The sequence below is a fragment of the Geodermatophilus saharensis genome (assembly GCF_900188205.1).
In the GTDB taxonomy this organism is placed as follows: Bacteria; Actinomycetota; Actinomycetes; order Mycobacteriales; family Geodermatophilaceae; genus Geodermatophilus; species Geodermatophilus saharensis.
In genome coordinates this window covers 619,390-733,260 of record NZ_FZOH01000002.1, presented here as the reverse complement: position 1 = coordinate 733,260, position 113,871 = coordinate 619,390, and the positions used below count along the sequence as shown (strand labels likewise).

The window sequence follows — 113,871 nt, the reverse complement described above, 5'->3', positions numbered from 1 at the left end:
GGTGCGCGACTCCATCAGGCCGATCGCCCACCGGTGGCGGCGCAGGACCGCGCGTACCGAGACCGCTCGCTGCCGCACGGCCGCACGCCATCCGTCGTCGGCCGAGGGCAGGTCGATCTCGGCGAAGACCGCGTCGACCATCCCGTCGAGCAGGTCGTCCTTGTTGGCGACGTGGCTGTACAGCGACATCGCCTCGACGCCGAGCGCCTCCCCGAGCCTGCGCATGCTCAGCGCCTCCAGGCCGTGGCGGTCGGCGAGGTCGGCAGCGACCTCGAGCACCCGCCGGCGGGTGAGCGGTCGGCGCGGCGCACGGGCGGACGAGGTCACCGGCACCTCCAGTCGAGCGGTCCCTTGACACCTTACGGTGTAAGGGCCAGCCTTACGCCGTAAGGTCACCGATCAGAGGTGGGCACGATGAACACCACGAAGGCGGTCAGGGCCGCGCAGCGAAGCGGCCACACGATGAGCGCGGTGGTGCAGACCCGGTACGGCGCCGCTCCGGAACACGTCCTCGGGATGGGCCGCGCGGAACGGCCGGCCCCGCTGGCCGGCGAGGTCCTCGTCCGGGTGCGGGCGGCGAGTGTGGACCGCGGCACCTGGCACCTGATGGCCGGCCTCCCCTATCCCGCGCGGCTGGTCTTCGGCCTGCGCCGGCCGAGCTCCCTCAACCCCGGCCGCCCCCTCGCCGGGGTGGTCGAGGCCGTCGGTGAGGGGGTGACCGACGTCCGGCCGGGCGACGAGGTGTACGGCATCGCCTCGGCCAACGGCACGTTCGCCGAGTACGCGGTGGCGGAGCAGGGCAAGCTCGACCGCAAGCCGGCGAACCTCTCCTTCGAGGAGGCGGCAGCCGTCCCCGTGTCCGCCGGCACCGCTCTCGAGGCGGTCCGCGACCACGCCCGGGTGCAGCCGGGGGAGCAGGTGCTGGTCATCGGGGCCTCCGGCGGCGTGGGCACCTTCGCCGTCCAGATCGCCAAGGCCCTGGGGGCCGAGGTGACCGGCATGGCCAGCGGCGCCAAGCTCGACGCCGTCCGCGCGCTGGGCGCCGACGCCGTCCTCGACCACCGCCGGGACGAGATCCCGCAGCGCCGCTTCGACGCGATCATCGACATCGCCGGACGCCGCTCGCTCGCACACCTCCGGCGGGCCCTCACCCCGCACGGGCGGCTGGTCATCGTGGGCGGTGAGACCGGTGGGCGGCTGCTCGACGGGCTGGGCCGGCAGTTCCGGGCCGCGCTCCTCTCTCCCTTCGTCGGCCAGACGCTGGGCTTCTTCGTCAGCAAGGAGCGGGGTGCGGACCTGCGGGCGCTCACCGCACTGCTCGAGGCCGGCTCGGTCACGCCGCTGGTCGACGGCGTCTTCCCGCTCGCCGAGACGGCGGCCGCTGTGGAGTACCTGGTCGACGGCCGGGCGACCGGCAAGGTCGTCGTCACCGTGTGACCCCGTGGCGGAGTCCGGGGGAGAGGTCCTCCTGTGCCGCCCCGGCTGCTCGCGTCCGGCAGGGCGATGGTGCGTCGCCCGGCGCCGGACCTGGGCGCCTCCGGGACGACCGGGCCGCGCCCGGGCACGAGGCTCGGGTCGCTGGGAGCGCGCGCCAGGACCGACGATCGGACCGACGACGGGCATCCCGGTCGCCGGCGGGTGCTCACCGTCCGCCGGCGCGGCCGGCGTTGTCCACGATCGCGCGGACGAGCCGTGGCCACGCCCCCCGGGGCAGGTCGTGGCCCATCCCGGGCACGAGCACGAGGTGGGCGCCGGGGACGGCCTCGGCGGTGGCCCGTCCGCCGGACGGATGGCACATCAGGTCCGCGGTGCCGTGGATCACCACGGTGGGCACCGTGAGCCGCCGCAGGGCCTCGGTCCGGTCCGCAGCGGCGCGCACTGCCCGGTGCTGACGGCGGCGGCCCTCGCGCGCGTCGGGATCACGCCGGAAGGCCAGCGCGGTGGTCCGCCGCAGCTCGTCGACGTCCTGGTCGAAGCCGGGCGAGCCGATCACCGAGAAGACCCGGACCCGGCGGTCGATCGCCTCCTCCTCGGTGCGCGGGGGTCGGCCGAGCGCGTGGCGGAGGACGCGGACGGACGTGCGGCCCTTCCCGCGGCGACCCGTCGTGGACATCAGCGAGGCGAGCGAGCGCACGCGGTCCGGATGCCGGATGGCCATCGTCTGGGCGATCATCCCGCCGAGCGACGCCCCGACCACGTGCGCGGCCGGCATCCCGAGGGCGTCCAGGAGGCCGGCGGCGTCGTCGGCCATGTCCTCGAGGGTGTAGCGCTGGCCGGGCAGGTGAGTCGAGCGACCGGCGTCGCGGTTGTCGAACCGGACCACGCGGAGGCCCTCGGCCGCCAGTCGACGGCAGAAGTCCTCCGGCCAGTGGACGAGCTGGAAGCCCAGGCCCATGACCAGCAGCACCGGAGGGTGGTCGGGCTCGCCGAACGCGTCGTGGCAGAGGTCCACGCTGCCGACGGTCGCGAGCCGCTCCGGATCGTGCCGCACGGGACCGGTGGCGCTCACGTGCGGGCCGCCGCGGCCGGGACGCCGTCGTCGCCGACGGTGGGGACCGTGGTCATCGGGGAGGCTCCTCTCCGCGAGCCGCGCGTCCGGTCGAGGACCCGGTCCTCCACCCGCTGCCGACCGCGCTCGTGCCCGCCGGGCACTGCTCTACCAGCTCGGCCGCGGGCAGCACGACCCCTGGACCGTCACGACCGAGCAGGGGTGCCAACCGAGCAACCCACGTCCAGGCCGCGGTTCGCTGTCGGCGCCGGAGGTCGCCCGCCACGGCGGAGACCAGCAGCGGGACGCGTCCTGGTACGGGGGACTCGCCGGGACGCGGGCCGAGGAACCTCTCGACGGGGTCCGGCGCCTCGGGCAGCGCCCGGTCAGCTCGTCACAGCCGGTCTCCGGGGCCGCGGCTCCTGGGCGTACGAGCGTCAGCTGCCCGCCGCGGCGACCGCGCCGGCGGTCGCGGCGACCGCGCCGGTGGTGGCGGCGTCCCGGCGGGCCCGGCGGATGGCGCTCGCGACCGCGGTCGCCACGGGGTCCTGCGCGACGAGGGACCGGCCGTGGCGTCCCGCGGTACCGGTGTCGACCGCGACGCGGTGGTGGAGGTCGCCGGCACACACCAGGCGGGCCAGGGTCGTGGCTCGGGCGTCGTCGACGGGTCCGCGCAGCGCGGCGGCCACGCGTGCCCGCAGCGCCTGCACGGTGTCCGGGGCGGTGACCTCGTAGGACGCCGCGGGGACCACGCCGAACAGGCGCCGGTCACGGCGGACCACCGCGCCGCCGTCGGCCAGGGACCGCAGCAGGTGCTGACCCGAGCGCGCCCGTGGCGCCGCCAGGGCGTCGATCGCCCGGTCCACGGGCTGCTCGGTGGCGAGCCGGGCCGAGAGGTCCGGCAGCGGGCGGGGTGCTGTCGCGGAACCGGCCGCCAGGAGCAGCAGGCCCCCGTGCAACCGCGCCGCCCGGAGGGTCAGGAGGTCGTGCACGACGGCACCGGCCACGGCCCGGGGGAGGGCGAGTCCGGTCGGCCGGCGCACCGTCGACCGGATCGGGTGGGCGGTCATGAGCAGCAGGTCCTCGGCGAGGAGGGTGCTCGAGGGCAGGGACACCACAGGACCTCCAGTCGTCCGGGCCGTGCACGGGGCACCGCCGGCGTCGCCGGGGACGGCCGGCACCGGCTCCAGGGTCGGTCACCGGCACCGGCCGGGTCATCGCCCGCAGGACCGATCCGCATCTCCACCACAGGTCGGACCGCCGGGTCATGTGTCGGCTGCCGGCACCGCCCCCCTGATGGGTCTTCCGGCCAGCACGTCTCTGTCGCGCGGGGGATGAGTTCCCCGGTCGCCGCCCCTACCGTTGCCTCGTGCGGAGGTGGGCTCGCCGGGCGCGCGCCGCCGGCGAGGCGCGGCCCCTGCTCGCCGACGCGGCCGCCGCGGCGGTGCTCGCCGTCCTGGGCGTGCTGGCCGTGCGGGTCGGGATCGACACCGCTCCGGCCGGCTACCGGCCACCGCCGACGGGGGTGTGGGTCGGGTTGACCCTCGCGCTGGTGTCGCCCCTGGCGCTGCGGCGCCGGTGTCCGCTGTCGGTCCTGATCGTGGTGACGGTCGTCTTCTTCCCCTACCGGATCGTGGACGTCCCGGACCTGACCGTCTCCGTCGTCGTGTGGTGGCTGGCCCTCTACAGCGCCGGCGCCTACGGGCAGGGCCGCCGGCGGAACTGGGTGCGCGGGATCAACGTCGTCGCGGCGCTGGGCTTCCTCGCCTACCGGCTGGTCGTGGTCGCCGGGACGCCGGTCCAGGGACCCCTGCTGCTGCGTGCGGTCTTCCTCGTGCTGTTCAACGCGGCCTTCGTCGTCGCCGCGTGGAGGTTCGGGGACCTCGTCGCCGAACGGCGTGCCCACGAGCAGGCGCTCGTGGACCGCGCGGCGCGCCTGGAGCGCGATCGCGCGGAGGAGGCTCGGCGTGCGGTGTTCGACGAGCGCGTGCGCATCGCCCGCGAGCTGCACGACGTCGTCGCGCACCACGTCAGCGTCATGGGCGTGCAGGCCGGGGCGGCGCGCCGGGTCATGACCCGCCAGCCCGCCCGGGCCGCCGAGGCGCTGGCCTCCATCGAGGAGACCAGCCGGCAGGCGGTGGTCGACCTGCAGCGGATGCTCGGGTTCCTGCGCCAGGAGGGCGAGCCCGACGCGCTCGCCCCCCAGCCGCGCCTGGCCCAGCTCGACGCGCTGGTCGCCGAGGTCGGCGAGACCGGCGTCGTCGTGGAGGTGTCGGTCGCGGGACGGCCCCGCGAGCTACCGCCGTCGGTGGAGGTGTCGGCCTACCGCATCGTCCAGGAGGCGCTGACCAACGTGGTCAAGCACTCCACCGCCGGGCGGGTGCAGGTCTGTCTCGACTACGAGCCCCGGGCGTTCACCGTGGCGGTCACCGACGACGGGGACGGCAAGACCGAGGGGGCCGCGGCGCCCGGGGGTCACGGCCTGATTGGCATGCGCGAGCGGATCGGGCTGCACCGCGGCCAGTTCCACGCCGGGCCGCTGCCCGCCGGTGGCTTCCGGGTCCGGGCCGCCTTCCCGGACGACGGGCGGGCGCCGTGACCATCCGGGTCGTGCTGGCCGACGACCAGGCCCTGGTCCGCGGTGGCTTCCGGCTCATCCTGGAGTCCGAGGACGACATCGTGGTCGTCGGCGAGGCCGAGGACGGCGAGCAGGCGGTCACGCTGGTCGCCGAGCTGCACCCCGACGTCGTCCTGATGGACGTCCAGATGCCCGGTGTCGACGGACTCGAGGCCACCCGGCGCATCGGCGCCCTCGGTGACTCCGTCCGCACCCGGGTGCTGGTGCTCACCACCTTCGAGCGCGACGACTACGTCCTCGAGGCGCTGCGCGGTGGCGCCAGCGGGTTCCTGCTCAAGAACTGCCCACCCGAGGATCTCCTCCTCGGCGTCCGCCGGGTCGTCCGGGGCGACGCCCTGCTCGCACCCTCGGTCACCCGCCGCCTCATCGAGGACTACATCACCCGGCCGTCGCCACGGAGCTCGCCGGCGCCGGAACTGCAGCGCCTCACCGAACGGGAGCTCACCGTCCTGCGCCTGCTCGCTCATGGCAGGACCAACACCGAGCTCGCCCACGAGCTCCACGTCAGCGAGGGCACCGTCAAGACCCACGTCTCCAGCATCCTGTCCAAGCTGGGGCTGCGGGACCGGGTCCAGGCCGTCGTCTTCGCCTACGACACCGGCCTGGTCGAACCGCGGCGCTGACGCGATTCCCGGCCGACGGCTCCGGCCGCTCGGGCTCCGGGCCCGCTCGGGGTCGCGGGCGACACGGCACCGAGTTGAGCCCACGGTACGAACCCCCTGTACCTCGCGTATCGGGACGAGGGGGACCTCGCGCGGATCGGGATGGCGGTGACCAGGGTCTACCTGCCCGACGCGACGCTGCGGGAACTCGTGAGGATCGGCGCCGGCCGGGGGTCTGGTGCCGGCGGACGGGACGGCGTGTCACGTGGCGTGCTCCGGCGACGAGCGCGTCGGCTCGGTCCGCGCCGGCTCCCCGTGGCGGCGGGGAGGTGGGGTGGCCAGCGCCCGAGCGTCTTCCACCCCTGCGGCGCGCCCATCGGCCGCACCGGCTGGACGGCCCGAGCGCTGGCTCAGGTCGGCAGCGGGCCGAAGAAGCCGACGAGCCGGCGCAGGGTGCCCTCGCCGTCGACCTCGCCGAAGTCGGTCCCCTCGAGTGCGACCGAGCCGTCGGCCGTCAGCACCCGCCAGGCGAACCGCAGGTAGCCGTCGTGCTCGTCGACGCCGCCGACGACCTCGATCCGGGCGCCCGGGTTCTCCTCCTGGAACGACCCGATCAGCGACGACAGCCCGTCGCGGCCCTCGACGCGGACCAGCGGGTCGCAGTAGACGCCGTCCCCGGCCCAGCACGTGTCCAGCAGTCTCCGCCGCGCGGCGGCGTCGGTCTCGCGCCACGCCGCGGTGTAGCGCTCGACGGCGGCGCTCCCGACGGTCGGCGTCACCCCGGGCACGCTACGCAGTGCGGCCGGACGCAGGCAGGGGCGAACGACCCGGCACGGAACCGCTCCGGCGGGGAGGGCGCGTCGCCGCCGGAGCGGTCAGGGCGACGCAGGTCGGGTCCGACCAGATCGCCGGCCTCCAGGCCCGCGGCCCGTCGGTCGCCTCCGGCATCCGGGCCCACAGGCGGCGGCCTCGCCCACCGGTCACGGCCCTGTGCCGGTCATCCTCCGCTGGAGGTACCAGGAGAACCAGCCCCGGTAGCGCTCCTGCAGTTCCGGTCGCTGCCAGTCCCGCCCGTCCACCCGCCCGCGGCAGGCGGCGCGGCCGCACGTGCACTCCATGGTGTCCTCGTGGTCGTCGAAGAGCGCGTAGTCGGTCGTCAGCTCCTCGCCGGCGTCGACGTCGCGCATGGCGACCAGGACCACGTTCCCCGCGAAGCCGACGTTGGGCTCGCACGAGTGGTTGACGAACAGCATCACGGCCTCGTACTGGTCGTCGGTCAGCGCGACCAGGTGCAGGTCGTCGGTGATCTGGACGGCGGAGTTCTGGAGCCGCTCGGGCAGTGACCGCAGCTCCGCGGTGGTCACGACGTCACCGCCCTTGACCGCGACCACCTCTCCCTGCCCGATCGGCTCGACGGCCACCAGACCGCGCCCGGCGATCCCGCTGGGGGCTCCCTTCACGGCCTTGGGCGTGATCCACGTGCGCGCCATGGGTGCTGAGTCTGGTCCCGGCCGCGAGCCCTGTCCCGCGCATTCCGGGCGACCGGGCCCGACCGGGCCAGGAGGACGTCGGTGGTGTCCCGGCGTCGCGGATCAGTGGCCCAGGACGAAGTCCGTGACGAAGCCCGCCGCGCTCGCCAGCGCGATGGGTGCCCCGCCCTCGCGGAAGGCCTCCGGAGCCAGCGCGTCGACGACCGACGCCGGCACGGCGCCGCCGGCGAAGGCGAGGGGCGGTGCTGTCCACCGTCGCGGTGAGGCTGCACGTCGCGCTGACCGACCGGTCCCCGTCGGGCTGGTGCTCCGCGCAGCACTGCCGGCGTCGATCACGGCCGTGGGGAGGGTGATGACACCGCACCGGTGACCGACGTGCCGGCGGAGACCCGGCCGCCCGCCTCACGCTCGTGCTCTGCGATGACCGGTCGGCGACACTCGGACCCGCCGCGACGCCGCCCCGTGCCTCGCGGCTCCCCGATCCCGCCAGGCGCGGGCTGCCCGGGACCTCACGCCGGTCGACGCGGTCTCGGCTGCTCGGCGGCACGGGGACGGGTGCGGCGCAGGACACCAGAAGGGAGGAGCCCGTGACGACGGAGCAGGGACCCGGGGCGCGGACGCCGTCGGACCAGGTGGTGCTCACGGCTCTCCGGTGGGCGGTGGGCGTGTCGGTCGAGGCCGCCGACCGGATCGGCACGGTCTCTCCTCCGTCCAGCTGCGCGCGGTGACGCTGCCGCACCAACGACCGGGCGTGGACCTCGTGGAGCTGTCCCGGGGCATGGGCGTGTCGGTGCCGGGCACGAGCCGGCTCGTCGACCGGCTGGTGGCCGCCGGACTCGTGGAGAAGACGGTGTCCGCCACGAGTGGCCGGGAGATCAGCCCGGCGCTGAGCGAGGTGGGTGAGGCGACGCTCGACCGCTACGACGACCTGCGGCTGTCCCGCATCCGGTCCCGGCTGCAGGAGCTGTCCGCGAAGCCCGGCCACCGGGGTCGCGCACGACCTCAGCGCGGCCGGCGGTCCGGGATCTCCCCGGTCTCCACCAGCCGCCGGGCCACCTCCCGCAGCTTGGTGTTGGTCTCCATCGACAGCCGACTGAGCACCGCGAACGCCTGGTCCGGCGTGAGCTTCAGCCGCTCGATCAGGATGCCCTGGGCCATCCCGATCAGGTTGCGGGTGACCATCCCCGACCGCAGGTGCTCCTCGATCTGGGCGCTGCGCAGCGCGACCGCGGCCTGCGCCGCGAAGGCCAGGGCCTCGGCCCGGGTCTCCGGGTCGAAGGCCCCCGGCCGTGGCGAGTAGAGGTTGAGCGCGCCGAGGCTGCGCTCGTCCGCGTCGGTGAACAACTGCAGCGACAGGCTGCTGCGGATGCCGGTCCCCTCCGACACCGCGCGCGTCCAGCGGGGATAGCGCTCATCGGCGGTCATGTCGTCGATCTGGAAGGTCTCCTGCTCCCAGATCGCGTCCAGGCACGGCCCCTGCTCCAGCTCGTACTGCAACAGGTCCGCGCGCGCCGCGCGGTCGTCGCTGGTGGCCGGGGTCTCCACCTCACGGCGCTCCCGCACCAGCGACACGCTGGCCCACACCTCGCCGTCGAGGTGCTGCGCGGCGGCCTCGACCACCCGCTGCAGCGTGTGCTGCATGTCCGGCTCGTTGACCAGTTCGCGGGCGATCGCGGCCAGCCGCTCGGTGAAGTCCGGCATCTCGGCTGCCTGTGCTCCTCCCACGACGTTCGTGCACTGCGGATCCGCCGTCGGGATCGAGGGCGCGAAGGAGGCGACGAGCCGAGCCGACGTACCCGGCGGCCGGCCGGTCGTGGCGCTCGGGCGGGCCACTCGGTTGGACCCGCTCGAGCTTCGTCCTGGATGGACCCCGGGTTCCACCAGACGCCCCGCCACGGTCGCACACCGCCGGTCCGGTGCCAACGAGCCCCTCGCGAGGGCTTCGTCCGGCGGGCTCGCGTTGCGTGACCCGTCTGTCGCCGGTCAGCAGCCACCGCTCGCCGTCTGGACCCTCGGGAGGCAGCGTGTCGGCGCCGCGGACGCAGTCCGATCCCGTCCAGCGGTCGTCGTTCCCCTCCGACGACGAGGCCGAGGTCACCGCCTTCCTCCGGCAGACCTACGCCGAGAACACCATCCGGTTCGCGCCGATCCGCAACGGCGCGCGGTTCTCGGCCCTCACCCACGACACACCCGTCATCGGTGCCGACCGGGTGCGCACGTCCATCCACTACACCGGCACCAGCACCGAGGGCCTCTCCGACCACGTGTTCTTCGTCGTGCACGCCGGCAGCGTGCAGGTGGACGGTCGCGACGTCGGCACGATCGCCCGCAGCGGGGATGCCGCGGTCCACCCGCTCGGGGTCCCGATCGAGTTCGCCGTTCACGGGTTCGACGTGACCACGATGCGGCTGCCGGCGGCCCGGGTCGCCGAGGAGACGGCAGGGATGTCCGCGGCGGAGCTGCGGTTCCACGACAGCACGCCGGTCTCGGCACCGGTGCACCGGTACTGGCGGTCACTGGTCGGCCTGGTCAGCAGCGCCCTGGTGGACCCCGGGTCCCCGCTGGGCTCGCCGCTGCTCGCCGAGGACATGGCCCGCACCGTCGCCACCGCCGCCCTGCACACCTTCCCGAACACGACGATGACCCGGGGGCACGTGCCTGGCCCGGGCACCGTCACCTCGGCGGCGGTCCGTCGCGCCGCGGGTTACATCGAGGCCCACGCCCACCGGCCGCTCCAGCTGAGCGAGATCGCGGCGGCGGCAGGCACCAGCGCCCGCGCGCTGCAGTACGGGTTCCGCCGGCATCTCGGCACGACACCGCTCGGCCACCTCCGCCGGGTACGGCTGGAGCTCGCGCGGCGCGACCTGCAGCGCGCCGACCCGACGCGCGGTGACACCGTCGCGGCCATCGCGACACGGTGGGGCTTCGCCAACCCCGGCCGCTTCGCCACCGCCTACCGCGCCGCCCACGGCGTGCTCCGGGCAGACCCTGCGGAACTGAGCGCACGACGGTGGGGCGCGTGCGGAGCGGCGTCACAGCAGCCGGTCCAGCGTCACGGGGAGGTCCCGGACCCTCACACCGGTGGCGTGGTGCACGGCGTTGGCCACGGCGGCGGCCACGCCGGTGATGCCGACCTCGCCCACGCCCAGCAGCCCCAGCGGGGTCGTCGGGTCGGGCTCGTCGAGGTAGTCGACCTCGATCCGGGGCAGATCGGCCTGCACCGGGACGTGGTACTCGGCCAGGCCGGGGTTCACGGTGCGCCCGGTCCGCGGGTCGACCAGCGTCTCCTCGGACAGCGCGGCCCCGATGCCCATGACGATGCCGCCGCGCAGCTGACTGGTCGCCGTCTTCGGGTTGACCACCCGGCCCACGTCGAAGACCCCCAGCCAGCGGGACACGCGCACCTCGCCGGTGTGCTCGTCGACGCGGACCTCGCAGAAGTGCGCGCCGGTGACGGCGCGCACCCAGCGCCTGCGGTCGCGGAACCAGCCGGCGGCCGCCCGGGCCTGCTGCAGCGTCCGCCCGAGCCGCGTCCCCGCTGCCGTGCGGACCTCGATCTCCGCTCGTCCGGCGCGGGTCAGGATGACGCCGTAGGTCTCGCCCCGGTCCGGCGCGTCCGCCCGGTACAGCCCTCCGCGCCCGGCCCGCAGCTCCGACAGCCGCCGACCGCGCAGCGGTGACGACGGAGACCGGCGGGCCAGCGCCAGCACGGACCGCTTGAGCTCCTCGCACGCCTCCAGCAGCGCGGTCGCCACGCTCGCGGTCTGCCCCGAGCCGCCGGCCTGCGGCCCGACCGGCAGCTCGGTGTCGCCGTGCTCGACGGTGACCGCCTCGACCGGCACGCCGAGGGCGTCCGCGGCGACCTGCGTCTGCGCGGTGGCCGCGCCGACGCCGATCTCGTGGAACGCGCAGCGCACGAGCACCGTGCCGTCCGCGCGCAGCCGCACGGTGACGTCGGCGGGCAGGCGGACCGGCAGGTGGAAGGCGGTGGCCACCCCCCGGCCGACGAGCCAGTGCCCGTCGCGCATCGAGCGCGGGCTCGGGGTGCGCTCGGCCCAGCCGAACCGTTCCGCGCCGCGGGCGTAGGCCGCACGCAGGTCCCGCCGCGAGAACCGCTTGCCGTCCAACGGGTCGCGGTCGGGCTCGTTGCGCATCCGGAGCTCCACCGGGTCCATCCCCAGCGCCACGGCCAGCTCGTCGACCGCCGACTCGAGGGCGAACGTGCCGACCGCCTCTCCCGGTGCCCGCATGTGGGCGGTGGGGAGGACGTCGAGCGTGGTGGTGCTGTGCCGGATCCAGATGTGGGGCGCCGCGTAGAGGTGGCGTGACTGCGAGCCCACCGGCTCCGGTGTCCCACCCACCCGGCCGACCTGCGAGACACCGGTGTGCAGGAGCGCGGTGAGGGTCCCGTCCCGCTGCGCGCCGAGCGCGACGCGCTGCACGGTGGGGGTGCGTCCCCCGACGGTGCGGATGACGTCCTCGCGGCTGAGCACCATCCGCACCGCCCGGCCGGTGGCCCGGGCCGCGAGCACCGTGAGCACCGTCCCCGCCCAGACCGGGGCCTTGCCGCCGAAACCGCCGCCGACGTGCGGGGAGAGCACGCGCACCCCCGCGAGCGGCACCCCGAAGCGCCGGGCCAGGTGGCGGCGGGCCCAGTCGACGTCCTGCGAGCCCTCGTGGACGGTCAGCCGGTCGCCGTTCCAGACCGCGACGGTGGCGTGCGGCTCCATGGCGTGGTGGCTCTGGGCGGGCGTGGTGTACCGGTGGTCCACGACGACCGGGGCGGTGGCGAGTGCGCGTTCGGCGTCGCCCGTCCGCTCCTCGCCGAGGACCAGCAGCGTGCCGCGCAGCGGGACCGCGTCGTCCTGCGCGGCGGCGAAGTCGGTGACCGCGGGCTCCACCTCGTAGGTGACGCGGACCAGGCGGGCGGCCTGCCGTGCGGTGTCGGGGGAGTCGGCGACGACGACGGCGACGGGCTGGCCGTTCCAGTGCACCCGGTCGGTGTTGAGGTAGTCCACCGTGGTGCCCGGCGCCAGCGTGCTCAGGTCGAGCGCGCTCACCGGCGCCGGCGGCGTCATGCGCGGGGCGTTGTGGTGGGTCAGGACCGCCAGCACCCCGCCGACGGCCTCGGCGTCGGCGGTGTCGAGGCCGGTGATGCGGCCGCGGGCGACGGTGGCGTGCACCAGCGCGGCGTGCGCGAGGTCGGGGACGTGGTGGTCGGCGGTGTACCGGGCGAGCCCGGCGGTCTTGGCCGGCCCGTCCACACGGTCGAGCGGGCGCCCCACGGCCTGAGCCGGGCTCGGCGTCGGCGGGGCCGGCCGGGAGCGCTCGGGTGCCCGGGTCATGCCGCACCGCCCTCGGTGGTCAGCTGGTGCAGCGTGGCCACGACGGTCCGCCGCGCGAGCTCGATCTTGAACGCGTTCTGCGGTCGGCCGACGGCGGTCGCGAGCTCGGCGGTGGCTGCCCGCCGGAAGTCCTCCTCGGTGGCCGGCGCGCCGACCAGCGCCCGCTCGGCCAGGTGGGCCCGCCACGGCCGGGCCGCGACGCCGCCGAGAGCCAGCCGCGCCGCCGTGACGGTCCCGTCGGCGACCTCCATGGCCGCGGCGACCGAGACCAGCGCGAACGCGAACGAGGCCCGGTCGCGCACCTTGCGGTACCGCGACGAGGCGGCCACCGGCAGCGCCGGCAGCTCGACCGCGGTGACGAGCTCGTCGGGGTCGAGCGCGGTCTCGACGTCCGGGGTGTCGCCGGGCAGGACGTGCAGCTCGGCCAGCGGGATGCGGCGGGTGCCGCGCAGGCTCTGCACCTCGACGACGGCGTCCAGCGCGACCAGCGCCACGGCCATGTCCGAGGGGTGCGTGGCGATGCAGTGCTCGCTCGTGCCGAGGACGGCGCTGCCCCGGTGGAACCCGCCGATCGCCGCGCAACCGCTGCCGGGGTCGCGCTTGTTGCAGGCGGCGGTGCCGTCGGCGAAGTACGGGCAGCGGGTGCGCTGCAGGAGGTTGCCGCCGACCGTGGCCATGTTGCGCAGCTGCCCGGAGGCGCCGGAGAGCACCGCCTGGGACAGCACGGGGTAGCGGCTGCGGACCGCCGGGTGGGCGGCGAGCCGGCTGTTGCGCACCAGGGCGCCGATCCGCAGGCCGCCGGCGGGCAGCTCCTGCACCTCGTCCAGGGGGAGGGTGGAGATGTCGACGACGGTCGTCGGGCGCTCGACGTCCTGGCGCATCAGGTCCACGAGGTTGGTGCCGCCGGCGAGGAGCCTGGCGCCCGGTTCCGTGGCGATCGCCCGCAGGGCGGTGGTGACGTCGGGGGCGCTCAGGTAGGTGAAGGGCCTCATCGGTCCGCCGCCGGCTCCGCGGTCGCGGCACGGTCGTCGACCCCGGCGACGTGCTGGATCGCGTCGACGATGCCGTCGTAGGCACCGCAGCGGCACAGGTTGCCGCTCATCCGCTCCCGGATCTCGGCCTCGGACAGAGGGGTCGCGGTGGCCGCGAGACGGGGCGTGACGACGCTCGGGACGCCCGCCCGGTGCTCGGCCAGCATGCCGACCGCCGAGCAGATCTGGCCGGACGTGCAGAAGCCGCACTGGAAACCGTCGAACCGGATGAACGCCTCCTGCAGAGGGTGCAGGCGTCCGGGTCGCCCGAGGCCCTCGACGGTGGTGATCTCGCGGCCGCCGTACTGCACGGCCAGGGCGAGGCAGGCGAGGATCCGTTCGCCGTCGACGAGCACCGTGCACGCGCCGCAGGCGCCCTGGTCGCAGCCCTTCTTCGTGCCCGTCAGCCGCAGGCGCTCGCGCAGCGCGTCGAGCAGGCTGACCCTCGGGTCGAGCTGCACCCGCGAGCTGGTCCCGTTGACTCGCAACTCCACCTCGGCCATGGCGCCGCTCCTCGGGTCGTCCCGCCGCCCCGACCGTAGGGCGGACCACGGCCGTGTCCAGCTCGTGGCGGCCCTCGACCCCTCCGGGGCGAGCCCGGCCCCGGTGGGTGGCAGCCCAGGCGCGGCCGCGGGGCAGGCCCTCGACGCCGCGGTGACGCCGACGTGACGCCGCACCGCCACGATCGGGGCGGACGCCGACGGTCGTGTCGGGTGACGACCCCGGTCCGAGGGGGGGCGACCGTGACGGAGGCCGACGCACGGGAGACGGCGACCCGGGGGAGCCGCGGCGCGTCCACCGCGCGCAGCCTCGCCGGGATGATCGCCGAGTGCGGGCTGCTGGACCCCGAGGACCTGTCCGCCGAGAGGGTCGTCGAGCGCTGTCACGACACGACGGCCCCCGGACTGCGGGGAGATGCAGACCGGTGAGCAGCATCCCCGCCGGCCCGGGCCGCTCCCTCACCCGCCGCAGCTACGGGTTCCACGACACGGACCTCAGCGGGCTGGTCGACGTCGCCTGCCACGCGGTCGCCGTCGACGAGCACCGCGGGCAGTTCGAGCCGACGCTGTGGACCGACGTGCCGAGACCCGTCCCGGGCCACCGGGCCGAGGTCGAGCAGCGGTGGTTCGTCGGGGCGCACGGCGACGTCGGTGGCGGCAGCGGGACGACCGAGCCCGCCACCCCGAACCCGCTGTCGCTGCTGGCAGTCGCACGTCGCAGCCGGCTGACCCGCCCGCCGCCGGCTCGTGCCCGTCGGCCGTGCGGACGACTCCCGGAGGTCCTGCCATGAAGGTGGTCCTGTTCGACCTGGGGGACACCCTCGAGCACCAGGACGTGTTGCTCCCCGGCGCCGTGGAGACGTTGACGGCCATCAGCCGGATCCGGGACGAGGAGCACCAGCCGGTGGGGATGGGCCTCGTGTCCGACTTCGACGTGCCGCGCGGCCCCGACGAGATCCCGGCGATCCGGCGGCGCTACCTGGCCATCCTGGATCGTCTCCGCATCCGCGCCTTCTTCGAGCCCGTGGACGTGGGGGTCACCCTCTCCACCGAGGTCGGGGTGCACAAGCCGGACCCGCGCGTGTTCCGAGCGGCGTTGGACAAGTTCGGTCCCGGCCTGCCCTTCCAGTCCGCGTTGTTCGTCACCGAGAACGAGGGCCACGTGCTGGCGGCCCGGTCGCTCGGCATGCGTGCCGTGCACCTCGCTCCCGGCCCGGGCGCGTCGGGTGACATCACGACGCTTCCCGATCTGATCCCGATCGTGCACGGCTTCGCGTCCTCGCCGCGTCCCGCGGCGACCGGGCCCGCGCCCGTGCAGGCCGTCGACGGCGACGACGCCCACGGCTGGGCGAGGTTCGGCGACGACGTCTTCCCACTCGACCCGCCGGACCGGACCGGCGGGACACGCGACGCCGGCGCGACGCGCCGCCGAGAGCAGGAGGTGCCGCGGGACCAGCTGCGTCTGGTGATCCAGTGCGGCCGCTCGTTCCAGAAGGCGCACCCCGACGTGCCGGTGCTCCTGGACCACGGCAGGTTCCTGGTCGTCGCCGTCGACCCCTCGCGCCGGTCCGCCCTCGACGACCGGACCGGGACCCGCTTCGCCGTCCGGCCCCTCGCCGACCGGCAGGTGGTGTTCACCTCGTCGCCGAGCGGCCGAGGCCGCGGCGCCCCCCTGCCGTGGATCCAGGCGCTCGTCGACCGGGTCAGCCGCGCGTCGTACGAGGCCGACCTGCGGCACCTCGTCTCCTACCCGACCCGGCACTCGACGTCCGGTTCCTACCGCGAGGCGGCTGCCTGGGTGGGCCGTCGGCTCGAGGACATGGGGTACGGGGTGCGGACGCAGGCGATCACCGTCGACGGAGGCGCCGGCCTGAACGTCGTCGCCGACCGCCCAGGACGGCGGTCGGGCAGCAGGGGGCTGGTGGTGGCCACCGCCCATCTCGACTCGGTCAACCACGACGCCGGGGGAGGGCCGGACGTGCCCGCCCCCGGAGCGGACGACAACGCCTCGGGGAGCGCGGGCGTGCTGCAGGTGGCCCACGCGCTGCGCGAGCACCCGGCCGCCGAGGACCTGCGGTTGATCCTGTTCGGAGGCGAGGAGCAGGGTCTGCTCGGCAGCCGCCACCACGTCTCCGGGCTCGGCGCCGCCGAGCGGGCTCGCCTCCGCGCCGTCGTGAACATGGACATGATCGGGTGCCTGAACCGGACACCCGCCAGCGTGCTGCTCGAGGGTGCGGCCGTCTCGCAGGCCGTCATCGACGGCCTGGCGCGGGCGGCCGCCACCTACACGGGGCTGGTCGTGGAGACGTCGCTGAGCCCCTGGGGCAGTGACCACCTGCCCTTCATCGAGGAGGGCCTCCCCGCGGTGCTCACGATCGAAGGCGCCGACCAGGCGAACGAGAACGAGCACTCCGGGAGGGACCGCATCGACACCGTCTCCCTCGACCTCGCGCTCGAGATCCTGCGGATGAACGTGGCGTTCCTCGCCGCCGAGCTCGACACGCTGCCGTGACCGGGCGCACCACGAGCCCTCCGACCCTCACCCGGGGTCCGTGGACGGCGGACGCCGGATGGCGAGACGATCCGGGGTGAGGTCGGCGATCTCCAGCAGCTGCGGTGAGCCGCCGACGACGATGCGGACCCCCTGCGGGTCCTCGTCGTCGACCTGCCACACCCCGGTCGTGACCTCGGGCACGTCCGTGGCCCCGGCGCCCACGCGTCTGACCGTGCCATCCGCGTCGAACCGGTAGCCCGCCCGACTGCGCTCCCGCCGTGGGAAGGCGAACCCGGCCGGCCGGTAGACCTCCTCGGTGTCGGAGTCCTCCTGGGGTGACCGGAGCCACGACTGGCACAGGAGGCGGGTGTCGACCGGTCCGCCCAACGTGAACCTCCCCGCCCGGAGCCGGTGCACCGTCAGTCGACGGGTACCCAGGAGACCCCGTCGAACTCCAGGGTCGGACGGGTGCCCCGTTCGTCGCCGACGGCCGACAGGGCGCCGGCGTCGGCGGTGCCCTCGAGCCGAGGAGTGGTCACCGGGAGCAGTCCGGTCGAGGTCGCGAGCGACGCCCGTGGACCGGCCAGGGTCGCGTTCATCCGCCGCACCTGGCCCTTCGTGAACATGAGCATCGTGTCGTCGTCGACGTAGTCCATGTAGTTCACGAACATGTCGCCGTTCGGCCCGTTGTCGCAGGTGACGTGCGGGAAGTCGGACAGCCGGACCTCGGACCCGTTGGAGTCGGCCTGGTTGGGGGTGTCGTCCACGTTGTCGGAGCCACTGCAGCCGCCGCGGTCGTCGCCCCAGATGTGCAACAGGTTCAGCCAGTGTCCCACCTCGTGCACCGCCGTCCGGCCGAGGTCGTAGGGCGCCTGGGCGATGCCACCGGAGCCGAACGCGGTGTTGTTGATGACCACGCCGTCCGTCGCCGCGGGGCCGCCGGGGAACTGGGCGTACCCGAGCAGCCCCCCACCGATGGTGCAGGTCCAGATGTTCAGGTAGGAGTCGCGGGGCCACGCGGCCTTCCCGAACTGGCCGAACTTGATCATCGCGTCCAGCTTCTCGGTCGCCAGCGGGTCGAACGGGTCGAACGGGAAGGTCTCCTTCGAGGTCCACGTGCGGGTGATCCCCGACGTGGGGTCGCCCCGTGGGTCCCGGACCGCCAGCGCGAACTCCACGAGGGCGTCTGCGGCGAACACCCCGAACGGCGCCGGTATCTGACTCCTGTCCGGGTTGAGCAGGCGGTAGTCACGGTTGAGGGCGGCGATCTGGCTGTCGATCTGGCTCTGGTCGACGTTCTCCGCCTCCGTGTGGTGGAGGACGTGGACCACCACGGGGATGCGGATGACGCTCGTGCGCGTCGCCACCCGACCCGCTCTCGTGGTGGTCTCGATGGCGCGTCTGTTCTCGCGGTACACCGAATCGGTGTCGGCGAGGTAGAAGTGGTGCGGCATGGTCGCGCAGGTCCGGCGCGGGCGGTCGGACTCTGTCATGACGGCTCTCCTCGCGCTGCCGTGGGTGAGGGTCGGTGGGAGGCGCTGGCTCCTGACGCGTCGGGAGACGGTTCCGAACGCCGCTGCTCCCGCGCCGACGAGGGTCCCCTGCCGACGGTGGGGTCGGTTCGGCCAGACCGATCAGCACCCTGTGGAACGATGGTCACCGCAGGTCGTCACCGCGGCGTCACCACCGCATCACCGCCACCGAGGTGACGCAGCGCATGCCGGCGTCCACCGGGACGGGCTCCTGGGACCGGCGGACCCGACGAGGTCCCGGACGGCGCGGGCGGAGGCCGGTCCGGTGGTGACGCGGCCGTGGGACGCGGTGGTGACGCGACGGTGACGCCCGGCCGCTAGACCTCGGCCCATGACCCAGACCTCCCGCGTGACCGTCCTGCAGCCGCGACAGGCCATGGACGACGCGGTCGCTGACGACTCCCTGCCGGTCGAGCTGACGATCCAGGTCGGTACCGGCGACGCCGCCCTGGCGGGCTCGGTGCCGCTGCACGAGTTCGTCGCGACGGCCGGGACGCTGACCCACGCCGACCGGGTCGTGCTGGTCGACCAGGCGCTGGTCCTCATGGAGGACAACTACGTCCACCTGCCGCTGAAGACGGCGATGCACGCGGTGAACCCGGTGCAGCGGCTGCGCCTGCTGCGGGCGCGGCTGGGACAGCAGACCGATGCCACGATGGACCCGGAGCGGGCCTTCCACGCCGAGCTGTCGGAGGTCTTCCACTCGGTCCGCGACCTGCACACCAACTACCTGCTGCCGGAGCCCTTCGCCGGCCAGGTCGCCTACCTGCCGTTCCAGGTCGAGCGGTGCGTCGAGGGGACGGCGCGGAGGTACATCGTCAGCAAGACCGCCTCCGGCGTCAGCGACCCGACGTTCCGGGTGGGTGTGGAGGTCCTCCACTGGAACGGTGTCCCGATCGAGCGGGCGGTGGCGGTCGCCGCCGACCGGTTCGCCGGCAGCAACCGCGCGGCCCGCCTCGCCCGCGGCGTCGAGTCGCTGACCATCCGGCCGCTGAAGCTGCACCTGCCGCCGGACGAGGAGTGGGTGACGGTCACCTACCTCGACGCCGACGGGGTGCGCCGGGAGTTCCGGGTGCCGTGGCTGGTGGCGCCCAACGTGCCGCCGATGGCCGACGCCGGCGCCGTCAGCACGGCCGCCGCCTCCCAGGGCCTGGACCTGCTGACCGACGAGGTGGGGCGCGCGCAGGCGCTGCTCTACGCCCCCCGGGCGGTCGAGCAGCAGCTCGGCGCGGCCGACGTCGACCTGTCCACGCAGCCGGCCGCCCCCGGGGCCGACGTGCCGACGTCGATGCCGCTGGTGTTCAAGGCGCGCAGCGTGGTCACCGGTTCGGGCACCTTCGGCCACCTGCGGGTCTTCCGGTTCGCCGTCCCGGACCCGCACGCCTTCCTCGCCGAGTTCGTCCGCCTGGTGGAGCTGCTGCCGCAGGACGGGCTGATCCTGGACGTGCGCGGCAACGGCGGCGGGCACATCTTCGCCAGCGAGTTCCTCCTGCAGACCCTCACGCCGCGGCGGATCACCCCGGAGCCGGTGCAGTTCCTCTGCACCCCCCTGAACCTGGCCGTCGTGCGCCAGCACGCGACCAACCCGATCGGCATCGACCTCGGGCCGTGGCTGCGGTCCATGGAGCAGGCCGTGCAGACGGGCTCGATCTTCTCCTCGGCGTTCCCGATCACCCCCGGGGACGAGGCGAACGCCACGGGCCAGCGCTACTTCGGCCCGGTCGTCCTCGTCACCGACGCCCGCTGCTACTCGGCCACCGACATCTTCGCCGCGGGCTTCCAGGACCACGCGATCGGCAAGGTGCTCGGCGTCGACGACAACACCGGCGCCGGCGGGGCCAACGTGTGGACCCACGGGCTGCTCGCGCGGCTGCTCAAGGAGCCGGTGCCCGACCCGGACAGCCCGTACGTCGCGCTCCCCAACGGGGCGGACATGCGGGTGTCGATGCGCCGCACGCTGCGGGTGGGGGCGCTGGCCGGGACGCCGGTCGAGGACCTGGGCATCACCCCGGACGAGCGGCACGAGATGACCCGCCGCGACGTGCTCGAGGGCAACCTCGACCTGCTGGAGCACGCCGGCCGGGTGCTCGCGGGCATGCCGCGGCGCCGCCTGGACGTGTCCGCGTCCCTGTCCGGTGGCACGCTCACGCTCGAGGTCGACGTGGCCGGCGCCGACCGGCTCGACGTGCACGTCGACGACCGGCCGCGGGCCAGCGCGGACGCCGCCGACGGGCACCGGACGATCCGGGTCGAGGACGTCCCGGGCGCCCGGACGGTGCGCGTCGAGGCGTTCGCGGCCGGCGCCCTGGTCGCCGCCCGGACCCGCGGCGTCTGAGGCCGCCGCCGTGCCGCGGCACCCCGACGAGGAGGAGGCAGCCGTGTCCCCGTCCAGCGCTCCGGGCCGATCCCGGCAGGAGGTCCGGTTGGCCCTCGTCCTCAACGGCGGCGTCAGCCTGGCGGTGTGGATGGGCGGCGTCACCCACGAGATCGACCTGCTCCGGCGGGCGTCGCGGGTCGCCGCCGGCGAGTCCGAGGCCGGCGTCGGCGGCGTGGCCGAGCACGACCGGGCGGTGTTCGACGCCTGGGTGGACCTGTGCCGCCGGGCCGACGTGGGGGAGGTCGTCGTCGACGTCATCGCCGGCACCAGCGCCGGTGGCCTCAACGGCACCCTGCTGGCCACGGCGGTGGCCCGCGGGGTCCCGCTGGACCCGCCCGGCGGCGACGGCGGCCCGCGGCTGCGCCGGGTCTGGGACGACCGCGCCCGCCTCGAGGAGGGGCGCCTGCTGCGCCGCCGCGAGGAGGACCCGCTGCCCAGCGTCCTGGACGGCGACTTCTTCCGGGAGGCGGTCCGCGAGGAGATCGCCGGGATGGGCGCCGCCGGCGGCCACCGCGGCCGGCCCGTGACGCTGTTCGTCACCGCGACCGCCCTGGGCCCGGCCACCCGGCCGCACGTCGACTCCTTCGGCCAGCGCTTCGACGTCGCCGACCACCGGCGGCAGTACCGCTTCCGCCGCACCGAGGACGACGGGGTCGTCTACCGGCCCGGCGACGGCGACGCCGACGCCTCGTGGTGGCAGCCGGCGCTCGTCGACGACTTCGACGGGCCCGACGCCGAGAGCGCCCTGGTCACCGCCGCCCGGGCGTCGGCGTCCTTCCCGGTGGCCTTCACCCCGGTGCGGGAGGGACCCGAGCTCGCCCGGCGCCGGATCCTCCCCGCCGCGCCCGTGGAGCGCGACGGCGACCGCTGGCTGGTCGACGGCGGCGTCCTGGACAACGCGCCCTTCCAGCCGGTGCTCGACGCCATCGGTCGCCGTCCGGCCACGGGGCCGGTGCGGCGGCTGCTGGTGTACGTGGTGCCCTCCCGCGGGCAGGCCTCGACCGGCCTGGACCGGGCCGCACCGGCGGGTCACCGGGAGCAGATCCCGGACGGCGCCGGCGACCACCCGGACTGGACGGGCGTCCTCGGTGCCGCCGTCGGCTTCCCCCGGGAGGGGGACGTCCGCGCGGACGTGGAGGACGCGGCCGAGCTGCTGGCGCGTGCCGACGCCCGCCAGGCCGGGCCGGAGACCCTGCTGCGCGCCGAGCTGGCCGCGCCCACGGGGGCGGCGGACGGGTTGCTGGAGCAGTACCGGCGGGCGCGGGCGGTCGGGGGGCTGCTCGACGTCCGCACCACCCTGGCCTCGGCCAACGAGGGCGGCGGTGTGGTGCTCGCGCCGGCCACCACCGTGGACCTCGACCGGCTGCTCGAGCAGGACCTGCCCTGGGTGCCCCCTCCCGGGACCGGCCTGACCCCCGGCCCCGGCGGCTGGGCCTGGGGCCTGGGCACCGCCGAGCGCGTGTGCCGCCTGCTCGCCGGCGACCTCCGCGACCGCGCCGCCCAGGGCGAGCAGCCGGGCACCGACGGGATCGGCGAGGTCGTCTCCGCCCTGACCCGGGTCGAGGCCGTCCGGGACGCCGTGTCCGCCCGGCTGGTCGAGCAGGCCGCCGGCGCGCCGGCCGAGGACGTCGCCTGCGCCGCCTGGGCGCGGCAGCACATCGAGGCCCTCCGGGCTCCCGCCGCGCTGGCCCACTGCGTGCAGCAGGCGGCCCGGGGATACGCCTCCGCGGTGGGCGGCGACCTCGACACCGCCGACGTCGTCCGCGCGGCCCTGGCCGTGGAGGTCGCCTCCCAGGCGTTCACCGCCTACGGGGCCTTCCGGCGGACCGCGCCGTTCCGGTTCCTGCGGCTCGGGCCGGACGTCGACAGCCCCTTCGTGGACACGTCGGAGGAGGACGCGCGGCTCGCCCGGCGGTGGGGGGACCGGAAGCTCTACGGCACCCGGGTGATGCACTTCGCGGCCTTCGGCCTCCGCGAGTGGCGCGCCTGGGACTGGACCGCCGGCCGGCTGGACGCGCAGGCGCACCTGGCGCGCGCGCTGTCGCCCGACGACGACGAGACCCGCACGCGGCTCGCCGACTGGCTGGCCGGGGTCCAGACCGCCACGGTGCACGCGGAGCTGGGCCGGGACCCGGCCGCGTGGCGGGAGGAGCGGCAGGCGCTGCGCACGGTCGGGGACGACGACCTCATCGGCCGGCTCCGCAGCACGTCGAAGGGCGAGCACCTGGTGGTCGCCGTGGTCGACGCGGCGATGCGGGCCCTCCCGCTGCGCCTCGCCCTGGACCGGCGCGGTCTGCTGCTCAACACGCTGCTGGCGCGCCGGCCGCAGCAGCGCTGGCGCCCGCCGTGGGCCCCGGCCGCCCGCCTCGTCGTCCGCCGGCGCTGGAAGAGGTGGACCGACGGGCTCGGCCGGAGGACGGTCGGCGAGCGGGGGTGACCGGACGGGCGGCCCGTCCGGTCAGGGGCGGCGCGCCCGGAGCAGGGAGAGCAGTGCCAGGGCGTAGGCCTCGGCCGGGTCGCGGCCGTTGAACCCGCTCGTCGCGCCGTCGACGCGCAGCGTGACCCGGTAGCCCTCGCCGGTGGGCGCGAGCCCCGCGAACGCGTCACCGAGCAGCTCGCGCAGCTGGTGCTCGGCCGGCACCCACAGCGCCTCGGCCTGCTCGATCGAGTCCAGCGCCCACTCGGTGGTGCCGTTGAAGCCGATGACCGGCCCCGCCGGGAACTGGTGGACCTCGATGGTCATGTCCGAGAGCACGAAGACCTCGGAGTCCATCTCCTTGTCGGGGACCACGAAGCTGTCGCCCCGGGACGGCGTCCACGTCAGCCCGGCGTCGCGCAGGGCCCGGGCCAGGGGAACGGAGAGCACGCTCCCATCCTGCGTCATCCCCGCACGACCGGGCCGGGCGCCGGTGGGTCCGTCCCGGGTCCCCCGTGTGGGGGACCCCGGCGTCGACGGGGGAGGACCGGGAGGGCGCGGGTGCCGACGTGTCCCTGACCGCTACGGGGAGGGGCTCCCCGGTGCCCGACGCAGGCGTGCTCCCGGCGTCCCCGCTGCAGGCCCGGACCGACGTGGCACCGTCTCGGGTCGCGCACGACCTCACCGGGCGGCCCGCCTACGTCTTCGCCCACGTCGTCGAGACGCCCGCGCGGCCGCCGTCGTGCGCGGACCCCGGTCGGGGGAGCCGCTGCACGGCCGAGCGGGGGACCGCGGTGCCCGCAGGAGGGGACCGGCACCGCTCCGCGGGGTAGGGCGGGACCGGCCGGCCGCGGTCGCGGGCCGGCACGGTCACGAGGGGAGCACCGTGGACGACGCGACGACGCCGCGCGAGGTCGTGGTGGGGACCGACGGGTCCGACGGGGCGCGCACCGCCCTGGCCTGGGCCCTGCGGGAGGCGGGGCTGCACGGGGTGGCGGTCCGGGCGGTCACCGTCTGGCCGCCCGACCTGCCGCCGCAACGCCACGACGGGGGGATCGGCCGGGCGGACGTCGCCGACCCCGAGGCGGACGTGCGGTCGCGCATGGCCGCGGAGGCCGCCGACGTCGCCGCCTCGACGGGGACCGACGCCGTCCCGGTGCACCCGGAGGTGCGCCACGGGCCACCGGCCCAGCAGCTGGTCGACGCCGCGGGCGAGGACGGGCTGCTCGTCGTCGGCTCCCGCGGCCGGGGGCCCCTGCGCGGAGCGCTGCTGGGCTCGGTCAGCCAGCAGTGCGCCCAGTACGCGCGGGGACCGGTGGCCGTCGTCCGGGACGACGAGTCCACGCACGGTGCCGTGCTGTGGCAGGGCACCGGCAGCCGGGTGCTCGTCGGGGTGGACGGCTCGGCGGAGTCGGTGGCCGCGGTGCGGTTCGCCGCGGCCGAGGCGCGGCTGCGCGGCGCCGAGCTGCACGTCGTGCACGCCTGGACCGACACCGTGTCCGGCTACGGCGGCCCGCCCTGGGCGGTGCCGCACACCACGCTGCGGGAGCAGGCCGACGTCACCCTGCGCACGACGGTGCAGGAGGCGTGGCGGGGGCGGACCCCGGACCTGCAGCTGCGGGCGGAGACCGTCGAGGGCGTCGACTGGGACGTGCTGACCGAGCTGGCCGACTCCGCCGACCTGCTCGTGGTGGGGTCGCGCGGGCGGACCGGCTGGTCGAGCCTGCTCCTCGGCTCGGTGAGCCTGCGCTGCCTCACCTACTCCCCGTGCCCGGTGGCGGTGGTCCGGTCGGCGCGGTCCGGGGAGTGACCGCCCCGCGGCGCTGGCCGAGGCCCGGCGGATGCTCGGCTGAGGACCGCTGCCGTCCCGGTGACCGGAGAGCCCGCGCACCGGCCGGACGACCAGCCGATGAGTCCGGCCGCCGGCGGACGTCCACCCCTCGGCGCCGGCAACCGGGCCGGCCGGGTGGGTAGGGGAGCGGGATGGACGGGGACGGGCACGACGTGGCACGGGACGACCTGCAGGCCTGGGTGGGGCCGACGTACGACGGGCTGGCCGCACTGCTGGCGTCCGGTCCCGGGGAGGTCTGGGATGCGCCGTCGCTGTGCGCGGGGTGGCAGGTCCGGCACGTGGTGGCGCACGTGACGATGCCGGTGCGGCTGACGCCCGAGCGGTTCGGCGCCGAGATGGCGGCGGCCGGCGGCGACTTCGGCGTCCTGTCCGACACCGTGGCCGCGCGCGACGCCGCGCTGCCGGCCGCCGACCTGCTGGCCGCCCTGCGCGCACCGGAGCTGCACGGGTGGCAGCCGCCCGGCGGCGGTGCGGTCGGGGCCCTCAGCCACGCCGTCATCCACTCGCTGGACGTGACGGTCGCCCTCGGCCGCCCGCCGGTCGCGCCGGTGGGAGCCGTGGTCGCCGTCCTCGAGTCCCTCACCGCCGCCGGTGGCGCGGTGTTCGGCATCGACCTGACCGGCGTCCGCCTCGAGGCCACCGACACCACGTGGAGCCGGGGCGACGGGGTGAGCGTCCGTGCGGACACCGGCTCGCTGGTCGCGCTGCTGGCCGGCCGCACGCTCCCGGACGGCCGCGCCCTCGGTCGCTGAACCCTCCTGCGACCGGGCAGCGGCGGTCGGTGGGCGGCGGAGCCGCAGTCGGATGGCCGATGTGCCGCCGCCGTCCACCCGCCACGGTGACGGGACGACCCACCGTCCCCGGGAGGTCCGGCCGTGTCGTCCGATCCCGCCCCCGCACCCAGGTCCGCCGGCGACGCCTTCGCCGGCAGGCTCACGCGCACCGAGGTCCAGCGCGGACCCCTGTCGGTCCCCGGCCGCGTGGTGGTGCAGGTCCTCACCGAGATCCCGGTCGGCGTGGAGTCCGGGTGGCACACCCACCCGGGCGAGGAGGTCGGGTACATCGCCGCGGGCACGGTGCAGGTGCAGGTGCAGGGGCAGCCGCCACGGACGCTGCACGCGGGGGAGGGGTTCCTCATCCCGCCCGGCACCCCGCACAACGCCCGCGACCTCGGCCCGGGGACGGGGCAGATGCTGTCGACCTACGTCGTCGACCCGTCGCAGCCGCTGGTCACGCTGGTGGCCGGGGGGGACGGCGCTCCCCCGGGGTAGGCGGGCCGGGACCCCGGCCGGCGGGAGAGGGAGGTCCGCCGTGGACAGGATCGTCAGCTTCGCCGCCATCGGCGCCGAGGTCACCCTGGCCGTGTGCGACACCGCCGTCGGGGAGCAGGTGGCCGCGCGCCCGGGAGCCGACACCGGGAACCCGCGCATCCACGTCGCCCCTCTCGACCTGGCCGACCGCCGGTCCGTCGCCGCGTTCGGCCTCCCCCACGACCCGCTCTCGCCTACGGGCGGTCCACGACGGCCACCATCCTGTTCGCCGTGGCCGCGACCGCCCACTGCCGGGACGAGGGCACCACCTGAAACGCCGTCATGCCGGGTGCGATCGCGACGAACCTGCAGCGGCACACCGGGGGCTGCGGACCCCCGTCGAGCGCCGCACGACCGTCCAGCAGGGCGCCGCCACCACGCTCCTCGCCGCGACGTCGCCGCTGCTGGAGGGCATCGGCGACCGCTACCTCGAGGACGTCGACGAGGCCGAGGTCGTCGACCGGCGCGGCCCCGACCTCACCGGCGTCGCGTCCCACGCCCTCGACCCGGCGAACGCCGAGCGGCTCTGGGAGGTGGACCGGCGGCTGCTGGCCGGCTGATCCTGTGGACGACGGCGCCGCCGTCGTCCCGGGCCGTGTGCGTGGCCGGTGCGCCCGCGCAGCGTGTCGCCGACCGTCCCACGGGCCCCCCGGTGGCGATGCCCCGGAACGCCGGAACGCCGGAACGCCGGGTCGCCGGGGAACCGGCCGCGGCCCGGGCTCCCGACAGGAGAGGTCGAGGTCGTGAGGCGCACGCTGCTCGTCCCGGGGACCCGGTGAGGCTGGTCGGCTCCGCGCGGGGGGAGGCCCTCGTCGCGGTGGCGCTCGGGGTCGCCGTCGCGGTCACCGTGGGCTGGGTCCGGTCGCCGGCGCTGGGCCTGATGCTGGGCTGGGACACGGTGGCGGCGCTCTACACCGGCTGGCTCGTCCTCGGTCTGCTGCGCAGGGACGCCCCGTCGACCGCGCAGCGGGCGACCACCACCGACCTGAACCGGGTGACGACGGACGTCATCCTGCTGGTCGCCGCCATCGCCAGCCTCGCCGTCGTGGCCGTCGTCCTGGCCCGCGCCGACCAGGGGAGCGGATCCGGGGAGCTGGCGCGGGTCGTCCTGGGCGTGGCGTCGGTCGTGCTCTCCTGGGCGCTGGTCCACACGCTCTACACGCTCCGGTACGCCGCGCTGTACTACGCCGAGCCCGTGGGAGGGATCGACTTCACCGGCGCCGAGGCGCCCACCTACCGCGACTTCGCCTACCTGGCGTTCACCGTCGGCATGACCTTCCAGGTGTCGGACACCACGCTGCAGTCGGCGGCGCTGCGCAGCACGGCGCTGCGCCACGCGCTGCTGTCCTACCTGTTCGGCACCGGGATCCTGGCGACCACGATCAACCTCGTGGCGAGCCTGCGCGGCGGCTGACCGGCGGGTGGTCGCCCGGCGCGGCCCGGCCTCAGGCGGTGACCGACGCCGTCGCCGCGGCCGCCTCCAGCACCAGCCGGGTCGCCTCGTCGTGGTGGGACATCCCGACGACGTGGGAGGCACCGGGGACCTCCACGGCGCGCCGCGCCCCGGCCCGCTCGGCCATGCGGCGGTGCGCGCCGGCGGGGATGTTGCGGTCGAGCTCCCCGAAGAGGAACCAGCTCGGGAGGTCGCGCCACAGCGGCCGGTCCCCGGACGGCTCGCCCAGCGCGGCCTCGGTGATGGGGCGCTGGGTGACCGCCATCAGCCGCGCCTCCTCGTGGGGCAGGTCGGCGCAGAACTGCTGGTGGTAGCGGTCCGGGGCGATGTAGGTGTCGGCGCCGCCGCCGGCCAGGGGCACCCGGACCAGCGTCTCGCCCAGCGTGCTGCCGGGGACGAGGGCGGAGGCGTCCGCGCAGCTCTCGCCGGGTGCCAGGGCGAACGCGGCCACGAACACCAACCCGACGACGTCGCCGGCGTCGGGCACCACGTTGGTGACGACCGCGCCGCCGTAGGAGTGCCCCACGAGGAGCACGGGGCCCTCGATGGTCCGCACCAGGTCGCTGAGCGCGGCGGCGTCGGCGGCGACGCCGCGCAGCGGGTTGGCCCAGGCGACGACCCGGTGCCCCTCGGCGGCCAGAGGCCGGATGACGCTGTTCCAGCTGGAGGACTCGGCGTAGGCGCCGTGCACGAGGACGACGGTCTGCTTGGTGGTCACGGGGTCTCCCTCGTCGGGCCGGAGCCGGGGCCGGGGTCGGCCGGGCGCTCTGCGAACCTCCCCCCTCCGCCGCTCGCCGTCATCGGACAGATGACTGCGACCGGGGTCCCTCAGCGGCGGGCCGCGCGCGCCAGCAGCACGACGCCGGCCAGGGCACCCACCCCGCCGCCGGCGAGCAGCGCCACGCCGACCGGGAAGGCACCGTCGAACACGAGCCCGGCGCCAGCCCGTGGGTCTCCCCTGGCCCGCGTCGGGGACCATCTGTCGGTGGTGCGGCTGCTCGACCTCGTCGGCGACGACGCCGTCGCCGACGGCCGGCGCCAGGCCCGGCCGACGCGGCCGGCACGGAGGAGGGAGGGGTCGTGGCCCCGCAGCACACGGTCGTCGAACCGCTTCCGCTGGACCGCGCCGAGGCGCTGCTCGAGGGCAGCGATGTCTTCACCCGCCGGTACGGCCAGGACGTGGCGGAGGGGTACCTGCCCTTCCCCGAGGCCCTGCCCGCGACGGTCCGGGCGCTGCGCGAGGGCGCCGACCCGGCGTGGTGGAGCCACCTGGTCATCGACCCGGCGACCGGCACGGTCGTCGGCCTGGGTGGCTTCACCGGCCCGCCGGTCGACGGCGCCGTCGAGATCGGCTACGGCATCGCCCCGGCCCACCGCGGACGGGGCCACGCCACCGAGGCCGCCCGGCAGTGGATCGACACCGCGACCGCCCGCGGCGTGACGCTGGTGCGCGCGCACACGCTGGCCGGGGAGAACGCCTCGACCGCCGTCCTGCGGCGGCTGGGGTTCCGGCGCACCGCCGAGCTGACCGACCCCGAGGCCGGCGCCGTCTGGCGGTGGGAGCTGCCGACCGGCGCGGCCGGGCCCTGACGCCCCCGGGCGCGGGGCTCAGGCGGCGGCGCCCGGCATGGGCGGCAGCACGCCGGCCCTCGTCAGCCAGCCGAGCCAGTCGCCCAGGTGCCAGGCCTCGGACACCGCGTCCCCCGACCAGTGCAGGACGTGGGCGCCCTCGGCGGTGGTGCGGTTCCCGGTCGGCTCCACGCCCGGCAGCAGCGGCGTGGTCCCGGAGAACACGGCCTCGGCCGTCCAGCGGTGCACCGAGGTGGTCCCGTCGACGACGTGCTCGTGCAGCTGGACGTGGATCTCGGAGAACCCGGCGCGGAACGCGGTGACGAAGTCCCGCACCTCGGTGCGGCCCATGTCGGGGAACGGGGGGCCGTGGTAGACGAGGGTGTCGGCGAAGACCTCGTCCACGGCCGACACGTCGCCCTGCTCCCAGGCGGCGAGGAAGCGCGTCATCGCCTCGCGTGCCCGCTCCCTCGAGATCGTCGGACCGGTGGTCTGCGTCATGGCACGACTCCTTCCGCGAGGTCCTCGGTGGGGCGTCGTCCATCGTGCTCGCGTGCCCGCGGCGCACCAGGGCCGTCGGGCCCTCGGCCGGCCGCAGACGCGCGGACGCCCCGGCCCGCGGGTGCGGGCCGGGGCGTCCGGACGGGCGGGACCTACCGCAGGTCGAAGCGGTCGAGCTCCATGACCTTGACCCAGGCCGCGACGAAGTCGCGCACGAACAGCTCCTTCGCGTCGTCGGCCGAGTAGACCTCGACGATGCCGCGGAGGATCGAGTTCGAGTTGAACACCAGGTCGGCGGCGGTGGCGGTGCGCACCACGGTGCCGTCGGCGTCGAGCCCCTCGTAGACGCCCTCGGTGTCGGTCGAGCTGCGCCACGCGATGCCCAGGTCGAGCAGGTTGCGGAAGAAGTCCTGCGAGAGCACGCCCGGGCGGTCGGTGAACACCCCGTGCGTCGTGCCGCCGGTGTTGGCGCCCAGCACGCGCAGGCCGCCGACGAGCAGGGTCATCTCCTTGGCGGTCAGCTCGAGCATGTAGGCCCGGTCGACCAGCAGCGTCTCGGGGGTGAGCTTGCTGCCCGGCGAGATCCAGTTGCGGAAGCCGTCGGCCCGCGGCTCGAGCCAGCGGAAGTTGTCGACGTCGGTCTGCTCCTGCGAGGCGTCGGTGCGACCGGCGTGGAACGGCACGGTCACCGGCACGCCGGCGTCGGCCGCGGCCTTCTCCACGGCCGCGTTGCCGCCGAGCACGATCAGGTCGGCGAGGGAGACCCGCTTGCCCGTCTCCTGCTCGAAGTCGGCCTTGACGCGCTCCAGCACCGGCAGCACGTCCCGGACACCCTCGTTGACCGCCCAGTCGATCTGCGGCTGCAGGCGCAGCCGGGCGCCGTTGACGCCGCCCCGCTTGTCGGTGCCGCGGTAGGACGCGGCGGCCGACCAGGCCGTGTGCACCAGCTGCGACACGGTCAGGCCGGAGGACAGCAGGCGCTGCTTGAGGTCGGCGGCCTCCGCGTCACCGACCAGCTCGTGGTCGACGGCGGGGACCGGGTCCTGCCAGATCAGCTCCTCGGCCGGGACGTCGGGGCCGAGGTAGCGGCTCTTGGGGCCCATGTCGCGGTGCAGCAGCTTGAACCAGGCCCGCGCGTACTGGTCGGCGAAGTACTCGGGGTCGTCGCGGAAGCGCTCGGCGTACGCGCGCAGCTCCGGGTCGACCTTGAGCGCCATGTCGGCGGTCGACATCATCGGCGGGTTCTTCTTGCCCTCGATGTGGGCGTCGGGCACGAGCTCCTGCGCCTCGGGCTCCTTCGGCTGCCACTGCTTGGCGCCGGCCGGGCTCTCGACGAGCTCCCAGTCGTGGCCGAACAGCGTCTCCCAGTAGGTGTTGTCCCAGGTGGTGGGCGTCGGGGTCCAGGCACCCTCGAGGCCGCTGGTGATGGTGTCGGCGCCCTTGCCGGTGCCGTACTGGCTGATCCAGCCCAGGCCGTTGCCGTGCACCGGGCAGCCCTCGGGCTCCGGGCCGACGAGCTCGGGGTTCCCGGCGCCGTGGGTCTTGCCGAAGGTGTGCCCACCGCCGATCAGGGCGACGGTCTCCTCGTCGGTCATGCCCATCCGGCGGAACGTGACCTTGATGTCGTGGGCCGAGGCGAGGGGGTCGGGCTTGCCCTTCGGGCCCTCGGGGTTGACGTAGATGAGCCCCATGGTCACGTTGGCCAGCGGGCCCTCGTCGAGGTCGAGCGGGTCGTCGCCGGCGTAGCGCTCGTCGCCGAGCCAGGTGTCCTCGGGGCCCCAGAAGGTCTCCTGGGGCTGCCAGCTGTCCTCACGGCCGAAGGCGAAGCCGAAGGTCGGCAGGCCCATGTCGTCGTGGGCGACGTTGCCGGCGAGGACGAGCAGGTCGGCCCAGGAGAGCTTGCGGCCGTACTTCTGCTTGATCGGCAGCAGCAGGCGGCGGGCCTTGTCCAGGTTCGCGTTGTCGGGCCAGCTGTTGAGGGGAGCGAACCGCTGCCCGCCCTCGCCGCCGCCGCCCCGGCCGTCGGCGATGCGGTAGGTGCCGGCGGCGTGCCAGGACATGCGGATGAACAGGGGGCCGTAGTGACCCCAGTCGGCCGGCCACCAGTCCTGGGACGTGCGCATCAGCTGGACCAGGTCCCGCTTGACCGCCTCGACGTCGAGCGTCGTGAACTCGGCCCGGTAGTCGGAGTCACCGAGCGGGTCCGAGTCCTTCGACGGCTTGTTCAGCACCGACAGGTCGACCTGGTTCGGCCACCAGTCCCGGTTCGAGCGGGGCCGCCCGCCGGTGTGCGCGGTCGGCGACGGGATCGCCGGGTTCTCGCTCTCGCTGGTGCTGTCGGTCTGGACCTTGTTGAGCTCGTCCTTCACGGTGTCCCTCTCTGTGCTGCTGTGGGGCGGTCGGGTGGGACGGGGGGCCGGCCGGCCGCGCAGGCCGGGCAGCGTCCCCAGTAGAGGACCTCGGCCTCGTCGACGACGAAGCCGCGGGGGTCGGCGGGGGTCAGGCAGGGCGCGCTGCCCGTGGTGCAGTCGACGTCGACGATCGTGCCGCAGGACCGGCAGACCAGGTGGTGGTGGTTGTCGCCGACCCGCGCCTCGTAGCGCGCGACCGAGCCCTCCGGCTGGATGCGCCGCACCAGCCCGTGGTCGGTCAGCACCCGCAGCACGTCGTAGACGGCCTGGTGCGACACCGCGCCGACCCGGGCGCGAGCGGCGCCGATCAGCGTCTCGGTGTCGACGTGCGGGTGGGCGTGCACGGCGTCGAGCACCGCCAGCCGCGGCCGGGTGACCCGCAGGCCCGCCGCGCGCAGCGCGCGTTCGAGGTCTGCGGTGTCCGGCACGGCCCCATCCTCGCGGCCTGTCTTGAACGAGTCAAGAACAGGTCGGCGCGTCGGCCGTCCCGGTCGGGAGAGGATCCCCGCATGACGACGTTCGTGGTGCCCTACCACCTCGACGAGCGGCTGGCCGGCCTGCGAACCGGGTTCCCGGTCGACCGGGAGGTGACCGCGCAGCTGCCGCCCGGGACCCCGTGGCAGCGCATGGCGGTCCTCTACCGGCACGTCGCCGAGGAGGTGGCCGCCGCCCCGGCCCGGCCGCTGGTCGTCTCCGGGGACTGCACCACGAGCCTGGGCGTGCTCGCCGGCCTGCAGCGCGCCGGCCGGGACCCCGGGGTGGTCTGGTTCGACGCGCCCGCCGACTTCCACACCGAGGCCACCACGACCTCCGGCTACCTGGGCGGCCTGCCGCTGGCCCTGGCCGCGGGCGTGGGGACGCCGACCCTCCCGGACGCCCTCGGGCTGCGCCCCGAGCCGCCGTCGCGCGTGGTGCTCGTCGACGCCCGCGACACCGACCCGCCCGAGCACGCCCTGCTCGAGCAGGCCGGCGTGCGGCGGCGTCCGGTGGCCGGCCTGACCGCCGCCGACCTCCCCGACGGGGAGTTCCACCTGCACGTCGACCTGGACGTGTGCGACCCGGCCGACGTCCCGGACCTGCTCTTCCCCGCTCCCGGCGGCCCGCCGCTCGACGACGTCCTGGCGGCGGTCGGCCGGGTCCTGGCGACCGGGCGGGTCGTCGCGGTCGGCCTGGCCGCGACCTGGCGCGACCGCGATCGGCCGACCGCCGCCCACGAGCGGGTCCTCGCGGCGGTGCGGGCGCTGGCCGGGAGCTGAGGTCGTCCCGGGCTCAGGTCGGCCCGGGTCGGCGGCCGTCGAACAGCAGGGAGCCCAGCCCGCGGCGCAGCCCGGGGACCTCCGCCACCCTCCGCACGGCCAGCAGCGTGCCGTCGACGTAGACGTCCGGGGAGTCCCCGGCGTCGTGCCGCACCACCAGCCGCTCCCCGGCGCCGCCGAAGACGACCTCGGTCGAGACGACGAAGCCCGGCAGGCGCACCGAGTGCACCCGGGTCCCCGAGACCTCGGCCCCCCGCGCCTCGACCGGCCCGTGCAGCTCCGCGAGCGGCACGGCCCCCTCCGGACGGCGCACCTCGGCGAGCAGCTCGGCCACCTCGCGGGCGGTGCCGCTGGGCACGTCCGGTTTCCCGGCACCCGCGTAGTCGATGACCTCCCAGTGCGACAGGGAACCGGCGGCCACCGCCGCGGCGTGCGCGAGGACGGCGGCCATGACCGAGAAGTTCCCGGCCGCGACCACCCCGACGCCGGCGTCGTGGGCCAGCCGGTCGAGCTCGGCGAGGTCGCCGGCGGTGAGCCCGCTGGTGCCGACGACGGTGTGCACCCCGGCCCGGACGGCGGCCCGCACGTGCCCGGCGACCGCGGCCGGGCTGGTGTAGTCGACGAGGACGTCGACCTGCTCGGCCGCGAGCGCGTCGTCGACGCTGCCGTACACCCGGCCGTCGCCGCGGGAGGCGGTGACCTCCGACAGCGGCCGGCCCGCCGCCGAGCGGGCCACCCCCGCGGTGAGCACCAGGTCGTCGGCGGCGTCGATCGCGGCCAGGATCGGCGGCGCCGTCCAGCCGGTCACGCCGGCGAAGCAGACTCGGATCACCGGTCGACCGTAGGGCAGGCCCGGCGACGGGTCGCCCGGCGCAGCGGGGTCGGGCGGGCGCTGCTCCGGCCTACTTGATGCCGGTGTTCGCGACCCCCTGGGCGATCTGGCGCTGCAGGACCAGGAAGACGGCGAGCAGCGGCAGGATGCCGAGGACGGCGGAGGCCATGGTCTCGGCGTACTGGATCGCGGACCCGCCGACCAGGCTGCTCAGCCCGACCGGGATGGTCTGCGACTTGGTCTGCGTGAGCACCAGCAGCGGCCAGAGGAAGGCGTTCCAGGACGTGATGAACGTCAGGATCGCCACCGCGGAGATCGCCGGACGGGACAGCGGCATGGCGATCCGGGAGTAGATCCGCCACCAGCTGGCGCCGTCGAGCCGGGCGGCCTCGATCAGGGCCACCGGGATGGCCTTGATGAAGGAGTGGAAGACGAGCAGGGCCACGGGGAGGGCGACCGAGGGCAGGATGACCGCCCAGTAGGTGCCGAGCAGGCCGATGGCGCGGAACTCCAGGAACTGCGGCAGGACGAGCGCCTCGACGGGCACCATCAGGCCGGCCAGGACCAGCCCGAACACGACGTACTTGAAGCGGAAGTTCAGGTTGGCCAGGGCGAACGCGGCCATCGAGCAGACCAGCACGGTGAAGACGACCGTGAGCGTGGAGATGATGAAGCTGTTGACGTACCACCAGCCCAGCGGGCTCGAGTTCCACGCGGAGGCGTACGCGTCGAGGTTCCAGCTGCTCGACCAGAAGTTGGTGGGGTTCGCCGCGATCTCCTCGTTGGGCCGCAGCGACGTGATCAGGGCCCACAGGAACGGGACCAGCCAGATCAGGGCGAAGAGCGTCACGCACGTGGCGGCGAGCCGGTTGAACAGCTTCCCGCTGATGTCCTGCTCGCCTCCCCGGCGCGAGCGCCGGGTGCCGGTGTCCGTCGTCTCGGCCGCAGTCGCGGCCACGGCTGTCGCCATCGTCCGAGCTCCCCTCAGGCGTTCGCGGAGGTGTTGCGCCGCCGGATCAGGAACCAGGCGACGCTGACGACGACCAGGACGACGAAGTAGACCATCGTCGCGGCGGCCGCGTAGCCGCCCCGGTAGTTGGAGAACCCGGTGTCGAAGATGTACTGGATGACCGGTCGCGTCGAGTAGTTCGGACCGCCGGCCAGCAGGATGTAGATCTGGTCGAACACCTTCAGCGACGAGAGCACCTGGAGGATCAGCACCAGGCCGATGGTCGGGCGCAGCAGGGGGACGGTGATCATCCGGATCTGCTGCCACGGCCCGGCGCCGTCGAGCGTCGCCGCCTCGTAGACCTCCTCGGAGATCTCCTGGATGGCTGCGGTGTAGAGGATGAAGTTGAAGCCGAACGTCCACCACACGGTGAGCAGGACGACGGCGAACCAGGCACCCGAGGTGCTGCCGAAGAAGTCGGGGGCGGTCAGCCCGAACCAGCCGAACGCGTTGGTGATGAGCCCGGTCTCGGGCGTGTACATGAACGCGAAGATCAGGCACACCGCGGCCGAGGGCACGACGTACGGGGCGAAGAAGGCGAGCCGGTAGAACCACTGGCCGCGGGACAGGCGCGAGACGAGCACGGCGAACAGCAGCGGCAGCAGCACCAGGATCGGCGTGGTCAGCAGCGTGAACAGCGCCGAGTGCCACATGGAGGCCCAGAAGTCGGCGTTGGTCAGGACGTCGGCGTAGTTGGAGAAGCCCACCCAGTTGCCGACGCCGGCTCTCACCGTCGTGGTGTTGAACAGGCTGATCACCAGGCCGATGACCACCGGGCCGATGAGGAAGGCGAGGTAGAGGACCAGGAACGGGGTGGCGAACAGCCAGCCCGCCCGGTTCTCCCGGCGCGGGGGCCTGCCTGCGGTCGCGGGTCGGTCCCTGACCTCGGTCCCACCCGGGGGCGCGGGGAGTGCGGTGGCGGTCATGGCGGTCTCCGTCCTAGACGGGTGGCCGGGCGGTGGAGAACGTCTGCAGGTTGCTGGTGAGGGCGTCGACCCCACCCGCGGGGTCGGTGGCCCCGGTGAGCACGCTGGCGACGACGGAGCCCATGGCGGTCTGGAAGTCCGAGCCCGCCCCGGTGTACCAACCCGGCGGGTCGTAGACCGCGTTGAAGGCCGCCTCCGTGTAGTTGCTCTGCGGCTTCAGCTGCTGGAACTCCTCGCTCTCCTGCACCGGCAGCCAGGCGGGGACGTGCCCGCCCTCGGCCCAGGTCAGGCTCTGGTCCAGCAGGCCCTTGACGAAGCGCACGGCGTCCTCGGTCCGCGCGGCGGGGCGTCCGGGGCTGCTCGGGATGACCAGTGCGTGCGAGTCGGCGTAGGCGACCGGCTCGGGGCCCAGGAGGGCGGGGAAGGGCACGACGTTGAAGTCGAGGCCCTCGACGTCGCGGTAGGTCGGGATCTGCCAGACGCCGTCGAAGAGGAAGCCGACCTCGCCGTTGCTGAAGAGGGTCGACGACGTCGTCGACGTGGCGGTCCGCGGCATCAGCGCCAGGTCCCCGGTGAGGCTCTGCAGGAAGGCGAAGGACTCCTCCATCGCGGCGCGGTCGATCGTGACCCTGGTGCCGAGGTCCTCGACGATCGGCCCGGCCAGACCGGAGTAGGTCATCAGGAAGAGGCGCCAGCAGGTCGAGGGGTCGACGGTGATCGACGCGACCGCCGCGTACTCGTTGCCGGTCGCGTCCTTCATCGCCTGGAGGGTGGCGACGAAGTCGTCGCTGTTGTTCATCGGCCGGAGGTTCTCGCCGGTCTCGTCGAGCAGGCCGGCCTGCTCCGCCAGCGCGACGTTGTAGAACAGGACGAACGGGTGGGTGTCGAGCGGCACCGCGTAGGTGGTGCCGTCCACCGTCGCCTTCTCCCAGGCGGCCGGCGTGAACTCGTCCTCGGTGATCCCCGCGGCAGCGAACTGGTCGGCGACGGGCTCGAGCAGCTCGGCCTGCGCGAGCAGGGGCACCCGGGACAGGTGCGCGACGGTCACGTCCGGCGGGCGGCCGCTCGACGTCGACAGCGCCAGCTTGGTGTAGAAGGGGTTGCCCCAGGACAGCAGCGAGGACTCGACCGACAGCCCGGAGGACTCGCGGAAGTTCTCCAGCATGGTCGCCATGTTCTCGCCGTCGCCGCCGCCGAACAGGTGCCAGAAGATGACGTCGGCCGTCTTGGGCTGCGCGCCGGTGAAACTGCTGGCGATCGGTGACGAGCACCCGGACATCGCGACGGCCAGCGAGACACCGCCCCCCGCAGCGAGGAACTGGCGGCGCGAGATTCCTGTCATTTGAGTGAGTCCAGTCGTAGCCCGAAATGCCGGACGCGAGGACTCTTTCACGGCCTTCTGATCAACGGCAACCGCAGGATTTCCGCCGGGCGGGACACCCGGCCCGGACCGGATTTCCCGAGGACTACGGCGGGAAATCCGGTGCAGCGCGATCGTGCCGGTGGGCCCCTTCCGGAAGCGGATCCCGGGGGCACCCGGCCGGCCGCACGCGGCCTGCCCCCGGCGGGACAGCGGCCGACGCACCTGCCAGCATCGACGGGACCGTGCGACGTGCCCACCGCCCACCGACCCGGTCGTCCGGGTCGTCCCGCGCCCGGACCCACGACCCGCTCGTCGACCCCGACACCGAGGAGTGACCATGCCCGCACGCGCGTCCGCACAGGACGGCACCCACCCCCGCCCGCAGCTGCAGCGGGAGGAGTGGACGGACCTCTGCGGGACGTGGCAGCTGGCCTTCGACGACGACCGCGGCGGGATCGGCGGGGGCTGGGCGGACCTGACCGACCTCGGCGACCGCGCCGTCTTCGACCGCGACGTCACCGTGCCCTTCCCGCCGGAGTCCGAGGCGTCGGGGGTCGCCGACCCCGGCCCGCACCCGGTGTTCTGGTACCGGCGGTCGCTGCGGCTGGCCGACGTCGCCGGTGCCGACGCGGTGCGCGAGCGGGGGCACCGCGTCGTCCTGCGGTTCGCCGCGGTCGACTACGCCGCCCGGGTGTGGCTGGACGGCACGCTGCTCGGCGAGCACGAGGGCGGCCAGACGCCGTTCTCCTTCGACGTCACCGCGCTGCTCGCGGCCGGCGACGCCGACGCCGAGCACGTCCTGGTGGTGCGGGCGGAGGACGACCCGCGCGACGTCACGCAGCCGCGGGGCAAGCAGGACTGGCTCGACGAGCCGCACAGCATCTGGTACTCGCGGACCAGCGGCATCTGGCAGCCGGTGTGGTGCGAGGTCGTGCCGCCGGTCGCCGTCGAGCACCTGGCCTGGACCCCCGACGTCGCCGGCTCCGCGGTGCACCTGGGCCTCACGCTGCGCGAGCCGCCGGCCGAGCCGGTGACGGTGGCGGTGCGGCTGGAGTTCGACGGGCAGCTGCTGGCCGAGCACCGGGTCCGGGTGGCCGAGCAGCGCACCCGCACCACCGTGGCGGTGCCCGCGCTGGAGAACGGGCAGGCCCGCCAGGATATGACCTGGTCACCGGAGACGCCCCGGCTGGTCGACGCCGTCGTGCGGGTCCTCGCCGGGGACGGCGACGGCGAGGTGCTCGACGAGGTCGGCAGCTACCTGGGGCTGCGCACCGCCGCGGTGGGGGGCCGCGCCTTCCTGCTCAACGGCCTGCCGTACTACGTGCGCTCGGTGCTGGGGCAGGGGTACTGGCCGACGTCGCACCTGGCCGCGCCGGACGCCGGGGCGCTGCGCCGCGAGGTGGAGCTGATCAAGGAGCTCGGCTTCAACGCGGTGCGGGTGCACCAGAAGGTCGAGGACCCCCGCTTCCTGTACTGGTGCGACCGGCTCGGCGTCCTGGTGTGGGGCGAGACGGCCAACGCCTTCGCCTTCACCCCCGAGGCGGTGCGCCGGCTGACGACCGAGTGGCTCGACGTCGTGCACCGCGACGTCAGCCACCCCTGCATCGTCACGTGGGTGCCCATGAACGAGAGCTGGGGCGTGCACGACGTCGCCACCGACCCCGCCCAGCAGGCCTACACCGTCGCGCTGGCCGCGCTGACCCGGGCGGTCGACCCCAGCCGGCCGGTGGTCAGCAACGACGGCTGGGAGCACACCGACAGCGACGTGTGGACGGTGCACGACTACGCCGACACCGGCGCGGTCCTCGCCGAGCGGTACGGGTCGGCGGAGCTGCTGACGGCGCTGGAGGAGTTCTGGCCGGCGGGGCGCCGCGTCCTGCTGCCGGGGGCCGTGGACCGCGAGCAGCCGCTGATGCTCACCGAGTTCGGCGGCGTGCGGTTCACCCCGGTACCGCCGCACGAGGTGCCCGAGGAGCGCACGTGGGGGTACTCGACGGCCACCGACGCCGAGGACTTCGCCCGGCGGCTGGAGGACCTGCTGTCGGCCGTGCACGCCTCCCCGGTGCTGGCCGGGTTCTGCTACACGCAGCTCACCGACACCATGCAGGAGGCCAACGGCCTGCTGGACGAGTGGCGCGAGCCCAAGCTGCCCGTCGAGCGGCTGCGGGAGATCGTCACCGGCCGGCGTGAGCGGTGAGGCCCTGCAGGCCCCGGAGCCCACGGGAGGTGCCCACGTGAGCGCTGCCGCGGTGCCGCTGTGGCAGGACGAGCCGTACCGCCCGCGCGCCCCGCTGGCCGGCGAGGTGCACGCGGACGTGTGCGTGGTCGGCGCCGGCGTCGGGGGCCTGGCGACCGCGCGGCGGCTGCTCGACGCCGGCCTGTCGGTGGTGGTGCTGGAGCGGCACGAGGTGGCCTCGGGGGCCAGCGGCCGCAACGGCGGCTTCTTCATCGCCGGCGCGGCGCCGATGTACCACGTGACGCGCACCCTCTGGGGGCGCGAGCGGGCCGCCGCCGTCCACCGGGCCACGCTGGAGGCCCAGCGGGAGATGCTCGAGGTGGCCGAGGCCGTCGGCGCCCGCGCGCACTTCCGCCTCGACGGGATGCTGCGGGTCGCCGTCGACGCGGCCGAGGCCGACGACGTCCGGGCGCACGGCGCGGCGCTCACCGAGGACGGCTTCCCGGCGCAGCCGGTGGCCGGCGCGGACCTCCCCGGCCCGCTCGCCCGGCCGGAGCGGGCCGGGCTGTTCTTCCCGCACGACGGGTCGGTGCACCCGGTCCGCTGGCTGCGGGCGCTCGCCGCCGCCCTGGAGGCGCGGGGGGCGCGCGTCTTCGAGCGCTCGCCGGTGACCGCGCCGCCGGCCGTCGACGGCGACGGCGTCCGCGTGTCCACCTCCGCGGGCGTCGTGCGCTGCGACCGGGCCGTGGTGGCCGTGGACGGCGACCTGGCGGCGCTGGTGCCGGCCGCGGCGGCGGTCCGTCCTCGGCGGCTGAACATGCTCGCCACGGCACCGCTGGGGCGCACGGTCCTGCCGTGCCCGGTGTACGCCCGCGACGGGCACGAGTACGTGCACCAGACGGCCGACGGCCGGATCGCGCTCGGCGGCTTCTCCGACCTCGACGGGGACGCGAGCTGGACCGACCGGGCCGAGGTCTCGCGCCCGGTGCAGGAGCGGCTGGACCGGTGGCTGGTCGAGGAGCTGCAGGTGCGGGCCGAGGTGACGCACCGGTGGGCCGGCGTCGTGGGCTTCGCCGCGGACCCGGTGCCCCGCTGCGGGCCGGTGCCGGGCACCGACGGGCGGGTGCTGGCGCTGGGCGGCTACAACGGCACCGGTCACGTGCAGGCGTGGGTGGCCTCCCGGGTGGTGGCCGACCTGGTGGTCACGGGGGCGAGCGCGTCGGCCGGGCTGTACGAGGCCGTCGACGCCTGACGCGTGATGCCTGACGCCGGCGCCGTGGTGCCTCAGACGAGCTGCTCGACGCCGTCCACGTCGTAGGTGACCCCCGTCAGCGCGGTGTTGACCATGACGTGCACGGCGAGCGCCGGCACGTCGGCCGGCCGGACGACGTGCCCGATCGCGAGGGTCGCGCGCAGCTCCTCGTGCCGGTCGAGGGTGGTGCCGAGCAGCCGCGCCGACAGCGGCCGGTCCACGTAGCCGGCGCCGATGAGGTTGACCCGGACGGGGGCGACCTCGACGGCGAGGTCGGCGATCAGGACCGGCCGGGCGGCGGTGAGCGCGCCGGTGAGGCCGAGACCGGCACCCCGGCGGCGGCCGGCCGTGCCGCCGACGAACAGCAGCGTCCCGCCGGGGCGCACCGTGCCCACGGCCGCCCGGGCCACCCGCACCGGCAGCCAGAGGTACTCGTCGACGTCGCGCTGCGCCCGGGCGAAGTCGAACTCCGCCAGCGGCGCCCGGTAGGGCCGCTCTCCGGTCACCACGACGTGGTCGACCGGCTGCGGCAGCTCCCGCAGGAACCGGTCGAGGGCGGTCGGGTCGGTGGCGTCGAGGACCGCGGTGGCCGGCGTGCCGACCTCGTCGGCGGCGCGGCGCAGCCGGTCGGGGTCGCGGCCGGTGAGGACGACCTCGGCCCCGGCGGCGCGCGCCAGCCGGGCGGTGTCCAGCCCGGCGCCCTCGGTCCCGCTGACGACGACGACCCGCTGCCCGGTCAGGTCGGGCCGGCGGCCGGTCCCGGTCGGCGACTGCTGCACCGTCATGGCGCCTCCGGGGGTGGAGACCGGCCGCGGGGTCGGCGGCTGCTGGTGGGACCACCCTCCTCCGGCCGGGCCCGGGTCGCCCCAGGGAGACCCACTGGTCCCCGGCCCGCTGCCGCCGGCGCCTCAGCCGAGGGCGTCGGCGACCACCCCGGCCGCGGCCGCGATCAGCGCGTCGTCGTGCCCGGCGTCCCGCTCGCCCCGGCTCGACATGACGGCGAGCACGATCGGGGCGCGCCCGGGCGGGGTGAGCACGGCGACGTCGTTGCGGGTGCCGTAGGCGCCGGTGCCGGTCTTGTCGCCCACCTCCCAGTCGCCGGGGACCCCGGCCCGGACGAGGGTGTCGCCGGTGGTGTTGCGCCGCAGCCAGTCGGCCAGCAGCAGGCGGTCCTCCACCGCGACGCCCGCGCCGTCGACGGCGTAGGCGCGCAGCGTGGTGGCCAGCGCGCGCGGGGTCGTGGTGTCGCGCGGGTCGCCGGGCACCGCGGTGTTCAGCGCGGGCTCGGTCCGGGACACCTCGGTGACGTCGTCGCCGACCCGCTCCAGCGCCGCGTCGAGGCCGGCCGGTCCGCCGAGCTCGCGCAGCAGCAGGTTGAGCGCGGTGTTGTCGCTGAAGCGCACCGCGGCGTCGCACAGCTGCTCGAGCGTCAGGCTGCCACCGACCGCGGCCTCGGTGACCGGCGAGTGGGCCGGTGCCAGGTCGGCCCGCGAGATCGGCACGCCGCGCTGCAGGTCCACCGGCGAGGTCCGGGCCAGCAGCGCGCCGGCCGCCAGCGCCTTGACGGTGCTCGCGTAGGCGAACCGCTCGTCGGCCCGGTGGGCGATCGTCCGCCCCGAGCCGGTGTCGACGGCGTGGACGCCGAGGCGGGCGCCGTACTCCTCCTCCAGGGCCGCCAGCCGGGCGGCCACGGCCGGGTCGGGCTCGGCCGGCTCGGGTCCGGGGGCCGGGGGAGCGGCCGTCGTCGACGGGGCGGGCGCCGCATGCGCGGGTGCCGCCTCCGGCGACGAGCAGGACGCGGTGCCGACCAGCAGCAGCGACGCCACCAGGCACCGGCCCAGGGCGCCGCGCCTGCTCGCCGGACCGTGCACGGCGTGCCCCGTCCTCCGCACTCCGCTCGCCCCTCCTCGGCCCGCACGTCGTCGCGCAGCGTGCCACGGGACCCGCCCGCCGGCCGCCGGGACCGGCCGGCGCGGCCATGCGCGCGGCGCATGGCGGCGGCCAGTGGACGCCCGCGAGGCCGGTCGGTGGACTGGTCGCGCAGCGCGGGTGCCGGGCCCGCCGGGACCCGGGACGCGCCGATGAGCGAGCCGCCCGCCGACACCGCCACCGTGCCGCTGCGGTTCCCGGCCGTGCTGGCCGAGGCGGCCGCGTCCCTCGACGTCATCAGTGGCGGGCGGGTCGACCTCGGGCTGGGCGCCGGCGGCTCCTGGGACGCCATCGCGGCCGTGGGCGGGCCGCGCCGGTCACCCCGCGAGGCGGTGGCCGCGCTGGCCGAGGCCGTCGAGGTGGTGCGCGCCTCCTGGTCGGGGGAGCGGGGCGTGCGGGCCGGCGGCGCGACGTACGCCCTGTCCGGTGTGTCCACCGGCCCGGTCCCCGGCCGGCGGATCGAGATCTGGCTCGGTGCGCTGGGCCCGCGGATGCTCGACCTCACCGGGTGGTCGGCCGACGGCTGGCTGCCCTCGTCGGCCTACGTCCCGCCGGCCGACCTCGCCGGGCGCAACGCGCGGATCGACGCCGCTGCGGTGGCCGCCGGGCGCGACCCCGCGGACGTGCGGCGGCTCTACGACGTCTCCGGGTCGATCACCGACGGCGCGAGCAGCGGCTTCCTGCACGGGCCGGCCGACCAGTGGGTCGAGGAGCTCACCGACCTCGTCCTCACCGAGGGCGTGGACACCTTCGTCCCGTGGGCGCGTGGCGACGTCGACCGGCAGCTGCACCGCTGGGCCGAGGAGGTCGTGCCCGCCGTGCGCCAGGAGGTGGCGCGGACCCGCCGTCCCGGGTGACGGGCGTCGCAGCGGCCGCCTCAGGCCGCCGAGCGGGACACCGACCGGGCGAGCACCCGGCCGAGCACCAGCGTGACCACCCCGGCCACGACGACCGCCGTCAGCGCCACCCGCAGGCCGCTCGCGTCGGCGACCGCGCCGATCAGCGGCGGGGAGGCGAGGAAACCGACCCGCAGCAGCCAGTTGACCACCGTCAGGCCCACGCCGTGCCGCAGCCCGGGCAGCTCGTCGGCGGCCTTGTAGACGGCCGGGACCAGCGTGGCCACGCCCAGCCCGGCGAGGGCGAACCCGGCCAGCGTGGTGCCCAGCGAGGGCAGCGCCAGGGCCAGCCCCGTGCCCAGGGCGATCAGCGCGCCGCCGACCCGGGCCACCCGCCGCTGGCCGAACCGGTCGACGACGCGGTCACCGGTCAGCCGGCCCACCGTCATCGCCACCTGCAGCGCGACGAAGCCCAGCCCCGCGGTGGCCGCACCGACGCCGATCTCGCCACGCAGGTACAGCGCCGACCAGGACGCGCCGGCGTCCTCGACGAACGCCCCCGCCGTGGCGAGCACGCCGAGCGCGGCCAGGGCGGGCAGCGCCGCGCGCACCGCGCCCCCGCCGGCCTGCTCGGGGGCGGCGTCGGCCCCGGCGTCGTCGTGGTCCGGGCCGGGCAGCATGCGGCGGTAGGCGAGCAGCGACAGCCCCGCGAACACCACCGCCACCACGCCCAGGTGCAGCCCCAGGGGGACGCGCAACCCGGCCGCGACCGAGCCGAGCAGGCCGCCGGCGACCGCGCCGATGCTCCAGACGCCGTGGAAGGCGTTGAGGATCGACCGGTCGTAGGCCCGCTGCACCCGCAGCCCGTGGGCGTTCTGCGCGACGTCGACCACGGCGTCGAGCGCGCCGGCCACGAACAGCGCCCCGGCCAGCAGCCACCACGACGGCGCCACGGCGGCGGCCCAGACGGCGGCGGCGAGCGCCACCAGTCCCCACGAGGCCACCCGGGCCGAGCCGAACCGGCGCATCAGCGCGGCCGCGGCCAGGGCCGAGACCAGGGAGCCCAGCGGCAGCGCGGCCAGCGCCGCGCCGAGGGTGGCGTTGGTCAGGTCCAGCCGGTCCTTCACCTCCGGCAGCCGCGGGACGAGGTTGGCGTAGAGGACGGCGTTGGTGAAGAAGCAGGCCGCGACGGCGGCGCGGGCGGCGCGCAGCCGCGCGGGAACGGTCGCCGGGAGGGTGTCCGACACGGGTCCTGTCCTGGTGGGGGAGGGGGTCAGCGGGCGAAGCGGTGGACGGCAGAGCGGATCTGGCCGGCGTCCATCGGGTCGGTCGACAGGGCGCTGTGCAGCACCAGCCCCTCGACCAGGGCGTCGAGCTCGCGGGCGGTGACCGGGTCGAAGTGCCGCTCGAGGCTGCGCCGGCTGCGCTGCATCCAGTCCTGCGTCACCGCGCGCAGCGCCGGCCGGCGGGCCGCGGCCACGTACAGCTCGACGGCGAGGACGAGGTCGCGGTCGGAGCCGAGCAGGTCACCGGTGAGGTGGCCGACCAGCGCCTCCAGCGCCTCCCCGACTCCGGCGGCGGCTCGCATGAGCTCGTCGAAGCGGGGCGCCACCTCGTCGACGTGGCGGGTGAACGCGGCGGCGTGCAGCTCGTCGAGGGAGGAGAAGTGGTAGGTCAGCGAGCCGAGCGGGACGTCGGCGGCGCGGGCGATGGCCCGGTGCGTGGCGGCGGTGACGCCGACGTCGGCGATGACGTCGAGCGCGGTCGCCACCAGCCGCTCGCGGCGCCCGGGGTCGTGCCGGCGGGGCCGCCGCGCGGGCGCCGGGGCGGTGCTCACCCGACCCGGTCGTCGGCGGGCGTCGAGTTCATGCGGACGAGCGTACGCATCGGGGTTCTCGCGGTGGCGTCGGCCCTCCTGCGGTGTCCCCCGCACCACCGCAGAGGTGCGGGGGACACCGCAGGAGCCGGCAGCGCCGGGTCGCCCGCGCCTGGTGACGGCGGCCGCCCGCTGGGAGGCTCCCGGCATGCAGCGCGCCTTCGGTGTCGACGTGCCCGAGACCGTCGCCGAGATGTGCCGCCCGGGCGCGGCGGCCGTCCTCGTCTACGACGCGCAGGTGGGCATCCTGCGCCACGTCCGCGACCGCGACGGCCTGGTGGCGCGGATCCGGCGGGTGCTGGACGCCGCCCGCGCCGCCGCGGTCCCCGTCGTCTACGTGCGGCACGTGTCGCTGCCGCCCACCCACATGGGCGTCGCCGCGCTGCGCACCGCCATGGCCTGGCAGCGTCTCGACCGCGCCGACGAGGTCCGCTCGACGTTCCCGCCCGGCGCCGAGCACACCGCGATCACCCCGGAGCTCGCGCCGGCCGACGGCGAGCCGGTGTTCGACAAGCTCGCGATGTCGGCGCTCGTGGGCACGCCGCTGGAGGCGGTGCTGCGCGACCGCGGCGTCACCACCCTCGTGCTGGTCGGCGCGGTCCTCGAGATCGGCATCGAGCCCACCGCCCGGCACGCCGCCGACCTCGGGTTCCTGCCCGTCGTCGTCGACGACGCCTGCGGGGTCGTCGACGACGACGCCGCGCAGCGGTCGCTGGCGAGCCTGGACTACAGCCTGCTGTCGTACCGCGGCACCACCGGGGAGGTGGTCGCGGCCCTCGGCGGCGGCTGACCACGGCGCGGGGGATGGTGCGGCGCGGGGTCCTCGCTCAGGATGGGGATCCCGCCCCGCGACCCGGAGGACCTCCATGACCGCACCGTCCCGGCAGCTCCCGCCGACCGCCTCCGTGGTCGTCATCGGCGGAGGCGTCATGGGGCTGGCCACGGCCTACGAGCTGGCCCGGGCGGGGGTGCGCGACGTCGTCCTGGTCGACCGGGACACCTTCGGCGCCGGCTCGACGAGCCGGGCGGCAGGCGGTGTGCGGGCGATGTTCTCCGACCCGGTCAACATCACCCTCGGCGCCCGGAGCCTGGAGACCTTCCGCGACTTCCCGGCGCGCTTCGGCCAGGACATCGACTTCGCCGAGGTCGGCTACCTGTTCCTGCTGTCCACGCCCGACGCCGTCGCCGCCTTCGAGGCCGCCGTCGCGCTGCAGAACGACCTCGGCGTCCCCAGCCGCATGATCGACGTCGCCGAGGCCCGGAAGCTCTCGCCGCTGATCTCCCCCGAGGGGCTGCGGGCCGCCGCGTGGTCGCCCACCGACGGGCACTGCACGCCGGAGTCGGTGGTGCTGGGCTACGCGTCGGCGGCCCGCCGCGCCGGCGCCACGCTGCTGCCCAACTGCCCGGCCACCGGCATCGAGGTCACCGACGGCCGGGTGACCGCCGTGCAGACCGCCGCCGGGACCGTGCGCACCGGCACCGTCGTCTGCGCCGCGGGCGCGTGGTCGGCCGAGGTCGGCGCCTGGGCCGGGGTCGACCTGCCGGTCAGCCCGCTGCGCCGCCAGGTGCTGGTCACCGAGCCGGTGCCCGACCTCGACCCGCACACCCCCTTCACCATCGACTTCGACACCTCCTTCTACTTCCACCGCGAGGGCCGCGGGCTGCTCATGGGCATGTCCGACCCCGACGAGACGCCGGGCTTCCGGCTCACCCGCTCCGACGACTGGCTGCCGCGGCTCGGCGAGGCCATCGAGCGGCGGGCGCCCGCGCTGGCCGGCGTCGGCGTCGCCAGCGGCTGGGCGGGGCTGTACGAGATGACGCCGGACCACAACGCGCTCATCGGCCGCGCCGACGAGGTCGAGGGGTTCCTCTACGCCACCGGCTTCTCCGGCCACGGCTTCCTCATGGGGCCGGCCGTCGGCGAGGTGGTGCGCGACCTGTACCTGGGCCGGGAGACCCTCGTCGACGTCTCCGGACTGGGTGCGGCACGCTTCCGGGGGGCGGGCGCCCGCCCCGAGCTCAACGTCGTCTGACGAAGGACCACCCCGCCCCCCCGCCCCTCGCACGCTCGCGGCGGGCCCCTGCGGGGCGGCCGACACAACAGAGGAGAACCGTGACCAGCCTGCCCACCGCCGAGGAGCTCCGCCGACTGGCCGAGGACGCCGCCCGCCGCTGCGGGGTCGACCTCGACGCCGTCGCCGGTGACCACCCGGTGACCTCCCCGGTCAACGGGGAGCGGCTGCTGTCGGTCCGCCGGCAGACCGCGGCCGACGTCGAGGCCGCCGTCGCGCGGGCCGGTGAGGCGTTCCGCCAGTGGCGCACCGTCCCGGCGCCGGTGCGCGGCGCGCTGGTGCGCCGCCTCGGCGAGCTGCTGCGCGAGCACAAGGCCGACCTCGCCACCCTGGTGAGCATCGAGGTCGGGAAGATCACCTCCGAGGCGGCCGGCGAGGTCCAGGAGATGATCGACATCTGCGAGTTCGCCGTGGGCCTGTCCCGGCAGCTCTACGGCAAGACGATCAGCTCCGAGCGGCCCGGCCACCGGCTCATGGAGACCTGGCACCCGCTCGGCGTCGTCGGCGTCATCAGCGCGTTCAACTTCCCGGTCGCCGTCTGGTCGTGGAACACCGCGATCGCGCTCGTCTGCGGCGACCCGGTGGTGTGGAAGCCCTCGGAGCTCGCGCCGCTGTCGGCGCTGGCCTCGGCGGCGCTGCTGGACCGCGCGATCGCCGAGACCGGCGCCCCGGAGGGGCTGAGCCAGGTGCTGATCGGCGGCGCCGACGTCGGCGAGGCCCTGGTCGACTCGCCCGGCATCGCGCTGCTGTCGGCCACCGGCTCCACCCGGATGGGCCGCGCGGTGGGCCCGCGGGTGGCCGACCGCTTCGGCCGGTCGCTGCTCGAGCTCGGCGGCAACAACGCCGCGATCGTCACCCCCTCGGCCGACCTCGACCTGACCACCCGCGGCGTCGTCTTCTCCGCCGCCGGCACCGCCGGGCAGCGCTGCACCACGATGCGGCGGGTCATCGCGCACGTCGACGTCGTCGACGCCCTCGTGGAGCGGGTCGCGGCCGCCTACCGCAACCTGCCGATCGGCTCGCCCCTGGAGGCCGGCACGCTCGTCGGCCCGCTCGTCCACGACGCCGCCTACAAGGGCATGCAGGACGCGCTGGAGGCGGCCCGCCAGCAGGGCGGCGAGGTCGTCGCCGGCGGCGGGCGGCGGCTGGCCGACGAGGCGCCCGACGCCTGGTACGTCGAGCCGGCGCTGGTGCGGATGCCGGGGCAGACCGACATCGTGCGGCAGGAGACCTTCGCCCCGGTGCTCTACGTGCTGCCCTACCGCACGCTGGAGGAGGCGATCGCGCTCAACAACGACGTCCCGCAGGGGCTGTCGTCGACGATCTTCACCTCCGACCACGCCGAGGCCGAGCGGTTCCTGGCCGCCGACGGCTCCGACTGCGGCATCGCCAACGTCAACATCGGCACCTCCGGTGCGGAGATCGGCGGCGCCTTCGGCGGGGAGAAGCACACCGGCGGCGGCCGGGAGTCCGGCTCCGACGCGTGGAAGGGCTACATGCGCCGGGCCACGAACACGATCAACTACTCCGGCGAGCTGCCGCTGGCGCAGGGCGTCGAGTTCCCGATCTGAGACACGCGGACGGCCCCCGACCGGCAGGTCGGGGGCCGTCCGCCGTCGTCAGAGCCCGAGCTGGCGGGCGATGAGCATCAGCTGCACCTCGGTGGTGCCCTCGCCCACCTCGAGGATCTTCGAGTCCCGGTAGTGCCGGGAGACGAGGTACTCGTTCATGAACCCGTACCCGCCGTGCACCTGGGTGGCGTCGCGGGCGTTGTCCATGGCGGCCTCGCCGGCGACCAGCTTGGCCACCGCCGCCTCCTTCTTGAACGGCAGGCCGGCGAGCATCTTGGCCGCGGCGTCGTAGTAGGCCGCGCGCGCGGCCATCACCCGCGCCTCCATCCGGGCGATCTTGAACGCGATGGCCTGGTTCTGCCCGATCGGCCGGCCGAACGCCGAGCGCTCCCGGGCATACCGCACGCTCTCGTCCACGCACCCCTGCGCCGCCCCGACGGCGAGGGCGGCGATGGCGATGCGGCCCTCGTCGAGGATGGACAGGAAGTTCGCGTAGCCGCGCCCCCGCGTGCCCAGCAGGTTCTCCTCGGGCACCCGGACGTCGTCGAAGGACAGCGGGTGGGTGTCGCTGGCGTGCCAGCCGACCTTGTCGTAGGCGGGCTCGGCGGTGAAGCCCGGCGTGGGCACCGGCACGAGGATCGAGCTGATCTCCTTGCGGCCGTCGGCGAGCTCCCCGGTGACGGCGGTGACGGTGACCAGCCGGGTGATGTCGGTGCCGGAGTTGGTGATGAACGCCTTGCTGCCGTTGATCACCCACTGCCCGTCGGAGAGCACCGCCGTGGTGCGGGTGCCGCCGGCGTCGCTGCCCGCACCGGCCTCGGTCAGGCCGAACGCGCCGAGCGCCTCGCCGCTGGTCAGCAGCGGCAGCCACTCCTGCTTCTGCGCCTCCGAGCCGAACCGGTACACCGGCATGGCGCCCAGCGAGCAGCCGGCCTCGAGGGTGATCGCGACGCTCTGGTCGACCCGGGCGAGCTCCTCGATCGCCAGGCACAGGGCGAAGTAGTCCCCGCCCATGCCGCCGTACTCCTCGGGGAAGGGCAGCCCGAACAGCCCCATCTCGGCCATCCCGCGCACCACCTCGTACGGGAAGGTCTTGTCGCGGTCGTGCTGGTAGGAGACCGGCGCGACGACCTCGCGGGCGAACTCCTCGACGGTCTTGCGCAGCTGCTGCTGCTCGTCGGTCAGGCGGGTGTCGAGCACGTCAGGACTCCTCGGGCACGGTGCTGTCGGTGGTGCGGGGGTGGACGACGGCGAGTTCCTGGTCGAGGGCGACCTGGTCACCGACGCGGACGGAGAGGTCGACGGTGCCGTCGGCGGGCGCGGTGAGCGTGTGCTCCATCTTCATGGCCTCGACGACGACGAGCGGGGCGTCCTGCGCGACCTCGGCGCCGGACGCGACGTGCACGGCGACGACCGTGCCGGGCAGCGGGCTGCGCACCGTGCGGTCGGCGGTGTCGGCGCCGGCGTGCAGGCGGGCCGGCGGCAGCTCGGTGAGGGGGTACGTCGCGCCGTCGACGTGCACCCACGTGGTGGCGCCGTCGACGGCGGTGCGCGCGGACAGGGTGCGGCCGTCGACGGTGAGCAGCAGGCCGCCGTCGACCACCTCGCCGGACACGTCGTGCTCGTCCCCGTCGCCCATCCGCAGCCGGGTGCCGCCGGTCAGGGTGACCGTCAGCCGCGACCCGCCGGGCCCGGCGAGGTCCCAGCGCAGCGGCGCGCGCCGGCCGCCGGGACGCCAGCCGCTGGGCACGTCCCAGGGGTCGACGACGGCGCCGGCCGGCTGCAGCGCGGCCAGCCGCGACAGCGCGAACGCGGCGTGGGCCTCGACCGGCACGGCCGACACGGTCAGGACGTCGAGCTCGCGCTCGACCAGGCCGGTGTCGAGCCGGCCGGCGCGGACGTCGGGGGAGGCGAGCAGCGCGCGCAGGAACCCGGTGTTGGTGCCGACGCCGAGGACGACGGTGTGCGCCAGCGCCCGGTCGAGCCGGGACAGCGCGGCGGCCCGGTCGGGGCCGTGCGCGATCACCTTGGCCAGCATGGGGTCGTAGCTGGTGCCGACGACCTGGCCCTCGAGCAGCCCGCTGTCGACCCGCACGCCCGGACCGCCGGGCTCGGCCAGCACCAGCGCGGTGCCGCCGGTGGGGAGGAAGCCGCGGGCGGGGTCCTCGGCGTAGAGCCGGGCCTCGACGGCGTGGCCGGTCAGCGCGACGTCGTCCTGGCCGAAGGCGAGCCGCTCGCCGGCGGCCACCCGCAGCTGCTGCTCGACCAGGTCGATGCCGGTGACCAGCTCGGTGACCGGGTGCTCGACCTGCAGCCGGGTGTTCATCTCCATGAAGAACGGCTCGTCGGGGGCGCCGCCCGCGACGATGAACTCCACGGTGCCGGCGCCGGTGTAGTCGACGGCGCGGGCGACCTCGCAGGCCAGCGCCCCGTACCGGGCCCGCTGCTCCGGCGTGAGCAGCGGGGAGGGCGCCTCCTCGACGATCTTCTGGTGCCGGCGCTGCAGGGAGCACTCGCGCTCGCCCAGGTGCAGCACGGTGCCGTGGGTGTCGGCGAGCACCTGCACCTCGACGTGCCGCGGGTCGGTGACGAACCGCTCGAGGAACAGCGTGTCGTCGCCGAAGCTCGCGGCGGCCTCGCGGCGGGCGGAGACCAGCGCGGCGGGCAGGTCGGCGGCGGCGGACACCAGCCGCATGCCCTTGCCGCCGCCACCGGCCGAGGGCTTGACCAGCACCGGGTAGCCGACCTCCGCGGCCGCGGCCACGAGGTCGTCGTCGGTCATGCCGAGGTCGGTGCGCCCGGGGACGACGGGGACGCCGGCGGCGCTGACGGTCTGCTTGGCGCGGATCTTGTCGCCCATGACCTCGACCGCCTTCGCCGGCGGGCCGACGAAGACCAGCCCGGCATCGGCGCAGGCCTGCGCGAACGCGGTGTTCTCCGACAGGAACCCGTACCCGGGGTGCACGGCCTGCGCGCCGGTGCGGGCCGCGGCGTCGAGCAGCCGCTCGATCGACAGGTAGGACTGCGCGGCCGGCGCGGGGCCCAGCCGCACCGCGACGTCGGCCTCGCGGACGTGCCGGGCCCCGGCGTCGGCGTCGGAGAAGACGGCGACGCTGCGGATGCCCAGCCGGCGGAGGGTCGCGATCACGCGGACGGCGATCTCGCCGCGGTTGGCGACGAGGACGGTGTCGAACACGCTCACCTGCTCGCTCTCAGAGGTGCCATTTGCGCTACAACGGCCACGACTACATCCGGAAGACGCCGTAGGAGACCGGCGCGAGCGGCGCGTTCGCGCACGCCGACAGCGCCAGGCCGAGGACGGTGCGGGTGTCGAGGGGGTCGATGACCCCGTCGTCCCAGAGGCGCGCGGTGGCGTACCAGGCGTTGCCCTGCCGCTCGTACTGCGCGCGGATCGGCTCCTTGAACGCCTCCTCGTCCTCGGCGCTCCACGCGTCGCCGAGCTGGTCGCGGCGGACGGTGGCCAGCACGGAGGCCGCCTGCTCGCCGCCCATGACCGAGATGCGGGCGCCGGGCCACGTGAACAGGAAGCGGGGGGAGTAGGCCCGGCCGCACATCGAGTAGTTGCCGGCGCCGAACGAGCCGCCGATGACGACGGTCAGCTTGGGCACCCGGGCACAGGCGACCGCGGTGACCATCTTGGCGCCGTGCTTGGCGATGCCGCCGGCCTCGTAGTCGCGGCCGACCATGAAGCCGGTGATGTTCTGCAGGAACAGCAGCGGGATCGACCGCTGGTCGCACAGCTCGACGAAGTGCGCGCCCTTGAGCGCCGACTCGCCGAACAGCACCCCGTTGTTGGCGACGATGCCGACCGGGTGCCCCTCGATGTGGGCGAACCCGGTCACCAGCGAGGAGCCGTAGAGCGCCTTGAACTCGCTGAACCGGCTGCCGTCGACGATGCGGGCGATGACCTCGCGGACGTCGTAGGGCGTCCGCGGGTCGGCCGGGACGACGCCGGGCAGCTCCGCGGGGTCGAGGGCCGGCTCCTCGGCGGGCCGCACCTCCCACGGGCGGGGGCTGCGCGGGCCGAGCTCCGCGACGATGCCGCGCACGATCCGCAGCGCGTGCGCGTCGTCGTCGGCCAGGTGGTCGGTGACGCCGGAGGTGCGGCTGTGCAGCAGCCCGCCACCGAGGTCCTCGGCGCTGACGACCTCGCCGGTGGCGGCCTTCACCAGCGGCGGGCCGCCCAGGAAGATCGTGCCCTGGTCGCGGACGATGACCGCCTCGTCGGCCATCGCGGGCACGTACGCGCCGCCGGCGGTGCACGAGCCGAGGACGGCGGCGATCTGCGGGATGCCCTGGGCGCTCATCGTGGCCTGGTTGAAGAAGATCCGGCCGAAGTGCTCGCGGTCGGGGAAGACCTCGTCCTGCATCGGCAGGAAGGCGCCGCCGGAGTCGACCAGGTAGACGCAGGGCAGCCGGTTCTGCAGCGCCACCTCCTGGGCGCGCAGGTGCTTCTTCACCGTCATCGGGTAGTAGGTGCCGCCCTTGACGGTGGCGTCGTTGGCCACGACGACGACCTCGCGGCCGCTGACCCGCCCGACGCCGGTGATGATGCCCGCGCCCGGCGCGTCGCCGTCGTACATGCCGTCGGCGGCCAGCGGCGACAGCTCGAGGAACGGGCTGCCGGGGTCGAGGAGGGTGTCGACCCGCTCGCGGGGGAGCAGCTTGCCGCGCGCCACGTGCCGCTCGCGGGTGCGCTCCGGGCCGCCGAGCGCCGCGGTCGCGAGCTTCTCGTGCAGCTGGGCGCGCAGCTCCTCCTGGGCGGCGGCGTTGCGGGCGAAGGCGTCGCCGCGGGGGTCGGCCTTCGTGCCGAGGACCGTGCCGGTGTCGGGCACCTGGGGCGCGCGACCCGGCGAGTTAACCGGGGTTAACGTCACGGGCGTGAGGTTAACCGACGTTCACTCCCGGCGCTACCATCCGGGCATGACGGGGGCGGCGACCGGCGGTGAGGTCGACACCGCGCTCTCGGCCGACGCCGCCCGCCCGTCGCGGCGCGAGCAGATCCTGCGGGCGGCCGCGCAGCTGTTCGCCGAGCGCGGGTCGCGGTCGGTGGGGGTCGACGACGTCGGGGCCGCCGTCGGCGTGACCGGCCCGGCCATCTACCGGCACTTCGCCAGCAAGGACGCGATGCTGGCCGAGATGCTCGAGGGCATCAGCCGGCGGCTGCTCGACGGCGGGCGGGAGCGGGTCGCCGCGGCCGGTCCCGACCCGGTCGCCCAGCTGCGCGCGCTCATCGCCTTCCAGGTGGACTTCGCGCTGGACAACCCGGCGCTGATCACCGTGCAGGACCGCGACCTCGGCTCGCTGTCGGACGACGACGCCGCGCGGGTGCGCCGGCTGCAGCGCCGCTACGTCGAGGTGTGGGTCGAGGTGCTCGCCCGGCTGCGCCCGCAGGAGGGCACCGCGGCCAGCCGGGCGCGCGCGCACGCCGTCTTCGGGCTGGTCAACTCCACGCCGCACAGCGCCGGCCGGGTGTCCCGCCCGCAGATGGCCGGCCTGCTCGCCACGATGGCCGAGGCCGCCGCCACCGCCTGAGGCCCACCGCGCCGGACCCGTGCACTGCCGCGGAAGTGCACGGACACAGCGGGGGCGCCGGGTCAGGCGTTCTTCACCGCGGCGGCCGACTGCAGGCCGAGCTCCTCCACCGACACCTGCCGCATCTCGACCTTGCGGACCTTGCCGGTGACGGTCATCGGGAAGGACTCGACCACCTTCACGTACCGCGGGACCTTGTAGTGGGCGAGCTTGCCCGCGCAGAACTCCCGCAGCGCCTCGGGCGTGAGCGGCTCGGCGCCCTCGCGCAGCCGCACCCAGGCCATGAGCTCCTCGCCGTAGCGCTCGTCGGGGACGCCGATGACCTGCGCGTCGACGACGTCGGGGTGGGTGTAGAGGAACTCCTCGATCTCCCGCGGGTACACGTTCTCCCCGCCGCGGATGACCATGTCCTTGATCCGGCCGACGATGTTGAGGTAGCCCTCGGCGTCCATCACCGCGAGGTCGCCGGTGTGCATCCAGCGGGCGCGGTCGATGACCTCGGCGGTCTTCTCCGGCTCGTTCCAGTAGCCGAGCATCACCGAGTAGCCGCGGGTGCAGAACTCACCCGGCGTCCCGCGCGGCACGGTCAGCCCGGTCTCCGGGTCGACGATCTTGACCTCCAGGTGCGGGTGCACCCGCCCGACGGTGGAGGTGCGGCGGTCGAGGTCGTCGTCGGCACCGGTCTGGGTGGACACCGGCGAGGTCTCGGTCATGCCGTAGCAGATGGTCACCTCCTGCATGCCCATCTCGTTGACCACCCGCTTCATGACCTCCACCGGGCACGGGGAGCCGGCCATGATCCCGGTCCGCAGCGAGGACAGGTCGTAGGAAGCGAAGTCGGGCAGCGCGAGCTCGGCGATGAACATGGTGGGGACGCCGTAGAGCGAGGTGCACCGCTCGTCCTGGACGGCCCGCAGCGTGAGCGCGGGGTCGAAGCCGGGCGCGGGGATCACCATGGTCGAGCCGTGGCTGGTGGAGGCCAGGTTGCCCATGCCCATGCCGAAGCAGTGGTAGTAGGGCACCGGGATGCACACCCGGTCGGCCTCGGTGTACCCGCAGCCCTCGCCCACGAAGAAGCCGTTGTTGAGCAGGTTGTGGTGGGTGAGCGTGGCGCCCTTCGGGAAACCGGTGGTGCCCGACGTGTACTGGATGTTGATCGGGTCGTCGGCCGACAGCTGCTCCTCGCGGCGGGCGAGCAGCCCGCGGTCCCCGGCGCGGCCGGTCTCCATCAGCCGCTCCCACTCGGGGTCGCCGAGGAAGAGCACCTCGCGCAGGTCGGGACAGTCCCCGCGCACCTCGGCCACCATCGCCCGGTAGTCGCTGGTCTTGAACTCCGGCGCGCTCACCAGCACCGAGATGCCGGCCTGCTTCAGCACGTAGGACAGCTCGTGCGTGCGGTAGGCCGGGTTGATGTTGACCAGGACGGCGCCGAGCTTCGCCGTCCCGTACTGCACGAACACCCACTCGGCGCAGTTGGGCGCCCAGATGCCGACCCGGTCGCCCTTGGCCACGCCGAGGGCGTCGAGGCCCAGCGCGCACGCGTCGACGTCGGCGACCAGCTGCGGATAGGTCCACCGGCGGCCGGTCGCGCACTCCACCAGCGCCTCGTGGTCCTCGGCCACCCGAGCCGCCGTCCGGTCCAGGTTGGCCCCGATGGTGTCCCCCAGCAGGGGGACCGTGGACGTCCCGCTGGCGTAGGACGGCACGGCGGGACTGGTGGGGGTCGGCTGGGTCACTGCTGGTCCTCTCCTCCGGGAGTGCTCGGGAGCACTGTGACCCCTCCGAGGGGGCGACGGCACCCCCGATCGGAGGGAGCCGGGACCGGGCTCAGCCGGGGATCGCGACGGCGCGGCCGCTGACCTCGATGCCGCTGCCGGGTCCCTCCGGGACGTACACCGACAGCGTGCTGGGCCGCCCCATGTCCGCGCCCTGCAGCACGGTGAGCCGCGACGGCGCCGGGACGTGCCCGCCCTCGCGCAGGTACCCGCCCAGCGCCGCGGCCGCCGCGCCGGTGGCCGGGTCCTCCACGACACCGCCGGGCGGGAACGGGTTGCGGGCGACGAAGGTGACCGGGTCCTGCCGCCACACCAGCGCCACCGTCGTCCAGCCGCGGTCGGCCATGAGCCGGCCGAGCCCGGCCATGTCGTAGTCCAGGACGGCCAGCCTCGCGCGCGAGGCCAGCGGCAGCACCGGGTGCCAGGCGCCGGCGTAGGCCACCCGCGGCGGCAGCGCCGGGTCGAGGTCGTCCCGCGACGTCCGCAGCAGCGCCAGCAGCAGGTCCAGGTCGTCCTCGGACAGCGCTGCGGTGCGGGGCGGGACGCTGGTGAGGGTCGCCGTCCAGGCGCCGTCGGGCGTGCGCTCGGTGCGCACCGGCACCTCGCCGGCGGGGGTGCGCAGGTGCAGCGTCCCCTCGCCGTGCCGCTCGGCGTGGGCGACCGCGGTGGCGATCGTCGCGTGCCCGCAGAAGCTCACCTCGGCCAGCGGGCTGAAGTAGCGGGCGTCGAGGCCGTCGGGGCGGGGGAGGAGGAAGGCGGTCTCGGAGAAGCCGACCTCCGCGGCGATGGCCAGCATGCGCTCGTCGCTCAGGCCGGTCGCGTCCAGGACGACGCCGGCGGGGTTGCCGCCGGACGGGTCGTCGCTGAACGCCACGTACCGCAGGACCTCGGGTCCGGCCACCGGGCCTCCTCGTCGGGTGTCGGGTCGGCGGCCATCACACACCACGGCCCGCCTCCCCGGGAGGGAGGCGGGCCGTGAGGGGGCGAGGTCAGCGCGGGTCGCCGACCAGTTCCGGCGCCCGGTCGGCGGCGCGGTCCCGCGCCAGCGCGGCGCCCTCGACGTCGAGCACCGGCAGCCAGCGCAGCCAGCGCGGCAGCCACCAGGCCCGCTCGCCGAGCATCGCCAGCGCGGCCGGGACGAGCACCATCCGGACGACGAAGGCGTCGACCAGGATGCCGACGGCGAGGGCGAAGGCGATCGAGGTGATCGTCGGCTCGGCGCCCGGCACGAACCCGGCGAACACCGAGAACATGATCAGCGCGGCGGCGACGACGACCGGCGCGGCCTGCCGGAACCCGGTGCGGACGGCCTCGGTGGACGGGGTGCCGGAGCTGTGCGCCTCGTGCATTCGCGACACCAGGAACACCTGGTAGTCCATCGCCAGGCCGAACAGGATCCCGATCACCAGGATCGGCGTGAGGCTCAGCAGCGGGCCGGTGGCGCCGAGGTCGACCGCGCCGGCGAGCCAGCCCCACTGGAACACCGCGACCGTCGCGCCGAGCGCCGCGCCGATGGTGAGCAGGAAGCCGAGCACGCCGACCAGCGGCACCAGCAGCGACCGGAAGACCAGGACCAGCAGCACCAGCGCCAGCCCGACGACGAGCAGCAGGTACACCGGCAGCGCCTGGTCGAGGCTGTGGGCGACGTCGACGCTGACCGCCGTCGCCCCGGTGACGGAGGCCTCGACGCCGTCGGCGCCGGCCAGCAGGGCGCGCAGGTCGGCGACGAGCTGCTCGGTGGCCTCGCTGGACGGGCTCGACTGCGGGACCACCGTCAGCAGCGCCGCGGTGCCGTCGGCGTCGGGGACCGGCGGGGAGACCAGGGCGACGTCGTCGAGCGCGGAGACCTCCGGGGTGAGCCGGGCGGCCGCCTCGGCCGGCCGGGCGCCCTCGAACAGGACGGTGATCGGTCCGCTGAAGCCCTCGCCGAAGCCCGCGGCGAGCAGCGCCTCGGCGCGGGCGGCGGTGGTGTCCTCGGCCGGGGTCTGGATGAGCGTGGTCCGCATCGAGGCGACCGGCACGGCGACCAGGCCCAGCGCGACGACGGCGACCAGCAGCGAGGCGACCCGCCGGGTGGTGACGGTGGTGACCCAGCCGGCGAGGAAGCCGCGTCCGCGGGCGTGTCTGGCCGGGCCCCCGGTCGCCGCGGCCCGCTGCCGCCTGGGCAGCACCCGGTGCCCGAGCAGGGCGAGCACCGCCGGCACCAGCGTGAGGGCGATGAGCACCGCGACGACGATCGTGCCGGCCGCCGCCAGGCCCATCTGGGTCAGGAACGGGATGCCCGCGACGAAGAGCCCGGCGAGGGCGATGACGACGGTCAGCCCGGCGGTGACCACCGCGGAGCCGGCGGTGCCGACGGCCAGGCCGATCGACGTGCGCACGTCCGTGCCGCGCAGCAGCTCCTGCCGGTGCCGGGTGACGATGAACAGCGTGTAGTCGATGCCGACGGCCAGGCCGAGCATCGCGGCGAGGATCGGCGTGGTCGACGACAGGTCGGTGAAGCCGGTGGCGATCGTGATGCCGAGGACGCCGATGCCCACGCCGACCAGGGCGGTGAGCAGGTTCATCCCGGCGACCGCGAGCGAGCCGTAGGTGACGGCCAGGACCAGCAGGGCGACGACGACGCCGACCACCTCCGACGGGCCGCCGACGGCCGGCACCTCCTCGACGGCCTGGCCGGTGACCTCGACGGTCAGCTTGGTGTCGCGCCCGGCGTCCTCGACCGCGGCCAGCAGCGCCTCGCGCTCCTCCGGGGAGACCCCGCCCTCGGCGTCGTAGCTGACGGTGCTGTACCCGGTGTCCTGGGCGGCGTTGACGCCCGGCGCGGCCGGGTCCAGCGGGTCGGTCGCCGCGGTGACGCCGGGCAGCCCGGCCAGGGTGGCGACCAGCTCGGTCACCGCCGCGGCGTTCTCCGGGTCGGTGGTCAGCTGCTCGCCCTCGGGCGCGGCGACGACGACCCGCGCGCTCACCCCGCCGGCGGCGCCGCCGAACTCCTCGTCGATGCGCTCGAGCGCGGTCGTGGACTCCTGGCCGGGGATGGCGAACTCGGTCGAGGTCTCGCCGGCGAGGGTGGCCGCGCCGACGCCGCCGGCCACGAGGACGAGCAGCCACACGGCGAGGACGGCGAACCGGTGCCGCGCGGAGGAGGTCCCGAGACGGGACAACAGGACTGCCATGGACGATCAGGCCTCCGCCTGGGTGGGGTGGGAAGGGAGCGCGCGGGGACGGCGGTGTCCGAGCGCGTCGAGGCACGTGGCGACGACCAGCGGCCGCCACGCGGTGGTCCGGTCCGCCTGGTGGGCGGTCAGGGTGAGGACGGCGAGCGCCGCGACGGCACCGATCACCCGCACGAGGCGCTCGGCGTCGGCGCCGTCGTCGCCGGGGTCGACGCCGAAGGCCTCGAAGACGGCGTCGGCCGGGCCGCCGGGCTCGTGCTCGCCGCCGCCGGGCAGCTCGGTGACCGGGGCCAGCAGCAGCGCGACGAAGCCGGGGTGGCCGAGCGCGAGGTCGACGATGACCTCGACGGCCCGCTGGTCGCGCGCCCGGCCGGGCGGGAGGTGCCGCACGCCGTCGAGGACCCGCCGGCCCAGCGCGTCGGCGTGCGCGAGGACGGCCTCGTGCAGCGCGTCCTTGCTGGGGAAGTGGTGCAGCAGTCCGGCCTTGGACAGCCCGACGGCGCCGGCGACGTCCTGGATCGAGGTCTTGGCGTACCCGCGGCGGGCGAACAGGCCGGCGGCGCGGTCGAGGATGCCCTCGTCGATCTGCTGCCGGAACGGTCGTGCCACGGGAGGGGACGCTACGCCAGGACCGACCGATGTGGTCGGTCGGCCGTCCGATCCGGTCGGGTGGGGTGCATCACGCGCGGTCGGCCGGGAGTCGCCGCGGGATCGGCGGCGCGCCGCGCGAGGATGACGTCATGACGACACGCACGAGGGTCGGGCCGGCGGACGCGCGGTCGTGGCTGCTGGTCAACGGCGCCCGGCCGGACCTGTTCGACGAGCGCTACGCGTCGCGCGCCGACCAGGTGGTCCTCGACATCGAGGACGCCGTGGACCCGGCCCGCAAGGACGAGGCCCGCGACGGCGTCGTCGCCTGGCTCGGGGACGCCGACCGCCCCGCGTGGGTGCGCATCAACGACCGCTCGACGCCGTGGTGGGAGCGCGACGTCGCCGCGCTCGCCGGCCTGCCCGGGCTGGCCGGTGTCGTGCTGGCCAAGACCGAGGCCGCCGAGCACGTCACCGAGACCTTCGACCGGCTCGGCGGCGCCACCCCGGTGCTGGCCCTGGTCGAGTCGGCTCTCGGCATCGAGGAGGCGGTGGACATCGCGCGGGCCCGCGGCGCGTTCCGGCTGGCGTTCGGCAGCGGCGACTACCGGCGCGACACCGGCACCAGCGCCGACGACCTGGCGATGGCCTACCCGCGGTCGCGGCTGGTGGTGGCCAGCCGCATCGGCGACCTGCCCGGGCCCATCGACGGGCCGACGGTGAGCACCAGCCACCCGGTGCTGCGCGAGCAGTCGGCCGTCACCGTCTCCCTCGGCCTCACCGGCAAGCTGTGCCTGGACCCCGACCAGGCGCCGGTCATCAACGAGGTCATCAGCCCGGCCCCGTCCGACGTCGCCTGGGCACAGTCCTTCCTCGCCGACTTCGAGGCCCGCGGCCAGGTCATCCGCGACGGCAGCGACCTGCCCCGGCTCGGCCGCGCCCGCAAGATCGAGCGGCTGGCCCGCACCTTCGGCGTCCAGCCCGCCTGAGGCTCCCAGCCAATTCCCAGGTGACCCCCGGGAGGACGGCAGGTCCGGCCCCCAGCCTCCGCGTGACGCCACGAGGAGGTACCGATGTCCGCACCCCCCGTCCGGCGGCCCGGCCCGGGTCCGCACGGCGACGGCGGTCCCGGCCCGGTCCCGGGACGGGGGGTCCGGTGACCGCCCTGGCCGCCCCCTCCCTGCTCGCCGCCCCCGGGCCGGCGCTCGCCGAGCACCTGGCGACCCACGGGCCGCTGCCCCGGGCCGACGCCGTCGCGCTCGCCGAGGCGGCGGGCCTGACCGGCCGCGGCGGTGCGGCCTTCCCCACGGCGGTCAAGGTGCGCGCGGTCGCGGAGGCGGCCGCCCGGACGCGCGAGGCCCCGGTCGTGGTCGCCAACGGTGCCGACGGCGAGCCGACCGCGCTCAAGGACCGGGCGCTGCTGAGCGAGGCGCCGCACCTGGTCCTCGACGGGCTGGTGCTCGCCGGCCGCAGCCTCGGTGCGACCACCCTGGTCCTGGCGGCCGGCCCGGCCCGGCTGCCCGCCGTCGCGCGGGCGCTGGCCGAGCGGACCGAGGCGGTGCGGCTGCACCCCGTCGCGCCGTCGGTGGTGGCGGGGGAGGAGTCGGTGCTGGTGGCGGGCCTGGAGGGCCGGCCGGCACCGCCGCGGGCGGAGGAGCCGCCGGTCCGCGTGCGGGGGGTGGGCGGCCGCCCGACGCTGGTGCTCAACGTCGAGACCCTGGCCCGGCTGGCGCTGCTGGCGCGCGGGGTCCCCGAGGCGGCCGGCCGCGCGCTGGTCACCCGGCGCTGGGAGGCCGCCGGGGTACCGCACGCCGACGTCGTCGACGTCGGCACCGACGCGGGCAGCCGGCTGGCCGACCTGCTGCCGCTGGGCGGGGCGCGGGCGGTCCTCGTCGGCGGCTACCACGGCAGCTGGGTGCCGGCGGCCACCGCGCGGGCGCTGACCCTCGACGCGACACACCTCGCCGTCGCCGGCGCGCGCCTGGGCTCCGGCGTGCTCGCCGTGCTGCCCGGCGACCGCTGCGGGCTGCTCGAGACCGCCCGCGTGGTCGAGCGGGTGACCCGCGACTGCGCCCGCCGGTGCCGCCCGTGCCTGGAGGTGCTGCCCCGCCTGGCCGCGGCGCTGGCCGTCCTCGCCGCACCGGCGGCCCCGCCGCCCGGGCTGCTCGACGAGGTGACCCGGTGGTGCGGGCCGGTGACCGGGCGCGGCGCGTGCGGGCACCCCGACGGGACGCTGCGGCTGGTCGCCAGCGCGCTGGAGCTGTTCACCTGCGAGCTGACCGCCCACCGCTACGGGTCGTGCACCGCGACGTCGTGGGCGCCGTTCCTGCCCGCGTGAGGTCCCGCGGATCCGGCGCGTGTGCGCCGGCGCCGCGTCCCGGCCGCTGGGGTGCGGCGCCGGCGCACACGCTCGGCCGGATCGGTCTCTAGACGGCGACCGCGGTGACGAAGGTGCACACGCCGTCGCCGGAGGTGGCGCGCTGGCGGATGCCGGCCAGCCACAGCAGCCCCATCTCCACGCGGTAGGCCGCCCGCATCGGCCCCTGGTAGAGGGTGTCGCCGGCGGTGGTGACCTCGATCCGGTCGAACCCGGCCAGCCGGACGTGCTCGGTGAGCATCCAGTCCGGCAGCAGCGTGATGTGGCCGGGGGAGTGGTAGTGGCGCGGGCCGAAGATGTAGGGCGCGCCGCGCAGCAGCGTGAGCAGCCGTGAGTGCGGGTGCGTGACGTTGGGCGTGCTGACCAGCAGCTGCCCGCCGGGGCGCAGCAGGGCGCGGATCGAGCGCAGCACCTGCCGCGGGTTCTCGACGTGCTCGAGGGTCTCCACGCAGACGACGAGGTCGAACGGGCCGCGGGTCTCCTCGGTCCACTCGGGGTCGTCGAGGTCGAGCCGGTGGATCCACTCGTGCGGCGGGTCGAGGTCGGTGGGGACGACGTCGATGCCGGCGTCGCGCAGCCGCAGCGCCAGGGCGCCGCACCCCGATCCGACCTCCAGCACCCGCCCGCCCTCGGGCAGCGCCGCGCGGACGAGCTCGGCGGCGTACTCGTGCACCCCCGGGGCGGCGTGGATGCCGTGTCCCCGGTAGCTGCGGACGGCCTCGGTGCGGCGGCCGTCCCGGTGCGCCACGTCCCTCGCTGTGTCTGCCACCGGCCCAGCCTCGCACCCGCCCGTCCCGCCCGCAGGCGCCGCACCGGGCCCCCGGCCGCGCCCACCCGCTCCCGCCCCGGAGATGGTGACCGCACCCCTGCTGCGGCGGCCGGCGGCCCGCCGCAGCAGGAGCGGTCACCGCAGGTCAGAGCTGGCCGCCGGCGTCGACCACGTGCGTGGTCCCGGTGACGTAGCGGCCGTCGTCGGACACGAGGTAGAGGACGGCGTTGCTGATGTCGGCCGCCTCCAGCGCCGGGACCGGCAGGGCGTTGAGCGTCAGCGCGGCCTCCTCGAAGTCCGCGCGCGTCGGCGCCTCGAGGTCGGGCCGGAAGAGCCGGTAGGTGGCGTCGTTGAGGATCATGTCGGTGGCCACCGTCGTCGGGTGGATCGTGTTGACCCGGATGCGGTGCGGGGCCAGCTCCTTGGCCATGACCTTGGCGAGCATGACGAGCCCCGCCTTGGCGGCGCTGTAGTGCGCGGTGTTGGGGTTGGCGTAGATCGCCGCGAGGCTGCTGGTGATCACCACGGACCCGCCCCGGCCGCCGGCGACGACGTGCGGGACCGAGGCCCGCAGCGTCTTCCAGACCCCGGTGAGGTTGACGTCGATCATCGTCTGCCAGGTTTCCTCGTCCATCTCCAGCGTCGGCGCTGGTGTGGAGATCCCGGCGTTGGCCAGCACGATGTCGAGACGGCCGAGCTCGGCGACGCCGTCGTCGACCACCTTCGTCAGGGCCGCCAGGTCGCGGACGTCGACCTCGGCCGCGACGATCCGCCGGTCGAGTGCCTCGACCTGGCGGACGGTCTCGGCGAGGTCCTCGGGCGCGGCGGTCGGGTAGGGGACCGTCTCGACCTGCCGGCAGACGTCGACCGCGATCACGTCGGCGCCCTCCCGGGCCAGGTGGACGGCGTGGCTGCGGCCCTGTCCGCGCGCGGCCCCGGTGACGAACACGACCTTGCCCTCGAGCCGACCCATGACCGCTCCTCCCTCGGTGGTGTGGTGCCGCGCACGTTATGGCACTTGGTGCCACAACGGAAGGGTCGGGACCTGGCACGCTGAGGCCGTGAGCCGACCACCGGGGCGGACGACGCCGGGCGAGCGCGGGGGCCGGCCGCCGGTGAGCAGCGCGCACGAGGTGGCCGCCGTGGCGCAGCGCATCTTCCTCGAGCGGGGCTTCGACGAGACCAGCGTCGACGACGTCGCCGCCGCGGCCGGGATCAGCCGCCGCACCTTCTTCCGCTACTTCCCGAGCAAGGCCGACGTCCTCTTCGTCGACTCGCCGCGGGAGGTGGAGCGGTTCCGCGCGGGACTGGGCACGGGCCGGCCGGGGGAGCCGTGGCGCGCGGTGGTCACCCGGGCGGTGGTCGAGGCGCTGCGGTTCCCGCCGGAGGAGCGGACCTGGGCCCTGCACCGGGCGCAGGTGTTCTTCGCCGTCCCGGCCGTCCAGGCCCACGCCGTCCGCGTGTGGGCCACCTGGCGGCAGCTGGCCGTCGACGCCGCGACCGCCGTCCCGCACACCGACCCGCTGTTCCCGCTCGCCGTCGGGCACGCGGTCCTCGCCGCCACCCTGGCCGCCCACGAGCACTGGACCCGGGCCCCGGAGGAGGACCTCGGGACCCTGCTGGCGCGGATGCTCGACCTGCTGCTCCCCCCGGACCCGGCGGCCGGCTGACCCCGTCCCGGTTGCTCCGTGGCACGCGGTGTCACTAGCGTCCGGCGGGTGCCGTCCCCGCCCCCGGCCGACCTCCCCGGCGCCGGCCCCGACGACGACCCGGTGGTGACCGGCCTGCGCGTCCGGCACGACGCCGGCGCGTCGGTGCGGGAGGTCCGCCGTCGCGTCGCCGCCCACCTCGTCGGCCGCGAGCGCGAGCTCGACCTGCTGCTCGCCGCGGTCGCCGCCGGCCGCGACGTCGTCCTGGAGGGACCCCCGGGCACGTCGAAGTCGACGCTGCTGCGGGCGATCACCGCGGAGTGGGGCGTGCCGCTGGTGTTCGTCGAGGGCAACGCCGACCTCACCCCGACCCGGCTGGTCGGGCACCACGACCCCGCCCGGGTGCTGCGCGAGGACTACACCCCGGAGAACTTCGTCCCCGGCCCGCTGGTGCAGGCGATGCGCGGCGGCGGGTTCCTCTACCTGGAGGAGTTCAACCGGGCGCCGGAGGACACGCTCAACACGCTGCTCACCGCGATGGCCGAGCGGCGGCTGGCCGTGCCGCACGTGGGCACCGTGGAGGCCCGGGCCACCTTCCGCGTCGTCGCCTCGATGAACCCCTTCGACGCGATCGGCACCACCCGGCTGTCGGCGTCGATCTCCGACCGGCTGGTGCGGCTGGCCGTGGGCTACCAGGACGCCGACGCCGAGCGGGGGATCGTCACCCGCCGCACCGGGATCGCCTCGCCGCGGCTGGTGGCCGACGCCGTCGCGCTGACCCGGGCCACCCGCGAGCGCGAGGACGTGCGCCAGGGCAGCAGCGTCCGCGGCGCGATCGACCTGGCGCTGGTCGCCGCCCAGCTGGCTGACATGCGCGACGTCGCGCTGCCCGACGAGCCGTCCCTGGAGCCGCCGCGCGGGCTGCCGGAGGAGTACACGGCGACGGTGCTCGACGCGCTGCTGCTGGCGCTGTCGGGCCGCATCGCCGTCGACGAGACGGTGGAGTCCACGCCGGAGGCGGTGCTCCGGGAGATCTGGGAGGACCACTTCCTGCTCGCCCCCGCGGCGGCCGGCCCCGGTTGAAGGACGGTCGCGGCCGACTCCCCGGTGACCCGCCGGGGCCGCGGCGGCGCCGCGCGCGGGGCCCGACCGGTGCGCCGGCGGCCCAAGCAGCTCACCGAGCAGCCCTCGCTGTACCGGCCGGCACCCGGCGGGGCCGGGCTGGCGCTGTCGTCGGGTGACCGGCGGCGCACCCGCACCGGCGGGCCGGGCGGGGGCAGCGCACCGGGCACCACCGACGAGCCGGCCGAGCTGGTGCCGCTGGCCGACCTCGGCACCGGCGGCGCCGCCGACGCCGAGACCCGGCGCCGGGCCCGGGCGATCGCCCGGCGGCTGGCGGTGCCGCGCCCGCCGGTCGACCGGCGCCCCCGCCGCGGGGTGGGGGAGCTGCGCACCCTGCCGTGGAACGGTGGCTCCGACGAGCTCGACCTCGAGCGCACCCTCGACGCGATCGCCGGCAACCCGTACCCGGGCGAGCGGGACGTGCTGGTGCGCGAGCGGGTGCGGCAGCGACGCTCGGTCGTCCTCGTCGTCGACGTGTCCGGGTCGATGCGCGGGGAGCGGGTGCGGACGGCGGCCGCGGCGGTGGGCGCGCTGGCCGGCGAGCTGGCCCGCGACCGGGTCGGCGTCGTCGCGTTCTGGTCCGACGCCGCGGTGCTGGTCCGGCCCGGGGAGACCGTTCCCCCGCTCGCCGTCCTGGACCTGCTGCTGCGGGTGCCGACCCAGGGGCTGACCAACGTGGCCTTCGCGCTGGAGACGGCGGGCCGGCAGCTGGCGGGGGCGCCGTCCCGCGACGCGCGGGTGCTGCTGCTGAGCGACTGCGTGCACAACGCCGGGCCGGACCCGCGCACGGTGGCGGCGCGGCTGCCGCGGCTGGACGTGCTGCTCGACGTGTCCGGCGAGCGCGACGTGGACCTCGGCCGCGACCTGGCCCGGCTCGGCCGCGGCCGGCTGCGGCTGGTCCACGACTCCCGCGACGTCGCCGCCGCGCTGGGCGCGTTCTTCGCCGACTGAGTGGCACAGCCGGCCCACGGAGCCGGGACCGCAGGGAGCGCTCGGGCCCGGTCGCGACGCGGTGGGAGCGGTGATGGTCCGTTGACGGTCGCGTGACGGCCGCCGACGCAGGATGACGACCCGATCGGCGCCGGAACCCACCCGTCCGGGCCGGGAGGGCGGGTGGGGTGACCGGCGAGGAGGAGTTGCCGCCACCCGGATCCGACCGACGGCCCCGTGCACCCGCCACATCCTCACTCGCCCGTGGACGGTGCAAGGGCTCGACCCAGTACCGAGGTGTGACATGGACCTCCGACCGAGGAACCACGCCCGTCCCACGAGGCACACGGTGGCCACCGCGACACCACCGGCGCCGTCGGCGGACGGTGCCGCGACCACCGCGACCACCGCGACGACGCCGGGACCGCGTCCGGGAGCCGATCTCCCGGACCTCGACCTGCCCCCGGTCGGGGGTCCTGTCTGGGTGGCGTGGCGCGAGGGGACCCTGACGCGAGCAGCGGAGCTGGAAGCGCTGTGTGCATGGGTCCAGCGGAGCAACCCCCGCAGCGACGACGAGGCCCTGGTCCTGGCCATCCGTCGTCATCTGACGGCGGCGAGGGAGGCAGCTCGCGTCGCCAGGTTGAACCCCCACAGGCGCTTCCGGCTGTTCCGGAACGGCCCCCTCATCGAGCGTGCGACCAGCAACCTCGACGCCGCCGAGGCGCACCTCCTCAACCTCCTGCCACCTGCGTACGTCCTGGGTCAGATGCCCTGCCTGCTCCGGCACGTGCAGTGCCACCTCCCTCCGACGGACCCGCGACGTCAGGAGTTCGAAGCCATCACCGGGAGGCTGGGGATACGGGATCCGGACCATCCACAGCTCCGGGACTCCGTGGCCGTGACCCCCGAGGCGAAGCTGCGGATCGTGGACGACGAGCGCCGCAAGATCGTGACGATCGTGAGAGGCGCGAGCTCGGCCGCGCTCCGGGAGCACGTTCGCCTGCGGAGCTTCCGCAACGTCGTGGTGGCGACCACCGTGTTCATGACGGCCCTCGCGATCGCCGTCGCGGTGACGGGCTTCCTCCACCAGACCCTGTTCCCCCTGTGCTTCGCCCCCGAGGAGACGGGCATCGCGGCAGTCGTGTGCCCGACGAACCAGTCCGGGCCCTTCATCCCGCTGGGAGGGCAGCCGCAACCCGGCATACCGCTGCGCGACATCGACGACGTGACGGCGGAGACGGCGCGGCCGCAGGACCTCATCGTGGTCGAGCTCGTCGGGCTGACCGCGGCAGCGATCGCGAGTGCCGCGGCCATCCGCCGCATGAAGGGATCGTCCGAGCGGTACGGCCTGCCCGTCGCACTCGCCGCACTCAAGCTGCCGACCGGCGCGGTCACCGCCTTCCTCGGACTCCTGCTCATGCGGGGCCAGTTCATCCCCGGCCTCAGCGCGCTGGACACGTCCGCGCAGATCCTGGCCTGGGCGCTGGTCTTCGGGTACGCGCAGCAGCTGTTCACCCGTCTGGTCGATCAGCAGGGGCAGACCGTGCTCGACAGTGTCCGGGGCGCGGACAGGCCTCAGCGCGGTCCCGATCCGGCGTGAGTCCGTGGTCGCCGCCGGCGGGGGAAACGGAGCCACGGCGGACCCCTGGGATGCCGGCTCGCGGCCGGTCACGGTGTGCGGGCGGCCGGCGCGGCGGACCTAGGCGCGTGCGCCGTGGCGGACCACGCGGCCCTTGCCGGTGCGCTTGGCCGTGTACATCGCCGCGTCGGCGCGGGCCATGAGCTCGTCGGCGCCCACCGCGGCGTCGCCGGCGCCGAGGGCGACCACGCCGGTGCTGGCCCCCACCGCACGGGTCCGGCCGGCGACGCTGAACGGCACGTCCATCGCCGTCGCGATCCGCGCGGCGGCCTCCATCGGGTCCCCGCCGTCCTCCAGGAGGGCGGCGAACTCGTCCCCGCCCAGCCGGGCCACCGTGTCGCCGCCGCGCAGGGCGCCGGTGAGCCGCTCGGCGACCCGCAGCAGCAGCTCGTCGCCGGCTGCGTGGCCCAGGGTGTCGTTGACCGACTTGAAGTCGTCGAGGTCGAGGAACACGACGGCGACCGGCCGCATGTCCCGGGCGTGCAGGGCCAGGGCGTGCTGGAGCCGGTCGAGGAACAGCGACCGGTTGGCCAGGCCGGTGAGCGGGTCGGAGAAGGCCAGGTGCCGCAGCTGCGCCTCGCGGGAGGCGAGGTCGCCGGCGAGGCGGACGTTCTCCCGGACGGTCATGTACTGCCGGGCGATCAGCGCGGCGATCACCACGGTGGCCGCGACCATCTCCCCGCGCGACAGCGGCGTGCCGGCGAGGCTCAGCGCCAGGGTGGTGGCCAGCGCGGCGGTGACCGGCGCGTAGGGCAGCAGGGAGGCCGCCGCGCCGGACCGGCCGACCCTGCGGTCCCCGGTCGTGGTGGCGGCCGGCCGGCCCGGGCGGCACAGCCCGGCCACGGCGAGCAGCACGAAGGCCAGCGTCCAGCCGGCGTCGGCGGTGCCGCCGTCGTAGCTGCTGGTGGCGGCCAGGTAGGTGAAGGCGCTGTCGGCGACGGCGAGGGCGGTGACCCCCGCGGCGACGAGGTCGAGCGGGCGGCGGTCACCGGAGGTCCGGGTGACCAGCAGGACGGCGAGCACGACCAGGGCGACGTCGGCGACCGGGTAGGCGGCCAGCAGCAGCCGGACGACGACGTCGTGGCCGGTGTCCTCGCGCAGCACCGCGCCCAGCGCGGTCTGCCAGCTGACCAGGCCCACGGCGCCGGCGGTCATCAGCGCGTCGAGGAACCGCTGCCACAGGCCGGTGCGCCCGCCGCCGGCCGGGTGCACCACCAGCGCGAGCACGGCGAGGACGGCGAAGCCGAGGAAGCCGACGTCGGCCAGCGACGGGAACGGCGCCGCACCGCGCAGCGCCAGGACCGTCCAGTAGGACTGCCCGGCGCACCAGGCCGCGCAGGCCGCCGCCAGCAGCCACCAGGCCGCCCGTGCCCGCCGGCCGCCGCACCGGGTGGCGTGCGCCGCGGTGGCCGCCGCCGCGGCACCGGAGGCCAGCGCCTGGGTGAGGTCGGAGACCAGCGCGGCGCCCGCCGGGGGCAGCACCGCGGTGGTCAGCACGCCGGCGGTGCAGACGCCGACGAGCAGCGCGCCCAGGGTGCGGGCTGCGGGGGTGCGCGGGGCCATGCCGGTTCGCTTCCGTCGGGCGGGCGGTGTCACCCGTCTGATCGACCCGGCGGCGCCCCGGGTGGATGCCCCCTCCGGGTGAGGAGCCGTCTCAGTCGTGTGCCGCGAGGACCCGCGCCTGCTCCGTGCACAGCTCGGCCAGTGCCTGCGGGGCGGACCGGCACAGCCGCGGGAAGGCGAGGAAGCCGTGGGGCATGCCCACGTACTCGGTGAGTCGCACCGGCACACCGGCACGCTGCAGGGCGGCGGCGTAGCGGGTGCCGTCGTCGCGGATGGGGTCGTGCTCGGCCACCTGGACCAGCGCCGCGGGCAGGCCGGTGAGGTCCTCGGCGAACAGCGGCGAGGCGTGGGGGTGCCGCGGGTCCTGGCCACCGAGGTAGTGGTCCCGGAAGGCCAGGCAGTCGGCCTTGGTGAGGATCGGGGCGGAGGCGTTCTCGTCGATCGACGGGGCGCTCATCGTCAGGTCGACCGACGGGTAGACCAGCCCCTGGTGGGCGATGCGCGGGCCGGACCGGTCGCGCGACATGAGGCTGACGACGGCGGCCAGGTTGCCCCCGGCGCTGTCGCCCATGACCGCGACGCGGGCGGGGTCGGCGCCGAACTCACCGGCCCGTCCGACGACGTCGACCAGTGCGGCGTAGCAGTCCTCGGCCGCCGCGGGCCAACGGTGTCCCGGGGCGAGCCGGTAGTCCACCGAGACGACGACGGCACCGACCGTGGCGGCGACGTTGCTGCAGAGCCAGTCGGCCGAGTCCAGGTTCCCGAGCGTCCACCCACCGCCGTGGTAGTTGACGACCAGCGGCAACGGACCGCCGTCCGCGTGCTCGGGACGGTAGGTCCGGACCGGGACAGGGCCCACCTCGCCGCGCGCGGTCGAGTCGGTGAGCCGCACGCCGCGGGCGACGCCGCCGAGCAGCAGGTCGGTGACCGGGTTGTGTCCGATGCGCTGCTGCTGCGCCCTCCGCAGCCGCTCCTCGTCCATCGACGAGATCGACAGGCGGCCCAGCAGCCGCCCGAGCAGCCGCACCCGCAGGTCCATCCGTGCCACGTGTTCCTCCTGGGGGTGGGGCCGACCGGTCCGGGGACGGCTCAGGGCTCGGCGAACCAGGCGAAGCCCAGCGCCGGTACGACGACCCGGCCGTCCTCGACCCCGAGCGGCCCGTCGCTGCCGTGGACGAACGCGAAGGTGCCGAACCCGGTGACGGTGTCGGCGTCGACCGTCCGCGGGGCGGACGCGACGTTGGCCAGCCCGACGAAGGTGCCGTGCCGGGGGTGCCGGCGCCGCCACACCAGGACGGCGTCGTCGCCGGCGTCGAGGACCTCGGTGTCGGTGCCGCCGTCGAGGGCGGGCAGCGCGCGCCGGGCGTCGCCGAGCCGGCGCAGCGCGGTGGCCACGCGGCCCTCGAGGGTGCCGGGGTCGGCGGCGCGGGCGGCGGCGGCCCAGTCCATCGGCGGGCGGTGCATCCAGCGGTTGTCGGGCGCCCGCCGCGGGTCGTCGAGGTAGCCGGTGTCGTTGCGCAGGGCGAGCTCGTCGCCCATGTAGAGCAGCGGGATGCCGCCGAAGCCGTAGGCCACCGAGTAGAGCAGCACCAGCCGGCGCAGCCCGGCCTCCAGCGCGGTCTCGTCGCCGCGCTCGAGGGCGTCCTCGATGCCGCACAGGGAGGCGGCCGACCCGGAGATGCGGGCGTCGCCGGTGGCCTCGTTCTCCTGGAACAGCGCGCCGCGGGCGAAGGAGCCGGGGAAGCGGCCGGAGTAGAAGTCGTTGAGGAAGCGCCGGTGGGCGAAGCCGTCGAGGCCGACGGCGGCGGCGTCGGTGTCGGTGACCGCCCAGCCGATGTCGTCGTGGCCGCGCACGTAGGTGACCCACGTGGTGCTCGGCGGGATCGGCTTCATGCGGCCCAGCGCCTGGCGGGCCAGCCGGACCTCGCCGGTGGCCACGCTGCTCCACATCAGCACCATGAGCGAGTTGTGGTACGCCAGCTCGCACTCGGGGCGGTGCCGCTCGTGCGCGCCGAGGTAGGGCACCAGGTCGTCGGGCGCCACGATCGCCTCGGCCTTGAAGACGACGCCGGGGGCGGCCACGCGGGTCAGCGCGTGCAGCAGCTGCAGCAGCGTGTGGCCCTCGGGCTGGTTCTGGCAGGTGGTGCCCAGCCGCTTCCACATGAACGGCACGGCGTCCATGCGGAAGACGTCGACGCCGCGGTTGGCCAGCCAGGTGATCTCGCCGAGCATCGCGAGGGTCACCTCGGGGTTGGTGTAGTCCAGGTCCCACTGGTAGGGCCAGAACGTCGTCCAGACCCAGCCGCCGTCCCCGCCGCGGGCCTCGGGCACCCAGGTGAACGACCCCGGCGCCCGGTCGGGGAAGACCTCGGGGATCGTCGCGTCGTAGGCGTCGGGCATGGTCCGGTCGGGGAAGGCGGTGTAGAAGCCGGCGTAGGCGGGGTCGCCGGCCAGCCAGCCCTGTGCCCACGGGTGCTCGCGCGCGGTGTGGTTGAGCACGAGGTCGATGCACAGGCTCATCCCGCGCCCGTGCAGCGCGGTCGCGACCGCCTCGAGGTCGGCCATCGTGCCCAGCCGCGGGTCGACCGCGCGGTAGTCGGCCACCGCGTACCCGCCGTCGTTCTCCCCCTCGCGCGGCCGCAGCAGGGGCATCAGGTGCAGGTAGGTCGTGCCGAACGAGGCCAGGTGGTCGAGGTGGTCGGGCAGCCGGTCGAGCGTGCCGCAGAACCGGTCGACGTAGCAGACGTAGCCCTGCACCCGGGACCGCAGGAACCAGCCGGGGTCGATCTCGCGGCGGCGGTCCAGGCGGCGCAGCGGCTCCGGCCGCTGCGCGGCGGCCTGCAGCGCGATCGCCAGCCCGCGGTCGAGCAGCTCGCCGGCCCGGTCGCCGTAGAGCACGGCCAGCGCCCCGGTGATGTCGGGCAGCGCCAGCTCCACCCGGGTCAGGAACGCGTCGGCGTCCGCCTCGCCCAGCACGGCCACCGCCTCGCCGACCAGCCGCTCCGGCACACCCCTCATGCGTCCTCCGTCCCGTCCCGTCCACACCCGGCCGCGCACCGCCCCGCCCCGCCCGACCCTAGGACGTCGGCCGGGACCGGACCCGCGGTGCGGGCCGGCCGGTGCCGCGCGCCGCACCGGGACCGGCACGAGACTGGTGCGGTGGACACCACGGGACCCGGGAGCCGCGCGCTCGTCCTCGGCGGCGGGGGGATCGCCGGCATCGGGTGGGAGATCGGGCTGCTGTCCGGGCTGGCCGCGGCCGGTGTCGACGTCGGTGCCGCCGACCTCGTCGTGGGCACCTCGGCCGGCTCGGTCGTCGGCACGCTGCTGCGCAGCGGCGCCGACCTGCAGGAGGCCCACGCCGCGCAGCTCGGCCCGGTGCCGGCCGGCGAGCGGGCGGTGCCCTTCGACGGCGGGTCCTTCTTCACCGCCCTCGCCGAGGCGCTGGCCGGGGCGACCGGGGAGCAGGACGCCCGGGCCCGGGTCGGGGCGCTGGCGCTGCGCGCGGAGACGATGCCGGAGTCCGAGCGGCGGGCGGTGATCGGTGCCCGCATCGGGTCGGCCGGGTGGCCCGCGGCCCGGCTGGTGGTCACCGCGATCGACACCGCCGACGGTGAGTTCCTGGCCGTCGACCGCGACACCGGCTGGCCGCTGCTCGACGCCGTCGCCGCCTCGTGCGCGGTGCCCGGCGTCTACCCGCCGATCACCGTCGGCGGCCGCCGGTTCATGGACGGCGGCCTGCGCTCGCCCACCAACGCCGACCTCGCCGCCGGCTGCGACCGCGTGCTGGTGGTGGCGCCGATGGGCGGGTTCCCGGGCAGCCCGCTGGGTCCCTCCCTCGACGACGAGCTGGCCACCCTCCGCCGCGACGGCGAGGTGCACCTGGTCCTCGCCGACGAGGCGGCGCGGGCGGCGTTCGGCACCAACCCGCTCGACCCCGCCACCCGCGCGCCCGCCGCCCGGGCCGGCCGGGCGCAGGCCGAGCGGGTCGCCGAGGAGGTCCGCGCCTTCTGGGGGTGAGCGGGCGGGCGTCAGCCGGGCAGCACGCGGACGGCGAGCACCGCGACGTCGTCGTCGGTGCGGTCGGGCAGCACCCGGCTCAGCAGCCGGTCGCACAGCGCGTCGGCCGACAGGCCGGCCAGGCCGCCCAGCGCACCGGCGACCCGGGCCAGCCCCTCGTCGATGCCGCGGCGCCCGGCCTCGACCAGCCCGTCGGTGACCAGCAGCAGCGTCTCGCCGGGTCCGAGGGCGGTGACGTGGTCGGTGCGGTCGCCGGGCCGGTCGGTGCCGAGCATGCGCTGCGGCGGGGTGGCCAGCAGCCGCACCCCGCCGTCGGCGGCCAGCAGCAGCGGCGGCAGGTGCCCGGCCGACGACCAGCGCAGCGGGCGGGTTCCCGCCGCGTCGGTGGCGGCCTCGAGCCGGGCGACGAGCGCGGTGGCCAGGGTGCCGACGTGCAGCCCGGCCAGCACCCGGTCGACCCGGTCGAGGGTGCCGGCCGGCCCGTCGGGGGAGTCGTAGGCCAGCGTGCGGACGGCGCTGCGCAGCTGGGCCATCGCCGCGGCGGCCTCCACGCCGTGCCCGGTGACGTCGCCGATGACCAGCAGCGTGGCGCCGTCGGGCAGGACCACGGTGTCGTACCAGTCGCCGCCGACGAGGTCCTGCGACACCGCGGGCCGGTAGCGGACGGCGACCTCGAGACCGGGCGGCTGCGGCGGCGGGGTGAGCAGGCTGTGCTGCAGCGTCTCGGCCACCCGCACCTGACGGCCGTAGAGCCGGGCGTTGTCCAGCGCCAGCGCCGCGCAGCGGGCGACCTCGACGGCCAGCGCGACGTCGTCGGGCCCGGCCGGCGGGCGGTCCCCGCAGCGCACCAGCGACAGCACGCCCACCGCCGAGCCGCGGGCGTGCAGCGGGACGAACAGGCTCGACCGCGGGTCCAGCCGCTCCCACGCGCCGCGCACCTGGCCGTCGGGCAGCGCCCCCGGCCCCAGCTCCGGCTCGACCCGGGTCAGGTGCACCGGCTCCGTGGCGTGCATCGCGGCGGCGAGCTGGGCCTGGTCGCGCGGTGCGGCGACCCGGCCGGCGAGGTAGGTGTCGACGTCGGCGAGGCGGGCCGGGTCGCGGTGGGCGCGGGCGACGGTGCCGGGTGCGCCGTCGCCGGCGACGACGGTGACCGTGGCCCAGTCGGCCAGCTGCGGCACCGCCAGGCGGGCGAGCCGGTCGGCGGCGGTGGCGGTGTCGAGGCTCTCGGCCAGGGCCCAGGTGACCTCGGCCAGGAAGCGGTAGCGGTCGCCCCCGGTGGCGGGTGTGTCGTCCCGGGTGGGTCCACTCACCTCGGCTCCGTCCCGGCCCGGGGTCCCTTCGGGCGTCGGGGACGCAGCGTACGGGAGCGGGCACCGTCGGCACCCTCTCCGACGCTCCGGCCGGCGTCAGCCGCCCCGGCGCGCGCGGTAGCGGGCCGCCCGCTTCGCGGCCGCGGCCCGGCGGCGCTCGGAGTCGCGCGCGTCGCGGTCCCTGCCCGCCAGGTCGCGGACGGCCTGCGCCGAGCCGGGGGCGTAGCCGGCCTTCTTCACCCGGTTCTCCACCGCCTCGGTCATGTAGGCGAGGGAGAAGGCCATGCCGAGGATCAGCCCGCCGAGGGCGGCCAGTCCGCGGATCCAGAAGGCACCCGGCACGAACACGAGGACCAGGGCGATCGGCACGGCGAGCTGGACCAGGGCGCGCGCCACGTGCCGCAGCACCCAGGTGCGCGTCGTCGTGTCGTACAGCACCCAGGTGCGGTGCCGCTCGGGCAGCCCGGCGCCCATCGCGTAGGCCACCCACCGCAGTGCGCCGGGTCGCACCCGGGGCGGAGGAGGGGCGGGATCCGTCTCGGGCGGCATGTCTCCTGTGTACGCCGTCATCGTGAGTGCACCAATGGTTGGGGCACCAATCAACGTGTGGTGTCGGTCTCCAGCGCGTGCTGGGAGGCGTCGATCACCCGGGTCAGGGCGCCGTGCAGGCTCTGCAGCTCGTCCAGCGGCATGCCCAGGTTCTCCACGATCCCGGCCGGGATGGCCTCGGCCCGTGCCCGCAGCTGCCGCCCCCGGTCGGTGAGGGCGATGGCCAGCGCCCGCTCGTCGCGGGGGTCGCGGTCGCGGCGCACCAGGCCCGCCGCCTCCAGTCGCTTGACCAGCGGTGAGAGGGTGCCGGGGTCGAGCTGCAACCGCCGGGAGAGGTCCTTGACCGCCAGCGGCCCGTGCTGCCAGAGGGCGAGCATCACCAGGTACTGGGGGTGGGTCAGGCCCATCGGCTCGAGGAAGCGGCGGTAGACGGCGACGACGTTGCGCGCGGCGACCGACAGCGCGAAGCACACCTGCGACTCGAGGGCGAGCGGGTCGGCGGCATCCGGGCGGTCCTGGGCGGGAGCCACGTCGACGGGCTGCATCCCCCGATGCTAATCACGCCCGGGACCGCCCACCGCGGGCCGGCGAGGGGCCGTGTCCCTGCCCCCGCCCGGCCCCGGGCGTCACACTGGTCGGCGGACGGGAGGTGCGCATGGGGACCATCCAGCTCGCCGGGGCCGACTTCGCCGCGGCGGTGTCCGGGCCGGGCATCGTGCTGGTCGACTTCCGCACGCCGCGGTCGGGGTCGAGCCGGGCCTTCGCCGCGGTGTTCGACGCCGCCGCCGAGCGCCACCGCGACCTGCTCTTCGCCGCCGTCGACGCCGACGCCGAGCCGGCGCTGGCCGTGGAGCTGCGGGTGCGCTCGGCGCCCACCCTGATGATCTACCGCGACGGGGTGCTGGTGTTCGCCGAGCCGGGCTGGCTGCCCGCCGACTCCCTCGACCTGCTCGTCGCCACGGTCCGCGCCCTCGACATGGCCGCGGTGCGCGCGACCTTTCCCGAGCCGATCGACTGAAGGACCCCCTCGCCCCCCACCGCTCGCGAGCTCGCGGCGGGCCCCTGCGAGGGGGCCGTTGCAGCACGTCACCAGGCTCGGCGCGGGCCCTGGAGGGGTGGCCGTGCCGGCGCGCCACCTGCGGCGCCGGGTGTCGACGTGGGGCTGTCCCAGGGCGCGTGAGGCGACACCGGGTCGGCAACGGGCGCCGGCCGGACCTCAGCCGGCGAGGACGACCACCAGCGTGCGGGGGCCGTGCACGCCCTCGACCCGCTGCAGCTCGATGTCCGACGTCGCCGAGGGGCCGCTGACCATCGTCAGCGGAGCGAGCGGGTCCAGCCGGGCCAGCGCGTCGGGCACGTCGGGCACCACCTGCGCGGCCTCGACCACGCACACCAGGACGTCGGGCAGCAGCGACAGGGCCCGCCGCCCGGACAGCGGCGACCCGTCGAGGACCAGCGTGCCGGTCTCGGCGATCGCCGTCGCCACGCCGGTCAGCGTCGCGGCGAAGGCGGCGAGCCCGACCGCGGGCCGGCCGTCGTCCTCGGGAGCACCGGAGGGCCGCCACGCGGCCGGCACCCCGGGGGCGACGACGACGCCGGCCGGGTCCCACCCGGTACCGAGCGCGGAGTCGAGCCCGCGGACGACGGTCGCCGGGATCTCGTCCGGCGCGCAGCGCAGCACGGTGGCGCGGTAGTCCTCGACCCGCTCGGCGAGCAGGTCGAGCAGCTCGTCCCGGCCGAGGGAGCGCGGCGCCGGCAGCGGCGGGACGGCGACCCGCGGCCGGTCGCCGCCCAGCGCGGTCCGGATGCGGCCGAGCACCTCCTCGCGGGCGCTCACGACCGGTGCTCCTCGGTCCACTGCTCCACGAACGTCTTCCTGGGCGGGGTGGGCAGGTCGCGGGTGCGGGTCCAGGCGCTCGCCGGCGGGGGCAGCGCGGCCGGCAGCGTCGGCCGCCCGCGGGCGAGGAACCGGCCGAGCCCGGCGGCGCGCTGCGCGAGGCGCCACAGCCGCGGGTTGCTCATCACCCGGGACAGGCCGCGGAAGGCGACCGCCTCGGCGGTGGGCCGCTGCTGCGCCTCGACGTGCTCGGCGCGCAGGTGCACCAGGATCGAGGGGATGTCGATGGCCACCGGGCAGACGTCGTAGCAGGCGCCGCACAGCGAGCTCGCGTACGGGAGGGAGGCGTTGTCCTCGACGCCGGTCAGCTGCGGGGAGAGCACCGCGCCGATCGGGCCGGGGTAGACCGAGCCGTAGGCGTGCCCGCCGGTGCGCTCGTACACCGGGCAGACGTTGAGGCAGGCCGAGCAGCGGATGCAGTGCAGCGCCTCGCGGCCCACCTCGTCGGCGAGCACCGCCGTCCGGCCGTTGTCGAGCAGCACGAGGTGGAACTCCTGCGGCCCGTCGCCGGGGGTGAGCCCGGCCCACAGCGAGGTGTAGGGGTTCATCCGCTCGCCGGTGGAGGAGCGGGGGAGCAGCTGCAGGAAGACGCCGAGGTCCGCCCACCGCGGCACGACCTTCTCGATGCCCATGACGGTGATCAGCGTCCGCGGCAGCGTCAGGCACATCCGGCCGTTGCCCTCGCTCTCGACGACGGCGAGGGTGCCGGTCTCGGCGACGGCGAAGTTGGCCCCGCTGACGGCGACCCGGGCGCGCAGGAACCGCTCGCGCAGGTGCGCGCGGGCGGCCATCGCCAGCTGTCGCGGGTCGTCGGTCAGGCCCGGGTCGACGCCGGGGATGGTGCGCCGGAAGATCTCACGGATCTCCGAGCGGTTCTTGTGGATGGCCGGCACGAGGATGTGGCTGGGGGCGTCCTCGCCCAGCTGCACGATCAGCTCGGCCAGGTCGGTCTCGACGGCGCTGATCCCGGCCCGCTCGAGCGCCTCGTTGAGGCCGATCTCCTGGGTGGCCATCGACTTGACCTTGACCACCTCGTCGGTGCCGGAGGCCCGCACCAGCTCGGTGACGATGCGGTTGGCCTCGGCGGCGTCGCGGGCCCAGTGCACCGTGCCGCCGCGCGCGGTGACCTGCCGCTCGAGCTCCTCGAGGTGCTCGTCGAGCCGGGCCATGGTGGCGGCCTTGAGCGCCTTGCCGGCCTGCCGCAGCTGCTCCCAGTGCGGCACCTCCGAGACGACGGCGGCGCGCTTGCCGCGGATGGTCGTCGTCGCCCGGCCGAGGTTGGCCCGCAGCTGCCCGTCGCGCAGCGCCGTGCGGGCGGCGTCGGGGAAGGGCTGCTCGCCGCGCAGGTGACCCACCCCGCGGGGCGCGGTGGGCAGGCCGAGGAACGTCGTCCCGGAGCGGGGGGCGCCCGGCGCGAGCGGCGTCGGGTCGGTGCGGGCGTCCGGCGGCGTCGTCGTCACGCGGCTCTCCTCCGTGCAGTGCCGCGGACGTGCACGGTCGTGCCCGGTGCACGTCCGCGGAAGTGCACGGTCATGCCCGCACCGCCGGCCGGGTGGTCTGGGTGGGGCTCACGTCGTCCTCCGTCGAGGCGAGGATCTCGGCCAGGTGCACCGTCCGGGTGCCCGAGCGCAGCCGCGAGAGCCCGCCGCCGATGTGCATCAGGCAGGACGCGTCGCCGGCGGTGCACACCTCGGCGTGCGTGGACAGCACGTTGGCCATCTTGTCGGTGAGCATCGCCGTCGAGGTGTCGGCGTTCTTCACCGAGAACGTGCCGCCGAACCCGCAGCAGGACTCCGCGCCGGGCAGCTCCACCAGGTCGAGCCCGCGGACGGCGCGCAGCAGCGCCAGCGGCCGGTCACCGACCCGCAGCAGCCGCAGCGAGTGGCAGGTCGGGTGGTAGGTGACCCGGTGCGGGTAGTAGGCGCCGACGTCGGTGACGCCGAGGACGTCGACGAGGAACTGCGACAGCTCGTACGTGCGCGCGGCCAGCGCCTCGGCCTCCTCGGCGAGCGCGTGCTCCCCGGCCCGGCGGGCGACGGCCGCCTGCTGGTGGTGGATCGAGGCGACGCACGACCCCGACGGCGCCACGACCGCCTCGGCGCCGGCGAAGGCGCGCACGTGGTTGGCCACGACGGGCACCGCCTCGCGCCGGTAGCCGGTGTTGACGTGCATCTGCCCGCAGCAGGCCTGGTCGCGCGGCACGACCACCTCGTGGCCGAGCCGCTGCAGCAGCACCGCCGTCGCCCGGGCCACCTGCGGCACCAGCGTGTCGACCAGGCAGGTGGCGAACAGCGCGACCCTCACCGGGACCCCTCCCTGTCGCGGAACACCACGCTCGACTCGCGCACCACCAGCGTGGGCTCGACGACCTCCTGCACGTGCACGTGCCCCTCCCCGCGCGCCTCGTCGAGCAGCAGCTCCGCCGCGCGCGACCCCAGGGCCACGCGGGGCTTGCGCACCGAGGTCAGCGGCACCGCGGCGGCCGCGGCGAAGTCGATGTCGTCGTAGCCGACGATGGCGACGTCGTCGGGCACCCGCACGCCCTGGCGGACCATCTCCTGCAGCACGCCCAGCGCCATGAGGTCGTTCGCGCACACGACGGCGGTCGGGCGGCGGGCGGCGGGTGTCCCCACGATGCGGGCGGCGGCCTCCCGACCGGCCTCGACGGTGAGCACCTCCGGCGAGAAGACGACGAGCGCGTCGTCGCTGCCGGTGGCCTCCCGGACGGCGGCCTCGACGCCGGCGTGCCGCTCCTGCACCTGCGGCAGGCCCGACGCGCCGCCGACGAAGGCGATCCGCCGGTGCCCGCGCTCGAGCAGGTGCTCCGCGGCCAGCCGCCCGCCCAGCACGTCGTCGACGGCGATCGAGCACTGGTCGGGCGAGGGCGCGCGCCGGTCGACCAGCACCACCGGGACGCCGCGGCGGCGCAGCGTCTGCAGGTTCGGGGAGAGCTCGGCGGTGGGGGTGATCAGCACGCCCTGCACCCGCTGCTCGGCGAGCACGTCGAGGTGGGCGGACTCCTTCTCCGGACGGTCGTCGGAGTTGCACAGGATCACCGCGAGGCCGGCCCGGTTGGCGACGTCCTCGACGCCGCGGGCCACGTCGGTGAAGAACGGGTTGGCGATGTCCAGCACGACCAGGCCGATCGTGCGGCTGTGCCCGGCGCGCAGGTGGCGGGCCGACTCGTTGCGCACGAAGCCGAGCGCGGTGATCGCCTCGAGCACCCGCTCGCGGGTCGCCTCGCTGACCTGCCCCGGCCGGTTGAGGACGTTGCTGACCGTGCCGACCGACACCCCGGCGCGCTCGGCGACGTCGCGGATGCTGGCGGGCACGGGTCTCCTCGCGGGGTGCAGGGGCGTGACGGGGGACACCGTCCGGTGCCGATGGTCGCCCCTGACCTGAAACGTGTCAAACACGCGACGCCGAGGTCCCCACGGGGCGTTGACACGTCTCCGAACGCGGCCCTATGGTCTGCGCCACAGATCGGCTGAATCGTTTCACAGACGGAGGTGGTCACCGTGGACCACGCCTCGGCACCCCCGGTGCCGCCGGCGGCCGGTGCGGCCGGTGACGGCGCCGTGGTCCTCGCCCTCGAGGACGTCGGCAAGAGCTTCGGCGCGGTCGCCGCGCTGCGCGGCGCCCGGCTGGAGCTGCGCGCCGGCGAGGCGCACGCCCTGGTGGGGGAGAACGGCGCCGGCAAGTCGACCCTGGTGAAGATCCTCGCCGGCGTGCACCGCCCCGACACCGGGCGCGTGCTGCTCGACGGGCAGCCGGTGACGCTGGCCGACCCGGCCGCCGCGCGGGCGGCCGGCATCGCGGTCATCTACCAGGAGCCGACGCTGTTCCCCGACCTGTCGGTCGCGGAGAACATCTTCATGGGCCGCCAGCCGCTGCTGTCCGGCCGCCGCATCGACCGCCGCGGCCTGGCCCGGCGGTGCCGGGCGCTGTTCGACCGGCTGGGCGTCGCCCTGGACCCGGACCGACCGGCGCGCGGCCTGTCGATCGCCGACCAGCAGATGGTCGAGATCGCCAAGGCGCTGTCGTTCGACGCCCGGGTGCTGGTGATGGACGAGCCGACCGCGGCGCTGTCCGGCGTCGAGGTGGAGCGGCTGTTCGCCGTCGCCCGGTCGCTGCGCGACTCCGGCGCCGCGGTGCTGTTCATCTCCCACCGCTTCGACGAGGTGTTCGACCTCTGCGACCGGATCACGGTCATGCGCGACGGGCAGTGGGTCTCCACCGACCCCACCGGCGACCTCACCGTCGACCAGGTCGTGCGCCGCATGGTCGGCCGCGAGGTCTCCTCGCTGTTCCCCAAGACCGACGTCGAGCCCGGCGAGGTCGTGCTCGAGGTGCGCGGCCTGACCACCCGCGGGGTGTTCTCCGACGTCTCCTTCGACGTGCGGGCCGGCGAGATCGTGGCGCTGGCCGGCCTGGTCGGCGCCGGCCGCAGCGAGATCGTGCGCGCGGTCTTCGGCGTGGACCCCTACGACGCCGGCTCGGTCCGGGTGTCGGGCAAGGCGCTGAAGAAGGGCGACCCGGCCGCGGCCATGGCCGCCGGCATCGCGCTGGTGCCCGAGGACCGCCGCCAGCAGGGCCTTGTCATGGAGCTGTCGGTGGAGAAGAACGCCACCCTGACCCGGCGCTGGAAGCTCGCCCGGGCGGGTCTGCTCAGCTCCCGCGCCGAGCGGGCGCAGGCCGCCGAGTGGTCCAAGCGGCTACAGGTCAAGGCCGGGAGGCTCTCCGACCCGGTGTCCACGCTGTCGGGCGGCAACCAGCAGAAGGTCGTCCTCGCCAAGTGGCTGTCGACCCGGCCCCGGGTGCTGATCGTCGACGAGCCCACCCGCGGCATCGACGTCGGCACCAAGTCCGAGGTGCACCGGCTGCTGTCGCAGCTGGCCGCCGAGGGGCTGGCCGTCGTCATGGTGTCCAGCGAACTGCCGGAGGTGCTCGGCATGGCCGACCGCGTCCTCGTCGTCGCCGAGGGCCGCCTCGTCGACGACATCCCCCGCGCCCGCGCCGACGAGGACAGCGTGATGCTGGCCGCGACCGGGCAGGGCGCCGTCGCCACCGGGGGCGCCCGGTGAGCGCGCCGACGACGCGGACGCCCGCCCCGCTGCCGGAGGAGCTGGCCGCCCCCGAGCGCACCGGCCGCCGCGGCTCGGCGCTGGTGCACCGCCTGTTCGTCGTCCGCGAGCTCGGCATCCTCGCCGCGCTGGTGCTGCTGGTCGTCGTCACGGTCATCGCCAACCCCCGGTTCCTGTCGGGGCAGAACGTCCGCGACCTGCTGCTGTCCGCGGCGATCCTCACCGTGCTGGCCGCCGGCCAGACGATGGTGATCGTCACCCGCAACGTCGACCTGTCGGTCGGCTCGGTGCTCGGGCTGTCGGCCTACGCCACCGGCACGCTGCTGGTGGAGGCGCCCGGCACCCCCGTGGTCGTCGCGGTGCTGGCCGGCATGGCCGTCGGCGCGGTGTGCGGCCTGGTCAACGGCGTCATCGTGGCCACCGCCGGGGTGCCCTCCCTGGTGGTCACCCTCGGCACGCTCTACGCCTTCCGCGGGCTGGTCTCGCTGTGGGCCTCCAGCGCCGACCGGCTGCAGATCAACGCCGCCGACCTGCCCGCCGGGTTCAAGTCCCTCGGCGGCGCCCGGCTGCTCGGCGTGCCGGTGCTGTTCCTCGTCGCCGTCGCCGTCGTTCTGCTGGTCGGGTACTACCTGCGCACGTTCCGCAGCGGCCGTGAGCTCTACGGCATCGGCTCGGCCCCCGAGGCCGCGCGGCTCTCGGGCATCCCGGTCGGCCGGCGGGTGCTCACCGCCTTCGTCGTCAACGGCGCCCTGGCGGGGCTGGCCGGCGTCCTCTACGCCGCCCGGTTCCAGACGCTGGACACCACCGCCGGCACCGGGCAGGAGCTGTTCGTCGTCGCCGCCGCGGTCGTCGGCGGGGTCGCCATCTTCGGCGGCAGCGGCTCGGTCTACGGCGCCGCGCTCGGCGCGCTGCTGCTCACCACGATCGGCACCGCGCTGCCGCAGCTGGGCCTGGACCCGTTCTGGCGGGACGCCGCCGTCGGCGCGCTGATCCTCGCCGCCATCGCCCTCGACCGCGCGCTGCAGCTGCGCCTGGCCGCCCGCCTCCGGGGGAGGAACGCCCGCCGTGACCGTTGAGACCGCCACCCCGACCGCCCCGGCGCCCGCCGCGCCGGGCCGCCGCGGGCCGACCCTGCCCAGCGGCAGCGTCATCACGACCTTCCTGGTGCTGTTCCTGGTCGTCGCGGCGTTCACCGTCGACGGCTTCGCCAGCACCCGCAACGCCGGCTTCCTGCTGCTCGACGTCGTCGTCATCGCGCTCATCGCGCTGCCGCTGACGCTGATCGTGGTCACCGGCGAGATCGACCTGTCGGTGGCCAGCACCGTCGGCCTGTCCAGCGCGGTCATGGGCCGGCTGTGGCTGGCCGGCCTGCCGCTGGAGACGATCGTCCCGCTGGTGCTCGTGCTGGGCGCGGTGCTCGGCGCGGTCAACGGCTTCCTCGTGACCCGGCTCGGGCTGCCCTCGCTGGCGGTCACCATCGGCACGCTGGCGCTCTACCGCGGGCTGGCCTTCGTCGTCCTCGGCGACCAGGCGGTGGCCGACTTCCCGCGCGCCTGGACGACGTGGGCGATCAGCTCGATCGGCTCCACCGGCATCCCCACCGTCGTGCTCCCGCTGCTGGTGCTCGTCGCCGTCACGGCGGTGGTGCTGCACGCCACCCCGGTCGGGCGGGCGCTGTACGCCATGGGCAACAGCGAGGACGCCGCGCGGTTCAGCGGCATCGACGTCGCCCGCACCAAGCTGTGGCTGTTCGTGGTCACCGGCGTGGTCAGCGCGCTCGGCGGCGTCTACTGGACGCTGCGCTACGGCAGCGCCCGCGCCGACAACGCCACGGGCCTGGAGCTGCAGGTGATCGCGGCGATCCTGCTCGGCGGGGTGTCGATCTTCGGCGGCAGCGGCGGCCTGCTCGGCGTCATCGCCGGCGCCCTGCTGCTCGGCTCGGTCCGCAACGCGCTGCAGCTGGTCAACGTGCCCTCCGACGTCCTCAACATCGTCACCGGCGTGCTGCTGATCGCCGCCGTCGTCGCGCCGCAGGTCGCCGCCCGGGTCCGGGGCCGGCGCCGACGGCCGGCCGCCACCTGACTTCCCCGCACCACCTCACCCACCCGAAGAGAGGGACCCGATGTCGCTGTTCCTGACCAGCCGCCGCGTGCGCGGAGGCCTGACCGGCCTGGCCGTGGCCGCCATGGTGCTCACCACCGCCGCCTGCGGCGGCACCACCCGCGGCGAGGACGAGGGGAGCAGCGGCGGCAACGACGCCGCCGGCGCCTCCGCGGACCCGGACGCCGAGATCCCCGCCGACCTCGCGGTCGCCTTCCTGCCCAAGCAGCTCAACAACCCCTACTTCGACGTCGCCGCCGCCGGCTCCGAGCGCGCCGTCGGCGAGATCGACGGCGAGTTCAGCCAGGTCGGCCCGTCGGAGGCGAGCGCCTCCTCGCAGGTCAGCTACATCAACACGCTGACCCAGCAGGGCGCCGACGTCATCCTCACCTCGGCCAACGACCCCAACGCCATCTGCGGGGCGCTCGACCAGGCGCGCAGCGGCGGCGCCAGCGTCGTCACCTTCGACTCCGACACCGACCCGGAGTGCCGCGACCTGTTCATCAACCAGGCCACGGCCGACGGCATCGCGCAGACGCAGGTCGACCTCATGGCCGAGCAGATCGGCGGCAGCGGTCAGGTGGCGATCCTGTCGGCGACGGCGAACGCCACGAACCAGAACACCTGGATCGAGCTCATGACCGAGTACGCCGCGCAGGAGTACCCGGACATGGAGATCGTGACCACGGTCTACGGCGACGACGAGGACGAGAAGTCCTTCCAGGAGACCCAGGGCCTGCTGCAGACCTACCCCGAGCTCAAGGGCATCATCTCGCCGACCACCGTCGGCATCTCGGCCGCCGCGCGCTACCTGTCCGGCTCGGAGTACAAGGGCCGGGTCGCGCTGACCGGCCTCGGCACCCCGAACCAGATGCGCGAGTTCGTCCAGGACGGCACCGTCACCGCCTTCGCGCTGTGGAACCCCGAGGACCTCGGCTACCTCGCCGCCTACGCCGGCGCCGCGCTGGCCGCCGGCCAGATCACCGGCGAGGAGGGCGAGTCCTTCGAGGCCGGTGACCTCGGCGAGTACGAGGTCGGCGCGGACGGCGTCGTCGTCCTCGGCGAGCCCACCGTCTTCACCGCCGACAACATCGACGACTTCGACTTCTGAGTCGTCCTCCCGCCGCCGCCGGCCGCCCGGCCGGCGGCGGCGGGGAACCCCCGAGGAGACCCGCGTGCCCCGCGCCTGCTTCACCCTCCAGGTCCGCCCCGACCGGCTGGCCGAGTACCGCGAGCGGCACGCGGCCGTCTGGCCGGAGATGCTGCGCGCGCTGCGCGACGCCGGCTGGCGGGACTACCGGCTCTACCTCCGCGACGACGGCCTGCTCGTCGGCGTCGTGGAGACCGACGACCTCACCGCCGCCCAGGCCGCCGTGGACGCCACCGAGGTGAGCGCCCGCTGGGAGGCCGAGATGGCGCCCTTCTTCGTCACCGGCGACGGCTCGGGCAAGGCCGAGCTGCCCCTCGTCTTCGACCTCGACGCCCAGCTGACGGCGATCGGGGAGACCACCACCGCACCATCGGGAGACCCCTCGTGACCACCGACCTCCGGGCCCGTGCCCTCGCCGCGCTGGCCGAGCAGACCATCGAGCTGCCCTCCTGGGCGTTCGGCAACTCCGGCACCCGGTTCAAGGTCTTCGGCCAGCCGGGCGTCGCGCGGGACCCGTTCGAGAAGATCGAGGACGCCGCGCAGGTGCACCGCTACACCGGCGCCGCGCCGCGGGTGTCGCTGCACGTCCCGTGGGACCTCGTCGACGACTTCGCCAAGCTCGCCGCGCACGCCGCCGACCTCGGCGTCTCGATCGGCGCGATCAACTCCAACCTGTTCCAGGACGACGACTACCGGCTCGGCTCGCTGACCCACCCCGACGAGGCGGTGCGGGACAAGGCGATCGCCCACCACGCGCGGTGCGTCGACGTCATGCGCGCCACCGGCTCGACCGACCTGAAGCTGTGGCTGCCCGACGGCACCAACTACGCCGGCCAGGACGACCTGCGCGGCCGGCAGGACCGGCTCGCCGACTCCCTGCAGCAGGTCTACGCCCTGCTCGACCCGGGCATGCGGCTGCTGCTGGAGTACAAGTTCTACGAGCCCTACTTCTACGCGATGGACATCCCCGACTGGGGCACCTCGCTGCTGCACTGCCTCGCACTCGGCGAGCAGGCGACCGTCGTCCTCGACACCGGCCACCACGCGCCGGGCACCAACATCGAGTTCATCGTCATGCAGCTGCTGCGGGTGGGCCGGCTGGGCGCGTTCGACTTCAACTCCCGCTACTACGGCGACGACGACCTCATCGTCGGCTCGGCCGACCCGTTCCAGCTGTTCCGGATCATGAACGAGATCGTCGCCGCCGACGCGCTGACCGGCGCGGGCGTGAACTTCATGCTCGACCAGTGCCACAACATCGAGCCGAAGATCCCCGGCCAGATCCGCTCGGTGCAGAACGTGCAGGAGGCGACGGCGAAGGCGCTGCTGGTCGACCGCGAGGCGCTGGCCGCCGCGCAGTCCTCCGGTGACGTGCTCGCCGCGCACGGCGCGCTGACCGACGCCTTCTCCACCGACGTCCGCCCGCTGCTCGCCGAGCTGCGCGAGAGCAAGGGCCTCGACCCCGACCCCTACGCCGCCTACGCCCGGTCGGGCCACGCCGAGCGCATCGCCCGCGAGCGCGTCGGTGGCACCCAAGCCTCCTGGGGCGCCTGAGGAAGGACCCTCCTGCCCCCCACGCCTCGCAGGCTCGGCGCGGGCCCCTGCAGGAGGGCCGTTCCAGCACCTCACCTCTCCGGACCCCCACCGCAGCGGGTCCCTCCCGTTCTCCGTGCACTTCCGCGGAAGTGCACGCCCCTCCCCCCGGACACACCGACCGGAAGGAACCGCTCCCGTGACCAACCCCGTGGTCAGTGACCTGATCGCGCGCAGCAACCGGCTGGGCGCCGACCCGCGCAACACCAACTACGCCGGCGGCAACACCTCCGCCAAGGGCACCGACACCGACCCGGTCACCGACCGGCCGGTCGAGCTGCTGTGGGTCAAGGGCTCCGGCGGGGACCTCGGCACGCTGACCGAGCCGGGCCTGGCCGTGCTGCGGCTGGACCGGCTGCGCTCCCTGGTCGACGTCTACCCGGGCGTCGAGCGCGAGGACGAGATGGTCGCCGCGTTCGACTTCTGCCTGCACGGCCGCGGCGGCGCGGCGCCGTCGATCGACACCGCCATGCACGGGCTGGTCGACGCCGCGCACGTCGACCACCTGCACCCCGACTCCGGCATCGCCCTGGCCACGGCCGCCGACGGCGAGGCGCTGACCCGCGAGTGCTTCGGCGACCGCGTCGTCTGGGTGCCGTGGCGCCGTCCCGGCTTCCAGCTCGGCCTCGACATCGCCGCGATCAAGGACAAGAACCCCCAGGCGATCGGCTGCGTCCTCGGCGGCCACGGCATCACCGCCTGGGGCGCCACCAGCGAGGAGGCCGAGGCCCACAGCCTCGAGATCATCCGCACCGCCGAACGGTTCCTCGCCGAGCGCGGGAAGCCCGAGCCGTTCGGCGCCGTCGTCCCCGGCCACGAGGCGCTGCCCGAGGCCGAGCGCCGGCACCGGGCCGCCGCGCTCGCGCCGGTCGTCCGCGGGCTGGCGAGCACCGACCGGCCGCAGGTCGGTCACTTCACCGACTCCGACGTCGTCCTGGACTTCCTCGCCCGGGAGGAGCTGCCGCGCCTGGCCGCGCTGGGCACCTCCTGCCCCGACCACTTCCTGCGCACCAAGGTGCGGCCGCTGGTCGTGGACCTGCCGGGTACCGCGCCGCTGGAGGACGTCGTCGCGCGGCTGCGCGAGCTGCACGAGGAGTACCGCGCCGAGTACGCCGCCTACTACGAGCGGCACGCGACTCCGGACTCGCCGGCGATACGCGGCGCCGACCCGGCGATCGTGCTGGTGCCCGGCGTGGGCATGTTCAGCTTCGGCGCGAACAAGCAGACCGCCCGCGTGGCCGGCGAGTTCTACGTCAACGCGATCAACGTGATGCGCGGCGCCGAGTCGGTGAGCACCTACGCGCCGATCGACGAGAGCGAGAAGTTCCGCATCGAGTACTGGGCGCTGGAGGAGGCCAAGCTCCAGCGGATGCCGAAGCCCAAGCCGCTGGCGTCGCGGGTCGCGCTGGTGACCGGCGCGGCGAGCGGCATCGGCAAGGCCATCGCCGAGCGGCTGGCCGCCGAGGGCGCCTGCGTCGTCGTCGCCGACCTCGACCCGGCCAAGGCGACCGACGCCGCGGCCGGCATCGGCGGCGCCGACGTCGCCATCGGCGTGGCCGCCGACGTCAGCGACGCCGAGGCGGTGGCCGCCGCCTTCCGCGAGGCCTGCCTGGCCTTCGGCGGCGTGGACCTGGTGGTCAACAACGCGGGCCTGTCGATCTCCAAGCCGCTGCTGGAGACCACCGAGCAGGACTGGGACCTGCAGCACGACGTCATGGCGAAGGGCAGCTTCCTCGTCTCCCGCGAGGCCGCCCGGATCATGATCGAGCAGGGGATGGGCGGCGACGTCGTCTACATCTCCAGCAAGAACTCGCTGTTCGCCGGGCCGAACAACATCGCCTACGGCGCGACCAAGGCCGACCAGGCGCACCAGGTGCGGCTGCTGGCCGCCGAGCTCGGGCCGCACCAGATCCGGGTCAACGGCATCAACCCCGACGGCGTCGTCCGCGGGTCGGGCATCTTCGCCGGCGGCTGGGGCGCATCCCGCGCCGCGGTCTACGGGGTCAAGGAGGAGGAGCTCGGCGAGTTCTACGCGCAGCGCACACTCCTCAAGCGCGAGGTGCTGCCCGAGCACGTCGCCGACGCCGTCTTCGCGCTCACCGGCGGGGAGCTGACCCGGACCACCGGCCTGCACGTCCCGGTCGACTCCGGGGTCGCCGCGGCCTTCCTCCGGTGACCCGCGAGCTGACCCTCGCGGCCGTCGACCTGGGCGCCTCCAGCGGCCGGGTGATGGCCGCGCGGGTCGGCCCGGAGCGGCTGGACCTCACCGAGGTGCACCGGTTCCCCAACCGGCCGGTGCGGACGGCGGGGACGCTGCACTGGGACGTCCTCGGCCTGTACGCCGGGGTCCTCGACGGGCTGCGCGCCGCCGGCCGCGAGACCGACGGCGTCGACGGCATCGGCATCGACAGCTGGGCGGTCGACGTCGGCCTGCTCGACGCCGACGGCGCGCTGCTGGGCAACCCGGTGCACTACCGCGACGCCCGGCACGCGACCGCGGTGCCGGCGGTGCACGCCGCCGTCCCGCCCGCGGAGCTGTACCGGGTCAGCGGGCTGCAGCACCTGCCGTTCAACACGGTGTTCCAGCTGGCCGCGCTGCGGGGGACGGCCCGGTTCGCCGCGGCGCGGCAGGCGCTGCTCGTCCCGGACCTGCTCGCGTACTGGCTGACCGGGGCGCGGGTCGCGGAGGTCACCAACGCCTCCACCACCGGGCTGCTCGACGCGACGACGCGGCAGTGGGCGACCGGCCTGCTCGACCGGCTGGACCTGCCGCGCGACCTGCTCGCCGGCCTCGTGCAGCCCGGGGAGGAGATCGGCCGGCTCACCGCCGAGGTGCGCGGCGAGACCGGCCTGGGCGAGGTGCCGGTGGTCGCCGTCGGCTCGCACGACACCGCCTCGGCGGTGGTCGGCGTCCCGGCCCGCGACGAGCGGTTCGCCTACGTCTCCTGCGGCACGTGGTCGCTGGTGGGCGTGGAGCTGGAGGAGCCGGTGCTCACCGAGGCGAGCCGGGCGGCCGGGTTCACCAACGAGCTCGGCGTCGACGGCACGGTCCGCTACCTGCACAACGTCATGGGCCTGTGGCTGCTGCAGGAGTCGCTGCGCACCTGGACCGCCGCCGGCCTGCCCGCCGACCTGGCCGACCTGCTCGCCGCGGCCGCCCGGGTGCCGGCCTTCACCGCCGTGGTCGACGTCGACGACCCGCGCTTCCTGCCGCCCGGTGACGTGCCGGCCCGCCTCGCGCAGGCCTGCGCCGAGACCGGGCAGACGCCGCCGCAGAGCCAGGTGGAGACGGTGCGCTGCATCGTCGACAGCCTCGCGCTGGCCTACCGGCGCACGGTGCGCACGGCCGTCGAGCTGTCCGGCCGCCAGGTCGACGTCGTCCACCTGGTCGGCGGGGGCGCGCGCAACGCCCTGCTGTGCCAGCTGACCGCCGACGCCTGCGGCCGGCCGGTGCTCGCCGGCCCGGTGGAGGCCGCCGCGCTGGGCAACGCGCTGGTGCAGGCCCGCGCGCTGGGCGCGCTCGGCGGCGGGCTGGGGGAGATGCGGCGGCTGCTGCGCGCCACGCAGGCGCTGGTGGAGTACCGGCCCTCGGGGTCGGCCGCCGCCTGGGACGCCGCCGAGGCCCGCCTGGCCCGCTGACCACCCGTCGGCCGGAGGGCCGACGGTCAGCCGCTGATCCGCTCGTAGGGGTCCGGCGGTGCGGCACCGCCGGCCACGATCGCCGCCGACCACGCGCGGCCCCACACGTACCCGGTGAGGAAGTCCGGTCCCAGCGCGGCGAGCCGGTCGTTCACCGGCCGGCCCCACCAGCTGATGGTCGCGATCGGCTCGGCGGCGTCGCGCAGCCGGCGGCCGGGGGTGTCGGGGATCCCGGCGGCGGGGCGCTCGGTCGCCGGCGGGGTGAGGAACAGCTGTCGCGCCTGCGCGTAGTGCACCCGGGCATGGTGCGCGCGGGACGCCGTGGCGGGGAAGGCCGTGTGGGGAAGGCCGTGTGGGGAAGGCCGTGCCGGGTCCGGTGGTTGTCGGGCAGACCCGGTCCCGACCCGTCAGGAGCTGCCATGACCCTCGCCGTCACCGGTGCCACCGGACAGCTCGGCGGGCGGGTCGCCCGCCGGCTCGCCGCTGCCGGGACCGACCAGCGGCTGCTGGTGCGCGACCCCGCCCGCGCGCCCGGGCTGCCCGGCGCCACCGCCGTCCGCGCGCCCTACGCCGACGGCCACGCCGTGCGCGCGGCGCTGGCCGGCGTCTCGACGGTGTTCATGGTGTCGGCGTCGGAGACACCTGACCGGGTCGACCAGCACCGCACCTTCGTCGACGCCGCCGTCGCCGCCGGGGTGGAGCACCTGGTCTACGTGTCCTTCCTCGGCGCGGCGCCGGACGCCACCTTCACCCTGGCCCGCGACCACTGGGCCACCGAGGAGCACGTGCGCGCCCGCGGCCTGCCGGCCACGTTCCTCCGCGACTCCCTGTACGCCGACTTCGCGCCGGCGCTGGTGGGGGAGGACGGCGTCCTGCGCGGTCCGGCCGGCGAGGGGCGGGTGGCACTGGTGGCCCAGGACGACATCGCCGACGTCGCCGTCGAGGTGCTGCGCGACCCGGCCGCGCACGCCGGGCGGACCCACGACCTCACCGGCCCCGAGGCGCTCACCCTGACCGAGGTCGCCGAGACGCTCACCGCGGTCTCGGGCCGGCCGGTCCGCTACCACGCCGAGACGGTGGCGGAGGCCTACGCGTCCCGGGCCCGGTACGGGGCGCCGGGCTGGCAGGTCGACGCCTGGGTGTCGACCTACACCGCGATCGCCGCCGGGGACCTCGCGACCGTCTCCCCGGCGGTGCCCGAGCTGCTCGGCCGGCCGGCGCGCACGCTGGCGGAGGTGCTGCGCGGGCCGGCGGACCCGGCCCGGTGAGTCAGGCCCCGCCGCGCGGGTAGACGACGCTCGTGCGCCTGCCCGGTCCCTCGGACCTCCTCGACCTGCCCTGGACGCTCGCCGACTCCGTCCGCAGCCTCAGCAGCGCGCTGCCCCGCGCCGAGACGCTGCTGCCGCTGGCCGACGACGTCCTCCGCCGCGCCCGCGCGCTGCTCGACGGCGCCGGGCCCGCGGTGGCCCGCGCGGCCGCGGTGGGTCCCGAGGCCGTGGAGGCGGCCGCCGGGCTGGTGCAGCGCCTCGCCGCGACGCTCACCCCGGAGCGGGCCGCCACCCTGGGGGCGGTGGTCGACCGGCTGGGCGCCGCCCTGTCGCCCGACCGCGTCGAGGCGCTGACCCGGACGGTGGACACCCTCCGCGCGCGGGCCGACGTCGTGCCGCGCGCCCTCGACGCCGTCGACGGCCTGCTGTCCTCGGGACGGCTGGACCGGCTCGGCGACGGGCTCGACCGGGCCCTGGCCACCGACCTGCTGCCCCGGCTGGACCGGGCGCTGGACCTGCTCGGCGACGAGCGCCTGGACCGGGCGCTGGACGTGGTGACCGACGCGCGCCTGCAGCGGGCGCTGGACCTGCTGGCCGACCGGCGCGCGGAGCGGGCCCTCGAGCTGGCCGCCGACGACCGGGTCGGGGTGGCCCTGCACCTGGCCGCCGACGAGCGGGTCGGCCGGCTGCTCGACCTGGTCGCCGACGAGCGGATCGGCCGGGCCCTCGACCTCGCCGGGGACGAGCGGATCGGGCGGGCGCTCGACGTCGTCGTCGACCACCGGGTCGACCGCACCCTCGGCATCCTGACCGGCGACCGCGTGGAGCAGGCCCTGGAGCTGGCGGCCGACGAGCGGGTCCGCGCGCTGCTCGACCTCGCCGCCGACGAGCGGGTGCGCCGGCTGCTCGACCGGCTCGACCGCGAGCTCACCGACGACGCCGCCCGCGCGCTGGGCACGCTGCTCGACCGGCTGCCCGCGCTGCTCACCGAGGACCGCGCCGCCGCCCTGGCCGCCCTCGCCGACCAGGTGCCGCGGCTGCTGCGCGGGCTGGAGTCCGGGCACCTGCCGACCACCGCCGAGCTGGGGCGGGTGCCGACGGACCTGCACGCGCTGCTCGAGCTCATCGACGACCTGCACCAGGTGGTGTCGGGTCTGCCGGGGGCCGGCCGGGCGCGCGACCGCGGCGACGACCCGCACCCGCAGGTCGAGGACCCCAGGCCGCCCGACGACGAGCCCCAGCCGCCCGCGGCCGGCGAGCCGGTGGACGCACCGCCGGACATCGTGGACGCGGCCGAGGACGTCCAGCCCCCGGCCGCCGATCCGCAGCCCTGAGCCCGGGTCAGCTCCGGGGCCGCCGGCCGATCCGCGAGCCGAGCCAGGTGAGGGGGTCGAACCGGCGGTCCACCACACGCTCCTTGAGCGGGATGATGCCGTTGTCGGTCAGGTGGATGCCCTCCGGGCACACCTCGGTGCAGCACTTGGTGATGTTGCAGTAGCCGAGGCCGAACTCCTCCTGCGCGGCGTTCCTCCGGTCGGTCGTGTCCAGCGGGTGCATGTCGAGCTCGGCCAGCCGGATGAGGAACCGCGGGCCGGCGAAGGCGCGCTTGTTCTCCTCGTGGTCGCGGATGACGTGGCAGGTGTCCTGGCAGAGGTAGCACTCGATGCACTTGCGGAACTCCTGCGAGCGCTCGACGTCGACCTGCTGCATGCGGTGGTTGCCGTCGGGATCGCGCGGCCGCGGGGTGAACGCGGGGATCTGCGCGGCCTTCTCGTAGTTGTAGGAGACGTCGGTGACCAGGTCGCGGACGACCGGGAACGTCCGCAGCGGGGTGAGCGTCACCGTCTCGTCCTCGGCGAACGAACTCATGCGCGTCATGCACATCAGCCGCGGCCGGCCGTTGATCTCCGCGCTGCACGAGCCGCACTTGCCGGCCTTGCAGTTCCACCGGACGGCGAGGTCGCCGGCCTGGGTGGACTGCAGGCGGTGGACGACGTCGAGCACGACCTCGCCCTCGTTGACCGGCACGGTGAATGTCTGCAGGTCACCGCCCGAGGCGTCCCCGCGCCACACCCGGAACGTCGCGTCGTAGGTCACGCCGAGCCCTCCTCGAAGATCTCGGCGAGCTCCGCCGGCATCTGCGGGAGCGGCTGGCGGGTCAGCGCGACGCTCCCGCCGGGTGCGCGCGAGCAGACGAGGTTCGTCCGCGCCCACTCGGCGTCGGTGGCGGGGAAGTCGTCGCGGGTGTGCCCGCCGCGGCTCTCCTGCCGCTCCAGCGCCGCCCGGGCGATGCACTCGCTCACCAGCAGCATGTGCGGCAGGTCCAGGGCGAGGTGCCAGCCGGGGTTGTACTGCCGGTGGCCCTCGACGGAGAGGTTCCCCACCCGCTCGCGGAGTGCGGCGATCCGCTCAAGCGCCTGCCGCATCTCCGGTTCGGTGCGGATGATCCCGACCAGGTCGTGCATCGTCTGCTGCAGGTCGTGCTGCACGGTGTACGGGTTCTCGCCGCCCTCCCGCTCGAAGGGGGCCAGCGCCGCCCGGGCGGCGTCGGCGAGCGCGTCGTCGGCCAGCAGTCCGCGGGTGTGCTCGCGCTTGGCGGCGTGCTCGGCCGCGGCCAGGCCGGCCCGCCGGCCGAAGACGAGCAGGTCCGACAGCGAGTTGCCGCCCAGCCGGTTGGACCCGTGCATGCCGCCGGCCACCTCGCCCGCGGCGAACAGGCCCGGCACCCGCGCGGCCTCGGTGTCGGGGTCGACCTCCACCCCGCCCATCACGTAGTGGCAGGTGGGTCCGACCTCCATCGGCTCGGCGGTGATGTCGACCTCGGCCAGCTCCTTGAACTGGTGGTACATCGAGGGCAGCCGCTTGCGGATGTACTCCGCCGACCGGCGCGAGGCGATGTCCAGGAACACGCCGCCGTGCGGGGTCCCGCGTCCGGCCTTGACCTCGCTGTTGATCGCCCGGGCGACCTCGTCTCGGGGCAGCAGCTCCGGTGGCCGCCGGTTGTTCTTCTTGTCGTCGTACCAGCGGTCGGCCTCGTCCTCGGTCTCCGCCGTCTCCTTGCGGAAGAAGTCGGGGATGTAGTCGAACATGAAGCGGTTGCCGGCGGAGTTCCGCAGGACCCCGCCGTCGCCGCGCACGCTCTCGGTCACGAGGATGCCGCGCACCGACGGCGGCCAGACCATCCCGGTCGGGTGGAACTGGACGAACTCCATGTTGACCAGCGTCGCGCCGGCCTGGAGGGCCAGGGAGTGGCCGTCGCCGGTGTACTCCCAGGAGTTCGAGGTGACCTTGTAGGACTTGCCGATCCCGCCGGTGGCCAGCACCACCGACGGCGCCTGCCAGGCCACGAACCGCCCGGACTCCCGCCAGTAGCCGAACGCGCCGGTGATGCCGTCGTCGTCGGTGAGCAGCCGGGTGACCGTGCACTCCATGTAGACGTCGATGCCGAGCGCCACCGTGCGCTGCTGCAGGGTGCGGATCAGCTCCAGGCCGGTGCGGTCACCGACGTGGGCCAGCCGCGCGTACCGGTGGCCGCCGAAGTCGCGCTGGCTGATCAGCCCGTCGGGCGTCCGGTCGAACAGCGCGCCCCAGTCCTCGAGCTCGCGGACCCGGTCGGGGGCCTCCTGGGCGTGCAGCTGGGCCATGCGCCAGTGGTTGAGCATCTTCCCGCCGCGCATGGTGTCCCGGAAGTGCACCCGCCAGTTGTCCTCGGGGTAGAGGTTGGCCATCGCCGCGGCGATGCCGCCCTCGGCCATCACCGTGTGCGCCTTGCCGAGCAGGGACTTGCAGACGACGGCGGTGCGCGCCCCGCTCTCGTGGGCCTCGATCGCGGCCCGCAGGCCGGCACCTCCCGCCCCGACGACGACGACGTCGTACTCGTGCTTCTCGAGCTCCATCAGAAGAACCTCAGGTCCGTGATCGTCCCGGTGGCGAGGAGGAAGACGTAGAAGTCGGCGAACGCGACCGTGAACAGCGAGATCCACGCGTACTGCATGTGCCGGGCGTTGAGCCGGGAGACCAGCGTCCAGGCCCGGTAGCGGAGCGGGTGCTTCGAGAAGGAGTTCAGCCGCCCGCCGACGATGTGCCGGCAGGAGTGGCAGGAGACCGAGTACAGGAACAGCATCACGGCGTTGACCAGCAGGATCAGCGTGCCCAGGCCCATGTGGCCCCACTCGCCGGTCTCGTCCCGGAACCCGCGGACCGCCTCGTAGAAGAGGATCACGTTGAACAGCAGCGCCGCGTACAGGAAGTACCGGTGGACGTTCTGCCCGACGAGCGGGAACCGGGTCTCACCGGTGTAGCGACGGTGCGGCTCGGCCACCGCGCAGGCCGGCGGGGACAGCCAGAACGACCGGTAGTAGGCCTTGCGGTAGTAGTAGCAGGTCAGCCGGATCCCCAGCGGCAGCACGAGGATGTAGATGGCGGGGGAGATCCAGGCCGGGCCGGTGAAGAACTCGGGGAAGCTGTCGCCCTCGCAGCGCGTGGTGATGCAGGGCGAGTAGAACGGCGAGATGTAGGGCTCGGCGGAGTAGTAGGCGTTCTGGAAGGCGCGGAACGTCGAGTAGGCGATGAACAGCAGCAGGACGACGACGGTGACCAGCGGCTGGACCCACCAGCGGTCGGTCCGCAGCGTCCGCGCCGCGATCGTCGCCCGCCGCGGTGCCGGACCCCCGCTGCCGCGTCCGGCGGACACCGCCCCGGACCCGCGGGGCGCGGTGGTGGTCACCGGCGCGTCGTCACGGGTGCGCACGCCCGTTCCGGGGCGTCGACCGCCCCGCGCGCCGTCGTCACGTCCTGCTCCAGGGACATCGCTGCCTCCAGATCGCTCTGACGCCGCCGGGAGGGCGGGGCCGCAGTCCACCACGGACGTGCGCACCGGGGAAAGGGGCTGCGCCGGGGGTTCCGCGACCGCCCGGTTCCCCGTCCTCCGGGGAGCCCGACGTGTCGGTGGCGCCGGGGACGGGCATCCCCGGCACGTGCCAGATCCACGACCGGGAGAGGACGACGTCGACCGCGACGACGCGCAGGCGCTGTCGCGGGCCACGGGCGTCGGCGGCGGCGAGGGCCCCGACGCCGACGCGACGACGGGGACCGGCGACACGGGGACCTTCGTCGGGCGGGTGTCCGGGCAGGACGTCGGTTACGCGGAGGAGACCGGCGCCGAACGACGGGCGGCCGCGCAGCAGGACGACTGACCGGTCCCCAGGCCCGGGCACTTCCGCGGAAGTGCACGGACCGGAGGCCCGGCGTCGACGCTGTGCGACGGCTCCGGGGAGAGGATGGGGGCATGCCGCTGTTCACGGGTGTCGGCGTCGCCCTGGTCACCCTCTTCCGCGAGGACGGCGCCCTGGACGCGCCGGCCACCGCCGACCTCGCGGCCCGGCTGGCCGGCCTCGGCGTGCGCTGCGTGCTCGTCGCCGGCACGACGGGGGAGGCGGCCGCCCTGACCGCCGAGGAGCGGGACGCGCTCGTCGGTGCGGTGCGGGCGGCGGTGCCCGCGGAGGTCCCCGTGCTCGCCGGTACCGGCGCGCCCACCGGCCGGCAGGCGGCGGAGCTGACGAGGCGTGCCTCCGCCGCGGGCGCGGACGCCGTCCTGGTGCTCTCGCCGGCCGGCGTCCCCGACCCGCGGCCGTACTACGCAGCGGTGGTGGAGGCGGCCACCGGGCCGCTGCTGGCGTACCACTTCCCGGGAGCCTCCGCGCCCGGGATCCCCGTCGACCTGCTGCCCGACCTGCCGGTGTCCGGGCTCAAGGACTCCTCGGGGGACGCCGGCCGGCTCCTGCACGAGCGGGAGGTGTTCGCCGGGGACCTCTACACCGGGGCGGCGTCCCTGGTCGGGATGTGCGGTGCGATCGGGGCCGCCGGCGCGCTGGTGGCGGCCGCCAACGTCGCCCCCGAGCTGTGCGTCGCGGCCTCCCGCGGCGACGCGGACGCGCAGGTGCGGCTCGCCGCGGTCGACCGCGGGGCGTCGGCCGACTTCCCGGCGGGCTACAAGCGGGCGGCCGCGGAGCGCTTCGGCACGTCGGTGGTCACCCGGGTGGGCAGCTGACCGCCCTCAGTGCGACTCGCGGCTCACCGCCGACCCGCTCGAGCCGACGAGGAAGTCCAGGTCCGCGCCGGTGTCGGCCTGCAGCACGTGGTCGACGTAGAGCCGCTCCCAGCCGCGCCGGGGGTCGGCGAAGCCGGCGACGGTCGCCTCGTCCGGAGCGCGGGCGGCCAGCTCGTCGTCCGGGACCTCGACGTCGATCCGCCGGGCGGCGACGTCGAGGCTGATGACGTCGCCGGTGCGCACGAGGGCCAGCGGGCCGCCGGCGGCCGCCTCCGGCGCCACGTGCAGGACGACGGTGCCGTAGGCGGTGCCGCTCATCCGGCCGTCGCACACCCGCACCATGTCGCGCACCCCCTGCTCCAGCAGCTTCCGCGGCAGCGGCATGTTGGAGACCTCGGGCATGCCGGGGTAGCCCTTCGGGCCGCAGCCGCGCAGGACGAGCACGGAGTCGGCGTCGGCGTCGAGGTCGGGGTCGTCGACGCGGGCGGAGAAGTCCTCGATGGAGTCGAAGACCACCGCCCGGCCGCGGTGGCGCATGAGGTGCGGCGAGGCCGCGGCCGGCTTGACCACGGCGCCGGAGGGCGCGAGGTTCCCGCGCAGGACGGCGATGCCCCCGTGCTCGAGGAGCGGTTCCCCGCGGAGCCGGATCACCTCCGGGTCCCAGATGGGGGTGTCGCCGAGGGTGTCGACCAGCGGCGTGCCGGTGACGGTGAGCGCGGTCGGGTCGAGCAGGTCGCGGACCTGGCCCAGCACGGCGGGCAGGCCGCCGGCGCGGTGGAGGTCCTCCATGAGGAACCGCCCCGCCGGGAGCAGGTCGACCAGCACCGGCACGCCGGAGCCGATGCGGTCGAAGTCGTCGAGCGTGAGGTCGATCCCCAGCCGGCCGGCGATGGCCAGCAGGTGGACGACGGCGTTGGTGGACCCGCCGATGGCGGCCAGCGCCACGATCGCGTTGGCGAAGGACCCGGCGGTGAGGAACGTCGAGGGCCGGCGGTCGGCGGCCACCATCTCCACCACCAGCCGACCGGTCCCGTGCGCGGCCTCGAGCAGCCGGCTGTCCGCGGCGGGGGTGCCGGCGACCCCGGGGACGACGGTGCCCAGCGCCTCGGCGACGAGCGCCATGGTGGAGGCGGTGCCCATCGTGTTGCAGTGCCCGCGGCTGCGGATCATCGCCGACTCCGACCGCGCGAACTCGTCCGCCGAGAGCGTGCCCGCGCGGACCTCCTCGGAGAGCCGGAACACGTCGGTGCCGCAGCCCAGGGGCACTCCACGGAAGGTGCCGGTCAGCATGGGGCCGCCCGGGACGACGACCGCGGGCAGGTCGACCGAGGCGGCGGCCATGAGCAGCGACGGGATCGTCTTGTCGCACCCGCCGAGCAGCACCAGCCCGTCGACCGGGTTGGCCCGGAACGCCTCCTCCATCTGCATCGCGGCCAGGTTGCGCCAGAGCATCGCCGTGGGACGCACCTGCGTCTCGCCCAGCCCGAAGACCGGCAGCTCCAGCGGGGTGCCGCCGGCGGCGTGGACGCCGTCGCGCACGGCGGCGGCGACCTCGGTGAGGTGGCGGTTGCAGGGGACGAGGTCGGAGGCGGTGTTCGCGATCGCGATCTGGGGGCGGCCGAACGCGTCGTCCGGGAGCCCGCGGCGCATCCAGGCGCGGTGGATGTAGGCGTTGCGGACGTCGCCGGAGTACCACTGCGCGCTGCGGAGGGTCACGGCCGCCATCCTCGCCGCGTGCTGGGACGGTGGTCCAGGTGAGCGCACCGACCATGCGGGCCTTCGTCCTGACCGGGCCGGGGGAGGGGGCCGTGCACGAGGTCCCGGTCCCCGTCGCCGCGCGCGGGGAGGTCGTCGTCGAGGTCGACCGGGCCGGCGTCTGCGGCACCGACGTCGAGCTGTTCACCGGCGAGCTGTCCTACCTGCAGACCGGGCACTCCTCCTACCCCGTGCGGCCCGGTCACGAGTGGTGCGGCCGGGTCACCGCGGTGGGCGACGGGGTCGACCCGGCCTGGCTGGGCCGGCGGGTCACGGGGGACACGATGCTCGGCGACCGGGTCTGCCGCCGGTGCCGGCGGGGGCAGCAGCACGTCTGCGAGGACCGGCAGGAGGTGGGCATCCGGGGCGACCGCCCCGGTGCGCTGGCCGAGCAGCTCGCCGTCCCGGTGACGTCGCTGCACGAGCTGCCCGACTCCGTCGACGCGGCGCTCGGCGCGCTCGTCGAGCCGGGGGGCAACGCCTGGCGGGCGGCGCAGGCCGCCGCGGTGGCCTCCGGCGACCGCGCGCTGGTCATCGGGCCCGGGACGATCGGCCTGCTGACGGCGATGTTCCTCCGTGCGGCAGGCGCCGAGGTGCACCTGCTCGGGGTCACCGCCGCCTCGCTCGACTTCGCCCGCGGTCTCGGCTATGCCGATGCCTGGACCCGCGACACCCTCCCGGACCTGCCCTTCGACGCCGTCGTCGACGCCTCGACCGCCCCCGGGTCCCCGGCGCTGGCCCTGGACCTGGTCGAGCCCGCCGGCCGCGTCGTCTGCATCGGCATCGCCGGCACGCCGAGCACGATCGACACCCGGACGCTGCTGCTCAAGGACGTCACGGCGGTCGGGGTCCTCTCGGCGTCCCCCGGGCTGGCCCCCACGATCGCCGCCTACCGGACCGGTGCGGTCGACCCCCGGCCACTGGTCGCCGCCACCGTCGGTCTCGGGGAGGTCGGCGCGGTGCTCGCCGGCGGGCGCCCCCCGGGCAGCGGCGCCGGACCCAAGGTCCACGTCGACCCGCGGCTCGGCAGCTGAGCGGGACGGCAGGACCATCTGGACGCGCGCGTCCTGCGACACCGGTGCCGACGACCCGAGGAGCTCCCGTGACCGACTCCCCCGACCTGGCCGCCCTCTCCCTCGAGGAGAAGGCCACGCTGCTGTCCGGCCAGGACTTCTGGTCCACCCCGGCGGTCGAGGCGGCCGGGCTCCCGTCGGTGGTGCTCACCGACGGTCCGCACGGCGTCCGCCGCCAGGAGGGCGACTTCACCGGCCCGGGCATCACCCGCAACGTCCCGGCGACCTGCTTCCCGCCGGCGGTGGCGGTGGGCAACAGCTGGGACCCGTCGGTGGCCGAGCGGATCGGCGCGGCGGTCGGCCGGGAGGCCCGCGCGCTGGGCGTGCACGTCGTCCTCGGGCCGGGGGTGAACGTCAAGCGCTCGCCGCTGGGCGGGCGGAACTTCGAGTACTACTCCGAGGACCCGCTGCTCTCCGGCGTCCTCGGCGCCGCGCACGTGCGCGGTCAGCAGTCGCAGGGGGTGGGCGCGTCGGTCAAGCACTTCGCCGCGAACGACCAGGAGACCGAGCGCATGCGGATCAGCGTCGAGGTCGACGAGCGGACGCTGCGCGAGATCCACCTGCCGGCCTTCGAGCGGGTGGTCACCGAGGCGGCGCCGGCCACGGTGATGTGCGCCTACAACAAGGTCAACGGCGTCTACGCCTCGCAGCACCGGTGGCTGCTGACCGAGGTGCTGCGCGAGCAGTGGGGCTTCGACGGCGTCGTCGTCTCGGACTGGGGTGCCGTGGACGACCGGGCCGCGGCGCTGGCCGCCGGGCTGGACCTGCAGATGCCCGGCGACTGCGGCGCCGGCAACCGGCGGGTCGTGGACGCCGTGCGCGCCGGGGAGCTCGAGGAGGCCTCCGTCGACGCGAGCGCCGCCCGGGTGGCCGCCCTCGCCCGGTACGTCACCGGCCCGGCCGACGGCGTCGACGCCGAGGCCCACCACGCGCTGGCCCGGGAACTGGCCGCCGAGTGCGCCGTCCTGCTGCGCAACGAGCGCGGCGCCCTGCCGCTCGCGCCGGGCACCCGCCTCGCCGTCGTCGGGGAGCTGGCCCGCACGCCGCGCTGCCAGGGTGGCGGCAGCTCCAACGTCAACGCCACCCGGGTCGACTCCGCGCTCGACGCCCTGCGCGAGCTCGCCGCGGGCGAGGTCCCCTTCGCGCCCGGCGTCGACCTCGACGGCTCCGGCGACGCCGCGGCGCTGCGCGCGGAGGCGGTGGCCCTGGCCCGCGACGCCGAGGTCGCCGTCGTCTTCGTGGGCCTCGGTGAGGCCGAGGAGTCCGAGGGCTTCGACCGGACGACGATCGACCTGCCGGCCGCGCAGGTCGAGCTCGTCCGCGCGGTGGCCGCCGCGGCCCCGCGGACCGTCGTCGTCCTCTCCCACGGCGGGGTCGTGTCGCTGGAGGGCTGGCACGACGACGTCGACGCGGTCCTGGACGGTGCGCTGCTCGGCCAGGCCGGCGGCGCCGCGCTGGCCGACCTGCTGATGGGCGTCGCGAACCCCTCGGGCCGGCTCGCCGAGACCGTTCCGCTGCGGCTCGAGGACTCCCCGAGCTTCCTGTCCTTCCCCGGCGAGCAGGGCAGGGTGGTCTACGGCGAGGGAGTGATGGTCGGCTACCGCGGGCTGCTCACCCAGCGCCGGCCGGTGCGCCACCCGTTCGGGTACGGGCTGTCCTACACGACGTTCACGACCTCGGAGCTGCGGGTCGAGGTCACCGGCGACGACACCGCCACGGCCGCGCTCACCGTCACCAACACCGGCGACCGGGCCGGGAAGCACGTCGTGCAGGTCTACGTCTCGACCACGGCCGGGCCGGTGCGCCGCCCGCTGCGCGAGCTGCGGGCGTTCACCAAGGTGGCGCTCGGACCGGGGGAGAGCCGGGAGGTCGTGCTGGAGCTCGGCCGCCGGGCGTTCGCCTACTGGGACGTCGTCGAGTCCGGCTGGGTGGTGGCGCCGGGGGAGTACGTGGTGCAGGTCTGCGCCGACGCCGAGACGGTCCTGCTGGAGCAGCCGGTGACCCTGGCCGGGGACGACCTGGTGCGGGTGCTGACGATGGACTCCTCGGTCGCCGAGTGGTTCACCCACCCGGCGGCCGGCCCCGCGCTGGTGGCGGCGCTGGCCGCGACGATGCCCGCCGACGCCGCCTCCCCGGAGGAGCAGGCGGGGATGCTGCAGATGATCGGCTCCATGCCGATGCGCCGCTTCGCCGCCCACTTCGGCGCCGCCCTGCCGCGGGACCTGCTCGACCGGCTGGTCGCCGAGTCCGCCGCCGCCCGCTGACCCGGCCGCGCACGTCCGCGGAAGTGCACGGCCGGGGCTCGCCGAGTCCCCCGGTGGCGTGCACTTCCGCGGAAGTGCTCGGGTCAGACGCGCAGGGCGTCGTCGTCCCGGTCGTCGTCGCGCTCCGCGCGCAGGGTCGGCTCCGCGGCCGGGACGGCGGCGTGCGCGCCCGAGCGCAGCAGTGCGGCGAGCTCCTCCTCGGACTCCACCGCCTCACCGCGGGCGACCATGCCGGCGTGCTCGGACAGCGGGATCTCCCGCAGCGCGAACGACAGCAGCAGCGCCACGGCGAGGATCGGCACCAGGTACCAGAACACCGGCGCCAGCGAGCTCGCGTAGGCGTCGACGATCGCCGTCCGCAGCGGGTCGCCGGCGGCCTCCACCGCGGCCGGCACCAGCGTGTCCGGTGAGGTGATGCCCGCCCGGACGGCCTGCTCGGCGTTGCCGGCCAGCGCGCCGGTGAGGTTGTCGGCCAGCCGGCTGGTGAACAGCGTGCCGAAGACGGCGACGCCGAGGGTGGCGCCCACCTCGCGGAAGTAGTTGTTCGTGGAGGTGGCGGTGCCGATCTGGCGGGCCGGGACGGCGTTCTGCGCGGCCAGGACGACGTTCTGCATGATCAGCCCGAGGCCGCAGCCGAGCGCGAAGAACATCGCGCCGATCGTCCACAGCGACGTGCCGCCCGACAGCGTCGTCATCCAGACCATCGTCGCGAGGATCACCGCGACCCCGGCGATGGTGAACCGCTTGTACCGGCCGTCCCTGAGGATCAGCGACGCCGAGGTCTGGATGGTCAGGATGATCCCGGCGGTCATCGGCAGCATGAGCAGGCCCGAGTGGGCCGCGGACAGCCCCGAGCTCATCTGCAGGAACGTCGGCATGAAGGCGATCGCCGAGAACATGCCCAGGCCCACGGCCATGCCCAGCGCGGTGGCGACGACGAAGGTCGGGTTGCGGAAGAGGCTCAGCGGCACGATCGGCTCGACCGCGCGCCGCTCGACCAGCACGAACACGACGGCCGAGACGACGAACGCGGCCGCCAGGGCCAGGGTCAGCGGGTCGGTCCAGCCGTCGCTGCCGCCGAGGTCGGTGAACAGCACCAGCGACGTCGTGGTGGCCGACAGCGCCACGATGCCCGCGACGCCCAGCGGGGTCGTGCTGCGCCGGCGCGGCAGGGTGAGGGCGAACCAGGCGATGGTGAACGCGGCCAGGCCGACCGGCACGTTGATCCAGAAGCACCACTGCCAGCCCAGCGCGGCGGAGTCGGTGAAGAAGCCGCCGACCAGCGGCCCGGCGACGGCCGACAGGCCGAAGAGCGCGCCGATGGGGCCCATGTACCTCGCGCGCTCCCGGGCCGGGACGATGTCGGCGATGATGGCCTGGGACAGGATCATCAGCCCGCCGCCGCCGAGGCCCTGCACCCCGCGCCAGACGACGAACCAGGTGAAGTCCGGCGCCAGCGCTGCGCCGACGCTGGCCACGGTGAACAGCCCGATCGCGACGAGGAACAGCGAGCGCCGGCCCCACAGGTCGCCGAGCTTGCCGTAGACGGGCATGACGAGCGTCGTCGCCAGCAGGTAGGCGGTCGTCACCCACGCCATGGAGGAGACGCCGCCGAGCTCGCCGACGATCGTCGGCATCGAGGTGGAGACGATCGTCTGGTCGAGGCTGGCCATGAGCATGCCGGCGAGCAGCGCCGAGAAGACCAGGTTGACCCGGCGGCGGGTCAGGACGATCGGCGGTGCGGAGCCGTCGACGGGCGGGGACTGCACGGGTTCTCCAAGGGTCGTTCGGCGGTGCCGCGGGCGCGCGGCACCGAGGGAGGAGCGGACGACGGCGGCCGCTCGGGGGATCAGGGGCGCGGGGCGGGGAGCCCGGCGGCGAGCGCGTCCCACGCCTCGTCGACGAGGGCGGGCAGCGAGGTGGTGCAGTCGCTCGCGAGCCAGGCGCGCAGGGCGGCGCGCACGGCCGTCCCCGAGACCGCCGCGAGCAGGGTGGGGTAGACGTCGCCGGCGGCGTCGGTCCCCGTGCGGACGGCGATGGCCTCGGCCAGCGTCCGCTCCGCCGAGTTGAAGACGGCGTGCAGCCGCCCGACGAGCACCGGGTGGGCCTCGATGACCCGCAGCCGCAGCGGCCACAGCCCCGCGGGCTCGTCGGCCATCTCGGCGGCCTGCTGCGCCTGCACCGCGCGCAGCGCCTCGACCGGCGACTCCCCGGCGGGCCGGGCGGCGAACCGCTCGGCGGTCTGGGCGACGGCCGAGGCGTCGATGCCCACGACGGCGTCGTCCTTGGTGGGGAAGTAGTTGAAGAACGTGCGCGGGGAGACGCCGGCCCGCGCGGCGACGTCGTCGACGGAGACGCCGTCGAGGCCGCGCTCGGCGACCAGTTGCAGCGCCGCCTGGTGCAGGGCGAGGCGGGTGGCGAGCTTCTTGCGCTCGCGCAGGCCGGTGCTCACCCGGACATCATGGGCCAAACTGTGCAGACCGTGCAATGTTGCGTCCACTGCACGGCGTGTCGGGCCGTCCCCCCTCACCGCAGGGCGTCCTCCCGCGCGGTGGGCGGTCGGGGAGGACGTCCACGATCAGGTCATCCGATCGCGGCCCACCGGCCTCACTCGGCGTCGCGCCGACGCTCGATCGCCTCGAGGACGGTCTTGCGGCCCCTCCCGAGCTCGCGCTCGGCCTGCTCGGCGCGGTCGAGCTGCGCGTCGCCGGACATGCGGGCCACCCGCCTCCTCGCCTCCGCGGCGTCCACGTCGAGCAGCTCGGCGGCCGTGCGCGCCTCCCTGGCCGCCTCGGTGTTGGCCACGTGCTGCTCCTCGGCGCCCCTCTTCCTCGTGTCGGTGGCCCGCTTCTCCTCGTCGGAGAGCAGCTCCCACGCGGCGTCGGGCAGGTACCGCTTGGTCCCGTCGGAGCCTCGGGCGCGGTCGCCGCCGTCGGCGGTGTGCCAGTCCTGGTCGGTCCACTCCTGCAGGTGCCGCTGGGACTCGGTGCGCTGCCCCTCGTGCCGGTAGCCGCCGCCCTGCGCCTCGTACTCGTGGGCGAGCAGCTGGCTCTTGCGGGCGCTCCACTGGCCGGGCCGCCCGCCCCGGTCGCCGGCCTTGATCTCCTCCTTGAGCCGCGCGCGCAGCTCCGGGTCCGTGTAGTCCTCGGCGTAGTCCTCGGCCGACTTCCCGCTCATGCCGACGGGAGTACCCCACTCGGCCGTGCCTCACCCGGTCCCGCACGACCGATCGGGAGAGGTGCAGATGTCGCGACAAAGGCACCTGGGAGAGGTGCCTTTGTCGCGACATCGGCACCTCAGCGGCGGGCGGGGGCGGCGCGCACGTGGATGCGCTCGCCCTGCGGGCCGAAGAGGGCGAGCACCTCGGCCGGACGGTCGTCGGGGTTGCCCAGCCAGTGCGGGGTGCGGGTGTCGAACTCGGCCACCTCGCCCGGGGTCAGGGTCACGTCGGCGTCGCCCAGCAGCAGCCGCAGCCGCCCCGACAGGACGTAGACCCACTCCCAGCCCTCGTGGGAGCGCAGCTCGCCGGGCTCCCCACCCCAGCCCGGCGGCAGCACCATCTTGTAGGCCTGCAGCCCGCCCGGGCGCCGGGTGAGCGGCAGGAAGGTGGCGCCGTGCCGGGTGATCGGCCGCAGCCGCACCCGGGGGTCGCCGGTCTCGGGGGCGTCGACCAGCTCGTCGAGCGGCACCTGGTGGGCGCGGGCCAGCGGCAGCAGCAGCTCCAGGGTGGGCCGGCGCTGCCCCGACTCCAGCCGCGACAGCGTGGACACCGAGATGCCGGTGTCCTCCGACAGCTGGGTCAGCGTCGCGCCCCGCCGCCGGCGCAGCTCGCGCAGCCGCGGGCCGACGGCGTCGAGGACGGCGTCCAGTTCGGTCACGTTGCCAGTATGGCAAAGGAACTTGCCTGACCGGCAGGTCGGGGCGCATCGTCGCCGGCATGGACGAGACGTACGACGTGGTGGTCGTCGGCGGGGGAGCGGCCGGTCTGTCCGGCGCCCTCGCCCTGGCACGGGCGCGCCGCTCGGTGGCGGTGGTCGACGACGGGACGCCGCGCAACGCGCCGGCGCACGAGATGCACAACTACCTGGGCCGCGACGGCACCCCGCCCGGCGACCTGCTCGCCGCCGGGCGGGCCGAGGTCGCCGGCTACGGCGGCGTGCTGGTCGACGGCACGGTGACGGCGGCCGGCGGGTCGGCCGGGGCCTTCACCGTCGAGGTGGCGGGCGGCCCCGTGCTGCGCGCCCGCCGGCTGCTGGTCACCACCGGCCTGACCGACGAGCTGCCCGCGATCCCCGGCGTGCGCGAGCTGTGGGGCACCGACGTGCTGCACTGCCCGTACTGCCACGGCTGGGAGGTGCGCGACCGGCCGATCGGCGTGATCGCGACCGGGCCGATGTCGCTGCACCAGGTCCAGCTGTGGCGGCAGTGGAGCGCCGACGTCGTGTTCTTCCTGCACGCCGCCCCCGAACCGGACGACGCCACCGCCGAGGCCCTGGCCGCCCGCGGTGTGCGGGTCGTGCGCGGCGAGGTCGCGGCGCTGGAGACCGACGGCGGCCGGCTGACCGGCGTCCGGCTGGCCGACGGCGAGGTCGTGCCCCGCGCGGCCGTCGTCGTCGCCCCGGTGTTCACCGCCCGCTCGGCCGTGCTGACCGGGCTGGGCCTGGCGACCCAGCCGTTCCGGATGGGCGAGGCGGTCGTCGGCACCCACGTGCCGGTCGACGCCCGCGGCGCCACCGCGGTGCCCGGCGTGTGGGCGGCCGGCAACGTCGCCGACCCCGGCGCCCAGGTGATCGGCGCCGCCGCCGCGGGCCTGGTGGCCGGCGCGCAGATCAACGCCGACCTGGTCGCCGACGACACCCGGGCCGCGGTGGAGGTGATCCGGGCGATGAGCGACCCCGAGTACGGCGAGCGGTGGTGGGAGGAGCGCTACCGCTCGCACGGGCACGGCGTCTGGAGCGGCCGGGTCAACGACGTGCTGGCCGCCGAGGCCGCCGACCTGCCGCCCGGCCGCGCGCTCGACGCCGGCGCGGGGGAGGGTGGGGACGCCGTCTGGCTGGCCCGGCGCGGCTGGTCGGTGACCGCGCTGGACCTCTCCCGCACCGCACTGGACCGGGCCGCCGCGGCGGCCGCGGCGGCCGGGGTGCCGCTGGAGACCCGCAAGGCCGACGTCTCGTCGTGGGAGCCCGGCGAGGAGCGGTGGGACCTCGTGACGGCGTCCTTCCTGCACTTCCCGCCCGGCACCCGCGACGACGTGCTGCGCCGGCTGGCCGCCGCGGTCGCCCCCGGCGGCACGCTGCTGGTCACGATGCACGACGGCAGCGACTCCTCCCGCGGCATCCAGCGGCCGGGCCTGCCCGACTGGTACGCCACCGGCGGGCAGCTGGCCGAGGCGCTCGACCCCGGGAACTGGGAGGTGCAGGTGGCGGAGTCGCGGCCGCGGGAGGCCCGCGGGCACGAGCACGGCTCCGCCCACGCCGCCGACGCGGTGCTGCGGGCGCGGCGCCGTCAGCCGGCCGTGTCGTCGTCCTCCCGCGGGTAGAGGAACCGCAGCCGCGCGGGCGGGGTGAACGGCGCCCAGCCGTCCCGGGTCTGGGCGAGCCGGTCGGCCACCAGCCACAGCACGGCGGGGTCGTGGCCCATCCCCAGGTGGCTGGCGTGCACGCCGACGTTCTCCGCCCGCGGCCCCGGCTGCTGCCGGCAGGCCCGCCAGTCGACGACGCCGTCCCACCGCGAGTAGACGGCGGTGCTGGGCACCGGGAGGCCGCCGGCGAGGCCCCCGCGGGCGCGTGGCACGGCGTGCAGGTGCCGGTAGCGGGCGTAGGCACGGGCGCCGGGGGTGTCGTCGGCGGGGCGGCCGGCCATGCCGAACGGTGAGCCCAGGCTGAGCACCTGCCGGACCAGCCGCGGCACCCGCAGCGCCAGCCGCCGGGCGTAGATGCCCCCGAGGCTCTGCCCGACGATGCTCACCGGTCCCTCGTGCTGCTCGGCCAGGCGCTCCACCAGGCGGGGCAGCTCGTCGGTGATCTCCTTCGTCGGGCCGCGGTTGCGGCCGAGCTCCCAGCCGACCACCGGGTAGCCGAGCCCGCGCAGCCAGCGGCGCAGCGTCACCGTGGACACGTCGGAGGCGAGCAGCCCGGGGAGCACGAGCACGCCGTGCGGCTCACCGCGCGGGGCGCCGCGCAGCAGGGGGTAGGACAGCGCCAGCGCGCCGGCGCTGGCCGCGGCGCGCACCGGCTCGGTGGCGGCCAGCAGCGTGCGCCGGCGTCCGGCGGTCCGGGGATCCGGGGCGTCGGTCACGAGTTCTCCTCCGACGGCGGGCGGTGTCCGGGTGCCCATACCCGCCCGGACGCCGCCGGACCGTCGCCATGACGTGGCCCCGGTCCCGTTTCTGCGACCCGCCCGGCTCGCCGGCCCGCGTCACGCCGGGCGGGCGGAGGGGTCTTCACCCGTGCCGGCCCACCGCGGCGACGGCGCCGCACCGGGCCACACACGGAGGGAACCCCCATGACCAGCATGCTCAAGCGTTCGGCGTTCTGTCTGGCCGCGAGCGCCGCGCTCGTCACCGGCACCGCCGGCATCGCCGGCGCCCAGCCGCTGATCACCGGCGGGCTGGTGAACGTCACGCTCGTGGACGTCCTCAGCGGCAACGAGGTGGCCGTCCAGATCCCCATCGGTGTGGCCGCCAACGTCTGCGGCGTCAGCGTCGGCGTCCTCGCGGAGCTGGCCAACACCGGCGACGTCAGGTGCGAGGGCACCGTCGAGCAGCTGCCCCGCGCCTTCCAGTAGCCCGCACCCGCGCGGGCGCCCGCCCGCGCCCGACCGCCCCCGGCCGGGGTCGTTGCCCCCGACCCGGCCGGGGGTCCTCCCTCATCGCGGGCGCAGCAGCGCCCGCTGCGCCATGTCCGACGTCGCCAGCACCTCGCAGAGGAACTCCGACGCCGCGGCGGCGACGTCGGCCAGCTCGCCGGCGGGGGTCTCGCGGAGGACCCCGAGCAGCACCTCGTGGTGCACGTGCACGACCTCGAGGATCCCCAGCCCCCCGGTGACCGCGGCCCGGCCGAGCTCGTACCCGCGGTGCAGGGAGGCCTCGCTGCGGCGGGCGAGGTGGGCCAGGAAGCCGACGCGGTAGTCGCGGGCGAACCCCTCGATGCCGGTCACCCCGCACCACCCCGCAGGGTCGTCACCGGACGGCGGGAGCCGACGACCCGGTCGAGGAAGGCCAGCCCCTCCTCGAGGTCGAGCGCGGTGTGCACCGACCCGGTGTCCATCCCCAGCGCCACCATGGCGAAGGCCACCTCCGGCTGGATGCCCACCACCACCGTCACCGCGCCGCGCAGCCGGGCGACCTCGCCGATCGTGCGCAGCGTCCGGGTGGCGAAGGAGTCCAGCACGTCGAGCGCCGCGACGTCGATGACCACCCCCCGGGCGCGGTCGCGGCCGATGCGCTCGACCAGGTCGTCCTGGAACGCGGTCATCTGCGTGTCGTCGAGGGCGGTGTGGATCGAGGCGATCAGGTAGGACCCCTGCCGCAGGATCGAGACCAACCGGGGCCCGGTCACGGGGCGGCCGCCCCGTCGTCCCTGCCGGTCGTGTAACCGAGGAGGCGCTCGGCCTCCTCGAGGCCGCCCTGCAGGTCGCCGATGGTGTCCATCTTGCTGAGGTCCACCCCGATGGTCACCAGCGTCTGGGCGATCTTCGGCGACAGACCGGTGATGATGACGCTGGCGCCCATGAGCCGGGAGGCGTCGACGGTCTGCACGAGGTGGTTGGCCACCGACTCGTCGACCTCGGGGACCCCGGTGATGTCGATGACCACCACCCGGGCGCGGTGGGTGCGGATGCCGGTCAGCAGCTGCTCGGTGAGCTGGCGGGCCCGCTCGCTGTCGAGGACCCCGATGATCGGCAGGATGAGCAGCCGCTCGCGCACCGGCAGGACCGGGGTGGACAGCTCGCGCAACGCGTCCTGCTGCTGCCGGATGACCCGCTCGCGCTCCTCGACGAAGCTCACCGCGACGGTGTTCGCGATGCGGTTGGCCGCGGGCTCGTAGGCGTCGAGCACCCGGTTGAGCAGGCCGAAGTCGCGCTGGTACTTCTCGAACAGCGAGCGGGCGAGCACGTCGCGCAGCAGCAGCACGATGCCCACGACCTCGTGGGTCTCCACCCCGCGCGGGATGATCCGCTCCGACAGGTCGCGGGCGTAGCGCCGCAGCGCCTCGACGCTGCCGGTCTCGAGCACCTCGACGTAGTTGTCGTAGACCGAGGTGGTCTCGGCCGCCATCTCCTGCGGGGTCATGGCGTGCAGCAGGCCGGCCTGCTGGATGCGCTCGGACCACTCCTGCCGCAGCCGCGCGCGGTGCTCGCGCAGGTGCGCGACGAGCTGGGGGAGCAGCTGGTCCTCGCCGGGAGCGCCGGGCGCCGTCGTCGTCTCCGTGCCCTGGACGCTCATCGCTGACCACACCATCTCGTCATCGTCACCGTCGTCCCCCGCCCCACCTCGGAGGCGATCGCGAACTCGTCCATCAGCCGCCGGGCGCCGGGCAGTCCCAGCCCCAGGCCGGCGTAGGTGCTGTAGCCGTCCTGCAGCGCCCGCTCGACGTCGGGGATGCCGGGGCCGGCGTCGCGGGCGGTCACCTGCACGCCCTTGCGCGGGTGGTCGAGGACCTCCACGACGACCTCGCCGGAACCGGCGAACTTGACGATGTTGCGGGTCACCTCGGAGACCGCCGTGGCGATGAGCGTCAGGTCGGTGGCCGAGAAGCAGCCGAGCCGGCCGGCGAGGTCCCGGGCGGCCTGCCGGGCGGCGACGACGTCGGCGTCGGCCCCGATGGCGATGCGGACCTCGTCGTCGCGCTGCGGCGCCCGCTCCAGCAGCGGCTGGCTGAGCGTGGCGCAGACGTCGCACTCGAGCAGGTGCCGCCCGGCGTCGACCTCGCGCTGGCGGCGGCGGTCGCCGCTGGAGAGGGCGAACAGCACCGGGCGGCAGCGCTCGGTCGGCGGCTCGACGCGGTCGCGGGCCAGCAGGTACTCGACCCGGAGCCGGGCCCGGGCGCGGTGCAGCTGCGCGGCGACGGCGCCGGCGGTCGAGCCGAGCTCGGTGGCCAGCGCCCGGGTGTCCCGGCCGGACACCTCGTGCTCGAGGAGGGCCTGCCGGTCACGCTCGGAGAGCCGGGTGAGCGCCTCGGCGACGGCGGACCGCTCCTCCGCGGCGAGCAGCTCGCCGTCGGGCGGGTCGGGCACCCGCAGGTCGACCACCCGGTGCTGGTTGCGCCGCTGGCGGTCCTGCTCCCGCCAGGAGGTGGCGACGACGTTGCGCGCCGTGGCGATGGCGTAGGGCTCGAGCATGCCGGGCTCGACCCGGCCGGAGGCGGTGAGGACGCGCACCAGGGTCTCCTGGACCAGGTCCTCGGCGGCGGTGGCGTCGGCCACCCGGGCGGCGACGATGCGCCGCACCATCGGGAGGAGCGCGGCCACGGCGTCGGGGCCGCCCGCCGGCGACTCCGCGACGTACTCCGCGGCCTCCACGCGCGGCAGGCTACGCGCGGACGGCCGTCCCGGCGCGGGATCGCGGCGCCGGGACGACCGCCGCGGTCAGCGCTGCCCGAGGTAGGCGGCGGCGGTCTCCCGCAGCCGCTCGTGCACGCCGTCGGCGGCGGGCGCGCCGGGCAGGTACCGCTTGGCCAGCTTCGCCACCATCGTGTAGTTGGTGTCGACGACGTTGCCCGCCGGCGCCAGTCCCGCCTGGCTGACCAGCTGGTAGGCGTCCAGGACGTCCCACCCGGTCAGCTCGGCGGCCCAGGTGACCAGGTCGTGCTGGCTGACCCGGAAGGCGTCCTCCAGCGGCCGGACCGAGCCGGTCGACATGAGGAACT

The 113,871-nt window shown here is 75.5% G+C and carries 105 protein-coding genes and 2 pseudogenes (2 of these 107 cut by a window edge); 47 read left to right on the top strand and 60 right to left on the bottom strand.

Annotated elements, in window-relative coordinates; genetic code table 11:
• Nucleotides 1-327, bottom strand: the start of a protein-coding gene (locus CHC04_RS07780) for a TetR/AcrR family transcriptional regulator (protein ID WP_245817049.1). The gene continues 411 nt to the left of window position 1, outside the view; only the first 327 of its 738 coding nucleotides appear in the window; its start codon is at nt 325-327; its stop codon lies off the left edge, out of view.
• An 87-nt stretch (nt 328-414) separates the two neighbouring features.
• On the opposite strand from CHC04_RS07780, the gene CHC04_RS07775 reads away from it, so the two are divergent.
• Complete coding sequence (locus CHC04_RS07775; protein ID WP_245817048.1) at nt 415-1,437, top strand: NAD(P)-dependent alcohol dehydrogenase; 1,023 nt, start codon at nt 415-417, stop codon at nt 1,435-1,437.
• 205 nt (nt 1,438-1,642) lie between these two features.
• Here the strand turns inward: CHC04_RS07775 and CHC04_RS07770 are convergent, their stop codons facing one another.
• Both CHC04_RS07770 and CHC04_RS07765 read right to left on the bottom strand, forming a co-directional pair.
• Nucleotides 1,643-2,452, bottom strand: a complete 810-nt coding sequence (locus CHC04_RS07770) for an alpha/beta fold hydrolase (protein ID WP_217897233.1) — start codon at nt 2,450-2,452, stop codon at nt 1,643-1,645.
• Between the two features lie 473 nt (nt 2,453-2,925).
• A complete protein-coding gene (locus CHC04_RS07765) occupies nt 2,926-3,603 on the bottom strand; it encodes a GPP34 family phosphoprotein (RefSeq protein WP_141233717.1) in 678 nt (225 codons plus the stop codon).
• 254 nt (nt 3,604-3,857) lie between these two features.
• Between CHC04_RS07765 and CHC04_RS07760 the strand changes: the two genes are divergently transcribed.
• Together CHC04_RS07760 and CHC04_RS07755 are read left to right on the top strand one after the other, a co-directional pair.
• A complete protein-coding gene (locus CHC04_RS07760) occupies nt 3,858-5,087 on the top strand; it encodes a sensor histidine kinase (protein WP_089403253.1) in 1,230 nt (409 codons plus the stop codon).
• A complete protein-coding gene (locus tag CHC04_RS07755; protein WP_089403252.1) occupies nt 5,084-5,749 on the top strand; it encodes a response regulator in 666 nt (221 codons plus the stop codon). The genes CHC04_RS07760 and CHC04_RS07755 overlap by 4 nt, the downstream gene beginning before the upstream one ends.
• A 389-nt stretch (nt 5,750-6,138) precedes the next feature.
• On the opposite strand, the gene CHC04_RS07750 is transcribed toward CHC04_RS07755, so the two are convergent.
• On the bottom strand, nt 6,139-6,507 hold the full coding sequence (locus CHC04_RS07750; RefSeq protein WP_089403251.1) for a nuclear transport factor 2 family protein: 369 nt from the start codon (nt 6,505-6,507) through the stop codon (nt 6,139-6,141).
• 201 nt (nt 6,508-6,708) lie between these two features.
• On the bottom strand, nt 6,709-7,218 hold the full coding sequence (locus tag CHC04_RS07745) for an SET domain-containing protein (protein ID WP_089403250.1): 510 nt from the start codon (nt 7,216-7,218) through the stop codon (nt 6,709-6,711).
• 652 nt (nt 7,219-7,870) lie between these two features.
• Between CHC04_RS07745 and CHC04_RS25515 the strand changes: the two are divergent.
• A pseudogene (locus tag CHC04_RS25515) lies at nt 7,871-8,083 on the top strand (MarR family transcriptional regulator); the annotation flags it as partial.
• A gap of 137 nt (nt 8,084-8,220) precedes the next feature.
• Here the strand turns inward: CHC04_RS25515 and CHC04_RS07735 are convergent.
• A complete protein-coding gene (locus CHC04_RS07735; RefSeq protein WP_089403248.1) occupies nt 8,221-8,919 on the bottom strand; it encodes a GAF and ANTAR domain-containing protein in 699 nt (232 codons plus the stop codon).
• Nucleotides 8,920-9,598: 679 nt separating this feature from the next.
• A complete protein-coding gene (locus tag CHC04_RS24820; protein WP_245817047.1) occupies nt 9,599-9,808 on the bottom strand; it encodes a hypothetical protein in 210 nt (69 codons plus the stop codon).
• On the opposite strand from CHC04_RS24820, the pseudogene CHC04_RS25510 reads away from it, so the two are divergent.
• A pseudogene (locus CHC04_RS25510) lies at nt 9,807-10,181 on the top strand (helix-turn-helix domain-containing protein); the annotation flags it as partial. The gene CHC04_RS24820 and the pseudogene CHC04_RS25510 overlap by 2 nt on opposite strands.
• A gap of 69 nt (nt 10,182-10,250) precedes the next feature.
• On the opposite strand, the gene CHC04_RS07725 reads toward CHC04_RS25510, so the two are convergent.
• From CHC04_RS07725 to CHC04_RS07715, 3 genes are all read right to left on the bottom strand, one after another.
• Nucleotides 10,251-12,482 carry a xanthine dehydrogenase family protein molybdopterin-binding subunit gene (locus CHC04_RS07725; RefSeq protein WP_217897232.1) on the bottom strand — a complete coding sequence of 744 codons (2,232 nt, stop codon included), beginning with the start codon at nt 12,480-12,482 and terminating at the stop codon, nt 10,251-10,253.
• Nucleotides 12,483-12,559: 77 nt separating this feature from the next.
• Nucleotides 12,560-13,555 carry an FAD binding domain-containing protein gene (locus CHC04_RS07720; RefSeq protein WP_089403246.1) on the bottom strand — a complete coding sequence of 332 codons (996 nt, stop codon included), beginning with the start codon at nt 13,553-13,555 and terminating at the stop codon, nt 12,560-12,562.
• A complete protein-coding gene (locus CHC04_RS07715) occupies nt 13,552-14,097 on the bottom strand; it encodes a 2Fe-2S iron-sulfur cluster-binding protein (RefSeq protein WP_089403245.1) in 546 nt (181 codons plus the stop codon). Before CHC04_RS07715 ends, CHC04_RS07720 begins: the two co-directional genes overlap by 4 nt.
• A gap of 240 nt (nt 14,098-14,337) precedes the next feature.
• Between CHC04_RS07715 and CHC04_RS24520 the strand changes: the two genes are divergently transcribed.
• Genes CHC04_RS24520 through CHC04_RS07705 form a run of 3 tightly spaced genes read left to right on the top strand, consistent with a single transcriptional unit; the run spans nt 14,338 to nt 16,606 of the window.
• Nucleotides 14,338-14,523 (top strand): DUF2235 domain-containing protein, encoded by a 186-nt coding sequence (locus CHC04_RS24520; RefSeq protein ID WP_217897231.1) that lies wholly within the window; start codon nt 14,338-14,340, stop codon nt 14,521-14,523.
• The gene (locus CHC04_RS07710) at nt 14,520-14,885 is read left to right on the top strand and encodes a T6SS phospholipase effector Tle1-like catalytic domain-containing protein (protein ID WP_217897230.1); all 366 of its coding nucleotides are present in this window, start codon (nt 14,520-14,522) and stop codon (nt 14,883-14,885) included. The genes CHC04_RS24520 and CHC04_RS07710 overlap by 4 nt, the downstream gene beginning before the upstream one ends.
• Nucleotides 14,882-16,606, top strand: a complete 1,725-nt coding sequence (locus CHC04_RS07705) for a M20/M25/M40 family metallo-hydrolase (RefSeq protein WP_089403243.1) — start codon at nt 14,882-14,884, stop codon at nt 16,604-16,606. Before CHC04_RS07710 ends, CHC04_RS07705 begins: the two co-directional genes overlap by 4 nt.
• 27 nt (nt 16,607-16,633) lie before the next feature.
• Here the strand turns inward: CHC04_RS07705 and CHC04_RS24010 are convergent, their stop codons facing one another.
• Together CHC04_RS24010 and CHC04_RS07695 are read right to left on the bottom strand one after the other, a co-directional pair.
• Complete coding sequence (locus CHC04_RS24010; RefSeq protein ID WP_176449861.1) at nt 16,634-16,810, bottom strand: hypothetical protein; 177 nt, start codon at nt 16,808-16,810, stop codon at nt 16,634-16,636.
• Between the two features lie 197 nt (nt 16,811-17,007).
• Complete coding sequence (locus CHC04_RS07695; RefSeq protein WP_089403241.1) at nt 17,008-18,081, bottom strand: zinc metalloprotease; 1,074 nt, start codon at nt 18,079-18,081, stop codon at nt 17,008-17,010.
• A 370-nt stretch (nt 18,082-18,451) separates the two neighbouring features.
• Here CHC04_RS07695 and CHC04_RS07690 point away from each other — a divergent pair, with 370 nt between their 5' ends.
• Both CHC04_RS07690 and CHC04_RS07685 read left to right on the top strand, forming a co-directional pair.
• Nucleotides 18,452-20,455, top strand: a complete 2,004-nt coding sequence (locus tag CHC04_RS07690; protein WP_217897229.1) for a S41 family peptidase — start codon at nt 18,452-18,454, stop codon at nt 20,453-20,455.
• An 88-nt stretch (nt 20,456-20,543) separates the two neighbouring features.
• On the top strand, nt 20,544-22,934 hold the full coding sequence (locus tag CHC04_RS07685) for a DUF3376 domain-containing protein (protein ID WP_089403240.1): 2,391 nt from the start codon (nt 20,544-20,546) through the stop codon (nt 22,932-22,934).
• 21 nt (nt 22,935-22,955) lie between these two features.
• Here CHC04_RS07685 and CHC04_RS07680 read toward each other — a convergent pair whose 3' ends face one another.
• Complete coding sequence (locus CHC04_RS07680; RefSeq protein ID WP_089403239.1) at nt 22,956-23,363, bottom strand: pilus assembly protein CpaE; 408 nt, start codon at nt 23,361-23,363, stop codon at nt 22,956-22,958.
• Nucleotides 23,364-23,799: 436 nt separating this feature from the next.
• Here CHC04_RS07680 and CHC04_RS24005 point away from each other — a divergent pair, with 436 nt between their 5' ends.
• From CHC04_RS24005 to CHC04_RS07665, 3 genes are all read left to right on the top strand, one after another.
• Complete coding sequence (locus tag CHC04_RS24005; protein WP_176449860.1) at nt 23,800-24,723, top strand: universal stress protein; 924 nt, start codon at nt 23,800-23,802, stop codon at nt 24,721-24,723.
• Between the two features lie 173 nt (nt 24,724-24,896).
• The gene (locus CHC04_RS07670; protein ID WP_089403237.1) at nt 24,897-25,517 is read left to right on the top strand and encodes a maleylpyruvate isomerase family mycothiol-dependent enzyme; all 621 of its coding nucleotides are present in this window, start codon (nt 24,897-24,899) and stop codon (nt 25,515-25,517) included.
• Between the two features lie 123 nt (nt 25,518-25,640).
• A complete protein-coding gene (locus CHC04_RS07665) occupies nt 25,641-26,036 on the top strand; it encodes a cupin domain-containing protein (RefSeq protein ID WP_089403236.1) in 396 nt (131 codons plus the stop codon).
• 233 nt (nt 26,037-26,269) lie between these two features.
• On the opposite strand, the gene CHC04_RS07660 is transcribed toward CHC04_RS07665, so the two are convergent.
• Nucleotides 26,270-26,572 (bottom strand): hypothetical protein, encoded by a 303-nt coding sequence (locus CHC04_RS07660; RefSeq protein ID WP_089403235.1) that lies wholly within the window; start codon nt 26,570-26,572, stop codon nt 26,270-26,272.
• A gap of 278 nt (nt 26,573-26,850) precedes the next feature.
• Between CHC04_RS07660 and CHC04_RS07655 the strand changes: the two genes are divergently transcribed.
• Entirely contained in the window at nt 26,851-27,489 is a 639-nt protein-coding gene (locus CHC04_RS07655) for a DUF1345 domain-containing protein (RefSeq protein ID WP_217897228.1), read from the top strand.
• A 31-nt stretch (nt 27,490-27,520) separates the two neighbouring features.
• Here CHC04_RS07655 and CHC04_RS07650 read toward each other — a convergent pair whose 3' ends face one another.
• Nucleotides 27,521-28,246, bottom strand: coding sequence for an alpha/beta fold hydrolase (locus tag CHC04_RS07650; protein ID WP_089403234.1), 726 nt, complete (start codon nt 28,244-28,246; stop codon nt 27,521-27,523).
• 362 nt (nt 28,247-28,608) lie between these two features.
• On the opposite strand from CHC04_RS07650, the gene CHC04_RS07645 reads away from it, so the two are divergent.
• Nucleotides 28,609-29,118 (top strand): GNAT family N-acetyltransferase, encoded by a 510-nt coding sequence (locus tag CHC04_RS07645; protein WP_089403233.1) that lies wholly within the window; start codon nt 28,609-28,611, stop codon nt 29,116-29,118.
• An 18-nt stretch (nt 29,119-29,136) separates the two neighbouring features.
• Here the strand turns inward: CHC04_RS07645 and CHC04_RS07640 are convergent, their stop codons facing one another.
• From CHC04_RS07640 to CHC04_RS07630, 3 genes are all read right to left on the bottom strand, one after another.
• Nucleotides 29,137-29,598: an ester cyclase gene (locus CHC04_RS07640; RefSeq protein ID WP_089403232.1), complete on the bottom strand. Its 462-nt coding sequence runs from the start codon at nt 29,596-29,598 to the stop codon at nt 29,137-29,139.
• Nucleotides 29,599-29,750: 152 nt separating this feature from the next.
• Nucleotides 29,751-31,967, bottom strand: coding sequence for a catalase/peroxidase HPI (katG, locus tag CHC04_RS07635; RefSeq protein ID WP_217897227.1), 2,217 nt, complete (start codon nt 31,965-31,967; stop codon nt 29,751-29,753).
• Nucleotides 31,964-32,437: a Fur family transcriptional regulator gene (locus CHC04_RS07630; RefSeq protein ID WP_089403230.1), complete on the bottom strand. Its 474-nt coding sequence runs from the start codon at nt 32,435-32,437 to the stop codon at nt 31,964-31,966. The genes katG and CHC04_RS07630 overlap by 4 nt, the downstream gene beginning before the upstream one ends.
• Nucleotides 32,438-32,518: 81 nt before the next feature.
• On the opposite strand from CHC04_RS07630, the gene CHC04_RS07625 reads away from it, so the two are divergent.
• On the top strand, nt 32,519-33,265 hold the full coding sequence (locus CHC04_RS07625) for an arginase family protein (protein WP_089403229.1): 747 nt from the start codon (nt 32,519-32,521) through the stop codon (nt 33,263-33,265).
• Nucleotides 33,266-33,278: 13 nt separating this feature from the next.
• On the opposite strand, the gene dapB is transcribed toward CHC04_RS07625, so the two are convergent.
• From dapB to CHC04_RS07605, 4 genes are all read right to left on the bottom strand, one after another.
• Nucleotides 33,279-34,097, bottom strand: a complete 819-nt coding sequence (gene dapB, locus CHC04_RS07620) for a 4-hydroxy-tetrahydrodipicolinate reductase (protein ID WP_089403228.1) — start codon at nt 34,095-34,097, stop codon at nt 33,279-33,281.
• A gap of 70 nt (nt 34,098-34,167) precedes the next feature.
• Nucleotides 34,168-35,055: a carbohydrate ABC transporter permease gene (locus CHC04_RS07615; protein WP_217897226.1), complete on the bottom strand. Its 888-nt coding sequence runs from the start codon at nt 35,053-35,055 to the stop codon at nt 34,168-34,170.
• A gap of 26 nt (nt 35,056-35,081) precedes the next feature.
• Nucleotides 35,082-36,032 carry a carbohydrate ABC transporter permease gene (locus CHC04_RS07610; RefSeq protein WP_089403226.1) on the bottom strand — a complete coding sequence of 317 codons (951 nt, stop codon included), beginning with the start codon at nt 36,030-36,032 and terminating at the stop codon, nt 35,082-35,084.
• A gap of 13 nt (nt 36,033-36,045) precedes the next feature.
• A complete protein-coding gene (locus CHC04_RS07605; RefSeq protein WP_217897225.1) occupies nt 36,046-37,374 on the bottom strand; it encodes a substrate-binding domain-containing protein in 1,329 nt (442 codons plus the stop codon).
• 358 nt (nt 37,375-37,732) lie between these two features.
• Here CHC04_RS07605 and CHC04_RS07600 point away from each other — a divergent pair, with 358 nt between their 5' ends.
• Nucleotides 37,733-39,592: a glycoside hydrolase family 2 protein gene (locus CHC04_RS07600; protein ID WP_089403225.1), complete on the top strand. Its 1,860-nt coding sequence runs from the start codon at nt 37,733-37,735 to the stop codon at nt 39,590-39,592.
• A 37-nt stretch (nt 39,593-39,629) separates the two neighbouring features.
• Nucleotides 39,630-40,823 (top strand): NAD(P)/FAD-dependent oxidoreductase, encoded by a 1,194-nt coding sequence (locus tag CHC04_RS07595; protein ID WP_176449859.1) that lies wholly within the window; start codon nt 39,630-39,632, stop codon nt 40,821-40,823.
• A 32-nt stretch (nt 40,824-40,855) separates the two neighbouring features.
• Here the strand turns inward: CHC04_RS07595 and CHC04_RS07590 are convergent, their stop codons facing one another.
• Together CHC04_RS07590 and bla are read right to left on the bottom strand one after the other, a co-directional pair.
• A complete protein-coding gene (locus CHC04_RS07590) occupies nt 40,856-41,608 on the bottom strand; it encodes an SDR family oxidoreductase (RefSeq protein WP_089403223.1) in 753 nt (250 codons plus the stop codon).
• A 123-nt stretch (nt 41,609-41,731) separates the two neighbouring features.
• Complete coding sequence (gene bla, locus CHC04_RS07585; RefSeq protein WP_217897224.1) at nt 41,732-42,694, bottom strand: class A beta-lactamase; 963 nt, start codon at nt 42,692-42,694, stop codon at nt 41,732-41,734.
• 210 nt (nt 42,695-42,904) lie between these two features.
• Here bla and CHC04_RS07580 point away from each other — a divergent pair, with 210 nt between their 5' ends.
• Entirely contained in the window at nt 42,905-43,609 is a 705-nt protein-coding gene (locus tag CHC04_RS07580; protein ID WP_217897223.1) for an LLM class flavin-dependent oxidoreductase, read from the top strand.
• Nucleotides 43,610-43,629: 20 nt separating this feature from the next.
• On the opposite strand, the gene CHC04_RS07575 is transcribed toward CHC04_RS07580, so the two are convergent.
• Nucleotides 43,630-44,835 carry an MFS transporter gene (locus tag CHC04_RS07575; protein ID WP_089403221.1) on the bottom strand — a complete coding sequence of 402 codons (1,206 nt, stop codon included), beginning with the start codon at nt 44,833-44,835 and terminating at the stop codon, nt 43,630-43,632.
• A gap of 26 nt (nt 44,836-44,861) precedes the next feature.
• Nucleotides 44,862-45,425, bottom strand: a complete 564-nt coding sequence (locus CHC04_RS07570) for a TetR/AcrR family transcriptional regulator (RefSeq protein ID WP_217897222.1) — start codon at nt 45,423-45,425, stop codon at nt 44,862-44,864.
• A 187-nt stretch (nt 45,426-45,612) separates the two neighbouring features.
• Between CHC04_RS07570 and CHC04_RS07565 the strand changes: the two genes are divergently transcribed.
• The 3 genes from CHC04_RS07565 (at nt 45,613) to amaB (ending at nt 49,107) form a co-directional block, all read left to right on the top strand.
• Entirely contained in the window at nt 45,613-46,254 is a 642-nt protein-coding gene (locus CHC04_RS07565; protein WP_089403219.1) for a cysteine hydrolase family protein, read from the top strand.
• A 76-nt stretch (nt 46,255-46,330) separates the two neighbouring features.
• A complete protein-coding gene (locus CHC04_RS07560; RefSeq protein ID WP_089403218.1) occupies nt 46,331-47,497 on the top strand; it encodes an NAD(P)/FAD-dependent oxidoreductase in 1,167 nt (388 codons plus the stop codon).
• An 80-nt stretch (nt 47,498-47,577) separates the two neighbouring features.
• On the top strand, nt 47,578-49,107 hold the full coding sequence (gene amaB / locus CHC04_RS07555) for an L-piperidine-6-carboxylate dehydrogenase (protein WP_089403217.1): 1,530 nt from the start codon (nt 47,578-47,580) through the stop codon (nt 49,105-49,107).
• 48 nt (nt 49,108-49,155) lie between these two features.
• On the opposite strand, the gene CHC04_RS07550 is transcribed toward amaB, so the two are convergent.
• Genes CHC04_RS07550 through CHC04_RS07540 form a run of 3 tightly spaced genes read right to left on the bottom strand, consistent with a single transcriptional unit; the run spans nt 49,156 to nt 54,005 of the window.
• A complete protein-coding gene (locus tag CHC04_RS07550; RefSeq protein ID WP_089403216.1) occupies nt 49,156-50,307 on the bottom strand; it encodes an acyl-CoA dehydrogenase family protein in 1,152 nt (383 codons plus the stop codon).
• 1 nt (nt 50,308) lies between these two features.
• The gene (locus tag CHC04_RS07545) at nt 50,309-52,303 is read right to left on the bottom strand and encodes an acetyl-CoA carboxylase biotin carboxylase subunit (RefSeq protein ID WP_089403215.1); all 1,995 of its coding nucleotides are present in this window, start codon (nt 52,301-52,303) and stop codon (nt 50,309-50,311) included.
• A 49-nt stretch (nt 52,304-52,352) separates the two neighbouring features.
• Entirely contained in the window at nt 52,353-54,005 is a 1,653-nt protein-coding gene (locus CHC04_RS07540) for a carboxyl transferase domain-containing protein (RefSeq protein WP_281252200.1), read from the bottom strand.
• A gap of 46 nt (nt 54,006-54,051) precedes the next feature.
• Between CHC04_RS07540 and CHC04_RS07535 the strand changes: the two genes are divergently transcribed.
• The gene (locus CHC04_RS07535) at nt 54,052-54,663 is read left to right on the top strand and encodes an SACE_7040 family transcriptional regulator (protein ID WP_089403213.1); all 612 of its coding nucleotides are present in this window, start codon (nt 54,052-54,054) and stop codon (nt 54,661-54,663) included.
• A 62-nt stretch (nt 54,664-54,725) separates the two neighbouring features.
• Here CHC04_RS07535 and CHC04_RS07530 read toward each other — a convergent pair whose 3' ends face one another.
• The 4 genes from CHC04_RS07530 to CHC04_RS07515 form a co-directional block, all read right to left on the bottom strand.
• A complete protein-coding gene (locus CHC04_RS07530; RefSeq protein ID WP_089403212.1) occupies nt 54,726-56,399 on the bottom strand; it encodes an AMP-binding protein in 1,674 nt (557 codons plus the stop codon).
• Between the two features lie 91 nt (nt 56,400-56,490).
• Entirely contained in the window at nt 56,491-57,339 is an 849-nt protein-coding gene (locus CHC04_RS07525) for a PhzF family phenazine biosynthesis protein (protein WP_089403211.1), read from the bottom strand.
• An 88-nt stretch (nt 57,340-57,427) separates the two neighbouring features.
• Nucleotides 57,428-59,614 carry an MMPL family transporter gene (locus CHC04_RS07520; RefSeq protein ID WP_089403210.1) on the bottom strand — a complete coding sequence of 729 codons (2,187 nt, stop codon included), beginning with the start codon at nt 59,612-59,614 and terminating at the stop codon, nt 57,428-57,430.
• A 6-nt stretch (nt 59,615-59,620) separates the two neighbouring features.
• On the bottom strand, nt 59,621-60,223 hold the full coding sequence (locus tag CHC04_RS07515; protein ID WP_089403209.1) for a TetR/AcrR family transcriptional regulator: 603 nt from the start codon (nt 60,221-60,223) through the stop codon (nt 59,621-59,623).
• 131 nt (nt 60,224-60,354) lie between these two features.
• Here CHC04_RS07515 and CHC04_RS07510 point away from each other — a divergent pair, with 131 nt between their 5' ends.
• Nucleotides 60,355-61,191 carry an HpcH/HpaI aldolase/citrate lyase family protein gene (locus tag CHC04_RS07510; protein WP_089403208.1) on the top strand — a complete coding sequence of 279 codons (837 nt, stop codon included), beginning with the start codon at nt 60,355-60,357 and terminating at the stop codon, nt 61,189-61,191.
• A 167-nt stretch (nt 61,192-61,358) separates the two neighbouring features.
• On the top strand, nt 61,359-62,540 hold the full coding sequence (locus tag CHC04_RS07505) for an NADH-ubiquinone oxidoreductase-F iron-sulfur binding region domain-containing protein (protein ID WP_089403207.1): 1,182 nt from the start codon (nt 61,359-61,361) through the stop codon (nt 62,538-62,540).
• Nucleotides 62,541-62,628: 88 nt separating this feature from the next.
• Here CHC04_RS07505 and CHC04_RS07500 read toward each other — a convergent pair whose 3' ends face one another.
• Both CHC04_RS07500 and CHC04_RS07495 read right to left on the bottom strand, forming a co-directional pair.
• On the bottom strand, nt 62,629-63,327 hold the full coding sequence (locus CHC04_RS07500) for a class I SAM-dependent methyltransferase (protein ID WP_245817046.1): 699 nt from the start codon (nt 63,325-63,327) through the stop codon (nt 62,629-62,631).
• A 166-nt stretch (nt 63,328-63,493) separates the two neighbouring features.
• Nucleotides 63,494-64,321 (bottom strand): mycofactocin-coupled SDR family oxidoreductase, encoded by an 828-nt coding sequence (locus tag CHC04_RS07495; protein WP_089403205.1) that lies wholly within the window; start codon nt 64,319-64,321, stop codon nt 63,494-63,496.
• 88 nt (nt 64,322-64,409) lie between these two features.
• On the opposite strand from CHC04_RS07495, the gene CHC04_RS07490 reads away from it, so the two are divergent.
• From CHC04_RS07490 to CHC04_RS07475, 4 genes are all read left to right on the top strand, one after another.
• Complete coding sequence (locus CHC04_RS07490) at nt 64,410-65,018, top strand: acyl-CoA-like ligand-binding transcription factor (protein ID WP_245817045.1); 609 nt, start codon at nt 64,410-64,412, stop codon at nt 65,016-65,018.
• 48 nt (nt 65,019-65,066) lie between these two features.
• Complete coding sequence (locus CHC04_RS07485; protein ID WP_245817044.1) at nt 65,067-66,080, top strand: AAA family ATPase; 1,014 nt, start codon at nt 65,067-65,069, stop codon at nt 66,078-66,080.
• A gap of 24 nt (nt 66,081-66,104) precedes the next feature.
• Nucleotides 66,105-67,070, top strand: a complete 966-nt coding sequence (locus tag CHC04_RS07480) for a vWA domain-containing protein (protein ID WP_217897221.1) — start codon at nt 66,105-66,107, stop codon at nt 67,068-67,070.
• Nucleotides 67,071-67,398: 328 nt separating this feature from the next.
• The gene (locus CHC04_RS07475) at nt 67,399-68,649 is read left to right on the top strand and encodes a hypothetical protein (RefSeq protein WP_217897220.1); all 1,251 of its coding nucleotides are present in this window, start codon (nt 67,399-67,401) and stop codon (nt 68,647-68,649) included.
• 99 nt (nt 68,650-68,748) lie between these two features.
• Here the strand turns inward: CHC04_RS07475 and CHC04_RS07470 are convergent, their stop codons facing one another.
• From CHC04_RS07470 to CHC04_RS07460, 3 genes are all read right to left on the bottom strand, one after another.
• Complete coding sequence (locus CHC04_RS07470; protein ID WP_089403203.1) at nt 68,749-70,251, bottom strand: GGDEF domain-containing protein; 1,503 nt, start codon at nt 70,249-70,251, stop codon at nt 68,749-68,751.
• Nucleotides 70,252-70,342: 91 nt separating this feature from the next.
• Complete coding sequence (locus tag CHC04_RS07465) at nt 70,343-71,290, bottom strand: alpha/beta hydrolase (protein ID WP_089403202.1); 948 nt, start codon at nt 71,288-71,290, stop codon at nt 70,343-70,345.
• Nucleotides 71,291-71,340: 50 nt separating this feature from the next.
• Complete coding sequence (locus CHC04_RS07460) at nt 71,341-73,269, bottom strand: alpha-amylase family protein (protein ID WP_089403201.1); 1,929 nt, start codon at nt 73,267-73,269, stop codon at nt 71,341-71,343.
• Between the two features lie 141 nt (nt 73,270-73,410).
• Between CHC04_RS07460 and CHC04_RS07455 the strand changes: the two genes are divergently transcribed.
• Nucleotides 73,411-74,271 carry a patatin-like phospholipase family protein gene (locus CHC04_RS07455; RefSeq protein ID WP_089403417.1) on the top strand — a complete coding sequence of 287 codons (861 nt, stop codon included), beginning with the start codon at nt 73,411-73,413 and terminating at the stop codon, nt 74,269-74,271.
• An 11-nt stretch (nt 74,272-74,282) separates the two neighbouring features.
• Here CHC04_RS07455 and CHC04_RS07450 read toward each other — a convergent pair whose 3' ends face one another.
• The 3 genes from CHC04_RS07450 to CHC04_RS07440 all read right to left on the bottom strand — a co-directional run bounded on the left by CHC04_RS07450 (nt 74,283) and on the right by CHC04_RS07440 (nt 76,675).
• Nucleotides 74,283-75,581 (bottom strand): PP2C family protein-serine/threonine phosphatase, encoded by a 1,299-nt coding sequence (locus CHC04_RS07450; protein ID WP_089403200.1) that lies wholly within the window; start codon nt 75,579-75,581, stop codon nt 74,283-74,285.
• Nucleotides 75,582-75,677: 96 nt separating this feature from the next.
• On the bottom strand, nt 75,678-76,130 hold the full coding sequence (locus tag CHC04_RS07445) for a DUF5313 family protein (RefSeq protein WP_089403199.1): 453 nt from the start codon (nt 76,128-76,130) through the stop codon (nt 75,678-75,680).
• Between the two features lie 50 nt (nt 76,131-76,180).
• Nucleotides 76,181-76,675 (bottom strand): MarR family winged helix-turn-helix transcriptional regulator, encoded by a 495-nt coding sequence (locus CHC04_RS07440; RefSeq protein ID WP_089403198.1) that lies wholly within the window; start codon nt 76,673-76,675, stop codon nt 76,181-76,183.
• 110 nt (nt 76,676-76,785) lie between these two features.
• On the opposite strand from CHC04_RS07440, the gene CHC04_RS07435 reads away from it, so the two are divergent.
• Nucleotides 76,786-77,148 carry a thioredoxin family protein gene (locus tag CHC04_RS07435; protein WP_089403197.1) on the top strand — a complete coding sequence of 121 codons (363 nt, stop codon included), beginning with the start codon at nt 76,786-76,788 and terminating at the stop codon, nt 77,146-77,148.
• A 198-nt stretch (nt 77,149-77,346) separates the two neighbouring features.
• Here CHC04_RS07435 and CHC04_RS07430 read toward each other — a convergent pair whose 3' ends face one another.
• The 4 genes from CHC04_RS07430 to CHC04_RS07415 form a co-directional block, all read right to left on the bottom strand.
• On the bottom strand, nt 77,347-77,967 hold the full coding sequence (locus CHC04_RS07430) for a LutC/YkgG family protein (RefSeq protein ID WP_089403196.1): 621 nt from the start codon (nt 77,965-77,967) through the stop codon (nt 77,347-77,349).
• Entirely contained in the window at nt 77,964-79,487 is a 1,524-nt protein-coding gene (locus CHC04_RS07425; protein ID WP_089403195.1) for a LutB/LldF family L-lactate oxidation iron-sulfur protein, read from the bottom strand. The genes CHC04_RS07430 and CHC04_RS07425 overlap by 4 nt, the downstream gene beginning before the upstream one ends.
• A 70-nt stretch (nt 79,488-79,557) precedes the next feature.
• A complete protein-coding gene (locus tag CHC04_RS07420; protein WP_089403194.1) occupies nt 79,558-80,331 on the bottom strand; it encodes a (Fe-S)-binding protein in 774 nt (257 codons plus the stop codon).
• Nucleotides 80,328-81,359, bottom strand: coding sequence for a LacI family DNA-binding transcriptional regulator (locus CHC04_RS07415; RefSeq protein ID WP_089403193.1), 1,032 nt, complete (start codon nt 81,357-81,359; stop codon nt 80,328-80,330). Before CHC04_RS07415 ends, CHC04_RS07420 begins: the two co-directional genes overlap by 4 nt.
• A 186-nt stretch (nt 81,360-81,545) precedes the next feature.
• Here CHC04_RS07415 and CHC04_RS07410 point away from each other — a divergent pair, with 186 nt between their 5' ends.
• From CHC04_RS07410 to CHC04_RS07375, 8 genes are all read left to right on the top strand, one after another.
• Nucleotides 81,546-83,111 carry a sugar ABC transporter ATP-binding protein gene (locus tag CHC04_RS07410; RefSeq protein WP_217897219.1) on the top strand — a complete coding sequence of 522 codons (1,566 nt, stop codon included), beginning with the start codon at nt 81,546-81,548 and terminating at the stop codon, nt 83,109-83,111.
• Nucleotides 83,108-84,187, top strand: a complete 1,080-nt coding sequence (locus CHC04_RS07405; protein ID WP_217897218.1) for an ABC transporter permease — start codon at nt 83,108-83,110, stop codon at nt 84,185-84,187. The genes CHC04_RS07410 and CHC04_RS07405 overlap by 4 nt, the downstream gene beginning before the upstream one ends.
• Nucleotides 84,177-85,193, top strand: a complete 1,017-nt coding sequence (locus CHC04_RS07400; RefSeq protein ID WP_217897217.1) for an ABC transporter permease — start codon at nt 84,177-84,179, stop codon at nt 85,191-85,193. The genes CHC04_RS07405 and CHC04_RS07400 overlap by 11 nt, the downstream gene beginning before the upstream one ends.
• Nucleotides 85,194-85,233: 40 nt before the next feature.
• Nucleotides 85,234-86,322, top strand: coding sequence for a rhamnose ABC transporter substrate-binding protein (rhaS, locus tag CHC04_RS07395; protein ID WP_089403192.1), 1,089 nt, complete (start codon nt 85,234-85,236; stop codon nt 86,320-86,322).
• Nucleotides 86,323-86,386: 64 nt separating this feature from the next.
• Nucleotides 86,387-86,749, top strand: coding sequence for an L-rhamnose mutarotase (locus CHC04_RS07390; RefSeq protein ID WP_089403191.1), 363 nt, complete (start codon nt 86,387-86,389; stop codon nt 86,747-86,749).
• Complete coding sequence (gene rhaI / locus CHC04_RS07385) at nt 86,746-87,915, top strand: L-rhamnose isomerase (protein ID WP_089403190.1); 1,170 nt, start codon at nt 86,746-86,748, stop codon at nt 87,913-87,915. The genes CHC04_RS07390 and rhaI overlap by 4 nt, the downstream gene beginning before the upstream one ends.
• A 178-nt stretch (nt 87,916-88,093) precedes the next feature.
• Complete coding sequence (locus CHC04_RS07380) at nt 88,094-90,130, top strand: bifunctional aldolase/short-chain dehydrogenase (protein WP_089403189.1); 2,037 nt, start codon at nt 88,094-88,096, stop codon at nt 90,128-90,130.
• Nucleotides 90,127-91,593: a rhamnulokinase gene (locus CHC04_RS07375; protein WP_245817043.1), complete on the top strand. Its 1,467-nt coding sequence runs from the start codon at nt 90,127-90,129 to the stop codon at nt 91,591-91,593. The genes CHC04_RS07380 and CHC04_RS07375 overlap by 4 nt, the downstream gene beginning before the upstream one ends.
• A 26-nt stretch (nt 91,594-91,619) precedes the next feature.
• Here CHC04_RS07375 and CHC04_RS07370 read toward each other — a convergent pair whose 3' ends face one another.
• Entirely contained in the window at nt 91,620-91,889 is a 270-nt protein-coding gene (locus CHC04_RS07370) for a hypothetical protein (protein WP_089403188.1), read from the bottom strand.
• Between the two features lie 123 nt (nt 91,890-92,012).
• Between CHC04_RS07370 and CHC04_RS07365 the strand changes: the two genes are divergently transcribed.
• Both CHC04_RS07365 and CHC04_RS07360 read left to right on the top strand, forming a co-directional pair.
• Nucleotides 92,013-92,861, top strand: coding sequence for an SDR family oxidoreductase (locus CHC04_RS07365; protein ID WP_089403187.1), 849 nt, complete (start codon nt 92,013-92,015; stop codon nt 92,859-92,861).
• A gap of 32 nt (nt 92,862-92,893) precedes the next feature.
• On the top strand, nt 92,894-94,195 hold the full coding sequence (locus CHC04_RS07360) for a hypothetical protein (protein ID WP_089403186.1): 1,302 nt from the start codon (nt 92,894-92,896) through the stop codon (nt 94,193-94,195).
• A 7-nt stretch (nt 94,196-94,202) separates the two neighbouring features.
• Here CHC04_RS07360 and CHC04_RS07355 read toward each other — a convergent pair whose 3' ends face one another.
• From CHC04_RS07355 to CHC04_RS07345, 3 genes are read right to left on the bottom strand one after another with little or no spacing between them, the layout of a single operon-like run.
• Complete coding sequence (locus tag CHC04_RS07355) at nt 94,203-94,958, bottom strand: succinate dehydrogenase/fumarate reductase iron-sulfur subunit (RefSeq protein ID WP_089403185.1); 756 nt, start codon at nt 94,956-94,958, stop codon at nt 94,203-94,205.
• The gene (locus CHC04_RS07350; protein ID WP_176449858.1) at nt 94,955-96,757 is read right to left on the bottom strand and encodes a fumarate reductase/succinate dehydrogenase flavoprotein subunit; all 1,803 of its coding nucleotides are present in this window, start codon (nt 96,755-96,757) and stop codon (nt 94,955-94,957) included. Before CHC04_RS07350 ends, CHC04_RS07355 begins: the two co-directional genes overlap by 4 nt.
• Complete coding sequence (locus CHC04_RS07345; protein WP_089403411.1) at nt 96,757-97,587, bottom strand: hypothetical protein; 831 nt, start codon at nt 97,585-97,587, stop codon at nt 96,757-96,759. Before CHC04_RS07345 ends, CHC04_RS07350 begins: the two co-directional genes overlap by 1 nt.
• 250 nt (nt 97,588-97,837) lie before the next feature.
• Here CHC04_RS07345 and CHC04_RS07340 point away from each other — a divergent pair, with 250 nt between their 5' ends.
• Nucleotides 97,838-98,056, top strand: a complete 219-nt coding sequence (locus CHC04_RS07340) for a hypothetical protein (protein WP_089403184.1) — start codon at nt 97,838-97,840, stop codon at nt 98,054-98,056.
• Between the two features lie 92 nt (nt 98,057-98,148).
• A complete protein-coding gene (locus CHC04_RS07335) occupies nt 98,149-98,910 on the top strand; it encodes a dihydrodipicolinate synthase family protein (RefSeq protein ID WP_089403183.1) in 762 nt (253 codons plus the stop codon).
• A 6-nt stretch (nt 98,911-98,916) separates the two neighbouring features.
• Here CHC04_RS07335 and CHC04_RS07330 read toward each other — a convergent pair whose 3' ends face one another.
• Entirely contained in the window at nt 98,917-100,635 is a 1,719-nt protein-coding gene (locus tag CHC04_RS07330; protein ID WP_217897216.1) for a dihydroxy-acid dehydratase, read from the bottom strand.
• 29 nt (nt 100,636-100,664) lie between these two features.
• Here CHC04_RS07330 and CHC04_RS07325 point away from each other — a divergent pair, with 29 nt between their 5' ends.
• Together CHC04_RS07325 and CHC04_RS07320 are read left to right on the top strand one after the other, a co-directional pair.
• The gene (locus CHC04_RS07325; RefSeq protein WP_245817042.1) at nt 100,665-101,699 is read left to right on the top strand and encodes a zinc-dependent alcohol dehydrogenase; all 1,035 of its coding nucleotides are present in this window, start codon (nt 100,665-100,667) and stop codon (nt 101,697-101,699) included.
• A 68-nt stretch (nt 101,700-101,767) separates the two neighbouring features.
• Nucleotides 101,768-104,002, top strand: a complete 2,235-nt coding sequence (locus tag CHC04_RS07320; RefSeq protein ID WP_089403180.1) for a glycoside hydrolase family 3 C-terminal domain-containing protein — start codon at nt 101,768-101,770, stop codon at nt 104,000-104,002.
• A gap of 83 nt (nt 104,003-104,085) precedes the next feature.
• Here the strand turns inward: CHC04_RS07320 and CHC04_RS07315 are convergent, their stop codons facing one another.
• From CHC04_RS07315 to CHC04_RS07300, 4 genes are all read right to left on the bottom strand, one after another.
• Nucleotides 104,086-105,771, bottom strand: coding sequence for an MDR family MFS transporter (locus tag CHC04_RS07315; protein WP_089403179.1), 1,686 nt, complete (start codon nt 105,769-105,771; stop codon nt 104,086-104,088).
• A gap of 80 nt (nt 105,772-105,851) precedes the next feature.
• A complete protein-coding gene (locus CHC04_RS07310) occupies nt 105,852-106,454 on the bottom strand; it encodes an acyl-CoA-like ligand-binding transcription factor (protein WP_217897215.1) in 603 nt (200 codons plus the stop codon).
• Nucleotides 106,455-106,609: 155 nt separating this feature from the next.
• Complete coding sequence (locus CHC04_RS07305) at nt 106,610-107,179, bottom strand: hypothetical protein (protein WP_089403177.1); 570 nt, start codon at nt 107,177-107,179, stop codon at nt 106,610-106,612.
• Between the two features lie 119 nt (nt 107,180-107,298).
• The gene (locus CHC04_RS07300) at nt 107,299-107,880 is read right to left on the bottom strand and encodes a helix-turn-helix domain-containing protein (RefSeq protein WP_089403176.1); all 582 of its coding nucleotides are present in this window, start codon (nt 107,878-107,880) and stop codon (nt 107,299-107,301) included.
• 59 nt (nt 107,881-107,939) lie between these two features.
• On the opposite strand from CHC04_RS07300, the gene CHC04_RS24815 reads away from it, so the two are divergent.
• Complete coding sequence (locus CHC04_RS24815) at nt 107,940-109,541, top strand: bifunctional NAD(P)/FAD-dependent oxidoreductase/class I SAM-dependent methyltransferase (RefSeq protein ID WP_089403175.1); 1,602 nt, start codon at nt 107,940-107,942, stop codon at nt 109,539-109,541.
• Here CHC04_RS24815 and CHC04_RS07290 read toward each other — a convergent pair.
• Nucleotides 109,508-110,299 carry an esterase/lipase family protein gene (locus CHC04_RS07290; RefSeq protein WP_089403174.1) on the bottom strand — a complete coding sequence of 264 codons (792 nt, stop codon included), beginning with the start codon at nt 110,297-110,299 and terminating at the stop codon, nt 109,508-109,510. The two genes, CHC04_RS24815 and CHC04_RS07290, sit on opposite strands and share 34 nt — an antisense overlap.
• 207 nt (nt 110,300-110,506) lie before the next feature.
• On the opposite strand from CHC04_RS07290, the gene CHC04_RS07285 reads away from it, so the two are divergent.
• Nucleotides 110,507-110,788, top strand: coding sequence for a chaplin family protein (locus tag CHC04_RS07285; RefSeq protein ID WP_089403173.1), 282 nt, complete (start codon nt 110,507-110,509; stop codon nt 110,786-110,788).
• Between the two features lie 81 nt (nt 110,789-110,869).
• Here the strand turns inward: CHC04_RS07285 and CHC04_RS07280 are convergent, their stop codons facing one another.
• From CHC04_RS07280 to CHC04_RS07260, 5 genes are all read right to left on the bottom strand, one after another.
• Nucleotides 110,870-111,160, bottom strand: coding sequence for a phosphatase RsbU N-terminal domain-containing protein (locus CHC04_RS07280; RefSeq protein WP_089403172.1), 291 nt, complete (start codon nt 111,158-111,160; stop codon nt 110,870-110,872).
• Nucleotides 111,157-111,561: an STAS domain-containing protein gene (locus CHC04_RS07275; RefSeq protein ID WP_245817041.1), complete on the bottom strand. Its 405-nt coding sequence runs from the start codon at nt 111,559-111,561 to the stop codon at nt 111,157-111,159. Before CHC04_RS07275 ends, CHC04_RS07280 begins: the two co-directional genes overlap by 4 nt.
• A complete protein-coding gene (locus CHC04_RS07270) occupies nt 111,558-112,463 on the bottom strand; it encodes an STAS domain-containing protein (RefSeq protein WP_245817040.1) in 906 nt (301 codons plus the stop codon). Before CHC04_RS07270 ends, CHC04_RS07275 begins: the two co-directional genes overlap by 4 nt.
• A complete protein-coding gene (locus CHC04_RS07265; protein WP_245817039.1) occupies nt 112,445-113,524 on the bottom strand; it encodes a sigma-70 family RNA polymerase sigma factor in 1,080 nt (359 codons plus the stop codon). The genes CHC04_RS07270 and CHC04_RS07265 overlap by 19 nt, the downstream gene beginning before the upstream one ends.
• 66 nt (nt 113,525-113,590) lie before the next feature.
• Nucleotides 113,591-113,871, bottom strand: partial view of an acetamidase/formamidase family protein gene (locus CHC04_RS07260; RefSeq protein ID WP_089403170.1) — the 3' end only. Its footprint extends 742 nt past the window's final position; the window shows 281 of its 1,023 coding nt (coding positions 743-1,023); its start codon lies beyond the right edge, outside the window — the gene reads right to left on this strand; the stop codon is at nt 113,591-113,593.

Bases quoted from the DNA above. Each gene is read 5' to 3' on its own strand.
- CHC04_RS07590 (WP_089403223.1), bottom strand. From the start codon at position 41,608: ATGACGGTGCAGCAGTCGCCGACCGGGACCGGCCGCCGGCCCGACCTG.
- CHC04_RS07285 (WP_089403173.1), top strand. From the start codon at position 110,507: ATGACCAGCATGCTCAAGCGTTCGGCGTTCTGTCTGGCCGCGAGCGCC.
- CHC04_RS07270 (WP_245817040.1), bottom strand. From the start codon at position 112,463: ATGGTGTGGTCAGCGATGAGCGTCCAGGGCACGGAGACGACGACGGCG.
- CHC04_RS07600 (WP_089403225.1), top strand. From the start codon at position 37,733: ATGCCCGCACGCGCGTCCGCACAGGACGGCACCCACCCCCGCCCGCAG.
- CHC04_RS07305 (WP_089403177.1), bottom strand. From the start codon at position 107,179: ATGAGCGGGAAGTCGGCCGAGGACTACGCCGAGGACTACACGGACCCG.
- CHC04_RS07610 (WP_089403226.1), bottom strand. From the start codon at position 36,032: ATGACCGCCACCGCACTCCCCGCGCCCCCGGGTGGGACCGAGGTCAGG.
- CHC04_RS07440 (WP_089403198.1), bottom strand. From the start codon at position 76,675: ATGCAGCCCGTCGACGTGGCTCCCGCCCAGGACCGCCCGGATGCCGCC.
- CHC04_RS07435 (WP_089403197.1), top strand. From the start codon at position 76,786: ATGGGGACCATCCAGCTCGCCGGGGCCGACTTCGCCGCGGCGGTGTCC.
- CHC04_RS07495 (WP_089403205.1), bottom strand. From the start codon at position 64,321: ATGGGTCGGCTCGAGGGCAAGGTCGTGTTCGTCACCGGGGCCGCGCGC.
- CHC04_RS07330 (WP_217897216.1), bottom strand. From the start codon at position 100,635: ATGGCGGCCGTGACCCTCCGCAGCGCGCAGTGGTACTCCGGCGACGTC.
- CHC04_RS07580 (WP_217897223.1), top strand. From the start codon at position 42,905: ATGAGCGAGCCGCCCGCCGACACCGCCACCGTGCCGCTGCGGTTCCCG.
- CHC04_RS07445 (WP_089403199.1), bottom strand. From the start codon at position 76,130: ATGCCGCCCGAGACGGATCCCGCCCCTCCTCCGCCCCGGGTGCGACCC.
- CHC04_RS07520 (WP_089403210.1), bottom strand. From the start codon at position 59,614: ATGGCAGTCCTGTTGTCCCGTCTCGGGACCTCCTCCGCGCGGCACCGG.
- CHC04_RS07465 (WP_089403202.1), bottom strand. From the start codon at position 71,290: ATGGACCTGCGGGTGCGGCTGCTCGGGCGGCTGCTGGGCCGCCTGTCG.
- CHC04_RS07775 (WP_245817048.1), top strand. From the start codon at position 415: ATGAACACCACGAAGGCGGTCAGGGCCGCGCAGCGAAGCGGCCACACG.
- CHC04_RS07335 (WP_089403183.1), top strand. From the start codon at position 98,149: ATGCCGCTGTTCACGGGTGTCGGCGTCGCCCTGGTCACCCTCTTCCGC.
- CHC04_RS07640 (WP_089403232.1), bottom strand. From the start codon at position 29,598: ATGACGCAGACCACCGGTCCGACGATCTCGAGGGAGCGGGCACGCGAG.
- CHC04_RS07365 (WP_089403187.1), top strand. From the start codon at position 92,013: ATGACCCTCGCCGTCACCGGTGCCACCGGACAGCTCGGCGGGCGGGTC.
- CHC04_RS07535 (WP_089403213.1), top strand. From the start codon at position 54,052: ATGACGGGGGCGGCGACCGGCGGTGAGGTCGACACCGCGCTCTCGGCC.
- CHC04_RS07670 (WP_089403237.1), top strand. From the start codon at position 24,897: ATGGACGGGGACGGGCACGACGTGGCACGGGACGACCTGCAGGCCTGG.
- CHC04_RS07720 (WP_089403246.1), bottom strand. From the start codon at position 13,555: ATGAGGCCCTTCACCTACCTGAGCGCCCCCGACGTCACCACCGCCCTG.
- CHC04_RS07560 (WP_089403218.1), top strand. From the start codon at position 46,331: ATGACCGCACCGTCCCGGCAGCTCCCGCCGACCGCCTCCGTGGTCGTC.
- CHC04_RS07705 (WP_089403243.1), top strand. From the start codon at position 14,882: ATGAAGGTGGTCCTGTTCGACCTGGGGGACACCCTCGAGCACCAGGAC.
- CHC04_RS07470 (WP_089403203.1), bottom strand. From the start codon at position 70,251: ATGGCCCCGCGCACCCCCGCAGCCCGCACCCTGGGCGCGCTGCTCGTC.
- CHC04_RS07460 (WP_089403201.1), bottom strand. From the start codon at position 73,269: ATGAGGGGTGTGCCGGAGCGGCTGGTCGGCGAGGCGGTGGCCGTGCTG.
- CHC04_RS07605 (WP_217897225.1), bottom strand. From the start codon at position 37,374: ATGACAGGAATCTCGCGCCGCCAGTTCCTCGCTGCGGGGGGCGGTGTC.
- CHC04_RS24820 (WP_245817047.1), bottom strand. From the start codon at position 9,808: ATGTCCTCGGCGAGCAGCGGCGAGCCCAGCGGGGACCCGGGGTCCACC.
- CHC04_RS07565 (WP_089403219.1), top strand. From the start codon at position 45,613: ATGCAGCGCGCCTTCGGTGTCGACGTGCCCGAGACCGTCGCCGAGATG.
- CHC04_RS07715 (WP_089403245.1), bottom strand. From the start codon at position 14,097: ATGGCCGAGGTGGAGTTGCGAGTCAACGGGACCAGCTCGCGGGTGCAG.
- CHC04_RS07690 (WP_217897229.1), top strand. From the start codon at position 18,452: ATGACCCAGACCTCCCGCGTGACCGTCCTGCAGCCGCGACAGGCCATG.
- CHC04_RS07695 (WP_089403241.1), bottom strand. From the start codon at position 18,081: ATGACAGAGTCCGACCGCCCGCGCCGGACCTGCGCGACCATGCCGCAC.
- CHC04_RS24815 (WP_089403175.1), top strand. From the start codon at position 107,940: ATGGACGAGACGTACGACGTGGTGGTCGTCGGCGGGGGAGCGGCCGGT.
- rhaS (WP_089403192.1), top strand. From the start codon at position 85,234: ATGTCGCTGTTCCTGACCAGCCGCCGCGTGCGCGGAGGCCTGACCGGC.
- CHC04_RS07735 (WP_089403248.1), bottom strand. From the start codon at position 8,919: ATGCCGGACTTCACCGAGCGGCTGGCCGCGATCGCCCGCGAACTGGTC.
- CHC04_RS07350 (WP_176449858.1), bottom strand. From the start codon at position 96,757: ATGGAGCTCGAGAAGCACGAGTACGACGTCGTCGTCGTCGGGGCGGGA.
- CHC04_RS07745 (WP_089403250.1), bottom strand. From the start codon at position 7,218: ATGGCGCGCACGTGGATCACGCCCAAGGCCGTGAAGGGAGCCCCCAGC.
- CHC04_RS07625 (WP_089403229.1), top strand. From the start codon at position 32,519: ATGACGACGTTCGTGGTGCCCTACCACCTCGACGAGCGGCTGGCCGGC.
- CHC04_RS07510 (WP_089403208.1), top strand. From the start codon at position 60,355: ATGACGACACGCACGAGGGTCGGGCCGGCGGACGCGCGGTCGTGGCTG.